The organism is Streptomyces sp. NPDC052012, assembly GCF_040689265.1.
In the GTDB taxonomy this organism is placed as follows: Bacteria; Actinomycetota; Actinomycetes; order Streptomycetales; family Streptomycetaceae; genus Streptomyces.
In genome coordinates, this window is record NZ_JBFAXA010000017.1 from 57672 (window position 1) to 166437 (window position 108766).

A 108766-nucleotide genomic window follows, 5' to 3' on the forward strand; every position below is an offset into this window, starting at 1 on the left:
TGTGTCGTCACGGCTGAGGGTGTCCTTGGGCGCCGCTGTCTCGGGGCCCGCGTGCACGCTGATGGTGTCCGCGTCCGCCGGCCCGCGGGCCAGGAGCAGTACGCTCGCGGTCTCGCGGGTAAGCCCGTGTGACCAGAACGGGTAGTGCTCCTCGCGCAGTGTGACGCTCAGCCGCGGGCGGGCGCTGTCGTCCGCGGTGAAGCGTGCCCATTCGGTGGGGAACTCCATCCGGGTCGCGAACAACCGTGCCGTGCAGACGGCCTGGGCTTGCTCGATCTGCTGCCGGAGGTGGCCGACGGCCTGGTTGCGCAGCAGTTGGCCGCCGTCACGGGCCGTGTACCGCAGGTGCAGGACGACGTCGGCGATGGTGTCGTAGTCGAACTGCCGGAACTCGGAGGGCAGTTCGATCCGCCAGGTGCTGATGGCTCCGGCGCCCTCGAAGGGCAGGGGACGGTCGTCGGAGGCCGCGGAGGGGAACATGCCGTCGTCGTCCCGGCCGGCGCTGGTCACGATGGCCTGGATCGCGCCCGTGTAGTCCTGGAAGCGTTCGTCAGTGTCGGTGTGGCGCGGATAGTCGGCTCCGGTGGCCACCATGCGGAGGGAACTGCGCAGCAGGGAGAGGGTGCAGTTCACGCTGGTGTACGGACCGGTCACCGCGGGGACGGACAGGCTCACATGCCTCAGGCGGCGCATGTAGTGTCCGGGGCAGTCGAAATCGAAGTAGGACTCCGGGACGGTGATCTCGCAGCTGCCGGTCTCGCGCAGGCGCACCAGCGCCAGCGGGTCGAGTTGGTTGACGGACACGTGCCGGACCAGTTCGTACTCGCGGCGCCGGTTCTCCTGGTACGCCACCTCCAGCCGGCGCAGGTCCAGGCTGAGGGCGTCGGCCGCGAGCAGGCCCTTGCGTCCGGCGTTCCAGTAGTCGCCCCGGACGTGCTGCACGGCGTCGAAGTCGGGCTGCATCAGCTCGCGTTTGAGGGTCAGTTCGGCCTTGCGGGCGACGTCGAGCGCGAAGCGGTAGGAGTCGTGGTAGACGCGGGTCAGCTCGCCCTGCATCCAGCTGTACAGCTCTCGGTTGGTGTACTTGCCCTTCAGCAGGGCGTCGATCTCCGCGAGTTCCGTGATCTCGGTCCGTGTGTTGAGGTACTCGCGGTGGGCGGCCTGTTCGGCGATGACCGCGCCGAGGACCTGACGCCCCAGGTTCATGAGTTCGTGCGCTGCGAGGTTGCTCTGGAGCATCCATTCGTCGGCGCGGCGCTCGTACGCCGCCGTGCGGGCCGCCATGCCGGCCTGGTCGTGCTCCCAGGCGGCCTTGGTGCGGATGATTCCGGCGGCGATCCTGCTGATCTCCGACAGTTTGACGCCGCCGAACACCTGGCTGTGCAGGCCCAGGCCCCAGAAGTGCAGGTCGACGTCGATGTCGGGGATCATCCTGACCACGGAGGCGACGGTGTCGAGCACCGAGGACGCCAGGTTCAGGTCGCGGGAGGCCGGGAGGTGCTCGTTCAGCTCCTTGTCCTCGTTGGCGGTCAGGCTCAGCCGGCCGTGGCTGGAGGCACCGGCGCTGGCTGTCGGGCCGCCTCCGGCCAGCTTGAGGCGCGGGTAGAGCTGGAGGGGAAGTGGCTGGTCGAATTGCAGGACCAGCTGTCGGTAGGCCTCTTCGAAGTCCTGTTCGGTGGTGAGTTTCGGCGCGTCGTCGGGCTTGAGGGGGCGCGGGACGATCATGGGTCCGGACGGGGCCAGGCTGGGGTCGAGTCCGAGCAGGCGCAGGTGGTAGCGGTACCGCTCGAGCGCGACATTGCGGCTGCGGATCAGGGCGTCCGTCGCCTCCTGGGCCTGACGCCAGCCCAGGTAGCGCACGTCCTGCGCCCGTCGGCGGATCTTCCCCTCGTGGCTCTGCCGTAGCAGGGCGACGGCCTCGGCGTCCTCCTTCTCCAGTGCGGCCAGCAGGGCGCCGCCCAGGGCGCGTACGTCGTCGCAGAGGGCGCGGGCCGACTGGAGGAACGTATGACCGCGCACGGGGCCGGCGGAGTTGGCCGGTCCGGCCGTGACCGCGCTGGTGTCGATGCCGGCCGCGGCCGCCTTGACCAGCAGGCCGGGCTCGATCGCGGGCTCGAAGAGGGCGAGCCTGCGAACCGTCCCGTCCAGGCTCATGCAGCTGCGGATCTTGGAGAGCCGGTCGGCCACGCGATCCCAGTAAGCCAGCATCCGCTGGTTGCGCGGCACGCAGAAGTACGGAGCGCGGCCGATCCAGTCGTGCGACGCCTCCGAGTTGCCCGGCGTCGGTGACGGAGGTGCGGGGGCGAGGTTGAACGGGAACTGGCTCTCCAGCTCGACCAGGACGTTCCCGATCTCCTGGAGCTGGGCCTCGCGCAGTTGCAGAAAGCTCTTGGCTTTGCGCTCGCCCTGTGCCGGGAGTTCCTGCGGCCGGGGGCCGAGGATGTGGGAGGCGAGCACATAGCGCTGTGTGGCCTCGTTGATCGACTCAGCGGTGTCCTCGCGGAAGAGGCTGTCTCCCCAGGCGATCAGGTTGTCCAGGTACTTCATCACCACGTGGTACTGATAGGCGATGGTCCGGGTGGCTGCGACTCGATGCGGTTCGAAGGGGAACCTTCTGATGGCGCCGTACCCCTCGAGCAGGGTTTCCTTGGCCCGCCTGCGCTCGGCGGACAGTTCGTCGTCGGGGGTGCTCAGCAGGGCGACGGCCTCGACGATGTTCTGAGTCTCGCTGTCCCGGCGGAAGGCGAGGAACTTCCAGTAGCGGGCGGGGCCTTGGACGCTGGTGTCGGTGCTCGTGGGGTCGAAGACGTAGTGGAACCAGCTCTGCGCCTCCGCGAAACGCTGGTTGTTGCTCAGGTGCACGGCGATCGACAGGGGGACGTGGAAGAGCAGTTCCCAGTTGTAGTTGGAGTACGGTCCCCCGGGACGTACGTCGATGTCCTTCGGGAACGATGTCACCCGGCCTGCCGCGGCCGGAGAGTAGAAGGCGTCGAAGAAACCGGGTTCCTTGAGTTTCTGCTCCTGGTAGGCCGGATCGAGCAGGCCCGCCACTGAGCCCTTGTTGAGGCGCTCGATGAGTTCACCCACGTAAGGGTGGAAGAAGTTCTCGAACTCGTAGGAGACGTCGCTGCCGGGCAGGTCCCCGGGGGCGTCGCCGAGCCGCCCGTCCCTGCGTTCGTGGAATCCACGGCTCCGTCCGCGGTCAGGCATGGCGCGGCCTCCTCTTGCGGGTCTCGGCGGTCGGCCTGCCGACGCGCCCTGTGGGTGCGATCTCCACGTCGCCGTGCACGACGGAGCGGGGCGAGTCGATCAGGAAGTGCACGGGGATCTCGGGCGGTGTCTCCGGCCGTGTCAGGACCCTGGGGATGGGCTGCGGGACCGCCTCCGCCTGGGGCAGCCCGAAGCGCGGGCTGTCGGCGAACGGCACGTTCGTGCCGTGGGGCGTCACGTAGAAGGCGTGCCGGCTGTCGCTGTACAGGAACGGCGCCGCCCACGGGTTCCTGACCAGGCTCTGCTGGTCGCCGTCCGGGAAGTAACTGACGTGGAACGGGGCTGAGATGCGGTAGGCCGAGCCGTCCCGCACGGTGAGGACGTCCTGGCTGGTCTCCCCCTCGACGGCTCCGATGTAGGTGATGCGCAGGGTGGGGCCCGATGCGTCGATGTTGCGGACGAAGCGCGCGAAGCTCTCGATGTCCAGGGGCTCCTGCGCCCGGTCCTCCTGCCGTTCCGGAAGGCTGTGGGTGTTGTAGAACAGGAACGAACTGCCCTTGCCCTGGCCCCAGATCCGTACCCGCAGAGCATCGGATTCGAGGGTCTCGCCGAGGACGAGCAGGTCGCGGTGGAAGGCGCCGTCACCCGAGGTGTCGAAGGATTTGCCGAACCCGGTGGGCAGCGCGATGTTCGACGTCTTCGGCGGCTGCCACCGCCCGTTGTAGTACTCGCTCCAGCACAAGGCGGCCTGCGGGAACAGTTTGACGTTCTGCGTACCCTCTCCCTGCACCTGGCCGATCGTCAGGTCGGTCAGGGCGGTGCCCGCCAGGGCGGGCGACATCGGCTGCGCGGGCGGAGCGCTGCTCATCAGCTTAAGCCAGAACAGCAGCAACCGCCCCCGCCACAGCACCGGCGTCACCGGGTTGTCCTCGATGTCGAGGTTGATCTGCTCCCACGCCGTCCACGAACCGGTGGCCCGCCGGCGGTAGTAGTACTTGCGCTGCGCCCCCGCGGTACGGGCGATCACATGGGCGACCTCGTCGCCGAAGTCCTTGTCACCCTCGTCGTAGTGGAGGGCGCACGGTTCGAGTTTGGCGACCTCTTCGAGCCGCGACAGATAGCCGAGCAGCGCGCCGGCCGCGGTGTCGTCGGTGATGTCGCTCTGCAGCAGTTCGCTCAGCGCCTGGCGGAACGCGGGCGACTGGTCGGTGCGCAGCTCGGGGTCGAGCCAGTTCTGCGGCCACAGGAACACCTGCCGGTTGGCCTCCCACAGCCGATACCGCTTCATCCACTTCCAGCGGGAGGAGTCGAACGTCGCCGCGGGCACCTCGGGGTCCAGGTTCATGAGGACGCGTTCGACGAAGAGCTGCACCGCGGAGATGGCGTTGCGTACGCGCGAGGTGCGCATGCACGGCTCAAGCTGCACGTCCATCAGAAAGAACTCGAACAGTTTGTCCGGGGTGTCGACGTGGGCGGTCTCCGGCCTGGAGCGCAGCTCACGCAGGATGAACGTCACCAGGGCGTCGCGACGCCTGGCGCGCAGCGGGTCGTTGACGGACCTGAGCACCTCCAGCCAGCCCGATCCGTGCCGGGCCCGCAGCGCCGAGTGCATGAGACGCACGGCCTCGGCGCCGGGGTCGGGGGTGACGGTACGGATCAGGGTGGCGACGGAGGTGCCCAGGGTGGCGGCGAGCGTCATCGCGTCGGCCACCGTGCGCAGCACGGAGACGTCCGTCAGGTCCTCGCCGCTCAGTCCTCGGTGTTCCAGCAGGGCTTGCAGGGAGCCGCGGTCCCATCCCGTCACGCGGACCAGCGTCGGCTCCCGGAGCGCGCTGTCGTCGGCCGGTGAGACGAGCTCCGCCAGGTCGTCGCCCGCCAGCTTCAGCGTCGTCCGCAGGCGGGCGAAGTCGAGGAGGGCGTCCAGGACGTCACCGAGGGGCGGTGCCTGCGCGTCCGGGTGTACGGGCAGCGCGTTGAGCCAGCCCGCACCGTCGACCGCCAGCCGCTGGAGCCGGGCGAGGCAGGCGATGCCCGCCGTGCCGAGCGAGAACCGCTCGGCCAGGTTCCTGGCCGCCAGACAGCGGGCCACCACCTCGGTCAGTCCCGCGACCGAGGCCTTCCCGTACAGCTTTGCGGGCGGGACGGGCTGCCAGTCCTGCCCGGCGCGCTGCCATTCCAGGGCCGGTTGCCGCTCGCTCTCCCCTCCGGTGACCGTCAGGGTGACGGCGATAAGCCTGTTCGCCTGCAGGGTGAGGCTGTCCCGGGTGCGGAAGGAGCCCCCCTCGGCGACCAGGGCCGCCTCGGCTCCGTCGAGCGTGAGTGTGACCGCGGTGGCGGCGGCAGCCGTCACCCTCATCCGGTACGGGCCGGTCTCCGTGACGTCGGCGTAACCGCGGTGGACCGTCGACCCGTCGTCGCCGGGGACGGCCTCCAGACCGGTTTCGCCCGCCTTGAGCACCGCAGTCAGTGCCACCTGATCGGGGCTGCCGGGCGCGTGCAGGGCCCGCACGTCGGTCAGCAGGGCCTCGGCGAGCGAGGGCGGGGTTCCGGTGCCCGCCACGACCGCTGTCAGCGCCTGGGTCCGCCACCGTTCCTCACGCAGGGGTGCCAGTGCGGTGCGCAGCAGTGTCCGCCGCCGGGTGGCCGGAGCGTCGGCGGAGGTGAGGTGGGCGACCAGCAGCGGCCGGAAGTCCGGATTCCGTTCGAGGGAGCGTTCGATCAGCGCTCCGGCCTGGGCGAAGACGCCGTCCCGGGAACGCCGGTCCTCACTCGCGGCGAACAGCGCGTCGATGTCGGCGTCGAAGTCCGCTACGGCCTTCAGGGCGTCGCGCGTGGCAGCGCTGAGCGGCCCCGCGTACGACAGCCGCCCCCGGTCGGCGTCGTAGGCGATGCGGCACCCGGACGCCTCGACGACGGCCGCCGGCAGCGCCGCCTCCTCCTGCCGGTGGGGTACCTCGACCGCGGCCGACCCGCTCAGCAGGCTCGTGAACGCCTGCGCGGCCTCGGTCCCGAATCGGGGGGCGAGGAGCTGCTGCACCCGGTCGTCGAACGCGACGTCGTCGGTGTTCAGCTCACCGTCGACCAGCACCAGGCGGGCACGGAGGTCGCGCAGTAGCGTGAGAGCCGACTCGTCCGGCTGAGCTCCCTCCGCGGGGGCCTCGGGCGGCCCGAGCGCCGCGACGACCGCCGCCGGGGTGGTGCCCACCGCGGCGAGCGTGTCCAGGCGGTCGAGCAGTTCGGCCATCCCGGGGCGGGGGCTCCCCTCCCAGCTGAACGGGTCGATGCCGGTCAGTTGGAGCAGGTGGGCGAGCTCGCGCTGTCCCAGTCCGAGCAGCCGCCCGAGCCAGGCCCGCCGATGCGCGGCGCTCACGGTCGCCAGGGAGAGCGGGGTGGCCTCGTCGAAGCCCAGCTCGTCGACCAGGACCGTGAAGTCGTCCGCCGACAGGTTGAACGCGGCCCGCAGCGCGTCCCCCTGGGGAAGCAACGTCTGTCCGGGCTTGTGCAGGACGTCTCCGAACCCGTTGTCGCCGAACACCCCGGGGTCGGCCCCGCCTGCCGGGAACAGCTTGCGGTAGAGCGCGTCCGGGCCGTACGTCTCGAGGTCGGCCCAGCAGGCGAGCAGGTGCTGCAGCTGGTCGTCGGGGTCGAGTGCGTACCGCCTCATCACCGACACGACGGTGCCCAGGCGGTCCAGGACCGTCAGCACGCCGGCGTCCAGCCCGGCCGGGGTCTGCTCGTCCGCCTCGTCGGGGAACAGCGCCGCGAGGGCGCTGTCGGTCTGCTCGATCGTCCAGCCGAGTTTGCGCCACAACCGCACGAAACGCACGAGGCGTACGGCGTCGATGGGCTGCAGTGCCGCGCGCGCGGCGTCGGGGTCGGCGCGGCGCACCAGGAACTCGTCGAAGGCCGGCGTGGCCTGTCCGCTCGACGCGCCGTCCGGGGGCGGGGGCGGGACGGTGACGAGCAGTTGCATGATCCGCCGGTGGTTGGCGTCGTCGGTGGCCCACGCCGCCACGTCGCCGCCGTACGCGCTGCGGTCCAGGTCGGTCGGGAGCATGGCGTCGAACGCCGCGCCGGAGAGCGTGCCGCTCTTGAGCCGTTGGAGGTCGGCGAAGGAGACGCCGAGGCGGGCGACGCGCGGTTTGAGCGTGACGCCCGGGTTGACGAATCTGGTGCCGAGGATCCCGAGGACTTCGCTGTACGTCAGGCCGAGGCGGGTGGCCCAGGTCCGTACCGAGGACAGGTCCTGGAGGATCTGCGCGTCCGGGGTGCCGTCCGGGTAGCCGAGCAGCTTGGACAGCGGGACCGAACTGTCGGTCAGCAGCTGCGCCTCGGGCGGGGAGACGCCGGCCTGCTCGTGCGCGATGTCGCGCAGGCCGTAGCTGTTCTCGTTCACCTGCTCGTCGTTCTTGCGCAGCGCGAGCATGACGTCCGCCAAGGGGACGCCCAGGCGGGTGAACAGTGCCCGCAGGGTCTCCAGGTGGTGGTGGAAGGGCAGCGGCGACGCGAACAGGGCGGTGCGCAACGGCTGGTACGCGTTGTCGTCGACGAACTCCGACTGCGCCAGGAGCTCGTCTGGTTCCCGGTCGACGGGCGTGCTGTGGCCGACGAAGCCCTGGAGCGAGAGCCTGTGGGCGACGAAATGCTCCAGGGTTTCGTTCACCAGGTCGATGTGCGGCAGGACGGAGTCGGTGTTCTCGCAGCTCAACGGCAGATGCCCGATGTCGGGGCGGCGTGCGAGGAGGACGTCGAGCGGGTTGGTGACCGCGTCGGGCAGATCGATGAAGTGCAGCAGGTCGACCAGGTACGCCGCCGGGCTCAGGATGGACTCGCACTGCTCGCAGGACGCGACGTTGAGCGAACCGAACAGCCCCTCGAGGGTGGGGGTGGCGACCACGCCCGCGGCCGCGTCCGAGGTGTCCGGGGCCTCGACGATCGGCGTGCCGAATCCGAGCGAGGGGGCTCTGCGCGCGGCCAGGAAGCCGGCGGCGATGTTGGCCACCGCGTCGGAGATCTGTACGGCCCGTGCGTGGACGGCGCGGGCGTCGGACTCCCCCAGGTCGCCGGCGCGTGCCGCGACGAACTCGCTCTCCCGCAGTCCGGCGATCTTGGTCGCGGAGTCCAGGCCGTTGGCGAGCAGGACGGCGAGTGCGTCGTCGTCGGGCGTTAGCTGGTATACGCGTTGCAGTCGTTTGATCGCTTCGAGGGTCTTCGGTTGTTCGGGGGCCGCCACGTCGCCGGCCCGGGCAAGGAACCGCTCGACGGGTTCCACGCCCAGTTCGAACCGCCCCACGTGCGCGGTGAGGAACCCGGCGACGCCGTCCTGGACGTCGGACTCCGCCGCCACCGGCAGATCACCTGCCGCGACGCGTGCCGCGGTCACGGCTGTGGGGAAGGACAGCCGGACCTGGGCGGCCAGGAACTCCGCGTAGCGGGCCTTGCGTTCGTCCGGCTCCGCGCCGGGGACGTCGTCCGGCACGCTGTCGCCGAGCAGGTCCAGCCAGCGCTCCGGGCGGAAGTACGAGCGCCGGGCCAGGTCCTCGGTGGCCGTCAGCGGACCTTCGGGATGCCGCTCCTCAGCCTCGTGCAGCGCCTTGACCAGCGCCGCGTTGTTCAGGGTGAGCACACTGAGCCGCCCGTCGAGCTGCAGCCGCCCGCGCCGCTCCGCGCCGAAGGAGGCCTCCACTCGCTCCCAGAAGGGCTCCCCGCCCTCCGGCATGGCGACCTGGAGCCTGGCGAAGGCGCGCTTGTTCTCCTCGTCCGCCGGGAACGTGCGGTCGAGCAGGTCGCCGACGGGGTCGGCCTGCAGCAGCCGATCGACCGACAGCTCGGCGAACGCCTCCAGCGCCGAGGGGATGCCGGCTTCGGCGCTGCGGGGCACGACTCCCCGCTCGGTGGCCTCGCGCCACACGGCCTCGACCTTCACGATCGCTGTGCGGTACAGGACCTCGGCCGAGGCCGGCAGGCCCGCGCGGAGCAGGGCGTAGAAGAACGGTGCCGCGATGGTGTTCCCGCACTCCTGGGCCAGCCGGTCGGCCTGCGCCGCCATGGCCACCGCGCGTGCGTCCCATCCGGTCCGGTTCGCCAGGTGGGTCACGTCCTCCCGGCTGTCCGACTCCTCGACAGCGCCGAGGCGGCCGCCGACGAACGGCTGTACGGCGCGTTGCAAGGCCTCGTACTCGCTCTCCAGTGCCGTCGAGTCCGGTTCCACCTCGACATCGAGCCGCACCGGCGACGCCGTGGCCCCGTAGGCCACCGCGGACTCGCCCACGAACACGGCGGTGTCGTCGTCGCTGGTCCACACCCGTGCCTGGAGGTCCGGCGCCTGCCGCGCCCCTGCGTCGATCTCGGCCCGGAAGGCACCGCCTGCCTCGGTGAGGGTGGAGCCGACGCGGACGTCCTGTCCGACGAGGCAGTCGACGATCTCCACGAAGAGCCCGGCCGCACCGGTGCGGCCGGAGGCGAACAAGCGGCCCTCGACCACAGCACGCTGTGCGGCCGGCGCCGCCGGATCAGGGGAAGTCATGGCCTCTCCTCAGGCTCTGCGGGGTCGGCGACGATGCCGGCGCCCACTTCGGGACGCTCGGCGGGGCGGATGAAGGTCCGCCCGAGCGGCAGGGCCTCGTCGGCCTCGACGTCGGCGGCCGGATCCTCTTCCAGGAACTCGGCCACGCCACGGAACACGGAGGCGTCCCCGAACGGCGACTCGAAGTCCTTCTCGATCTTCAGGAGGTCCTTGTCCTGCTTGTCCTGGAAGTCTTTCCCGTCCTTCAGCTGCTTCTCGGTGGGCGTGTCGCGATCGTCCTTGTCGTCCTTGCCGTCCTTCTCCTCCTTGGTCTCCTTCTCATCCTTGACGTCTTTGTCGTCTTTCGTGAACTTGTCGGAGTCGTCCTTGCCGTCCTTCGCGTCCTTGTCGTCCTTGCTGTCCTTGGCCTCCTTCTCGTCCTTCGCATCCTTGTCGTCCTTCTGCTCCTTGTCGTCCTTGTCGTCCTTCTGCTCCTTGTCGTCCTTGCTGTCCTTCGCCTCCTTGTTCTCCTTGTCGTCCTTCGTGTCCTTGGCCTCCTTCTCCTCCTGGAGCAGGAAGGCACGGAAGAAGCCGACCTCGTCCTCCCAGTAAGGGGGCAGGACGTCGAACACCGCTCCCAGGTTGGGGTCCTGACGCGACCTGGTGATCCACACCGTCCGCGAATTCCGCTCGCCGACCGCAAGTTCGGCGACCGACCGCATCGTCTCCGCGTCGCGGCAGTCGTTGACCACATGCACCGTGCGCCACCTCAGAGCAGGCCCCGGATCCCACCAGCCGGGCACGCCCGGACTCTGTTCGGGACGGCAGGCGTCGCGCGCCTGGAACTTGGATCGGTACGGCAGGACGCCTGCCTCCCACAGCGTGAGGAAGTCGGCCTGCAGGGACCGCAACCACTGGCTCGGCTGACTGTCCGGATACTGCGCGGCCTGGACGAAGAGGAAGTAGCCGAGCTGGCGGACGGCCTGCCTGTAGGCCGCGTAGTTCTCCGGGATGCCGGGCACGCTTCCGGGGACGGCCGGGTCGGTGCAGTCGGCCGGGCCCGAATCCAGGTAGATTCCGGCGATCCGGTCGCCGTAGAGCCGACGCCAGGCGTCGATCTGGTCCGCCACGGCCGGAACCTGGCGTCCCGGCCTGAGCGGGTCGTCCAGCTGCGTTCCCACAGCGCCCAGGCCGAGCTTGCCGCCGGCGACGTAGACGCGTCCGAACACCAGCTGTTCGGCGTCCCTGCACGCGTCGAACTTGGCGCGGGCCTCGTCGCGCCTGCCCGCTCCGACGGATGTCTGCAGGTCCAGGCGGCTGTAGGGCTGGTCGGCGACGACCAGCCGGACGGCCGCGCCCGCCTGTGCGACACGGTCCCACTGCTTCATCGCCCAGTCCCAGTCGGCGTGGGTGCCCTGGGCGTCGACCAACCGGCCGTCGAAGGGGAAGTACCCCCAGACGGCCATCCTGGGTCCGAGGAGCCGGGGCGGGATGGTGGGTTGGGCCATCAGGCGACCTCCGCCTCGTGGAGCAGCCGCGCGACGGCATCGCCGATGCCCAGGCCGTCGCGGTCGTAGAACGTGAACGCGGGTGAGGGGTTGATCTCGAAGCAGTACCAGTCCCCCTGGGGGGTCAGCCGCAGGTCGATGCCCGCCAGCGGGAGGCCGAGGCCGGCGGCCAGACGCCGGCACCGTTCGGGCAGGTCGTCGGGCAGGCAGGCGGGCACGACCGACACCTTGTCGCCCTGTCGGACCGCGTAGCGGTAGTCGTCGGCCCCGGACTCGACGCGTGAGCAGAAGACGTCCTCACCCACGATGTGCACGCGGTAGTCGATGCCCGGCACATGCTCCTGGAACTGCGTCGGGCACCAGGCGAGATCGTCGAGTCTGTCGTCGTCCGGCCGCAACTGCGAGACGATGCTGCGTACTCCGCTCACCGACTTGTAGACGACGTTGTCGTGCCGGGCGGCGAAGGCACGGGCCGATTCGGCGTCCGTGGTGATGAGCGTGTCGGGAACGCTGAATCCATGGGTCCGGATGACGGCCGCCTGCCCCGGTTTGCAGCCGTTTCCGGCCATGCGGCTCGGCCGGTTCAGGATCGTTGCGTCGGTCAGCTCGCACCACAGCCACAGACTGTCGTCGAACGCGGCGGCGTGCCGGCGCTCGCCGCTGTCCCGCCCCGCACGGGCCACCGCTCCGATGCGCCAGGAGTCGTACGGGCGCACATAGGCCGCCGTGACGTCCGCCAGGTCGACCACCGTGTCTCCCACGGTGATCGCGCCGTGGACGCCGTCGTCGACCTCGACGCGGATGCCGGAGTCCAGTACGGCCCGTTGGTCGACGAAGAGCACGGACGCACCGAGGTCTCGCAGCGCGGTGCGCACCCGTGCCAGTGGCATGTCCTGGAGCAGCCCCCACAACAGAATCACGACGTCTGGTCCCTTCGGTGGGAACGGCGCTCCGAGGCGCTCCGGGCACGGTCGAGATGGTCGCGCAGGGCTTCGGTCACGCGGGGGTCGAAGGCGTTGGTCCACGGATGGGCGTCGACGAACCGCACCTGGGAGCCGTCCGCCTCGAAGAACACCGTGAGCAGCGGGACATCGGCCGCCGCGGCCAGAGCCCGGGCGGCCTCGGCCAGATGATGGTCGTCCCCGCCGACACACAGGTCGCCGATCACGGTGACCTGCAACCGGGTTCGGTCGCCCGGTGCCTCGTGCGACACCGCCTGCGCGGAGGCGGCGCCCTGGTACGGCGGCACCTCGCGGCGGACGGCGCGGACCGGGATGCCCAGGCAGCGTGCGGTCAGGGACCACTGCTCGCTTCTCCAGCCCGGACCACACAACCCGGTCGGGCCGGGCCGGTTGAGCACCGGGCACGGCAGCACGGACAGCCAGTAGTGGAGGAACGCCGTCATCTCGCTGGCGGCGTAGTCGCGGTCGTCGTGATGGATCCTGCGTACCTCTTCGGAGGTCACCGCGGGCAGGCGCGTCACCACACCGGTGATCTCACCGGCGGTGACCACCTCGCCCTGGACGACCGCCCGTGAGGACCGCGGATCCTCCGTGTGGACGCTCCAGCCGGGACTGGACAGGTCGTCGGGGGTGAGCAGGCGGGCCTCCGGACCCCAGCTGCGCACCAGGCGGCGCGCTCCGGCGTCGCGGCGCGAGGCAACCACGAGGATCATGAAACGACCTCACTCCTCATCCAGAGGGCGCGGCGCGCGCTCGCGCCGCTCACTTCTTGATCCAGCCGCCGAGGGTGCGCCCGAGAGCGAGCCCCGGTGCCACGGTGATCGCGCTCACTCCCGCGACGACCCCGCCGGCGACGAGTGCCGTGCCGTCCCATCCGGTCAGCTTCTTGACGCCCTGGCGGACGCTCTCGCCGTGTTCTGCGGCGACCTGGTCGATGCCGAGCAGGTTGTTCGCCGCCTCCCCCGTCTCCATGCCCATGTGGCCTGCTCCGACCACGTCGCCCACCACGGGAACGGCTTCGGCCGCGTCCCACGCGGCGGACTTCAGGTCTCCCGCCTTGGCGTCGTTGGCGACGAGGACGATCCCGACCGCGATGCCGACGACCGGCGTGTACTTCAGCACCTTCTTGCCGCCGGCCTTCAGCAGTCCCTTGGTGCCGGTGCTGAGCAGTTCCTTGCCCTCGACGACCCCGGCCTCCTTGCCCGCGAGCAGCGCCTTCTTCGCGGCCTGCTCCTTCTTGGCCGCGGCGTCCAGCTCGCGTACCTCCTTCGCCGTCTCCTTGAGCGACTGGGAGCTGTGGAGTTCGTCGAGCTGGCCCCGGACGGCCTCGTCGACCGCCTTCTTTGCCATCCCCGACTCCACGGCCGCCTTTCGGCTGGGGTCGACGATGTCGGTGGTGAAGTGCGTCATCCCCTCCTTCTTCAGACGGTTGAGCTCGTTCACGTCGGACTGCGGATGGTGGAAGGTCTTCTTGGTGTGCGGCTTGGCCGCGGACTTCGGGGTCGCCTTTCCCGTCTCGACCACCACGGTGGGGTCCTTCTTCGGGTCGTAGTGGACGCGGCCCTTCGGGTCGGTGCGCATCAGGCGCATCTTTCCCTGGGAGATCACGTGGTCCTTCTGCACGTTCTTGCCGATCAGATGGCGGTCGACGAGCTTCTTTCCGTACTGGACCACGTCGTTGATCTTGTGCCGGATCTTCTTGCTCGCCATGCCGTCCGGATCCGTGTGGCCCACCGGGTCGCCGCGGCCGTAGGTATAGGGACCGAGTCCGTCGGTGAGCCCGGCCGGATCGCAGCTCGTCCACCGCCCCAGCCAGGACGCGTAGTGCCGAGCCCCGCAGTAGGTGAGGCCCGACTCCTCGTCACGTTCCCGGCCGGCGAATCGGTAGCGCTTCGGTGCCTCGATACCGGCGCCGACCGCCTGGTAGGCCGTGGTGCCGTAGGGGTGGTACTCCTCGTACGAGATCACTCGCGCGCGTTCGTCCAGTTCGACCGCCGACGAGTCCAGGTGGTCGGCCAGCTGGTAGCGCACCAGCTGGGCCGGAGCGCGGTCCGTGCCGATGGTGCGGGTCTCTACCAGGGCGACGCGCTGGGTGTCGTCCATGATGTGGAGGGTCTCGCGTTCGAGGGTGACCGTCGTCCCATCGGGGCCGTACTCCCGGTAGATCTCCGTGTCCTCGAGGTAGATCCGCTCCTTAGTCCGTACCGGGGTCGCGCCCTCGGCCGCGAAGCCCTCGGTGACCTTGCGGGTGCGGCGGCCGGTGGCGTCGTACACGTAGTAGGTCGTCTCGGGTGTCCCCTGGTTGGTGAACTGGGTCGCCACGGCCGCGAGTTGGTCGTGGTGGTTCCAGCGCGCCACGGACAGGTGCGGCATCCGGGTCATGTTGCCGTGCGCGTCGTGGGTGAATTCCTCGACGGTCGCCCCGGTGGTCGTCGAGGCGAGGCGGTTGGTGCCCGGCTCGTAGAGATAGTCGCGCGTCCATCCGGACTGGCCGGCTGCTTCCGGTACCGAGTGCCGGACCGAGCTGAGATTGCCGACCGGGTCGTAGTGGAAGCGCTGGCGGTAGGCGCCCAGGGCGGAGCCGTCACCTGGGTGGATCACACCCGTACGGGAGGCGTCCTTCCAGTCGGTGGGGACGGGCGCGTCGAGCTGTCCTCCGGTCTGGCCCAGGTGCTCCCTGCCGGTCCCCTCGACGAGGCGGTACACCGCGTCGTACACGAAGGCGCGCGAGGGCGCGATGCGCTGGTTGCGGAAGAAGACGGTCTGCTGGGCGTCGTCGCGGATGTGCGTGATGTTGCCGACCGGGTCGTAGGTGTAGGTCAGGTTCGGGATTCCGCACGGCACGGCTCCCGGCTGCGGGCAGTCGTCGGGAAAGCCGGTGCCGCGGGTGGTGCGCGAGGTGGCCAGCCGGAACGTCAGCGGGTCATAGGTGTGGGCGGTGCGCACGCCGTTGCCGAGCGCGATGTGCGTGCGGCGGCCCTTGGCGTCGTAGCCGATGTCTGTCACGAAGGCCGTCGCTTCGGCGCCCCGCACCCCGCCCGTCACCGACCGCAGCAGTCCGCCGTCGTCGTACTCGAAGGTGAGCCGCGAGCCGTCGGGGAGGACGCGGCTGAGGGGGCGGCCGAGCGCGTCGTGCCGGGTCGAGGTGGACAGCGCGGGCCCGTCCAGTTGCGGGGGCAGCGACCAGTCGGGCGGGTCGCGGTACGCGGCGGCCGTCCGGAACTCGCTGTGCTCGGGGCGGCCGCCGAGGTCGTAGCGGAGGGTGGTGGTGAGCCCGGATCCGTCGAACGACTCGAAGAGCCGACCGCGCAGATTGCCCTCGGCCGCCGCTGCCGCGCCTCCTGGATGGCCGGGGTCGTCGCCGTACGTGGAGCGTCCGATCCGGATCTCGGCGGCCTGTCCCGCCCGGCGGAGAAAGGTCCCGACGGGGCGGCGCAGCAGGTCGTACTCGGTCCGCGTGTCGTCGTGCCGGCTGTTCCAGGCGCGCAGTGGCAGCTCGTCGACGCCGAGGAGGGTCCAGCGGTCGCCCGAGTCCACGTGCCGTTCGTGGACGCGGTGCCCGAGCAGGTCGTACGCGTAGACGCAGGCCTGCCGGCCGAGTTGGTCGTGGACGGCGCGTTCGTTGCCCTCGATGTCCCGGTCCACACGCAGCGGATGCTGTTCGGTCGTCGAAGTCCCTTCCAGCAGGGCGCGGTTGACGGCGATGGTGAGGAACGGACGCCCCAGCGCGTCGAAGAACGCCGTGGTCGGGGTGTCCGCGTACACCTCGGCCTGGCGGGCCGCCTCGTGTGCGGGTCCGGGCGGTTCGGCCAGCCGGGCGGCACGCCAGGTGGGCAGGTAGGTGTGTGCCGGCAGCCGCGCGAAGTGAGGGCCCACATGGGGGTCGGCGGACGGGTCGTCGACCATGGAGGTGTCACCGGCGTCCCACGTGGTCTGTCCCCACGGCGTGAACGCGATCTTCTGCCAGGTGTGGTCGGGATGGAGGGTGGCGACGACGCGGCCGAGCGGGTCGCGGCAGATGACCGGGCTGACGCCGTGCGCGAAGTCGGTCTCGAACTCCGGCGTGTCGCTGAAGAACGGCTCGAACTGCCGTACCGGACGGCCCTTGTTGTCGAAGACGGTCCAGCCGCTGCTCACCCAGCGGGGCGTCCCGTCGGCCCCGGGTGCCGCCTGGTGCTTGCGCATGATCTCGCGGCCGAAGCCGTCGGAGTAGGTGAGCGATGCCTGGACGCGTGGCAGTGGGACGGCGTCCGGTCCCCGGCTGTGCCGTTCGCGTGCCAGGGTGAGCACAGCCACGGGCGGACCCGTCGCGGGTGGGTCTGCTCCGTGTTCGAGCGCGGCCCGGCGGTAGGCGTCGACGTCGTACACCAGCCGGGTGGTGGCCTGGCCGAGGATGTCCAGCGGCGCGTCGGCGGGGTGCCTGAGGTGGCGCTCGGTCACGTCGTCCGGAAGGTCGGGTTCGAAACCGTCGAGTGTGTCCCCTTCCTGCTCGTCGTCCCCGGCACTGTCGATCTTGCCCATGGTCGCGGTGCCGACGACCACGCCGAGGACGTCGAAGGCCACCGCGTCGCGGTTGCCGTTGGTGTCGGTGACCAGGGCGGGCGCGAGTACCCGGTAGTCGTTGCGCCATACCACGCCGTCGGGGCGCCGCTCGCCCACCGTGGTGCGGTTGCCGAGCGCGTCGACGGTTTCGCGGACCAGCAGGTCGTCGGGGTCGTAGGCGACGGTGGTCACCGAGCCGAAGGGGTCACGGAACCGCCGGGGGACGAAGAAGTGCCGCCGCGCCTCGGCCAGTTCATCCTCGTCCTCAATGGTCGCGTAGCTGATGGTCCCCGAGGGCTCCCACCACAGACCCGGCGGGTCCGTGGCGGGGAATCCGCCGGGTCCCCCCAGCGCGGCGGTGTCGCGGTAGCCTGCCGCGGTCAGGACGGCTGCCGGGTCACTCAGCAGCGGATCTCCGTCCCGCCGGTAGACGGCGGCCAGGACGTCGGGGGTGAGGGCCAGCCGGTAGTGCTCGTGGGGCAGGGCGAGCGCGCCGGTGCGTCCGAGGGGTTCGGGCCCGGACAGATCGTCGCGGCGGAACAGGGTGCGGTGGTGTTCGACCAGACGCCGGTGCGGGCCCGCGGCAGCGCCCTCGCCGTCGACGTCGGTGTAGGGCAGATCGGCGTGCCCGTCCGCCAGCGCGGCGACGGCACGGGCGAGGGTGTCCGGTTCGACGAGGGGCGCTGCGGAGTCGGGAGCGGGAAGGTCGAACCCGTGCAGCTGGTAGGTGCGTGCTTCGCACAGCAGCGGCGTACGCCAGGTGCCGGCGGTGTCGATGGGCGCGGTGTAGGCGTTCTCGGTGATCTGGACGTGCCCGAGCCGCTGCGCCGCGTGGTCGGCGTCGGTGAGGCGGGGGTCGGCGTCACGGTGCCGTCGCCCGTACGCGATCGACGCGGACCGCAGCGTGTTCCCGAACGGGTCGACGGCCAGGACGAGTTCGTGCATGATGCGTGGATCGGCGACGGTGGATCCGTCCAGCTGGTGGACGGTCCGCTCGTAGTGCAAGGTGACCGTCTCGCGCGTGTGCCTCATGAACACCGCGTCCGAGTTCGGTCCGGACGGCTGGACCACCTCGATGCCGTAGCTGTGTTCTTCGACGGAGTACGGCCGTGGGGCCGCGTCGGTGCCGTCCTCAGCGTAGACCTCCTGCCGCAGCACTGCGCCTCGCATGGCCCGCTGGACCTCGCGCGCTTCGTCCGGGCTGAGCCGCCAGGGGGTCGTCGTACCGTCGGCCGCTCGGTGCCGCGGTGGTGGTGGCTGGTCGGGGCGCAGCAGGTCCGGTCCGTCAAAGGCGCCCTCACGGTAGTACTCGTCGGCCAGCGCGAGGGAGATGTCGCCTGCGTCGGTGAAGGCGCCGGTGTGGTACCAGGTCGTGACACGGACCGGCGGCGAGTGCGAGGCGGCGGCCAGGTTCACCGGATCGGGCAGGGACGCGGGCGGATCCGTGCTGTCGGTCAGCGCGGCGAACTGCGCGGTGTCCCACTGGTCGACGCGTGCGAAGCCGCGGAATTCGCGTTCCGCACTGTCGAAGTAACCGTGGTGGTAGGCATAACGCGTCGTGAAGCGGTTGCAGCTGACGTGGTCGACCGTGTCGACGCGGTCGACGACATGCACGGGGAAGGGCAGCCGTGTCACCCAAGGCCGTCCCGCGGCCTCGTCGGCGAGCCGGAACGCGGTGGACGTGGAGTAGCCGATCACGGTCTCCGCGCCGAGGTTGTTGCGAATGCCGGTGAGCAGGTGGGGTTTGCCGCGGGGCATGAGCTCCAGATAGCGCACCGACGTGCGCGCCTCGGTGGGCAAGGAGGACGCCCACACGAGGCAGGGCGTCCCGGTGCCCAACAGGTCCACGGTGGTGGGGTGTTCCCTGGTCGGGAAGTCCGGCAGGACCACGGGCACCGCCGAGTCCCAGCGGTTGCCGGACTGGTTGACGTACACACGCAGGCCGGAGGCGCCCAGGTAGAGCAGGTCGTGCGGGCCGGCGCCGTCGAGATCGGCGAGCAGCACGCGGCGCGGGTCGAAGAGGTCCGGTGTGTCGAGGAGCGGAGGGTCGTCCATGCGGACCGCCGCGCCGAAGCGGCCGTAGCCCAGATTGGGCCAGTAGCACACCTCGTCGTGGCGTACCCGCACGAGGTCGGGCAGCCCGTCCCCGGACATGTCCGCCAGGAAGACCGCGTGCTCGGTGTCGGCGGCGACCGGCGCAGGCCCCTGGCCGTCACGGGACCCGGCCGGGACCCGCCTCGCCGGACCGAAGCCGCTCTCCCCCATCGACGGGTACCAGGTCAGGGCGTCGCCCTCGCTGATCAGCAGGTCGGCACGGCCGTCACCGACGAGGTCCGTGAAGCGCAGGCTCCCGTCGCTCCAGGACACGTTGGGAAGGTGCTCGAACACCCGGAAGGGCGCCCAGCCGTGCCGGTCCGTGCGTTTGAGGAAGCCGGGCGTGCTTGCCGCGAACGCGACAAGGTCGAGGCGGCCGTCACCGGCGAGGTCGAGGAGTTGGCCGCCCTCGTCCGGCTGCGCGACCGTGGGAACCGTGGCCTGCAGCCGGGGGGCGCCGATCTCGCCACCGCCGCGATTGGCGGCATAGCGCCAGCCCTCCGCGGTGGTGGTGAGGACACCGGGGATTCCCTCTCCGTCCAGGTCCACCCAGTGGGCGGCCGAGCCCTCGGCGCCGACCGCCAGCCCCGCGACCGGCCCGTCGAGCGTGCGTACCTCGCTGGACTCGCCCAACGACGCCGCGCTGTAGTCGAGTTCGAGTGGCGGCAGGGAACGACTCGTCAGGCCGCCGCCGGTCCGCCGGTAGCCGCGGGGCGTGGCCGACACCAGCAGCGACGCGACCGGGTTCTCGTCGTAGGCCAGGTCCAGCGAGCGCACCAGGCACGCGCGGCCGGCGGAGGGCTCGTCGGGGAAGTGGTGGAAGACCAGGAAACGCCGGCACAGCCGATAGGTGCGCACCTCGAATCCGGGGCGGTGCGTGGAGAAGGGGTCGCGACGGCACGTCCATGCGGCGCCGGCCGGTGTGGGCTCGTCCGGGTCGTGGTCGCCGTAGTCGAGCACGACCTCGAACATCCACGGGTCGGGTCCGGGCGGAGTCCCGGCCGGACCGCTGGTGCGGTTGCCGTACAGGACGCGTTTGAGGAAGCGCTGCGTGCCGCGGGTCTCGGAGGTGCGATGGCGCTCGTGTGCGGCGAGCGCGTCGATGCCGGTGTCGTCCTCCCGTGCGTACCGGTACCGGATGACGTTGCCCTTGTCGTCGCGCGACTCACTGATGAGCCAGGCGAAGACACGGGGTGCACCGGGCGGCGCGGAGGGGTCGTGGACGCGGGATTCGTCGTCGGCTCCGTACAGGGTGATGACGTTGTCACCGCTGATCGAGCGCCAGTGCGTGGTGGCGTCGTCCTCGTCCGTCCATCGCTCGATGCGGGCGAACGTCCCTTCCACCCGGGGCCGGTAGCGCCGCACCTCGTAGGTGCGGCCGTCCTCGACCTGGGCGGGCAGCGTCTGCCGGTGCCACTGCCCGTCGGCGCCCTCTTCGAGCACCGGCACGAGGTCCTCGGACCCCGACAGCAGGAACGTGTCCGACTCCTCGCTGTCGAGGTAGCGCGGCAGGCCCTTGTCGGTCTTGCGGGTCACCGTGGGCAGACCCAGGCTCCAGCCCAGTCCGAACGGCCCGTTGCCCGCGCCCGAGTCATAGCTCAACGTCAACGACGGGCCGAAACCGGAACGGCCTTGCGGAGCCGGCACGGGGATCTGCAGACCGGCTGTCCCCGTCGCCGGAGCGACCCCGAACGTCTCCCCGATGCCTCGCAGCGCGCCTCCGCCCTTGGGCAGCGACACCGAGGGCGCTGTGGCCGGCCGGCGATCACCTTCGTCGGGCGCCGGGTCTCGTGGTGCTGCTGTCGGCTCCATCGCGCCTCCTCGCCCCTGCGGGCCATAGGCACCATTACAACCCGGGCCGGGTTGCGGAACCGGGACGCAGCCACCGGGAATCACCTGATCGGCCGCGCCGCCCCGGCTGTGCCACAGCGCCTCAGCCAGGCCCGGGCTGTGTGTCGCGGTGTGCGCAGGCGGCCCCGTACAGCACCCGCCCGGCCTCCACCCGTATGGGTGCGCTGAACGGGCGGCGTGACGTACGGCATGTGGACGCTAGTGACGAAGCCCGCTTTTACGAGGCTCATGTCCCCAGCCGCAGCGAAGGTGACCCATGAACGCCGACCCATCGGGATCCTCCCGGCGAACCCGGAAGACCGCTGCCCGCGGTGCCACCGCCAAGAAGACCGCCAAGAAGGCCACCCCCGCCAAACGGCAGCCCGCCCGCAAGACGACCGCCTCCGGCAACGGGAAGGGCAGCGGCGAGCACCGGTCCGGTCCCGTCGCCGGAACCACGCTGGTGGACGGCGCGACCTTCCGCGCCAAGGCCCTCCACTACGCCGAGGTGGACGGGCTCGCGATGTTCGAGGGCGACATCGTGCTCGGCACGGTCGACGAGCTGACACAGGAGTCCGACGCGGGGCCGGTGCTCTCCGCCGTCGGGATCCCGGCGATCGAACAGGGCCGGCAGCGTCGCTGGCCCGACGCCACGGTGCCCTTCGAGATCGACCCCGGTCTGCCCGACCCGCAGCGCGTGACGGACGCCATCGCCCACTGGCAGTCCCACACCCGCATCCGGTTCGTCGAACGCACCGCTGCCAACGCGGCCCAGTTCCCGGACTTCGTACGGTTTGTGCCGGGCAACGGATGCACGTCCCACGTGGGCCGGCGCGGCGGCATGCAGAAGATCACGCTGGGCCCCAACTGCTCCACCGGCAACGCCATCCACGAGATCGGTCACACAGTGGGGCTGTGGCACGAGCAGAGCCGCGAGGACCGGGACCAGCACGTCACGATCGTGTTCGCGAACGTCCAGCCGGACATGCAGCACAACTTCCTGCAGCACATCGCGGACGGCGACGACCTCGGGCCGTACGACTTCGGCTCGATCATGCACTACCCGGCCACAGCCTTCGCGATCGACCCGAACCAGCCGACGATCGTCCCCCGGGCGCCGCTGCCTCCCGGTGTGACCATGGGGCAGCGGTCGGGGCTCTCCCAGGGCGACATCGACGGGGTGCACATGATGTATCCGGCCCCGCAGCCGCCCACGTTCAAGGAGATCTCCAAGGACCCCGTCTCCGACACGACCGTCAAGGAACTGTCCAAGGACCCGGTGTTCGAGGGGCCCCCCAAGAATCCTGGGCTCGAGCCCATGAGCCCGCCTGCGCTGATCAGTCCGTTCGTGCTGGCCACACCCCATCAGTCACCGGCGATGACCGGTCAGACGGACGGAGTGGCCGAGCAGCTGCGCCAGTTGGGCCAGATGGTCGCCTCACTGCAGCAGGGGCTGTCCGCCGTGCAGGCCGGCTACAACCTCCTGCTCGCCCAGGCCGGCACCCAGCCCGGTGCCGCCGGACGGCCCCGATGATCCTGGTCGTGTCCCACGACGAGGACCACACCCGCGCAGTTCTGCGCCGGCTGGAGGCGGCCGGACGCGAGGTGGTCCGCCTCGACCTGGCCGACTTCCCCGCCCGCGGCGACGTCACGCTCGACTACGCCGCGGACGGGGAACCGGTCTACACGGTCCGCACACCGACGGCCCACGCCCGCCTGGAGCGCTGCCGAGCCGCTTGGTGGCGGCGCGTGCGCCCGTTCACCGTCGACCGCAGGCTGGGCACCTTCCGTGATCAGAACTTCGCGATCAGCGAGACCGGTGAGGCGCTGCACGGCCTGTTCCACTCACTCGACTGCGCGTGGGTCAATCCGCCCGCGCTGGACGCGATCGCTCACCACAAGCCCTACCAGTGGCACGTGGCACGCCGCACGGGGCTCGCCCTGCCCCGGACCCTGGTCACCAACCAGGCGGAGCAGGCCCGCCGTTTCATCCGCGAGATCGGCGTCGGCCGAACCGTCTTCAAGGCCTTCGTCGCCTCGGTCGAGGCCTGGCGCGAGACCCGGCTCGTACGGGACGAGGAACTGACGGTCCTGGACGCCGTACGCTACGCGCCTGTCATCTTCCAGGAGTACGTGCCGGGGAGGGATCTGCGGGTGACCATCGTGGGCGACCGTGTCTTCGCCGCGGAGATCGACGCCTCGCAGACCGGATATCCGGTGGACATGCGCATGGTCGTCGACGAGGCACGGGTGCGGCCGGTCGATCTGCCCGCGGCCGTCACCGACCGCCTCCTGCGTGTCATGCGGGCCCTCGGCCTGGTCTTCGGCGCCGTCGATCTGCGCCGGCGGGCCGACGGGGAGTACGTGTTCCTGGAGGTGAACCCGGCGGGCCAGTGGCTGTTCGTGGAGGAACGGACCGGACTGCCGATCACCGCGGAGGTGGCAGCCCTCCTGTCGCGTCTCGACGAAGGTGAGCCGGAAGCGGCCTTGACAGCCGGTTCACTCGCGGGAGGGGCGCCATGACGACCACCGTCACGGGTTTCGTGTCCCTGCCGTCCGACGCCCCGGCCGGAACCGCCGCCTCTCTCCTGGTCGAGGTCCGTGACGTATCCCTGGCCGACGCGCCGTCCACCGTCGTCGGTGCACAGGTCCAGACGGACGTGCCGCTCTCTCCGGGAGGCCGGGTTCCGTTCCGAGTGAACGTGCCCGAACTCGACTCGTCGGCCACGTACGGGCTGCGCGTGCACGTCGACCGCTCGGGGAGCGGCACGCTCGAGTCAGGCGACCTCATCAACACACAAGCCATACAGGTGCGGACGGAATCCATCGAAGGTCTCGAGGCGCCAGTCAATCTCGTGTGAGCCTGTGTTCCGCTTCGGGTCATGGGGTCGCCGCGTTCAGCGATGGTGGGTGCCGGTGGCCGCTGGCGCGTGCCTTGTCCTGCCGGACCGCCGGCATTGCCTACCGGCCCTGGACGGCCGTGTCTGACGCTTCCCCCCATGGCCGCATCAGCGAGCGTGCAAGGTGACAGACGCTCCATCAACCCCCTTTGTCAGAGCGAGTTGGCTCACCTGGCAAGAGTGGTCATCAAGGTGGTCTCGTCCACGCCGTTACGGCCGACGAGGCCGATGCGGTCGATAGGTTCGGTGAGCAGCCCCGGACAAGTGGGGCACCGTGGACGAGGCGGGTGGGGTGTCTGACGCCCGCCTCGTCTGCATCAGTCTGCTCAGACGCCGGATTGGGCGGCACCCTTTTCGACGAGCTGCATGACGGCCGCGAACGCAGCCTCGTCTCCTCCCCACGGGTCGGGCACGTCCCGGTCCCCGAGATACAGCCGCAGCTTGGCCCGGACGCGCTCGCTGGCCAAGCTGTGGAGTGACTCGAGGTTTCTGCGGTCCATGGCCAGCACCAGGTCGGCTGCGGGCGTTGGCGTTGCGCCAGCGGAGGTAGGCGTGCAAGGGCCCGGGTCTGCACGGTGTGGTTGGGGTGGGTTGGAGTTGGCGATGGTGAACTGCCTCAGCGGTCCGAAGTGGGCTTCGACGGGGTTCACCCACGAGGCGTAGGTCGGGGTGAAGCACAACTCGACCTTGTTCTTCTTCGCCCAGCCACGGATGTCGGCGCCTTTGCAGGTTGTCCAGGATCACGTAGATCGGGACGCCGTCGGGCCGTGCGGCGCGGATCGACTTCAGCGCGGCCAGTGTGTTCCCGGCGCCCTTCCTGCGGCGGTTGACGCCCCCAGAACCTCCTCGATCCGGTCCAGCTTCGCCTTGCGGTCCGGGTCGGGGGATTCCTTCCATGTCTTGGTGCGCTGGATTGCCCGCCGGTAACGCACCGAGTTGGTCCTGCCCCAGCGCACGATCTGCTGCAGCCGTTGGCCTTCCTGGTACGTCAGTCTGCGCAGACGGACAGGCTCAGCCACCGCGCCTCCAGCGGTCGGATCGGACGTCACCGCACATCCAACCGTCACGACCGCCACCCCGGCGAACCTATGCGGTCACAGCACTAAGGCTCGAACAGTACGGGGAGGCCCTGACTGTGTCCTGTGACGGGCCGCCGCGCATTTGCGAACCACGCGCCACGAGTGAAGACTGGTAGGTGCCCCTCATATGACCATTGCAGCCGGTTCGGGGGAAGGGACCCCGCTCCGCTCGTCCCTGCGCGCCAGATCTCCCTTCGCCGGCAGACAGCCGCCGCCGACGCTCGGTCGCCATGGTGGTGCGGATCGTCAGAAGCCGCCGCACAGGAGAGGGAGATAGACCGGCTGCCGCGGGGGCCCGGCACGTCCGCAGTGAGGTTGTCCATGAAACGCATTCTTCCGAGGTCGTCCCGAAGAACGCCGAAGATCGGTCGAGGAGGCCCGGTGGCGGGCACCGCGCTGCTTGACGGTCTGACGTTCAAAGCCAAAGGCGTCCAGTACGCCGACGTGGGCGGGATGGCGGTCGTCGAGGGCGACGTCGAGATCGGCGCGGTGGAGGATGTCGAGGCTGCCGCCGCTGCAGCGGCTCGTAGTCATGAACACGGGTCAGTATTCCCGGAGGCGGTGAAGATCACGGATGTGTCCTTCCGTTGGTTCGACGGGACCATCCCTTTCGAGATCGATCCAGCCCTTCCCGACCAGCAGCGAGTCTTGGATGCGATAGCACACTGGGAAAGCCGCACCGTCATCAAATTTGTCAAGCGGACCCCGGTGAACATGGCGCAGTTCCCGGATGTCGTGCGATTCGTTCCGGGCGATGACTGCCGTTCCCGTGTCGGACGAGTGGGGGGCGTTCAGAACATCCACCTGGCCGACGACTGCCCCACGTCCACGGTCCTTCACGAGATCGGTCACGCGGTCGGCCTCTGGCATGAGCACAGTCGAGAGGACCGCGATCAATTCATAAAACTCGATTTCTCGAACATCATTCCGGAAGATCAGCACAACTTCCTTCAGAACATCACCGACGGGGACGACGTCGGCGGGTACGACTACGCCTCGATCATGCACTACCCGACCTGGTTCCTGGCGCTCGACAGAGCGAAACCGACCTTCCAGGTACTCAAGCCGCTGCCTGCCGGTCTGGAGGTCGGAGAGGTTGAAGAACTGTCAGCGGGCGACATAAGCGCAGTCACGAAGATGTACAAGAATCCGGTCCTCGACAGCCTGGGCAAGGAGGGTTCCAAGGAACCTTCCACCGAGTCACCGCCGAACAAACCCCCACTGTCCGCGGAGCCCCAGGGTCCGGCCTCCAGCAGCCCCTTCATCCTGGCCACTTCCCACCGGTCCCAAACACTGCCCGTCGGACCCGATGACGTCGTCCAGGAGGTGCGCCGGCTCAATGAGGTGGTCGGGGCCCTGCAGCAGACCGTTTCCGCTGTAGCGGCGGACCACGAACGGCTTTTGGCCCGCCTCGGCGCCTTCAGCGTCGCCCCACCGCCACAATGATCCTCATAGTGTCCCACGACGAGGACCACACTCTCGCGGTCATGCGGAGCTTGGAGCCGACGGGGTGCGAGACCGTCCGAGTCGACTTCGCCGATTTCCCCGCCCGCGGCGAGATCTCCCTCGAGTACCCCGTGAACGGGCATCCGCACTACGGGATCACCACACCCACTGCCCACACCTCGCTGAATCAATGTCGCGTCGCCTGGTGGCGACGAGTGAGCCCCTTCACACTGGACGGGAGCCTCGGCACCTCCACAGACAGGGACTTCGCGGCCAGCGAGACGGGACAGGCGCTGGGCGGCCTGTTTCAATCTCTCGACTGCACGTGGGTCAACCCTCCCTCACTGGACGCGGTCGCCCAGCACAAGCCATACCAATGGGAGGTCGCGCGCCGGACCGGGCTGGCCCTGCCACGGACTCTGGTGACCAACCAGCCTGAACGAGCCCGCCGGTTCATCCAGGATGTGGGCCTCGGACGCACCGTCTTCAAGGCCTTCCTAGCGTTGCCCCATGCATGGCGAGAAACCAGGTTGGTCTCGCCCGACGACATGGCCTGTCTTGACACCGTCCGCCATGCGCCGGTGATCTTCCAGGAGTTCGTACCGGGCGCTGATCTACGGGTGACGATCGTGGGCGACCGTCTCTTCGCCGCCGAGATCGACGCCTCGTCCACCAGCTATCCCGTCGATATGAGGATGGTGGTAGGGGAGGCGCAAGTGCGGCCGGTGACTCTTCCCTCAGCGCTCACCGACACTCTTCTTCGACTCATGGACAGGCTTGGTCTCGTGTACGGTGCCGTCGACCTGCGTCGGCGGCCGGACGGACAGTATGTGTTCTTCGAGGTCAACCCAGCGGGACAATGGCTGTTCGTCGAGAAACTGACAGGTCTGCCGATCACGGCCGAGGTTGCCGGATTGCTCGCGCGGATCGACAAGGGATCAGACGCCCGCTCTTGAGCTCGCGAGTGGCGAAGCACACCGGGCGAGCCGACCGACGAGAACCGCCCTCCCTAGCGAGACCGGCAGCGGCTGGGCTGTGAGCCCTTGTGCGCTGCGCATCGACTACAGCTGGTTCCGCATTGACTGGGCGTATGGCAACACGCCCGGCAGCCCTAACCGGGTCGGTCTCCCGGGACGAGTAATCTCAGCACGATGTGATCGATGTACTCCTCATCGCCCCTGTCCGGGTGTACCGGGAGGCGACGCTCCACGCGCTCCGCTCCCACCCCACCCTCTCCCTCGTCGACAGCGGTGGCACCGCGGCGGAAGCAGTTTCGGACGCGCGCGCGGCACTTTCTACGCCCTTCTTCTCGTGGCCACGCAGGACTGGATCCACGACTGCGGCGGATACGTCGGACGTCCGCGTGGCCGCCGCCCTCACCTGGCCCGCCTCGTGGACGATCCCGTCCCCGACGAGCTGCGCACGACACTCGACGCTCTCGGCAACACGGCATAACCGGCGCGACAACACCCTCGAGTTGCACCGCTTTCAGCAGATCCTGGGCTACGACGCCCTGCAGACCGGCGCAGGGTTCCTGATCCCCACAGCGGTCGTGGTGGCAGGCTCGACGACGGCGGGCCAGTTCGTCACCCGGTTCGGGCTCAAGCGCACGCTGGTGGCTGCTCTTGCCATCGGTGCGCTCGGCGCTGTGCTGCTCGGCGTTGCCATCTCGCCGGACGGCTCGTACGTCGAACTGCTGCCAGGACTCATCGCGCTCAGCATCGGTGACGGCGTGGTGTTCACCACCATGTTCATCGCCGCCGCGACCGGAGTGGCAGACCGAGAACAAGGCATCGCCTCAGGTATCGCCTCCACCGGCTCCGGCGTCGGCGCCGCAGTCGGCCTCGCCGTCCTCGTCCTCGTAGCGACCGCCGGTCTGGACGACCTCACCGGCGAACGCCTACGCATCGCGACGGCAGACGGAATCAGCACCGCGCTGTTCATGGTGGCTGGCGGGATCGCCGGCACGCTTCTCGTCGCCGTGACCCGGTGCCCGACCCCTCCAGCACCGGAGCCGGCTCCAGTACCCCGCCAGTGGCGGCGCTGCTAAGACGCCGATTCCTTTGGCGTGTCGCCGGAACAGCGTCAATGGTCCCGCCGACGCAAGTCATATGCCCGCGGGCGGCGGTCGACGGTGGGCCGGTGACCGTGAATGCCTAGCGGCGATCATTTCGTGGCCGCCTCGGGTTGCACCTGGTGACAGCTCCCGCCGGTGTCGGCCCGGCCTGGCCGATGGTCTACCGGCGCTTCGCCCAGTGGTGCCGAGAGCGAGTTGGGCCCGGCTCTACCGCGTCATCCTCGACGAACTCTGCTTCAGAGGCGAATTGGACTGGTCCCGCTGAGCGATCGGCTTTGTCAGTCTCAGTCCACGCGACTCGGCCGACACCGCTGGGTCGTCGAGAGAACAGCCTCCTGGCTGGCCGGATAGCCGAAGGCTGCACCGCCGCTACGAACGCAATGCCGAACAGTTCCTGGCCCTCGTCGGCATCGCCGCAAGCCTCATCGGCTACCGCCGACTCATCAACTGAAACGACGTCCAAGACACCGTTTCGGTGATCTCGCCGTCAAGGATGGGGCAGGCGCACACGCCTGAGCGGGTCCAGGAGGATTTCTCAGCCGAGCAGCTCCGCGCTGGAGACCGGTTCGCGCCGCTGTTGCCCGTTGATGCGGTGTCGCTCGATGGACGAGCGCCGGTACACCTCCTGCCGCACCCGCTGGATCTCGCCGATCGGCCGGTGCTCCTCGCGGGATCGCCACGGTGTGATCGATGTGGTGTCGGCGGCCGCCAGGTTGTCGTCCCCGCTGATGTCCTGGCGCGGGAGGTCCACACGGGCGACCGTCACCCAGGGCGACAGCTCTTCGGGCCACTTGACGGAGGTGTTGTCCACCGGCATGCGGACCGGATCGGTGTTGAGCTGCACCTGGAGCTCGAAGGAGTGGTCCCGCTCCGCGGCCTCGGCGACCAGAGTGCGACGGAACGCCTCGTTGTCCGCGCGCACGTCCACGATCTGATGGGTGAGGGATGCCAGGGAATCGGCCGTCGGCACGGTACGGATCTTGGCGATGTGGTCGCCGTACCGGAAGGCGCCCATGCTGTTGTAGGTGTACGACAGCAGGTTCCTGCGCGGGACGGTGGTGAACGACAGCATGGCGAACAGTTCGTCCCACAGCCAGCTGTCGGCATCCGTGAGCGTGCCCCTGCGGGTCAGGAACTCTGCCATCCAGGTCTTGCGGCGGGCGGGATTGACCAGGGCCTCGGGCAGCTCGGCGAACAGCTCCTCGATGACCATGTAGTCGTAGGCGGTGTTCGCGAAGAAGACCTCGTTGTTGATCAGGTTGAGGTCGAAGGTACCGCTGTCCGGCTCGTCGTCCAGCAGTGAGTGGCCGGGGACCCCGAACAGCTTGATGCCCATCCCGCAGGCCGCGCCCAGCTGGTGGTCGGGGCGCTGGTGGCCGAGACCGTTGGAGTAGCGGACGACCGCGTCGTGCACGGTGGGCGTTGCGAAGATGCCCTGGCCGTAGAAGCCCGGGTTGTCACCGATCGTGACGGTGGCCTTGAGGAGGCCGTAGGTCTTTCCGTGGGCGGTGCGGACGGCGTGGCCGACGGCCTCACGCTCGACCGAGGCGCGGGTGCGCCGTGCCACTTGTGCGACCACTGCGTCCAACTCTTGCTGGTAAGAAGGGCGTTCGGCCGGGCGGTAAACCTCGTAGCGGACGGGATCCATGATGCTGCCTCTCTGGTGGTTCGCGTTTACCCCAGACACTAGCCAGCAATTAAATTGTGCACAACATAACTTCTTGTGATGAAGCGCACGCCGGGCAGTCGCAGCGACGCAGCGGAACCACGACCGCGGCGTCGACGCATGAGCCGCCTGGGACACGTGCCGGTGAGGCACTGCGCGTCCCCCCGGCCAAACGCGGCACGCCCCTCGAGGCGGTGCTGGCTGCCTTCCGCGGGTCCGAACGTCGGGCCCTGGCCCGTGTTCACCGTGCCGTGGGTGCCGCTCGGGCGGCATGGTGCGAGCCTCGTGCGCCGGGAGACGACCGGACGGACAGCTGAGCTGCGCGTGCCGGTCGTCGCACAGCGGGGGCCCGTTCCGCCGCGGGCTGCCGCTTAGCGAGCCGGGGGGGAGCCCTTGTGAGGGGTCGAATCCGAGTAGCTGGATTGTGTGTTGGCGGGTGGCTTTGGCAGACCGCCACTGCTGACTGGCCGGGTACGGCAGGTTCAGCCCCTCTGCCGGGGGGCCACCTGATAGTCGGTCCTGGCGCGGCCGGTGAGGTGGGGCGTTCCTCGAGGACGGGGTTGCAGAGGGCGCTCAGGAGCCCGGGCGCCCCGGGCCGGCATGGTCGTCATGGTGGACCGTTCCCCCGGAGCGCTGGAACTCCTCGGCGCCGGCGCTGAAAACCTGTCCAATAGCTGCCTGTCGGTCCGTCATCGGAGCGCTGCAGATGTCTCAGGCGGTATTCGTCGTCGGAATGTATTTCCGGGGTGCTCCCTTTGGACAAAGCCCTGCGTGGTGGGTGCGCAGAGGCCGACGTCCGACGAGCAGGTCACGTGGCCTGACTGCGGACGCGGCGGGGAGCCATGCAACGAGCAGGTCTTCACGCGCCCGGACACACCTGCGTCCCGGAGCACGGCCCGTGCAGAAGACACGCCACCGGCCTGCGCTCCCGCACGGCCCTACGTGAAAGTCAGCGCCGGCCCGCCTTACGGCGCCGCAGGGCCCGAGTGGTCGAGAACCTTCTTCACGACGTCCCGGTGGAAGCCACGCACATGCGCCTCCACGAGATCCCCGGCCGCCTCGGCGTCTCCGGCCGCGATGGCGTCGTAGATCGCGTGGTGCTCCGCCCGCAGCCGGGCGGCGACCTGGTCCCAGTCGTCGTCGAGCCTGTTGAACACCGTGAGCAGGGTGTGCCGCACCGCGTTGCGGACCGCGACCGTCATGTCGGCCATCAGCCGGTTGCCCCCGGCCTCGGCGATGGCGACATGGAAGTCCGTGTCGCAGTCGTTGAAGTGCTCCCGGGGCAGGTCCGGGTCGTCCATCCGGAGCAGTGGGTCGCGGATGCGGTCGAGCCCCTCGTCGGTGACGAGTCCGGCGGCCAGCCGGGCGCTGGCCCGCTCCAGCGTGGCGCGGGCCTCGACCACGTGATCCATGGGAAAGTTGGCCAGCGCTATGTGCAGCCGCAGCAACTGCGTGAGACCGGCGTCGGGCATCGCCGCGATCACCGTGCCGGAGGACGGTCCGGTCCCCACACGTGAGCGCAGCACTCCCTGGGCCTCGAGCACGCGCAGCGCCTCGCGCACCGCTGCCCGGCTCACGCCGAGCATGTCGACCAGCTCCCGCTCGGGCGGCAGCCGGTCACCGACCCGGAGATTGCCCGCGAGGATCTGCTCCTCGATCCGGGCCAGGACGAGCTCGAACGTGCGCGAGCGGGGCACCGGCTCCCAGGCCGCAGTCGTGTCAGCCATGGGAAGCCCTTTCCGCACATCGTCACGTCGTTGCCGAGTCCCTTTGATCATAGCTTGAGCCACCCACCCTTTGGTCAGACCAAGCTAATTTTTCTCATTCGAGGCTCTGGACAACCGGAAGGTGGCTGCCTAGCTTGAAAACCAAGTAATGGTCTGACCAAGCCCGCAAACATGGTGAGGGTTTATGTATCAGCCGGATCTCTCCCCCGTAGCCGACAGCCTCGCGCTCTCGTCGCTCGTCGCCGCCCTGCCGCTGCTCACGCTCTTCGTCCTGCTCGGTGGCCTGAAGATGAAGGCCCACTGGGCCGGGCTCGCCTCACTGGCCGTCGCGGTGGCCGTCGCCGTGACCGCTTACGGCATGCCCGGCAGACTCGCCCTGCTCTCGGCGAGCGAAGGAGCCGCCTTCGGGCTTTTCCCGATCATGTGGATCGTTGTCACCGCCATCTGGGTCTACCAGCTCACCGTCGTCAGCGGCCGCTTCGAGGACTTGCGCCGGGCGTTCGGGCTGATCAGTGCCGATCCGCGGATCCAGGCCATCATCATCGCCTTCTGCTTCGGCGGACTGCTCGAGGCGCTGGCCGGGTTCGGCGCGCCCGTGGCCATCACCGGCGTGATGCTGATGGGCCTCGGCTTCGCCCCGGTGCGGGCCGCCGTCACCGTGCTGGTCGCCAACACGGCACCCGTCGCGTTCGGCGCCATCGCCACGCCCATCATCACGGCCGGCAACCTGACGAAGATCCCGTACACGGAGATCGGCGCGTACGTCGGCCACCAGACACCGCTGATCGCCCTCTTCGTACCGCTCCTCCTCGTCGGCCTGGTCCACGGCCGCCGCGGAGTGCGCCAGACCTGGCCGGTCGCCCTGGTGTGCGGCGCGGTGTTCGGACTGGCCCAGTTCGTCAGCGCCACCTACCTCTCGGTGGAGCTCACCGACATCGTCGCCTCGCTGGCCGGCCTCGCCGCCATCGTTCTCTTCCTGCGTGTGTGGCGCCCTCAGGGAAGCGAAGAGGCCAGGGCCGATCTGCACAAGGCGGCCCGGGCGGAGCAGGCCGGGGGTGCGGCGGGGCAGCCGTCGGACCCCGGGCACGCGGACCGGCCCTCAGCGCCGTCCGGAACGCACACCGGGCAGGACGGGGCACGCACTCCGCACGACCGTGCCGCCGCCACCGACACCCTCCCGGTGGCCGGCTCAGCCCAGCGGATCAAAGGCTCCAGGATCCTCATGGCGTTCCTGCCCTACCTGATCATCATCGCGGTCTTCTCCCTCGCCAAGCTGTGGACCCCCCTCAAGGAGTTCCTGACCGCCTCCGACGCGAAGCTCGGCTGGCCCGGACTCGACGGCGAGGTCCTCACCGCCGCCGGCCAGGTGTCGGCCACCACGGTCTACACCTTCCCCTGGCTGTCCTCGCCCGGCACGCTCCTGCTGCTGTCGGGCGCCGTGATCGCCGCCGTCTACCGGGTGACCCCGGCAGCCGCCGCCCGGGAGTTCACCGCCACGCTGGCCAAACTGCGCTGGGCCCTGCTGACCGTAGCCGCCGTACTCGCACTCGCCTATGTGATGAACCTGTCCGGGCAGACCATCACCATCGGCACCTGGATCGCCGGAGCCGGTACGGCCTTCGCCTTCCTCTCTCCCATCCTCGGCTGGCTGGGCACCGCGGTCACGGGTTCGGACACATCCGCCAACGCCCTGTTCGCCACGCTCCAGCAGACCGCCGCGAACAAGGCCGGTCTCGATCCGACGCTGCTGGTGGCGGCCAACACCTCCGGCGGCGTCGTCGGCAAGATGATCAGCCCGCAGAACCTGACCATCGCCGCCACCGCAGTGGGCCTCATCGGCCGCGAGTCCCAGCTGTTCCGGGCGGCCATCAAGTGGAGCCTGCTGCTCCTGCTCGCCCTGTGCGTCCTGGTCTACCTCCAGTCCAACGTCCTGGCGTGGATGCTGCCATGAGCCCCGCACCCCTGCACAAACCGCAGAAACCGTCGCCCTCCACCGGAGCAACCATGCGGATCGCTCTGTTCGTCACCTGCCTCAACGACACCCTCTTCCCGGCCACCGGCCAGGCGGTGGTGACGCTGCTGGAGCGGCTGGGCTGCCGCGTGGACTTCCCCCCGGACCAGACCTGCTGCGGCCAGATGCACTTCAACACCGGCTACCAGCGTGACTGCGTGCCGCTCGTACGACGCTTCGCCCAGGCATTCGCCGGGTACGACGCCGTCGTCACACCGTCCGGTTCGTGCGCCGCCATGGTGCGCGAGTACCACGGGCGGGTCGCCGAGGTGTCCGGCGACCCCCGGCTGCCCGTCGCGGTCCAGGACGCACCGCCCGTGTACGAGCTCTCCGAGTTCGTCGTCGACGTCCTCGGTGTCACCGATGTCGGGGCGTACTTCCCCCACCGGGTCACCTACCACCCGACGTGCCACTCCCAGCGCATGCTCGGCGTCGCCGACCGGCCGCTCGCCCTGCTGCGGGCCGTCCGCGGCCTCGACCTCGTGGAGCTCGGCGCGGCCAACCAGTGCTGTGGTTTCGGTGGCACGTTCGCCCTGAAGAACGCCGACACCTCCGCGGCCATGTGCGCGGACAAGGTACGGCACGTCCTGAACACCGGAGCCGACGTGCTGTGCGCCGGCGACAACTCCTGCCTCATGCACATCGGCGGCGCGCTGTCCCGGCTGCGCACCGGCGTGCGCGTCATGCACCTCGCCGAGATTCTCGCCTCCACGGAGACGGGACCGGATCACGGCGCGGCGGCGGCAGACCCACCCGCCTTCTCGCGCGGCAACGAAAGGACGAGGAAACCGTGAACGAAGCGACGTTCCTGGGCATGCCGGCCTTCCCCACGGCGGCGCGCAGCGCCCTGGGAGACTCCCAGCTGCGCGGCAATCTGGCCCGCGCCACCGGCACCATCCGCTCCCGCCGCGCGGCAGCCGTCGGCGAGGTGGACGACTGGGAGCAACTGCGGGAAGCGGGCCGCGCGGTCAAGGAACGCACCCTGCGCCATCTGGACCACTATCTGCTGCAGTTGGAGGAGAAGGTCACCGCGGCGGGCGGCCAGGTGCACTGGGCGCGCGACGCCGAGGAGGCGTGCCGCATCGTCGTCGGCCTCGTGCAGGACACCGGCGAACGGGAGGTCGTCAAGGTCAAGTCGATGGCCACCCAGGAGATCGGGCTCAACGACGCGCTGGCCGACGCGGGCATCGACGCGTACGAGACCGATCTGGCCGAGTTGATCGTGCAACTCGGCCGGGACCAGCCCTCCCACATCCTGGTGCCGGCCATCCACCGCAACCGGGCGGAGATCCGGGAGATCTTTCTGCGGTCGATGGGCGCGTACGGCACTCCGGCACCCGCCGACCTGGACGACGATCCACGACGGCTGGCCGACGCCGCCAGGCGCCATCTGCGGGAGAAGTTCCTGCGGGCCAAGGTCGCCGTCTCGGGTGTCAACTTCCTGGTCGCCGAGACCGGCACCGCGGTCGTGGTGGAGTCCGAGGGCAACGGGCGGATGTGCCTGACGCTGCCCGAGACGCTCATCTCCGTGGCCGGGATCGAGAAGGTCATACCCACGTGGCAGGACCTGGAGGTGTTCCTGCAGCTGTTGCCCCGCTCCTCCACCGGGGAGCGGATGAACCCCTACACGTCCACCTGGACCGGCACGACCGCCGACGACGGACCCCGCGCCTTCCACCTGGTGCTTGTCGACGCCGGTCGCACCGACGCGCTCGCCGATCCGGTCGGCCGGCAGGTGCTCAGCTGCATCCGCTGCTCCGCCTGCCTGAACGTGTGCCCCGTGTACGAGCGGGTGGGCGGACACGCCTACGGATCCGTCTACCCCGGCCCGATCGGCGCCGTCCTCAGCCCCCAGCTGCGGGGCACGGCCTCGGAAGTGGACCGAGCCCTGCCGTACGCGTCCTCACTGTGCGGGGCGTGCTACGAGGTCTGCCCCGTCAAGATCAACATCCCTGAGGTGCTGGTGCACCTGCGGGCCCGGGTCGTCGAGGAGCGGCGTGAGCGGCTCGTGCCCGAGCCGGAGCGCCTGGCGATGGCCGCCGCACGCTGGGTGCTCTCCCGTCCGTCGCGGCTGACGGCCGCGCAGCGCGCGGGCGCCGTGGCCGCACGGCTGGTGACCCGGCACGGGCGGCTGGGCCGGCTTCCCGCCCCGCTGTCCCGGTGGACCGACACGCGCGACGCCCCCCTCCCGGCCGCTGAGACCTTCAGCGCCTGGTGGAAGCGGACGCGCCGATGACCGTACCTCGGAGGGAGGAAGCGATGAACGCGCGATCCGAAGTACTGGACCGGATCCGACGCGCCCTGGTGGACGTGCCCGCGAGCGAGCGTCCACAGGACGCCCCGGTGTCCCGGCAGTACTCCCGCGGCGGCACGCCACCGCCCGGATCAGCGGCGGCCGTGGAACTGCTCGCCGCACGACTGGCCGAGTACGGCGCGTCGGTGCACCTGGTGTCCGGGCAGGAGGTCGCAGCCTCGGTCGGGCGGTCCGTGGCCGGTCTCGGTGCCGGTTCCGTCGTGGTCCCCCGCGGCTTCCCGGCGCAGTGGCGATCGGCGCTGGACCCCGACCGTGTGCTGACCGACGTGCCCCGCCTGCCGGCCGCCGAACTGGACCGGGCCGGTGCGGTCGTGACGACGGTGGCCGCCGCCATCGCCTCGACCGGAACCCTCGTCCTGGACGGCGGCCCCGGCCAGGGCCGACGCGCCCTGACGCTGGTGCCCGACGTCCATGTGTGTGTCGTACGGGCCGGGCAGGTCGTGGCGTCCGTGCCGGAGGCGCTTGCCGCGCTGGATCCGGCACGTCCCCTCACCTTCGTCTCCGGGCCGTCGGCCACCAGTGACATCGAACTCGACCGCGTGGAGGGCGTCCACGGTCCACGCACGCTGGACGTGCTCGTCGTCGTCTGAGAGTCCCACAGTCATCCCGTCCCTGCCGGAAGGGAGTTGAGCCATGACGCCCGCCCCTCACCCAGTACCGTGCCGGCATGGAGGGCCGACGGCGACCCACTCGGTTCCCCGGCCCCAGAACCCCACCGCGTCGGCGTGCTGCACCCTGCCCGCCGAGAGGCGTGCCGTGGCGAGAGCCAGGGCGTTCGCCCGGGACCGGCTGGCGGCATGGCACCTCGTGGGCGAGACGGCCGAGGCGGCGAGCCTCGTCGTGTCGGAACTCGTCACCAACACCGTCCGGCACAGCGGAGCCCAGGACGTCACCCTGCAACTCGCCCGCTGCGTGTCACACCTGTGGATCGAAGTGGTCGACACCGGTGTGTGGCGGCACCCCAAGGGCTCCGAACAGGACGGCCTGGCCGAGGGCGGCCGTGGCTTTCGGCTGATCGAGGCACTGTCCCAGTTCTCGGGAGTGCACCCCACCCCGCACGGAACCCACGCCTGGGCGCTGCTCGACGCCTCCGCCACCGGCGCGCCCCGACCGGCCGTCAGCCGGGCGCCCCGGTACGGAGAAGGTCTGGGGGGCGCTTCCCGGGGTGCTGCTGAGCCTCGAGCGTGACCCGCACCTGTGCCCCGTCCTCGATGGACTTGATCACTATCGGGGATCTGGCGGCCAGGACCAGGCCGAGTCAAGGCCCTGCGGCTCTACGGGGACCGGGGGCTGCTGACGCCGGCCCGGATCGATCCGCGGACCGGGTTCCGTCGCTACGGCCTCGCCCAGGTCGAGCGAGCCCGTCGCATCGCGCTGCTGCGCGCGGCCCGCCGGGAGGCGGTGGCCTATGCTGCGGTGCGGTGCTGTCGGCGCCGGCGGCCGCGGGAGGTTCTGTCCGGAACGACCCCGGCCAGGTACGAGACCGCCGAGCGCGACGTGCCCGAGCAGAAGGTGCTGTTCACGCAGCGCCATCTGACCGCCGCCGGTCTGCCCGGCTTCCTCGAGGAGGCGAGCGACCTGCTGATCTCCTCCCTGCGGAAGGCGGGCGCATGCCTTCCCGGCCGGTCTTGGCCGTCTATCACGGCTGGTGAGCGAGGACTCCGACGGCCCGGTCGAGAACCTGGACGCGACGATGCGCGACCAAGCCCGCGTCTGGCTCAAGGACCTCCGACGCGAGGTCGGCATCACCATCGTGTACGTCACCCACGACTCGAGCAGTGTTCGTACACCGGAGCGCGATTCGAGTACGAACTCAGCGTCGGCGACCTGCGCGTCCACGCCGAGAGCCCCGTCCGCCACACGGACGGCGAGATCAGCCTGATCGTCCGCCCGGACGACTTGCACGCGGCAGGTCCACCCGCCTCATGCAACGAGTCGCGGCGTTCCGACGAGCGCGACGGCTCGGGCAGCGGCACGAGAAGGGCAGCGAGAACTCGTCGGAGCGTGGTTCACGGACCGGTGACCACGATCTCGCGCTTGAGGATCTTTCCGGTGGGGCCCTTCGGGAGTTCTGCCGTGAAGGAGACGATCCGGGGGTACTTGTACGCCGCCACCCGGTCCTTGACGTGGTCGCGGAGCTCCTCGGGCGTGGCCCGTGCGCCGGGCCGGAGGGTGATCACCGCTGCGATCTCCTCGCCGTGGACCGGGTGCGGCACGCCGACGACGGCCGCTTCGGCGACGGCAGGGTGTTCGTACAGCACCTCCTCGACCTCACGAGGGTAGACGTTGTAGCCGCCCCGGATGATCAGGTCCTTCTTGCGGTCGACGATGAAGTAGAAGCCGTCCTCGTCGGCACGGGCCAGGTCGCCGCTGTGGAACCAGCCGTCGCGGATCGCCTCCGCCGTGGCCTCCGGGCGGTTCCAGTAGCCGCTCATCACGTTCTCTCCGCGGATCGCGATCTCGCCGACCTCACCGTGGGGCACCGCGCCCCCGTCCTCGGCGACGAGCTTCATCTCGACTCCGCGGATGGGCTGTCCGATCGAGCCGGCCTTGCGCGGGCGGTCCGGGTGGTTGAACGCGGCGACCGGTGAGGTCTCGGAGAGTCCGTATCCCTCCAGCACGGTGGCGCCGAAGCGCCGCTCGAAGCCGTGCAGCACCTCGACCGGAAGCGAGGCGCCACCGGAGACGGCCAGGCGCAGCCGGTGGGCGTCGAAGCCCCCGGGCAGCTCGGTGTGGAGCAGCGCCGCGTACATCGTCGGCACGCCGAGGAACACCGTGACCCCGTCGCGGGCCATGATCTCCAGGGCGCGGGCCGGCTCGAATTTCGGCAGCAGAGTCAGTGTGGCGCCGGCGGCGACTGCCGTGTTGAGGGCGCAGGTCTGGCCGAAGGCGTGGAAGAGGGGCAGGCCGCCGAAGAGTACGTCGTCGGGTCCGACCTGGAGCAGCGTCTCGGCCGTGGTGGCGGTGTTGGCGGCCAGGTTGCGGTGCGAGAGTGTGGCCCCCTTCGGCGTCCCGGTCGTGCCCGAGGTGTAGAGGATCAGGGCCGGGTCGTCGTCGGTGCGTTCGACGATGCCGGACATCGGTTCGCAGGCCCGCAGCAGGTCGTCGAAGGCGAGGGGCTCGGTCACCAGGCATGCGGTTCCGGTCTCGGCGGCGGCCCTCGCCACCTCGTCCGCGAACGGGGGGAACACCAGCGCGGTCCGTGCCCCGCAGTCACGCAGGGTGAACGCCACTTCGCGGGCCTTGAGGAGCGGATTCATCGGCACCACCACGCCTCCGGCCCGCAGGATGCCGTAGTAGACGACCGGGAACAGCGGGACGTTGGGCATGGTGAGTGCGGCACGGTCACCGGGCTGGACCCCGCGGTCGCGCAGGAGGGCGGCGACTCTGGCGCTCGCGTCGTCCAGTTCGGCGTAGGTGAGGGTGCTGTCGTCGTGGCGCACGGCGATGCGGTCGCCGTGGGCCGCGGCGGAGTCCACCAGGAAGGTGGCGAGGTTGGTCATGGCTGTCTCCTTGTGTTCGTCGCGGCCTGCGACGCGGCGTTCCGGGGGCGGATCACATCGCGAGGGGTGATCCCTTCGCGAGCGCGGTCGGTGGTGGGGTGGTGGTGCGACACGGCCAGCCAGAGCCGCAGTTGATGGCTCTTGAGTGTGGGCTGTTCATGGTCTTCGAACTCCGTGCGTGCGTGCATGACCGCGTGGGTGCTGAGCAGCAGCAGATCGCCGGCCCGGAGGTCGATGTCGAGCCGGAACTCCGGTGAGCCCGCCACGTCGTCGACGAGGTCGAACAACTCGGCGTCCTCCGGTTCCAGGCGGGGCACGTGGGGGAAGCGCTGGGCGGATTCCAGGTAGCGGCGGTTGTAGAGCATGCTCAGGGCGCCGCCGTCCCGCCGGACGGCGAGCGGGGCGGCCGCGTACGGCGGCTCCCCGGGAAGCTGTTCCTCCCTGCGGTCGAAGAAGTACGTGCGGTACAGCCGCTCGGCCAGATCGGGGCGGCGGTCCAGCACCGCGTTGTGGACCGCCGCCGAGCTGACCAGGGAAGTACGTCCTCCGCTGCGGGGCGCCCGCAGGGACAGCAGCGCGAGCAGATCCGCCCTGTCGGTGTGGAACGGCAGCGCGGCGCGGGTCTGATAGCCGCGGGTCGCCGGATCGGCCAGGCTGCGGCCGGTGTCCCTGACGTGGCCCAGCATGTGCCCGTCCGCGTTCTGCGGGACGGGACGCCCGAGGTACTGACCGAGGCCCCAGAGGACCGCACTCGCGGCCGGCACGCCCAGCTGCTGGACCGGGACGCCCTGGACCAGCACGAACCCCCGGCCGTACGCCAGGTCCTCGGCGATACGTTCCAGTTCATGGACGAGCGTGGGGAGGGGGAAGTCCGCGCGTGTCACCTTCAGCAGGGTCCGGTCGCGTCTTCGCGCCTCCTTCACGGCGGAGTCGATCTCGGCCAGCTGGTGCGCCGAGAGCCGTAGGGTCCACTCGTCGCGGTGGTTCGCCATCTCTTCGCCACGCCACACCGAGGGGCCCGAACAGGGCTCGGGCAGCCCCTCACCCGCGTCCGTCGTACCGGTCATGTGCGCCTCCGTCCCCATCAGGCGTTCACCTGCCAGGGACAGTCGCCACAAGCGGGCCGGGCCGGTGAACGGCGCCATGCTAGGGTGCCCGTCCCCGCCATGCTTGCCCTGGCGTGACATGAGACTTTTCATTTCGGGACACAGACGAAAGGTCCTGGGCCCGCCCATGAAACCTCTGGTGCGCACCGCGGCCCTCAGTGGCTATGTCGACCTGTGCCGCTCGCTCGGCGTCGACCCACAGGCACTGATGAAGCGCGTGGGCCTGGACACCGCCGCGCTCGCGGTCCAGGACCGGTGGATCTCCGGCGCGGCCGCGGTCCAGGTGCTCGAACTGTCGGCAGCCGCCTCGGGGCACGAGGACTTCGGTGTACGGATGGCGCAGTTCCGGCGCTTCTCCAACCTTGGCCCCGTCAGTCTGGTGGTCCGCGAAGAACCCGACGTGCGCAGCGCAGTCGGACTGCTGATCCGGCATCAGCGCATGTACAACGAGATCCTGCACGCCCGGTTGTCCGAGAACGACGGGCTGGCGACCTTGACGGTCGACCTGCGGCTCGGCGAAACGATGGAGACCCGTCAGGCCACGGAGCTGGCCGTCGCCGCCTTCCACCGGATTCTGCGCGGCTTCCTGCGCACCGAGTGGCAGCCGCTCTCCGTCTGGTTCAGGCATCCCGCGCCGGCGGACGCCGCGACGCACCGGCGCGTGTTCGGCCCCAGCGTGGAGTTCGGCCGCGAGTTCGACGGCATCGTCTTCTACGCCGATGACCTCGATGCGCCCAACGCGATGGCGGACCCGCTGCTGAGGGAATACGCCCGCCAGTACTTCGAGGCGATCGCGGTCCCCACGGACACCACCGTCGCGGACCGGGTCCGGGAGCTGATCGAGGTCCTGCTGCCGAGCGGGCGCTGCTCGGTCGATCAGGTCGCGCGCAGCATGGGCGTCGACCGGCGCACCGTCCACCGCCATCTGGCCTCCTCGGGCGAGACGTTCTCCTCCCTCCTCAACGCCACCCGTACGCACCTCGCGGAGCAGTTCGTCGCGAACCCGCGGCGCTCACTGACGGAGATCTCCGAGCTGCTCGGTTTCTCGTCGCCGAGCTCGTTCTCCCGCTGGTTCCGTGAACAGTTCGAGTGCAGCCCGACGGCGTGGCGCCGCGGCCGCAGTAGGCAGCAATCCCCTGGCGAGGACTGATTCCGCGGGCGGAACGAGCTGGTCCCCGGTCGGGCAGGCCCACTCGGCTCGACCCGGGAGGTCCGAGGCATGTCCCCAAACGGCAAGCTATCCGTCCCCGGATGTCAAGCGGTCACCGGTACGCGCCCCTACCTTGGCAGCACTGCAGAGAAGCGGTCGACCGCCGGAGGAGAGTCGCGGTACTCCCCCTGCGTACGTCCTCCGGACCGGTCGAGCGCACCGGGGGCCGCTCTGTGCCCGCTGTCCCCGGTGACCCTCATCGTTCCTCGCCGGACATCTCACCCCTCGCGTCGCACGCGGCGCTGCGCCCGGCGGGTGATCACCGATCGCACGAAGGAGACGGACCGTGCACTTCCACGACGACTCACTTTTCCCGGAGAACCAGGAAAAGCTGGTGATCCAGGCCGCTCCCTACGGGCCGGAGTGGCTGCCCGGGGACGCGGACGACCTTCCCCTGACGATGGACGAGCACGTCCAGGCGGCCGTCGACTGCTACAACGCCGGCGCCACCGTGCTCCACATCCACGTACGTGAGCTGGACGGCAAGGGCTCCAAGCGGATGTCCATGTTCAACGAACTGCTGGGCCGGCTGCGCCAGGCCGTACCGGACATGGTCCTGCAGATCGGCGGCTCGATCTCGTTCGCCCCGGAAGACGAGGGCAGCGAGGCGAAGTGGCTGAGCTACGACACCCGCCACCTGCTGGCCGACCTCACCCCCGCACCGGACCAGGTGACGATCGCGATCAACACCAGCCAGATGAACATCGTCGAGATCATGACCGACGACGACCTGGAGGGCACCTCGATCGCGAAGCCCGAGTACTACAAGGCCTACCGCGACATGGTCGTCGAGGCGGGTCCCGAGTTCTACCTGGCGCACCTCGAGCGGCTGCACGCGAACGGAATCCAGCCACACTTCCAGCTCGCCACGCTGGCCCAGCTCGAAACCGTGGAGCGGCTCATCCGCGCCGGCATTTACACGGGCCCCCTCATCCTCAACTACGTGGCCATCGGCGGTGGTTTCGCCGGCCGCCACCCCGCCGACCTGATCGAGTTCGTCCGCCGCACACCGGACGGCGCCGTCCTCACCATCGAGAGCTCCATGCGTGCCGTCGCGCCGATGAACGCGATCGGCATCGCGCTCGGCGTCCACGTGCGCGTGGGCAACGAGGACAACCTCTGGCGGCGCAAGGGCGAGCGCATGACCACCGTCGAGCAGGTCGAGCAGATGGTGCAGATCTCCGAGGCGCTCGGCCGCGACATCGCGACCGGCGCCGAGGCCAAGAAGATCTACAAGCTCGGTGAGTACTACGCCGACGCCGACGAGACGCTCACCCGCCTCGGCATGGTGCCCAATCGCCGTCCCGGTCAGCGCGGTTTCATGCTGCGCGACGTCTGACCGCGGCCCGGAACAGTCCTCTCATCTCCCCCTCATCTCCCACGATCAACGGAGCACGTTCATGGCGTACGCCATTCGCTTCAAGGAGACCGGCGGTCCCGACGTCCTGCGCTGGGAGGAGGTCGTCGTCGGCGACCCCGGCCCGGGCGAGGTACGGATCCGGCACGAGGCCGTCGGACTCAACTTCGCCGACACCTACTTCCGCAGCGGCCTGTATCCCACCGAGCTGCCCGCCGGACTGGGCGTCGAGGCCGCGGGGGTGATCGAGGCGGTGGGTGAGGGAGTCACCCAAGTCGCCGAGGGCGACCGGGTCACGTACACCGGAAGCCCGCTCGGCGCCTACAGCACGCAGCGGGTCATGCCCGCCGGCTCGCTGATCCGGCTGCCGGACGCCATCGGCTTCGAGACCGCCGCCGCGATGACCATGCGCGGGCTCACCTCCGCGTACCTGCTGCGCAGGATCCACCCGCTGCAGGCCGGCGACACCATCCTGCTGACCGCGGCGGCGGGCGGCGTCGGCCTGATCGTCTGCCAGTGGGCCAAGCTGCTCGGGCTGACCGTCATCGGCACCGTCTCCACCGAGGAGAAGGCCGAACTCGCCCGCGCCCACGGCTGCGACCACGTCATCCACTACCGGCGCGAGAACGTGGCCGAGCGGGTGCGCGAACTGACCGACGGCGCCGGGGTCCCAGTCGCCTTCGACAGCGTCGGCCGGACCACGTACGCCGCCTCGCTGGCCTCGCTGCGGCGCCGCGGTCTGCTCGTCTGCTTCGGTACCGCCTCCGGGCCCGTTCCGCCCATCGACGCCATGCAACTGGCCGTCAGCGGCTCCCTGTTCGTCACCCGTCCGGCGCTCGCCGACTACATCGCCGACCCGGCGGAGCGGGCGGCGCTGGCGGGCGAGCTGTTCGACCACGTCGCGTCCGGCCGCATCGCCGTCGAGATCAACCAGCGCTACGCGCTCCAGGACGCCGTACAGGCACACCGCGAGCTGGAGGCGGGACGGACCACGGGATCGTCCGTCTTCGTCCTCTGATCCTCCCGCGGGATCACGCCCAGCCCCCTCTCCAGGAGGAAGCACGATGGAAAAGACTGTCGCTGAACCGCAGGGCGCTCCCGCGTCGGTGCGCGCCCACTCCCTCGGCTCGATCAAGGTCGAGCCGCTGACCTGCACCATCGGCGCCGAGCTGTCCGGTGTGAACCTCGGCGACGCCTCCCGCGACGAAGAGCTGTTCACCGAGATCAAGGACCTGCTCCTGCGGTACAAGGTGCTGTTCCTGCGGGACCAGGACATCACGCGCGCCGAACACGTGGCGTTCGCCGAGCGCTTCGGACCGCTGGAGGACCATCCGGTGGCCGGCAGCGACCCCGACCATCCCGGCCTGGTGCGGATCTACAAGGACCTGGACAGCCCGGCGGAACACTACGAGAACGCGCTCCACACCGACGGCACCTGGCGTGAGAACCCTTCCATGGGCGCCGTACTGCGCTGCGTCGAATCGCCACCGGTGGGCGGCGACACGATCTGGGTCAACATGGCCGAGGCCCACCGCCGGCTGCCGGAGCACATCAAGAACCAGATACAGGGCCTGCAGGCCCGGCACAGCATCGAGGCCACCTTCGGCGCCGTCATGCCGCAGGAGAAGCGTCACGCGCTCAAGGCGCAGTTCCCCGATGCGGAGCACCCGGTGGTGCGCACCCATCCCGAGACCGGCGAACAGATCCTCTTCGTCAACGCCTTCACCACGCACTTCGTCAACTACCACACGCCGGGGAACGTGCGCTTCGGGCAGGACTACGCCCCAGGTGCGGGCCTCCTGCTGAACTACCTGATCAGCCAGGCCGCGGTCCCCGAGTACCAGGTGCGCTGGCGCTGGACGCCGAACAGCATCGCCATCTGGGACAACCGCTCCACCCAGCACTACGCCGTCCAGGACTACTGGCCCGCCGTCCGCAAGATGGAGCGCGCCGGGATCGTCGGCGACAGACCGTTCTGATCCCTCACTCCCTTCCCGTTGTGGCCGTTCCCCCTCCCTTCCCGTTCCGGCACTTCCCTCCTTTCCGTCAAGAGCAGTTGAGGTGATGACAATGGGGTTTCTCACCACTGCGGAATCCACCCCGGGCAGAACCGGTTCCGATCCCGGTTCCGGCTCCTCGGCGTGGCCCGTGTCCCGGCGCTACGCCTGGATCGTCTTTGCACTGAGTTTCGGACTGCTGCTCTCGGACTACATGTCCCGACAGGTCCTCAACGCCGTCTTCCCCCTGCTGAAGGCCGACTGGCTGCTCTCGGACGCCCAACTGGGCTCTCTCAGCGGCATCGTGGCGCTGATGGTCGGTCTGCTCACCTTCCCTCTCTCCTTGCTGGCCGACCGATGGGGCAGGGTGAGATCCCTGGTTCTCGCGGCGACGATGTGGAGCCTGGCGACACTCGGCTGCGCGGTGGCGGCGAGCTACGGCCAGATGTTCGTCGGCCGGCTCTTCGTCGGAATCGGTGAGGCCGCGTACGGCAGTGTCGGTATCGCCGTGGTCCTCAGCGTCTTCCCGCGCACCCTGCGGGCCACGCTCTCGGGAGCCTTCATCGCCGGCGGAGCCTTCGGCTCAGTCCTGGGCATATCGATCGGCGGCGCCGTGGCCCAGGCGTACGGCTGGCGCTGGGCGTTCGGCGTGATGGGCGGCTTCGGTCTGGTGCTCGCGGCCGTCTACGCGGTCGTCGTCACGGAGAAGCGGCTGGCCCGGCAGAACGATCCGGCCAAGGACGAGACCGGCACCGACGGGCGGGAGCGTCTGCGCGTGCTCCTCCCGCGGCTGTTCTGCTCCGTCTCGGTGGTCGGCGCCTACATCGGCAGCGGTCTGCAACTGTTCATCGCGGGGGCTCTGATCGCCTGGCTGCCCAGCTACTTCAACCGCTACTACGACATGCCCACCGCGCAGGCCGGCGCGACCGCGGGGCTCTTCGCCCTGGTGATCGGAATCGGCATGATCGCCGGAGGAATCGCCTCGGACCGGATCAGCCGGAGCGCCCCGATCCGCAAGTGGGCCGTCGCCATCGGCTGCAGCGTTGGCTCGCTGATCCTGCTGATGACCGCCTTCCGTCTGCCGGCCGGGCAGGGGCAGTTGCTGGTGCTGGCGCTCGGAGCCCTGCTGTGTGCCGGTACGGCCGGGCCCGGGGCCGCCATGGTCGCGAATCTGACCCCCGCGGCCATCGCCGCGACGGCGTTCGCCACGCTCACCCTGGCCCAGAGCCTGCTCGGGCTGGCCCCCGGCCCGGCGGTCACCGGCGCGCTCGCGGACCGGCTCGGCCTGCTCGGCGCACTCCGGCTCGTCCCGCTCGTGGCGATCGCGGCCACCGTGGCCTTCCTGGTCGGCCGCCGCCATTACGACCGCGACCTGCGCCGTCTGACCGGACCCGCACGGGTGGCGGAGCCCGACGAAACGGAGGTGTCCTCATGAGCCGTCCCACCGGGACCAGCCCTACCACCGAGCCGGTCGTCGTGATCGTTCCCGGCCTGCGCGACCACGTCGAGAACCACTGGCAGACCCTGCTGGCGGCCCGGCTCTCCGAGGCCGGGCGCACGATCCGCACCGTTCCCCCGGTGACGCAGAACCAGCTCAGCCGCGGGGCCCGTGTCGCCGCACTGGCCAAGGTGGTCTCGGAGATCACCGGACCCGTCGTGCTGGTCGCCCACAGCGCCGGCGTGATCACCACCGTCCACTGGTCCCAAGAGACCGAGGCACAGGTGCAGGGGGCGCTGCTGGTGACCCCGCCGGACTTCGAGAGCCCGCTGCCGGAGGGCTATCCCACTGCCGAGGTTCTCGCCGAGAACGGCTGGACACCCGTCCCCCGCTCCCCTCTCCCCTACCCGAGCATCGTCGCGGCCAGCTCGAACGACCCCCTCGCCGCCCTCGACCGCGTCGCCGACCTGGCCCGCGACTGGTCCGGCCGCCTTGTGGAACTCGGCGAGGTCGGCCATCTCAACCCTGCTTCCGGCCACGGCCCGTGGCCAGAAGCAGAGGAACTGCTCCGCGAGCTCGAACAGAGCTGACCCCCGTGCGGCCCCCGCGAAAGGCGACAAGGCAATGATGAACACCTGCACCGACCTGCTGTGGTCTCCCGGTCGCCGCGAGTTGGAGGACTCCAACGTCGCGTGCTTCATGGAGTGGGTGAGTGAGGCGCGGGGGCTGCACTTCAGCGACTACGCCGACCTGTGGCGGTGGAGCTCCACCGATCTGCCCGGCTTCTGGTCGGCGGTCTGGGAGTTCTACGGTCTGGACGCGGTCACCGGGTACGACGAGGTGCTGGGCGATGCGTCGATGCCGGGCGCCGTGTGGTTCCCCGGCGCCCGGCTGAACTTCGCCGAGCGCTGCCTGGCCCAGGCCACGGACGCCCGCCCGGCGCTGGTCAGCCTGGCCGAGGGCGGCACGCCCGTGGAGACCTCGTGGCAGGAGCTGCGCCGCCAGGTCACGGACGTCGCCGCGGCCCTGCGCCGCATGGGCGTGGGACGCGGCGACTGCGTGGCCGGATACCTGCCCAACCTCCCGCAGACCGTGGTCGCCCTGCTGGCCACCGCAGCCGTCGGCGCCGTATGGACCGCTTGTTCCCCGGACTTCGGCACGACCAGCGTGCTCGCCCGGCTCCAGCAGGCACGGCCGGTCGTCCTCGTGGCCGCCGACGGATACCGCTACGGCGGCAGGACGTACGACAGGCGCCCGGCGGTCACCGAGCTCGTGGACGGACTGCCCACCTTGCGACACATCCTCACGGTCGACCATCTGTTCACGACCCCGACCGAACCCTGGTCGGCGCGCACCGACATCGAACAACAGGCATGGTCCGCCCTTCCGGCGGCCGAGGCACCCCTGGAATTCGCCGACGTGCCCTTCGACCACCCGCTGTGGATCCTGTGGTCGTCGGGAACCACTGGCATGCCGAAGGGGATCGTTCAGGGCCACGGCGGCATCGTCATCGAACTGCTGAAGGCACTCGGCCTGGGCGCCGACCTCCGCGCCGACGACCGTTACCTCTTCCTCACGTCCACGAGCTGGATGGTCTGGAACTTCCTCGTCGGCGGCCTGCTGCACGGCAGCACGATCGTCCTGTACGACGGCAGCCCCACCTTCCCGGACGTCAACGGGGCCTGGCGAGTCGCCGAACAGACCGGTGCCACTGTGGTCGGCGTGAGCGCGGCCTACCTCACCGCCGTGGAGAAGTCCGGCACGCACCCCGCAACCGAGTTCGATCTCAAGCGCATGCGCTCCATCCTGCAGACCGGATCGTCCTTGCCGCCCAGCACCTGGCGGTGGGTCTACGAACGGCTCGCCTCCGGCGTCTGGCTGCAGTCGATCTGCGGCGGAACGGACATCTGCTCGGTTCTCGCGGGGGGTTCAGCCCTGCTGCCCGTACGCGCGGGCCGGATCCAGGCCCCCGCGCTCGGAGTCGCGCTGGCGTCCTGGGACAGCGACGGGCACCCTCTGACAGGTGAACAGGGCGAGCTGGTGGTGACCGTCCCGCTGCCGTCCATGCCCCTCCACTTCGTCGGCGACGCCGACGACAGCCGTTACCGGGCCAGCTACTTCGACATGTATCCCGGGGTATGGCGGCACGGCGACTGGGTCACGATCGACGCGGACCTGTCGGTCGTCGTCGCCGGCCGCTCCGACTCCACCCTCAACCGCATGGGCGTACGGATGGGCTCCGCCGACATCTACGCCGTCGTCGAACAGCTCCCTGAAGTCGCGGACAGTCTCGTCCTCGGAGTGGAACAGCCGGACGGCGGCTACTTCATGCCGCTCTTCGTCGTGACCACCGACGGCATCGCACTCGACGACGGGCTGCGCGAGCGGATCGCCACTGTCATCAGACACCGCCTGTCCCCGCGCCATGTGCCGGACGTGATCGTGCCGATCCCCGCCGTTCCGCGCACGCTCACCGGTAAGAAACTCGAAGTGCCCGTCAAACGCATCCTGCAGGGTTCGCCCGTCACCGATGTCTGCAGCGAAGGCTCAGTGACGCACTACGAGATACTCGCTCGGTTCGCGGACTTCGCGGCCCGTTCGACACCGCACAGATGACGCACGGGCCTCAGCACCTCGCCGCCGATTCGGCCCCCTGCACGACCGAAACAGAGCACGCGCCAACTGTCACGCAAGAATCGCCTCGAAATCTGTCACATGCGTCCCGTGCCTGACGTTGTATCCTTCAAGCACAGCATCCTTCAGGATGTCGATACGAACGTCAGACGCAGCGCGCGGCGATACGACGCCGGGCGTGTTTTCATAGTTGAAGACGATGACGTCGAGGAATATCGGGTCCCTCAGCTTTCGGCCTTCAACAAGACCGAGGAGCGCGGATGTAATGGCCGGATACGGTGTGAACTGCGGATTATCGAGCCACTGCTTGAGCTCGTCGCGGGGCACACTGAAATCTAGGTTGATCGAATGAAGCGCGCTGATGCTGTCATCCGGCGACAAGGGCTGAGCAATTGTTCCTGTGGGACCTTCCGCCCAGCTGACATTTTGCGGGCCATGCCAGGCCATTGCGTCATCGCGCCAGAAAAAATCGAAACCCTTCTGGTCGCGGGTCCGTGCGATCATCTCGAGGGGGCCGTGGTCCGCGTCGCCGAAGTTGCTCTGAAGGAGTGAAACCTCATCGTACAGCGACCCACCTATCTTGCCGCCGTAATGCCATCCGTCCTTGAGTTTTCGCGGCTCTCCAACATCGCCATTGTCTCTCCAGAAGTGGAGGATTCCCCCGTCCTTCGCGGGGGCCACCAATTCCAGATTGCCGTAGTGGGCAGAGTCCCACGGGATGAAGTCGGAGGATTCGGTGAGGTCGTAGTCGCCCTGCAGAAGACAGGGTCTCCCACGGAATGGGCGTAGTATGTGCCCGAGTTCGGCTGGCTGGGTGATGGTAAGCCCTTCGTTCCACCCCCAATTACTGTCGGCAAAAAGATCTCCGCCACCTAGCTTGGTCCGAGCCCATGTATAAATGTGAAGAGCGCCTTGGTCCGAGACAGTCGTGATCATGACTTGGCCACGACATACCCCATTACAGGTGTCGCGCATTTCCTTCCAGCCGGCCTTGAGGAAAGGATTGAATAGCGTTGTAAGGGCGAGCCCTGCGCCCACGAAATTGCGGTCGGTGAGAATGGTGCCGCCGAACGGCTCGTTCGAGCTCGGGCCGCCGATGCGAGTCCATGGCGGGATAGTAGTATTTCCACTCGCCGGGTTCTGGCGCTTCAGCATCACAAAGCCGCCACCGGTCATTGGCGCCACGACGAAGAAATCATTTTCAAGGTGCGACTCAAGGTCGACGCCGAAAATACCTTCGGCGAACGCCGCGCCGGAATACGCGATGCCCGCAGCTCCGGACGCACCAGTCAGCACAGTACCGAAGTTCGACCAGACAAGTGCTCCACCGTTCTCGCGCGACCAATGCTCTACCGTGCCGTCCTCCCTAGTGGCCATCACTTCGAGGTTGTTCCGCGGGTCACTCATAAAGGCTATGTTGTCCGACTCGATCAGGGATGCTCCGACGTATCGGGTGCCCTTTGCGAAGAATGTCGGACCATGCCACACCAGAGCTGGAGCGTCGTTGTTCCGCCAATAATGGGCCAGGCCACCGTCTGGCCAGGGGATGACGACCTCAAAGTTTCCTGGCTCACCGGTCCGCACTTGGATGAAGAATCCACTATTTGGCGAAGCTGCTGGCCTGTCACGCCAATCCAAGGTCATTGGAAACCTCCTCGCCCGAACCGGTGGCCACTTTGGGCGTACGACGCCCAGCTGGATTCTCACGGATGACTCAGAGCCCAATAGATACCGGTTGATTAACCCTTCAGGCACTGACGGGGCACACAAATCGGGAGACCATTCCACCGCACCACCGTCCGACCTAGATCGCAAATCCGGCCCGGGCCGACCACCATCGCGTCCTGGATTGGGCAGATGCTGGGCGCGGGCCGGCGAGAAGCAGAGGGCGGTCCCATGCCGCCTCTGGGTCACCGCGCCAGACCCAGCACGACCCGGCAATCTCCCGGTCCAGGACCTCAAACCCCGTCACCGAGCCATGCGGTCCCCGCGGCCGGTCAACCGGCCAGGGGTGCTGCACCACACCGCCTGCCGCCGACCACGATCGACCGTGGGGCGATGCTCACGACAACGGAAGGCATCGCGTGGGGCCTCCCGCATGCCGGGTGGAGGCAGGTTCCGCGTGCCGGCGTCAGCGGGCACCGTAGGCTGGTCCGATGTTTGACCGTTTGGAGATCAGAGTGTTGCCGCCGGGATCCCGGTTCGCCGCACAGCTGCGGTTCTGGGTCAACGGCGAGGACCTGGTCGACAAGACGGTCGGCGAAGGCGGCCGCGGACCATACGCGGCCGATGTCCTGCCTGCCGGCCACCCCAGCCCTCTTCGGGCCACCGGCGAGGCGCGCCGTCTGGAGCTGGGCGAACCGGACTGCACCGGTGGCTGCTGCGGCTTCCTGACCGCGGTCGTGCAGCGGTCCGGCACAATCGTGCAGTGGTCCGACTGGGAGGTTCCCTCGGGGGTGGGGATGACGGAGCCCTACCCGCCGCCGGAGCTCCACTTCGACGCCCGTCAGTACGACGCCGAAGTGGCACGCGCTGAGGCGGACCGCTGGTGGCAGTCGAGCCCCTAGGGGCTGTCGTTTGGATCACGTCGGAGGGAAGGGGCGGTGCCTGATCAGCGCCGGTGAGCGGGGTCTGGTGCGTGCAGCTGCAAGGCGGAGGAGGGCGCCGATGCGGAGCATTGGCAACCGACGACAACGCGGCAGATGTGCGTGCCGGACCCCGCGTCTGCGGCGTGATCCAAACGACAGGCCCTAGCACAGCACAGCGCGACCTCGCCCGGCCGGGGACTCTTGGAGACCCTCTACCGAAAGGCCGTTCGGCCGAGGACTGCTGTCAGCGATAGGTGTGGAGCTGCCATGACAGGATCCGGCTGTGACGTGTGATGTGTGAAGACTTCGATCCCGGGGAGGAGTAGTTCGGGGCCGTTGCAGGACTACCCCTCCCCCACCGCGGTGGCCACTCCAGGGCGAGCCCGGCCTGTACGAGTTCGCCAACAGTGCTCGATGTCGATGTGCTCCCGGGGCCGCTGTTCGTCACCCACCGGCGTCCCGAGCCGGGGAAGGTCGTGTCGGCCCGGGGCTGTGCCCGGACACCGGCTCTGGCGCGCCTGTGCTGCGGCCAGGCCGTGCGCTGTTGGACACGGGCACCGCAGCCGCCGGCCCCGGGGACCGGCTGGGATCCGCACGGGCTGCGGCGCTGTGGCCCGACCCACCTCGGGGAGTGACGCGAGCCGGCTGATGCTCGTGGCCTGGGCCCGGCACCGCGGGCCTGAGCATGTCCGCCGCTGCTTCAAGTCCTCCCACCGGACGATGGCAGGCGTCACGAGCCTGGTGGCGCCCGGCGGTGAGACCCGAGGCCGCTGAGAAGGCTCTGGTGTCCTGTCTCTGGCCCACGGTGCGAAGGAGGCGTCGGTGCGCTGCCCGTCCCCGTTGCTTGGTGCTCGGCCGGTTGCCGCTGTCGGAGTCGGGCGAAGGCCACGACCTGGATCGCCTTCGCGGTGGGCAGCGGCAGGTTGTTCAGCTCGTCGTCGCTGATCGGGATGACCTGCTCCTTGGCAGCCCTTGCCGATCTCCTGGTAGGAGACCTCGCGGTCCTCGACCTCGCCGTACTTGCGGACACGGACAGGTCCCACGTCCTCCAGGGGTACTGGTGAAACCGAACGGAGTGGTCCTCGGTCGCGGAGACGACATTGATCGGCACGCTGACCCTCTCCGGATCAGAGAGCTTTCGGCTGCTCTGGGTCAGCTCGTGGAGGGGATGCCGAGCTCGGCGAGCAGGCCGCGCACACGCTGCTCGATCTCGTCCCGGATCGGACGTACGGCGTCGACGCCCTGGCCGGCGGGGTCGTCGAGCTGCCAGTCGAGGTACCGCTTGCCGGGGAAGACAGGGCAGGTGTCCCCGCAACCCATGGTGATGACCACGTCGGACGCCTGGACCGCCTCGGTGGTGAGGACTTTGGGCGTCTCGGCAGAGATGTCGATCCCGGCCTCCTTCATCGCCTCCACGACGGACGGGTTCACAGAGTCGGCGGGAGCCGATCCGGCCGAGCGCACCTCGACGCGATCGCCGGCGAGGTGGGTCAGGAAGGCGGCGGCCATCTGGGAGCGGCCGGCGTTGTGGACGCAGACGAACAGCACGGAGGGGCGCGCGGCGGCAGTGTTCAAGGCGGTGTCCTTGCGGGTGGGATCGGTGTTCAGGAGGAGGCGAGTCCGGGCTCGCCGTGGGGTACGACAACATCCGCGGTACGAGCCGGGCGTCCGTACACGAGCGTCACCGCCGCCAGCCCGAGTGCGGCGCCTAGCAGCTGAGCTGCGATGAACGGGGCGAGAGAGGTTGGGGCGATCCCGGCGAAGGTATCGGTGAAGGCGCGGCCGACGGTCACCGCGGGGTTCGCGAAGGAGGTGGAGGAGGTGAACCAGTAGGCGGCCCCGATGTAGCAGGCGACAGCGGTCGGGGCCAGGGCGGCACGCCCGATGCGCTCCAGGCCGAAGATGACGAGGACCAGTCCGGCGGTGGCGACGACCTCGCCCAGCCACAGGTGCCCTGCGGACCGGTCATGGGTGGAGAACTTCACCAGGGGCTCGGCGAACATGGCGTTGGCCAGGACGGCGCCGCCGACCGCCCCGCCCAGCTGCGCGAGCACGTACGCGAGACCCTCTCGCAGGTTCGGGCCGGTCCCACCACGGCGGCCGGCGAACCAAGCCGTCAGAGTGACCGCGGGGTTGAAGTGTGCGCCAGAGACCGGTCCGAGCAGCGTGATCAGCACGGCCAGGCCGAAGACAGTGGCGAGGGAGTTGGCGAGCAACTGCACTCCCACATCGCGCGACAGCTCGGCTGCCTGGATTCCCGAGCCCACCACGACCGCCACCAGTAGCCCCGTCCCCACGGCTTCGGCGGCCACGCGGCGGCCGAGCGGGCCGCTCACGCGCCCGCCCTGGCCGGCTGCGCCGTGCTGAGGAAGGCGGCGAGCTGGTCCAGGACGCCGGGCAGCACCCAGTAGTACACCCAGGTACCGCGGCGCTCACAGTCGATCAGACCGGCCTGACGCAGCAGCTTCAGGTGGTGGGAGATCGTCGGCTGGGAGAGGTCAAAGGCCGGAGTCAGCTCACACACGCACACCTCCCCGGACTCGCCACGCGAGGCGATCATCGACATCAGCCGCAGCCGCACCGGATCGCCCAGGGCTTTGAAGACCTTCGCCAGATCAGCGGCCTGGTCCTCGTCCAGCGGTGCGGCGGACAGGCCTGGGCAGCAGGCTGCGTCCTGGCCGATCACCTCAAGCTCTTGTTTCGACACGCCTCTATGTTGACGTTTTTCGATTCCGAGCGCAAGGTTGCATCAAGGAACGTCAATACAAGCTGTTCCGGGTCGCTGTGCGGCCCGTCACCTGGGAGTGAGTCATGAGCGAGCAGACCACGACTGACCTGCGCGAAACCGTCCGCCGGCGGTACGCGACGGCGGCCCTGAAGGTCACCGACGGCGGCACCGCCTGTTGCGGACCCGAGCCCGTCGAGGTCGACGAGAACTTCGGCTCCACCCTCTACGCCGCCGACGAGCGCGACGCCCTGCCCGCCGAAGCCGTCGCCGCCTCGCTCGGCTGCGGCAACCCGACCGCCGTCGCCGAACTCCGCGAAGGAGAACGTGTCCTTGACCTCGGCTCAGGCGGCGGCATCGACGTGCTCCTCTCCGCCCGCCGCGTCGGCCCCACCGGCAAGGCGTACGGGCTGGACATGACCGACGAAATGCTCGAACTCGCCCTGGCCAACGCCGAGAAGGCGGGCGCCGCGAACGTGGAGTTCCTCAAGGGCGCCATCGAGGAGATCCCGCTGCCCGCGAACACCATCGACGTCGTGATCTCCAACTGCGTGATCAACCTGTCCACCGACAAGCCGGCCGTGTTCGCCGAGACCTTCCGCGTACTGAAACCCGGTGGCCGGATCGGTATCTCCGACGTCGTCGCCGACGACGCCCTCACGCCCGGGCAGCGGGCCGAACGCGGAGATTACGTCGGCTGCATCGCCGGTGCGCTGTCCCTCACGGAGTACCGCACAGGTCTGGAGGCCGCCGGGTTCACCGAGGTCGAGATCACCCAGACGCATGCGGTCGCCGACGGCATGCACTCCGCGATCGTCCGCGCCATCAAGCCGCAGACGGTCACGTCCTCGTCGGCCTCCAGGCAGGCGGAGGGGGCATGCTGCGGGGTCAACGCCTGCTGCACCCCGGCCGAGAGCTCGCAGGACCCGGCCGTGACCGTGACCGAGGCCAAGACGGCCTCGGGATGCGGCTGCCAGAGCTGACAGGGCTTCTCGCCCGGAACACGGGAAGCAGCGGGTGCCCCGAGAAGGAGGAGGCAGAACCGCCGGCACCGCTGGGCTTCACGACGTCATGCTGGCGGCGGATGTCCCGTTCCAGGGTCCCCTCGTCGAGCTCGACGACGCAGGGGGCGGCGAACGGCGGCGTCTGGACGGCCTCCTGACGATCACGCCCCGCACAACGGCTCCTTGTGACGGGCGAGAACGGCACGGGCAAGACGACGCCCCTACGCGTCCTGGCGGGCCGCCTGGAACCGGACTCGGCCACCCTGCCCGGATCGGCTACCTCGCGATGGAACCGCCCGCGCGATCCACACGGCTCCCGCTGCTCGCCGCATGCGCCGCCGGAAGGACCGGGTTTGCCGGTCAGCGCCTGCGGCCGGCGCGCAGCGACTCGAGGGATGCCGTGGCGCGTCGGCGTAGCGGGCGACGCGCCCTCTCTGCCGCCGAGGCCAGCGGTCGGTGGAGCCGAACACCGGCCCTGTGCCCGGTCGGGCGCCCTCGGCGGAGAAGCCCTCGTCGATGCCGCGGGGCAGGGTCGGTCCCCGTGGCACCGGGCCACAGACCGGTACCGCCTGCCGTGACCTGTCGTGACCCGACCGTTGCGGAACTGGCATACCGAACAGTCGGTAACCCCTTACGCCAAGCCGCTACCGGCCAGTAACGTACGCGCTCCGACCGCGACACACTCCCGCGCCCGACGGGCACGCGGGGACCGCAAGCCCGTCGGGCGCAAGGAGCCGCACATGTCGTACGAGCAGTACTTCCCCGATCCGCCGCCGGCCCCCGGTCCGCTGCGGCACGAACGCCCGGGGACGACTCCCGCCCCGACCGGCGACCTGCACCGGGTCCGCGCGGCCTACCGCAGGCTGCGCCGGGTGGCCACCCTCACGGCCCTCGGCTACTTCACCCTCTTCCTCATTCTCTCGGCGTACGCGCCTGGGCTGATGACCAGCGGCAGTGGCGACGGCGGCCTCACCATCGGACTGACGCTCGGCCTGTGCCAGCTGCCGGTCGTGCTGGTGGCGATCGCCGCCTACGAGCGGATCGCGCGCCTGCGCGTCGACCCGCTCGCGTCGGCGATCCGGCAGCGCGCCGAAGAGGCAGCGGAGGCGCGCCGCGCGGCAGAGGAGGCCCGGATCCAGCAGGCTGCCGATCCGGGCCGACAGGGCTACCCCGGCCGGCCGGGCATGGCCGGATGGCAGCAGCGTCCCACCGGCCCCGCCGGGGGTGCCTGGAAATGAACGGATTCAGCTCCGACTCCCAGACGATGTCGCTGGTCGCGTTCATCGCCGTCACCACCGTCACGCTGCTGCTGTGTGTGATGACCGCACCCGACCACGACGACCTGGGCGAGTTCTACACCGGCTATCGCTCGCTGTCCCCCATGCAGAGCGGGCTCGCCATCTCCGGCGACTACATCTCCGCCGCGACCGTGCTCGGCACCATCGGTGTCGTCTCGCTCGTCGGGTACGACGGCCTGGTCCTCGCCCTGAGCACCGTGCTCTCGCTCGTTCTGATGATGTTCCTTCTGGCCGAGCCGCTGCGCAACGCAGGCCGGTTCACCATGGGTGATGTCCTCGCACGCCGTGCATCCGACCCCGTGGTCCGCATCACCGCCTGCATGGTCACCCTCACCGCGCTGCTGCCGCTGGTGATCTTCCAGCTCTCGGGCGCCGGCGATCTGCTGGCGGTCGTCCTCGGCTTCGACTCGGACGGTTTCAAGACCGGTTTCATCGTCTGCCTCGGTGTACTGATGATCGTGTACGCCGCGATCGGTGGCATGAAGGGCACCGCCTTCATCCAGATCGTCAAGACCGTCGTCCTACTGGCCGCGGCCGTCACCATCTGCGTGCTCATCCTGGACCGCTTCGACTACAGCCTGTCCGCGCTCCTGGACGCGGCCAAGAAGGGCAGCGGGGCGGGAGACGCCTACCTCTCCTCCGGGCTCCAGTTCGGCGGCGACGGACTGGACATGATCAGTGCCGAGCTGACCGTCGTGCTCGGGGCGGCGGTCCTGCCCCACATCACGATGCGCATGTTCAGCTCCCGCAGCGCCTCCGGCGCGCGGCGCTCGATGTCCTGGGCGGTCTCCACGGTCGTCGTCATGTGCCTGCTGTTCTCGGTGATCGGCTTCGGCGCCGCGGCGCTCGTCGGCCACACACAGCTCGTCGCGGCCGACCCGCAGGGAGAGACGGCGTTCTTGATGGTCAGCCAGGCCGTCATGGGCCCCGACCCGTCCATGGGGGAGACACTCCTGTTCACGACGGTGACCACGGCGATCTTCCTCACTCTGCTCGCCTCGGTCGCGGGTATCACCCTCGCCTGCGCGAACACGCTGGCGCACGACCTGATCGCCCAGGGCCTGCGCAGGACCACCCTGCCCGGTTCCACGGAGATGGCCATCGCGCGGGCCGCCGCACTGGGCGTCGGCCTCACCGCGATCGTGATCGCCGCCTACGCCCGGGACTGGAACGGCCAGCTGATGGTCACCCTCTCCTTCTGCGTCGGCGCGTCCGCCGTGGGTCCGGCCCTCGTCTACAGCCTCTTCTGGCGGCGTTACACCCGTACCGGCCTGCTCAGTACGCTCATCGCGGGCACCGTGAGCGTGCTCGTACTGATGACCGGCACCACCTTGTTCTCCGGCTCACCGCAGGCGGTCTTCCCGGACAGCGACTTCACCTGGTTCCCGTTCACCACGACAGGCCTCGTGTCGGTCCCGGTGGGCTTCCTCGCGGGTTGGCTGGGCACGATCCTGTCCCAGCGCGACGCCTCGGCGCAGCTGCGCCGTTACGAGGCGTTGGAGCCGACGATCCTGGCGGGGGCTCCGGCGCCCGACGGGCACTGACGGCTCCGCCCGGCACACCGGGGGGCGGGGGCGGGGAGAGCTTCCAGGCGCGATGGCTTTTCTGCGCAAGGTGCGGGCCGCCCAGGGCAGCCCTGGCGCGGTTGCAATCGATATGCCCGCCTGGACCAAGCACGCCAAGGTCCTGGCAGGTCTTCCTGGCACTCCCGCCCCCACCGTCGGCACCGCCCCGTACGGCGGCTACCGGAGCAGAGCGCGACCATCCTGCCCCCCCGACGAGCCGCAACCGGCCCCCGGCCTGCTGCAGACCCCCGAGTGGGCGCCCGAGACTCCCGCTCCGAGTGGAGCCGGGCTGATGCTTTCTCAGGCTGCGAGACGAAGGAAGTCGAATGCGTGCTCGGGCCGTACCGGATAGTGGTCGGCACCAGCGGTGAGATCCGCCCTTGCGGCGTAGCGAGCCCGTCCAGCAGGCGCCGGTCAGGGGAGCGCGGCGGCAGGACGGCCTCCTGTGACGCGAGGCAGGGCCAGTCTCCCTGCCTCGATGCGGCCATGTGGTCGGTGGGGGCGGCGGAGCCGCGGTGGGTGGTGCTTACAGGGCGTGGAGCTGGGTGAGGAGCTGGAGGGTGTCGGAGTTGAGCCAGTACTCGGCGAACTTGCCGTCCTTGATGCGCAGGGTGTCGGTGCCGGTGAAGGTGACGGTCGTGCCGGGCTGGGCCTTGGCGCCGGGGAACCCGCCGGCGTAGGTGCCGGTGGCCGTCCAGCGCACGCAGGCGCGGTGTCCGGCGATCAGGGGGTCGATCTGCAGGGAGAAGTGCAGGTCGGGGAAGGCGGCGCGGGTCTGGGAGATCCAGGCCACCAGGCCGTCGGCGCCTCGGATGGTGCTGCCGTCGCCGCCGTCGAGGAGGGCGGCGTGGACGGTGAAGTCCGGGGAGATGATGGCCTCCGCCTGGGTGTAGTCGCCGTTCCACAGGCGCAGCCAGGCGTCGAGCATCGCTTTCGGATTCTTGGCGGCCGTCCGGTGGTCCGGGGCGGTGACCGAGTGAGCGTCCGGGGCGGCGGAGGAGGCGGTGGTGGTGGGTGCTGCGGCCGTTGTCGCGCTGACGGCCAGGGCGGCCATGGCGGCGGGGAGAAGCAGGCGGATCCGGGTGCGGGCGGTTGCGGTCATGAGTGTTCCTCACGTGTCTGCGTGGTAGGGGGCGGTGGCCGTCGGTGGACCGTGGCGTCAGTCGGTGCAGGTGGTGCCGGGTGCGGGCAGGGCGCGGGTGACCAGGTAGCGGTTGGTGGCATCGCGCACGCACCCGGAGAGCAGGAACATGCTGTAGTCGTCGCCTTCGCGGCTGAGGACGACGCTGCCGGGCAGCTGGGCCGCCAGGGCGAGGCCTGCACTGTGCGGGGCGAGCGCCTGGTGGGTGGACTGCACGATCAGCGCGGGGGGCGCACCGTGGACGGGGGTTCCGGCCGCCACGGGGTGCGCGGGGAGGGGCCAGCCGAGGCAGCCGGTGAGCGCGGTCCAGGAGCGTACGGCGCCGCCCAGGTGCGGGGAGATCCGGGCCAGGTCCTTGCGCAGGCGGGTGAGCTGGTCGAACGTGGTGACCGGACGGGGGTTGTCCAGGCAGGCGGGGATCTGGACCTGAACGGGGTCCAGGGTGTCGTCGGGTTGGTAGGTGAAGTCGGTGGCGTCGCCGGCCTGGGCGTTGACGACGGCTTGGGCGAGGGCGGGCCAGGTGACGCCGGAGAGGGTCAGGTAGTCCTGGGTGGCGGTGCGGATGTCCTCGCCGGTCAGGGTCCGGGTGCCGTCGGCGGTGGGGATCGGGGTGCGGTTGGCGCGGGCGACGAGGGCGTCGTACTCGGCCGCGGCGTCCTTGTCGTGCAGGGCGCAGTCCGTCGAGGCGGCGCACCAGGCGGTGAAGCGGTGGAACGCCTCTTCGGCCGTGGCTGCTTCACGCCGGATGCGCTCGGTGGGTGTGGTGGTGTCGTCCAGCGCCGTGTCCAGGACCATGGTGCGCAGCCGGCCGGGGTGGAGGGCGGCGTAGGTGCGTCCCAGCAGGGTGCTGTAGTGGATGCCGTACCAGTTCAGCTGGTTCTCACCCAGGCCGGTGCGTACGGCTTCGAAGTCCCGTGCGGTGCTGGTCAGGTCGGTGTGGGCGACCAGGGGGCCGTTCTCGCGCAGGCAGTCGGCGGCGAAGGCGCGGTTGTGGGCGACGAGCGTGTCGAACTCCTGCTGGTTGCGTGGGAAGTGGGTGACGCCGGCCGGTTTGAGGGGTGTGGTGCAGCGGATCGGGGTGCTGTGGCCCACTCCGCGCGGATCGACGGCGACGAGGTCGAAGTTCCGGCTCATGGCGCCGGCGAAGGACGGGAAGCCGATCCGCATCGCGAGGCGGAGTTGTTCGATCGACGACCCGCCGGCTCCGTTGTTGAGCAGGAGCGTGCCCTGGCGGTGGGCCTGGTCGTCGGCGGGGCGGCGGACCAGGGCGAGGGTGAGGCTGCCGGCGCGGGGGTGGGCGTAGTCGACCGGGACCCGCAGCGTTCCGCACTGCATGCCCTCGAACTCCGTGTCGGAGCAGGCGCTCCAGCTGATCCGGCTCGCTGGGGTGGCCGCCTGGTCCTGGGCTGGGGCGGCGACCGCCGGGGTGGTGAGGGTGGCCGTGGCGACGAGAGCGGCGGTGAGAGTCCGCCGGATGTAGGTGCGCAGTCTGGGCATAGGGCTGTCCTCCTGGGGGTGCGCCGGCGGCGCGGGTGATGAGGGGACCGTGCGGGGACGGGGGCGCGTGGGTGCGCCGGTTTCTGCGTGGGTCGTCAGGCGTGCAGGACGACCTTTCCGGCGACGGTGCCGGACTCGGCCAGCCGCATCGCCTCCGCGGCCTGCGTCAAGGGCAGTTCGGCAGCGATCCGGGCGCTGATGTCACCGCGTCGCAGCGCTTCGAAGACCTCGGTGAGGTCGGCGCGCAGCCGGTCCTGGAAGCGACCGCGGTTCAGGGCACGGCCGGCCCAGACGTTGAAGAAGTAGGCACGGCGGCGGTTGGGCAGCATGTTCCACAGCCAGACCCGGCCGAGGAGCTTGAGGACGGGCCACTGCTTGGAGCCCTCGTCGTCGCGGGTGGAGGCGCTGCCGTAGGCGACGAGCGTGCCGCCGGGGGCGAGCAGGCGCCAGGAGTCGATGACACTGCGGCCGCCGACGTGGTCGAAGACGGCGTCCACGCCGCCGGGGGCGAGTGCGCGGACGCGGGCGGGGATGTCCTCGGTGCGGTAGTCGATCGGGGCCACCCCCTGTGCCCGCAGGGCGGCGTGATGGCGTGCGGACGCGGTGCCGATCACGTTGGCCCCGGCGGCCCGGGCGAGCTGGACCAGGACCGAGCCGACTCCCCCGTTGGCGCCGTGTACCAGGATGGTCTGCCCCGCGCGGATCCGGGCCTTGCGGTGGAGCATCTGCCAGGCCGTGATGCCGTTGATCACCACGGTCTCCGCCTCCGCCGCGCCGATTCCCTCGGGGACCGGCACCAGGTCGGCGGCGTCGACGACCACGTGGCTGGCCCAGCCGCCGACCTTCACCAGCGCGGCCACCCGGGTCCCGGCCAGATGCGCATCGACGCCCTCGCCGATCGCCGCAACAGTGCCGACCAGGTCGTAGCCGGGGACGAACGGGAAGGGCGGCTGGTCGTAGTAGCGGCCCCGGCGCATCTGCTGTTCCGCGAAGGAGACACCGGTGGCTTCCATGCGGATCACGACCTGCCCCGGGCCGGCGGCCGGCACGGCTGCCTGGCGCACCTGCAGCCCCTCCGGCTCGACCTTGCCGGGCAGCACGACCTCGACCATCTCCGCAGCGTTCATGACGACCTCCCTCGACTCCACCAGCACAGTTAGTGGCTGGCGCTTTCGTTAGAAGTTATAACGCTACCGTCGAGTGACAGTCAAGTACGTTCGTAATAGGGTCTAACTCGACAGTCGACCAGCCGCCCGCCGGCTCTGGGAGGCGGCGTGAACGACAGGGAAGGGATGCACCCATGGCCACCGCAGGGAAACAGACCCCACGCGAGCGCTACCGGGCCCAACTCCGGGCCGAGATCAAGGAACGCGCCTGGGAGCAGATCGCCGCCGCGGGGGCACCGGGACTGTCCCTGAACGCCATCGCCAAACAAATGGGCATGAGCGGCCCCGCGCTCTACCGTTACTTCGCCAGCCGGGACGAACTGATCACCGAGCTGATCCGCGACGCCTACCGCAGCCTCGCCGACACCATCCGTACCGCCGCCGCATCAGGTGCCGATCTCGCCGGAGCCGGGCGCGCCCTGCGCGCCTGGGCCCTGGAGGACCCCCAGCGCTACTTCCTCATCTACGGCACACCCGTGCCCGGCTACCACGCCCCCGACGACATCACCATGATCGCCTCACAGATCATGGACGCACTCCTGGACGCCGCCCAGTCGGCCGCCGGCCCTGCCACGACCGCAGCACAGGACGCTCCACTCGAATCCCACCTCGCTGATCACCGGCAGTGGGCACACGACCACCCCGCCTCCCCAACGGCCCTGCGCCGCGCCCTGCACTTCTGGACCCGCCTGCACGGCATCCTCTCCCTGGAACTCGCCGGCCACTTCACCGGCATGGGCTTCGACCCGGCAGAGCTGTACGAGAACGAACTACGGCACCTGACACTCTGACGCAACGACCACGGCGATCACACCGGGCCTCAGGCCGCACGTGACCAGCAAGGCAGTCACGGGACCGAGCCGCCCCACCTCGCCGCTCGTCAGGCCCCCGGCAACCGGTCCGAGCAGCCGGCACTCACTCTGCCTTCTTGGAACCGGCCCCTCACAGGGCCCCCAGACCTCGGCCTGCCGGTGCAGCTGACGCTGCGGCGGGCGGCTGCCACCGGCTCGTGGCCGACCTCCGCACCACGACACGCGGGGCCGCAACCGGAACTGGAGACAGGTCGCCACCCCCCGTGCCGCCCTGCCCGCATTCCGCGCCACGCAGTTCGTGAGCCGAGGCATCGCCTCCCGCACCTCCCCCGTTCTCGACCCCCAGAACACCGCCAGGACCGGCCGGCCAACCGGGGCGAACACCGCCGCGTTCTCACTCGCGCTGGCCGTCTCCGCCCTCGCCGGAATCCGCGCCGGGCACATCCTCGACCGACGCGGCCCGCACGCCGTGATGACCGCCGATTCTGCGCTCCGCGTGTCAGCCCGCTGGCCCTAGCCGCATCCTCCAACTTCCTGATTCCGATGACCGGTTCAGCGCCGACCGGAACGCCGATCACCGCCACCTCCTACCAGCCGCTGTTCACCGCCCCACCCGTCGGCGGGCCCCCGACCCTCAACCACCCCCCGGCCCCCACCATCCACACCCTCGTCGGCCGCCCCGCCACCACAGCCTTCGCACGACAGACCGCGACCCTCACCGACCACCCTGTCCCGGCACCATCCCCACCTCGAACTGCTGACACCCCGCCACCGTCACGAACCCCGCCCACCCCCTCACCCCGCACACGCCACATCAGACAGAGCCACCCTCCAAGGTGGGGGCGGCAGCACCACCGCGAAGCGACACTCGCCGCGGCGATGAGTTTCCGGAGCGGGGCCGGTCTGCACAGGTATGGAGACTCACACACTCGAGACAGCCGGCGCGGACCTCGTCTATGACGTGCGTGGGCCGCTGCCGGCCGCAGATGGACGCCCGCCGCTGTTCTTGATCGGACAGCCCATGGACGCTACTGGTTTCGCCGCGCTCGCCGCGCGCTTTCCCGAGCGGACCGTGGTCACCTATGACCCGCGCGGGCTCGGCCGCAGCACCCGTAGGGACGGGCGCTTCGACCACACGCCGCAGACCCAGGCCGACGACGTGCACGCCGTGATCGAGGCGCTCGGGGCCGGGCCGGTTGAGATGTTCGCCAGCAGTGGCGGAGCGATCACCGCGCTCGCGGTGGTGGCGAAGTACCCCGCAGACGTGACCACTCTGGTCGCACACGAGCCGCCGCTCATCTCCCTCACGCCGGACGGCTCGGCGGCCGTGCGGGCACGGGCCAGAGTCCGGGAGGTCTACGAGAAGCGGGGATGGGGGGCCGGTATGGCTGCGTTCGTGGCCATGACCTCGTGGAGGGGAGAGTTCACCGACGCGTACTTCGAACAGCCAGAGGCCGATCCCGCAGCGTTCGGGATGCCCACGGAAGATGACGGCTCACGTGACGATCCGCTGCTGTCCGACCGGTCATGGGCGGTCAGCAGCTACCGGCCGGATGCCGACGCGATCGCCGCTGCGCCGACCCGCATCGTGATCGCTATGGGTGAGGAGTCCGAAGGCCTGCTGACCGGACGCACCGCCGTCGCGACCGCCGACCTCCTCGGGCAGCGGGTGACCGTGTTCCCGAGCCATCACGGCGGTTTCTGCGACGGAGAGTTCGGATATCCGGGGAAACCGGACGAGTTCGCGCATCGACTGCGCCAAGTCCTTAACGGCGCCTCCTAAGCCAACCGCTGCCCGGGAGGCTTCCCCGACCCCGGGGCTCTGGCCCCGAGCACGATGAGAGTCGGGCAGGAGTGGTTGTCGCCCCGGGCGTATGTGGTCACGCTCGGGGCGGCATGCGGGAATCATCCCTGGGCGTTCCGTCGCCGGCGGAGGTCGAGCCCCTCGGGGTCCAGTTCGACGATCGCCGCCCTGGTGCCCTGGGGGCTCGCCGTGCACGGTGAACACTGGCGCCGACGACCGCGGATCACGCTGGGCGGCGGGAGCTTGCCGCGCCCCTCTTCCGGTGGGGTCCCGGACGCACTGAGCGCTTACCGGCCGGCCCTGACAAGCCGCTGGACGTGGCCGTGAGCGATGAGGCAGACGGCGAGTCCCAAGAAGCCTTCGTGGATGTCGGCGCGTCGTTCCCATCGGATCCGCGGGCTCGGAAGCCGTGGAGCCAGGAGATGGTGCGTTCGATGATCAGGCCGTAGTTCACATCCCGCCTGCCGGCGAACAGCTGCCCGAGCCGGTGGCGTTGCTTGTGGCCGTTCAGTCCAATGCGAACCCCCAGCGGAGGGCTTCGTTCTGAATATCGATCAACTCCTGAGTCAGCTCTTCTTTTCTCTCGGGAGTCAGCGCTGGTTGAGTGAGCATGCCCTGTACGAGCTTGTGCCTGATTCTCGCTTTCTTGGCACGGCTCATTCGCTCCATCGAAATGAGCATCCATTCACTCAATGCGGAAAGAACAACCGCTAGTAGCGGACATGCGATGAGGAATATCTTACCCAGCGTCTTTTCTGCGGCCTGCGTGCTTAATACGGCTGCCAGAGCCATCCCGGCACCTGCGCCACTGAGGGACGCGATGAGCTTGTCTGCCTTGAATGCGGTGGGGACAGGTGGCCCGGCCTGGGTGATACCGTTTCTCTGTGGTGGGATGGTCACTACATCACCCGGCACTTGGCGAGTCGTACCGATCGAGGTAATCTTTAAGTCGCTTCGCGTCGTCCTCATCGGTCAGGTCGAGCTCGATGGGATCGTGTCCGTGTGTGGTGACCGTTACTTTCAGGCCCGACTTATCCACGTTCACGGAATTTAGCCGCCGCATTTGCAGCCACTTTTTGATCGTGGTCACGACCAAGGGCAAGGAACCGGCGGCTGCGCCCATAACCGCGACTAATACATTCTCTTCCATTTGACCCCTTTGCCGAAGCTGGCAGCCTTCAGCCCGCCGGTGCGTGAGCGCGATCGAGGACGTTCCGCGCTGGTCAGTTCGTGCAGTGCTGTACCGGAGGCGGTGACTTGACCGCCGAGGCAAGCGACTTCAGCCGCTGCCTCTATCCTGACAGGCCGATCACGGTCTGTGCCAGTCTCCCCCACCCGGCGGCCGGACAACCTCAACCTCCAGGCCCCGTGCATGTCGGTCGATCAGCGGCCGTGCCTCCGTGCCACTCACCACCAAGCTGCTCACCGTGAGCAGGATGTCGTAGCGGTGGCGGAGCCCTCCCGGCGCATAGCCAAGCCCACGTACCGGGTGCTGACAACGTCCCGGGCGGGCACATGGACCGCATCGTCGTCTGGTCCACGGATCCCGCCCCCACACCGCCTCCACACCTCGGGGGAATCGTCGATGAGGGTGCGCCGACTGGTGGGGTGAGAGCGCGGGCCTGGCGGCGAGCACCCGGTCGCCCGCGCCGGCTGCAGAACCGTGCAGGCCGAAGTGGGCGGGCGCACGCAACTGGTCGCCGTCGCCTTCGTCCGACGTGATCACGCGGCCGGGCGGCAGCGGCAGGCCGTTGGGCAGACAAGATTCGAGGTTCACGAGCGGATGCTAAGTCCGGCTGAGCGACAGCCCGCCCTCCACCGAGCTGTGGCCCCAACTCCGTGCTGAGCATGCCGATTCCGGACTCTGGCCACTCCTGCTCGCCGCCTTGGACCCGCACGACACCGACTTCCGCCCCTGGGCCTGCGGTGAAATATTCCCCGAACGCATGTCTTCCCCGGCAGATCACCATCCCGAGGCACTCCTCGCCCGCTGGTGGCAGGACTACACCAACACCGGAGGTCCTGACGATAACGACCGGCTCAGCGCAGACGAACGCCTCGCCATCACCGCCCCCTTCGGCCAGAGCTGGCCCGGGCGCGCACCCACCCCCACGCTCGTCGACGAAGCCGACGCGATGGCCGAGCAGTACGCGCGAGCCTTCCTGGCCCAGCACCCCCATGCACGCCTCGGGCTTGTCGCAGCACCTCGTGGAGCCGACGCCCTGGCCATCACCGGCTGGGCCGGTCCCTTGAACTACGACAACGACACCGCCAAGTTCTCCGCCGTCGTCCGCGACTGGGAAGACCGCTTCGGCGCACGCCTCGTGGGCGTCGGCTTCGACACCCTGCATCTCAGCATTGCCGCACCGCCGAACCGCCTCGAGGACGCCCTGGTCATCGCCGCCGAGCACTTCGCCTGCTGCCCCGACAACATCTGGCAGGGCGACCACCCCCATCTGGCCGCGTACGCCGAGCACTTGATCGAGCTGAACTGCTGGGACTTCTGGTGGGACTGACCTCGCGTGCCGGGAGCCCGGCGAGCCGCGGAGCGCGAGCGCTGCGGGACTGCCCTCGCCGGAGCGGACTGTTCCCGGTTCCCGCCCGCGGCTCTCGGGTGGGGAGGGCGGCTCGATGAAGCGGGAGGCTAGGGAGAACGGTCTGCGCTGGATTGCCGATGCCTACGGCACCAGTTTCACCCTCGTGCTCAGTGAGGGACTCTCGCCGTACGAGCTGCTGTGTCGTGTCGGCGCCGAGGAGCGTCACATCGTCGCGCTCACCCGCTCCGCGGCGTACGAACTGCTGCTGAGGGACGAAGAGGACCACATCAGCGATCTCGACTTCCTGGACTGGGAAGACGAAGCAGCGGTAGCCCGGCTGACCAGCGCCGGCTTTCTGCCCGCCCCGCCGACCTCCATCATCCGAGCCGGCACGGTGGCCGGCTGGGCGTATGCGCTGGAGGAATACCACTGCCGTACGGGTACCTACCTCGCGGCGCTGTCCGAGCGGGGACGGGCGTTCTGCGTGCATCGCAACGCGAAGGGCTTCAGCCGGATCGGCTACGCCCGCCACGGTGATGTCGTGACGTCCTTCGAGCCGTGCCTTCCGCACTTGACGAACAGCGTCCCGGCCGAAGCGGCGCTCGGCTTCGTGCACAGCGGTGACGAGTCGGCCGAGGCCGAATTCCTGCGGTTTCTCGAGGGCGAGTTCGGCATCCACCTCCCCTGGAACGAGACCGAGGAAGAGCTCCCGTCGGCCGCCTTCACGTGATGGCCCTGGACAGCCACGTCCCGCTCCCGGCCCCAGTCGCTCACAGCCTTCCGCGGGTCGTGGAGACGCTGCCCCGCTCGAGCGTCTCGGTCGCGGTGATGTCCTCCCTCTGCCTGAAGCTGCGCTTTCTCCGGACGATCGGTGTCACGCTCCCCCGCCGCACTCCGGGACCGGCCTGCCCGGCGGGGTGAAGGCGGCCAGCACCGTCGCGGTGATGTGACCGGCGGCATGTTCGGAGGTCAGACGCCCGGCACGGATCTCGTCGGCGGCGCTGTGCATAACCGAGTGCAGGACGTTGACCAGCCACGCGATCGGCAAGTCCGTACGGAAGACTCCTTCGGCCCGGCCCCGGGCGATCAGTGTCTCCACCCGGGCAGCGGGAGCGCTGTGCAGCTCACGGATGCGCCCTGGGGGCAGTTCCCTCTGAGCGGCAACCAGCAGCGCACGCGCCTGGTCCACCAGGTGCCAGCCGGCATGGATGTAACGCGTGAGGGCGAGCAGCGGGTCCCCGGTCAGGTCGACGTCCTCCAGTGCCTCGTTGCCCTGGTCGATGGCGCGGCTCATCGCCGCGTCCACGACCTCCGCCCGGGAGGCGAAGTGCGCATACAGCGTCACCCGGCCCACGCCCGCGGCGCGCGCGATCTCGCTCAGACTCGCGTCCGGATTCCGCCCCAGGCACTCGGCTGCGGCCTTGACGATCGCGTCGATGCTCCGCAGGGCGTCGGCCCGTTTAACCGTGCTCTTGCTTCCCATGCCCCACAGCCTACCCCAATAAGTCGTACAAAACTGTTTGGCTTACGCCACCTTCAGGTCTAACCTGAACAGGAGTGTACGATTTAAGGGCCGGAGGCAAGCGTCATGAGCGACAGGGAAACCACCAGCACACACGCAGCACAATCACCCCACCCACAGCGCTGGCCCATCCTGGGCCTGCTGGGACTGGCCCAGCTGATGCTGATCCTCGACATCACCGTGGTCGCCATCGCCCTGCCCCACATGGGCACCGAACTCGACCTGGACCGCGCCGCCCTGACCTGGGTGGTCAGCGGCTACGCCCTCACCTTCGGCAGCCTGATGCTGCTCGGCGGCCGGGCCGCGGACCTCTTCGGCGCCAAACGGATCGTCCTGGCCGGACTCGCCCTGTTCACCGCCGCCTCGCTGGCCGCCGGACTGGCCACCGGCGCACCCCTGCTGCTCGGCGCCCGCATAGCCCAAGGAGCAGGCGCGGCACTGCTCTCGCCCGCCGCCCTGTCCGTGGTGGTACGGCTCTTCGACGGCGAGGAACGCAATCGGGCCCTGGGCATCTGGTCTGCGCTCGGCGGCGGGGGCGCCGCCCTGGGCGTACTGCTGGGCGGGCTGATCACGGCCGGGCCAGGCTGGGCCTGGGTCTTCTTCGTCAACGTCCCCGTCGGCCTGATCGTCCTCATCGCGCTCGCCCGGATGCTGCCCGACCTGCCACGGGCGGCCACCGGCACCTTGGACGTGCCAGGCGCGGTACTGGTCGCCGCGGCGACCGCCGCCCTCATCTACGCGCTGATCCGCGCCGGGGACCACGGCTGGCTCAACGCCGTCTCCCTCAGCCTGTTCGCCGCCTCGGCAGCCGCCTACGCCGCCTTCGTCGCCTGGCAGCGCCGCACCTCCGCTCCCCTGATGGACCTGCGTCTGCTCGGCCGCCGCCCGGTGGTGACGGGCATCTTCGTCATCGCGGTGGCCACCGCGTTGATGGTGGGCGTGTTCTTCCTCGGCTCCTTCTACCTGCAGGACCACCAGGGCCACGGCGCTCTGACGACCGGGGTGCTGTTCCTGCCGGTCGCCCTGGTGACCATGGCCGCCGCCACAGGAGCCGGCCGCGTCATCGGCCGGCTCGGGGCCCGGACGCTGGCCGTGGTGGCCCTGGTCATCACGGCCGCCGGATTCCTCGTGCCCGTGCTCTGGTCAGGCACTGCTGCCATGGTCATCGGCGTAACCATCGCCGCGGCCGGCCTGGGCGCCCTTTTCGTCGTCGCCTCAGCCACCGCACTGGGCAGCGTCGCCCCTCACGAAGCCGGCGTGACCTCCGGAATCGTCAGCACCTTCCACGAATTCGGTGCCTCCGCCGGCGCTGCGGCCGTCTCCAGCGCCGCAGCCGCCAGCATCGCCGCCCACACCGGCACCAGCACGGTGTCCGGCTTCGACAACGCCTTCCTCGTCGCCCTGGGCGCGGCCGCGCTCTCCGCCGTCATCGCCGCACGGCTGATCCCGCCCGCAAAGAGGTGACAGGCACATCGCCCAGCCTGCCAAACCGACGGGACGGCCTACCTTCGGCAGCATGCCAAGGCGTCACGCTACGAGGGCAGGCCCCTCCCCCTCAAAGGGAGAACAACGGAGCTGATGCCGCTGGCCAGCCCGTGGTCTTCCCCGGCCGGGCATCCTCGGTGAAGGGGCACGCGGTGGTGCAGGTCCCCGGCTCGGCTCGACGGGCGCCTACGCGCGCCGGCTGTCCGGGTTCCTGCGCGAACTCGACCAGCGGGGCTGCGACCTCATCGTGGGGTCCCTGCCGGCGGAGGAAGGGCTGGGACTGGCGATCGCCAACCGGCTCCGTCGCGCCGCGGGGCCCCGCCTCACCGCGTGGCCGGTTTCCGACGCCGTCCCCTGCTGTTTCCGGGTGCCGGGGTCCGGCCGATCGGTGATGCGATCGGCTGAGCCCGCGCCCGTCTGGCAGGCCGGACACAGCCCGTGCCGCACCTCCTCGGCGACGTCCGTTCCCTCCCCTCCCCCGGCACACCTCACAGCCCGCAGCCCGCGCCACGTCCGCGCGGGGCACAGTGCCGGACGCGTTCCTCGTCCACGGTTACCGGGGCCCTGCGGCCACCGCAACATCGCACGGAACCGCACGTCCGGTGCGGTCAGGACGCTGCGGGGGCCGCCGCGTCCAGGCCGCGAGAGGCAATGAGCTGGGCGCTGCCGTCGGCCAGCCGGTAGGACAGACCCACCACGCCGAGGCGGCCGGCGGCCACCCGCTCGGCCACGATGCGGGAGCGTTCCAGCAGCAGGTCCACGGTGTGCTCGATGTGCCCGGCGAGGATCTCGTCGTCCTGGTCGCGCCCGGCGGCGCGGGCCGCCAGCACGCTCGGGGTCACCCTTTCCACAACGTCACGGACGAAGCCGCCGGGCACCCGGCCACCGTCGGCCGCGGCACGGGCGGCGGCGATCGCCCCGCACGAGTCGTGGCCGAGCACGACGACGAGCGGGGCGTCCAGCACACTCACGCCGTACTCGATGGACCCGAGGACCTCTGTACCGGCGACATGGCCCGCGGTGCGCACCACGAACAGGTCTCCCAGGCCGCGGTCGAAGATGATCTCGGCGGCCAGCCGGGAGTCGGAGCACCCGAACAACACGGCGAAGGGCTGCTGGGACGGTGCGATCTCGGTACGGCGGGTGGCGTCCTGGTTCGGGTGCTCGGGGATGCCGGAGACGAAGCGCCGGTTGCCGGCCATGAGCAGCTCGAAGGCGTCGCGAGGCGTCGGATTGTGGATCTCGGTCATGGCCGCAGCCTACGAACCGACACCAGCGCTCGCATCGCCTGGTCCCGCCGAAGGCCGCAGTATCGGGCCACGCTGACGGCCCTATCCCCCCAGGCGCCGGGCGAGGGCGGCCTCAATGAGGACGGTGCATGCCTAGTTGGCCTTGGGTGGCCTGCTGATGCAAGCGTGTGCGCCGTGGGTGTTCGGCCCGCTGGGGTCAAGTGGTGGCGCGGCTACCGTGGCTGCACGGCGTAGGTCAGGTGCGTCACCCGCGGCGACGACTCCGAACGGACCGGCTCCAGTGCGACCGTGGACGCATCCACGCCCTCGAACAGGCGGATTCCGCAGCCGAACAGCACGGGCGACAGCGCGATCGAGAACTCGTCGACCAGGCCGGCGTTCAGGTACTCCAGGATCGTCGCGCCGCCGCCCGCGATACGGACGTCGCGGTCGCCGGCGGCCTCGCGGGCCTGGTCGAGCGCGCTCTCGATGCCGTCGTTGACGAAGTGGAACGTGGTCCCGCCCGGCCGCGCCCAGCGGTCACGCCTGGTGTGCGTCACCACGAAGACCGGCGTGTGGAACGGCGCCTCCTCCGGCCACATCCGCTCGCCGGCGTCGAACATGCGCTTACCCATGACGCTCGCGCCGGTGCGCTCGAACGTCTCCCGCAGGATGTCGTTGTCGCGCCCCTCCTCGCCGCCCTCGCCCAGCTTCAGGTTCTCCCGGAAGAACCGCTGCGGGAAGACCCACTGCTGCAGTTCCCTCCACTGCTGCCCCATCAAGTCCCCGAGGGACTCGGGCGCGATGAATCCGTCCAGCGACATCGACACGCTGAAGAACACCTTCTGAGCCATCAGCCCTCCGCCCCCTTCCGAATGATCTCGGTGACGTAGGCCGCCAGGTTGCTCAGGCTCTGCCGGCCGCCCTCGATCGCGTGGTACTTCTCGACCGCCTCGTCGCGCAGTTCCCTGGTGGGGAACACCGTGCGCATCACGAGCCGGGTCGCCGCGTTCTCCGGGGCGAAGGTCAGGACCGACTCGAAGGCGTTCGGGTCGTCGCGGAACTCACCATGCAGCAGGGCGATCCGCTCCGGCGGGGCAATGTGCAGCCAGCGGATCCACTCGGAGTAGTCGGTTCCGTCAGGCCCGTGCAGCACGAAGTCCCACTCCCCGCCCTCGCGGAACTCGAAAGACCGCGTGGTGGTGGTGAAGCCTTCCGGACCCCACCACCGCGACAGGTGCCGGACCTCGGTGAACGCCTCGAACACCAGCTCCCGCGGGGCGTCGATGACCCGGGAGATCACGATCTCCCGGTCGGCCGTCGCCGGCTCCGTCCCCGTTTCCCTGCTTGCCCCTGCCATCGGTCATTCCTCTCGCTGTGTCTGCTTGAGGTCCTGCACGTAGGCGTCCAGCCGGTCGAAACTCTCGTTCCAGAACCGCTCGAATCCGCCGACCCACTCGTGGACCGGCCGCAGCCCGCGGGCGTCCAGGCCGTAGAGGCGCTGCTTGCCCGCCCCGCGGACCCGGACCAGCCCCACCTCCCGCAGCACCCGCAAGTGCTTGGACGCCTGCGGCTGGCTCATCCCCAGCTCCTCGGCCAGGTCGGTCACCGGCCGTTCGCCCGCCCGCAGCAGCGCCAGGATGTCCCGGCGCTGCGGCTCGGCGATCGCGTTGAACGCGTCCGACGTCGTCGCTGCTCGTGCCATGGCACCATCATATTCCCATATCGGCATACGACCAGTGGCTGGGAAGCGCGCGATGTGTACCTGGCGGCAGCTGCGCATGCAGGAACGCGAAGCGCAGACGGTCGACCTGCCCGCCCTCCTCCATGACACCGCCACCAAGCACCCCCGCGAGGTCGTCCGCACCCTGGTCGGCGCGGTCTCCGACGCCTACGGCGGACGGCAGCCCGAAGACGACGCCACCGTCCTGTGCCTGGACTGGCACGGACCCGTTGACGGAAGCCGCCGCGCCAACACCGGTGCTGCCTGAGCCGACTCGTGTCTGGATCCCCAGAGAAGTTCCCGCGCCGGAGGCAGGACCTCACGTGAGCGTGCTGGGCAGGTGTGGTTCGCGCGCTGAGCTGCGCGCGGCGGACGCTCCCGGTCTGCGCGCCGACGAGGACTCGGACGGAGCGGAGAGCCGGCAGCTGCGGGCGCTACGGACCGGCGGCCCGCAGCGCCTCCGCCGGCGCGACACCGAAGAAGGCCGTGCCGCGCCCAGGGGGTCAGCCGGCCAGGGCGGCGAGGGTGTCGTCCAGGTCGGTGGCCCTGGGCTTGTTGTGGGGAAGTTTGGCGAGGATCTTGGCCATGCCGCAGGTGTTGGTGAGGGCGGAGAAGACCAGGCCGCCGGCCACGCCCGCGGACAGCCAGCGGGCCGCGCTCCAGCGTTGTCCGGCGATGAGGCCGCTCAGGACGAGGGATCCGGCGGCGAGGCGGACCTGGCGGTCCATGGCCAAGGGGGTGCGGGTGCCAACAGGGCGGTGGGTGTCTTGGCCGAGCTGTGTCCAGGCGGTGATGCCGCCGGTGAGGGTGGCGGCGGTGATGCCGTGGTCGGCCAGGCGCCGGCAGGCGGTCGCGGAGCGGGCTCCGGAGGCGCACACGACGAGGAGGTCACCGCGGTCGGCAGCGGTCTTGAGGGCGGGCAGGGCGGTATCGAGGTGGTCGAGGGGGATGTTGTGGGCGCCGGGCAGGTGGCCGGAGGCGTATTCGCCGGGGGTGCGCACGTCGATGACGGTCAGCTCGTGCAGGCGGGCGTTGGCCTGGTCGGCGGTGAGGGTGGTGGGTGCCACGGGGATTTTCCTTTGCTCGGTCGGGGTTACCCCTTCGGTAGGATACCCGCGGGGGTATCGCGAAGGAGTGTGGGTTGTGGAACTGGCGATGGCGGCTGAGGAACTGAAGACGGTGGTCAACCGGCTGCGCCGGGCGCAGGGCCAGATCGCCGGTGTGATCAAGATGATCGAGGAGGGGCGGGACTGCGAGGACGTGGTCACGCAACTCGCAGCGGCGTCCCGGGCTTTGGACAAGGCGGGTTTCGCGATCATCGCGACCGGCCTGCAGCACTGCCTGACCGATGCGGACATGGCTGCTTCGGGTGACCGGGAGCAGATGCGTACCCGGCTGGAGAAACTGTTCCTTTCGCTCGCATGACCGGTTGTGCCGCGGCACACGGTCGCCCGGCTGCCTTGTCAGGTGAGGGCGTCGATGAGCATGAAGGCCGCCACGGCCAGCAGCACGACGGCGAAGGTGCGCTGCAGCAAGGCGCCGGTGACCTTGGCGGTCAGACGTTTGCCGTCCCAGGCGCCGAGGATCGCCGCCCCGGTGAAGGGGCCGATCAGCGCCCAGTCGACGCCTGCGGTGGCGCCGCGTGTGGCCAGGGAGGCCAGCGAGTTCACTGAGATGACCAGCAGGCTGGTGCCGACGGCGGCCTGCATCTCGAATGCCAGCACGGTGACCAGGGCCGGGACGGCGAGGAAGCCTCCACCGACGCCGAGGAGACCGGTCAACGCGCCCAGTCCAGCACCGGTGCCGGCTGCCTTGGCGGGCCTTGCACCGTCGGCCGGCGGGCCGGTGGTGGCGCGCGTGGGGCGGAGCATTCTGACGGCGGCGAGTGCGGCGACGGCCGCGAACGCCGCGGTCAGTACGGGCTGGGGCAGCCGTGACGCGGTGGCTCCGGCTGCCGCGGCGGGCAGGAGTCCGGCCGCGGCGAACAGGGCGCCGGCCCTCCAGCGGACGTTGCCGGTGCGGGCGTGCGCGTACAGGGTGGCGAGCGAGGTGACGGTGACGATGATCAGGCTGGCGGTGGTGGCGGCGGCCGGGGTGAAGCCGAGCAGGTAGATCAGTGCGGGCACCGCCAGGACGCTGCCGCCCCCGCCCAGCGCGCCGAGCGCGAGTCCGACCACGGCCCCCGCGATCAGGGCCAGGACCAGTGCACTCACGCTATGACACCGCCGCTGCCTCCCTGGCCGGTGACCGGCAGGCCCGCGCGCGCCCAGGCGGTCATGCCGCCGCTGACGTCCGTGGCCTGGACGCCGCGTCCGGCGAGCAGCTTGGCTGCCTGCTGGGAGCGGTGACCGGAGCGGCAGATCGCGACCACCAGCTCGCCCTGGGCGGCTGCCGGGAGCGGCGCCCCGGCCATCAGGCGGGAGAGCGGCAGGTGCAGCGCGCCGGGCGCGTGCCCGGCGTTCCACTCCGGTGTTTCGCGGACGTCCAGCAGAGCGGCCTTGCCGTCGCTGGTCCGCTGATGGGCCTGCTGGGGGGTGAGGCGGCCGGGACCGCGGCGAAGAAGCGAGAACATCGTCTGATCACTTTCGTACAGTGGTGCGAATGTCAGTCGGTGCCGTCGGGGCGGGTGAGGGCCAGCCCCGCCTCGGCGGCCCCGTCGAAGACGTCGTCGACGGCGACCACGTCGCGGCCGGCGGCATCGAGCAGGGAGGCTGCGATCGCGGCGCGCATCCCGCCGGCGCAGTGCACCCATACCGTCCCGTCCGGCACCTCGCCGATGCGGCCATGCAGCTCGTGGATCGGGATGTGGACCGAGCCGTCGATGCAGCCGCCCGCGCGCTCCGAGTCCCGGCGCACGTCCAGGACGACCACGTCGTCGCCGCGCTCACGGACATCGGCGAGGTCGGCGAAGCGGGCGCGAGGGAAGGAAGCGAGCTGCTCGCCCTCACGGATCCAGCCGGCCGGATCACCGGTGGCGGCGGCGGCCGGGCGGTCGATGCCCACCCGTGCCAGCTCCCGCTGCGCCTCGGCGATCTGCCCGGGCGTCTCGGCGAGCAGGGTGACAGGCTTGCCCCACGGGATCAGCCAGGCCAGGTAGGTGGCGAGCTTGCCCTCGCCCTCGAAGTTGAACGATCCGGCCACGTGCCCCTCGGCGAAGGCCATGCGGCTGCGCAGGTCCACCACCCACTCGCCCGCGGCCAGCCGGGAGGCGATTTCCTCGGCGTCCGCGCGCCCGGGTGGGGTGAGGTCGATGGGTGCGGGGCCGGCGGCGTTGGCCGGGCCCATGTGCGCGTAGTAGGCGGGCACGTCCTCCAGTCCGGTGAGCATCTGGGTGACGAAGGTGTCCACGTCCAGGGTCAGCGCGTCGTTGGTCTTGCGCTCCTGGCCGATCGTGGTCGCGTCTCCCTTCGCCTGGGAGGAGGAGCAGAAGCTGCCGAATCCATGGGTGGGCAGCACCGGCACCTCGTCGTCCAGTTCGTCGGCCAGGCGGTGGGCGGAGGCGTGTTGGGCACGGGCCAGCTGCTCGGTCAGCCTCGGTTCGACCAGGTCCGGTCGGCCTACGGCGCCGATCAGCAGCGACCCGCCGGTGAACGCCGCCACACCGCGCCCGTCCCCGGTCAGGGCGTAAGCGGTGTGGTGCGGGGTGTGCCCGGGAGTGGCGATCGCGCGCAGCACCAGGCCCTCGTCCACCGTCACCGTGTCACCGTCGGCGACGGGGGTACGGGCGAACGACACGTGCGCCCCGGCCGGCACCAGGTACTGGGCGCCGGTGACGCGGGCCAGCTCCAGGCCGCCGGTGACGTAGTCGTTGTGCACATGGGTCTCGGCCACGAACGCGATGCTCACCCCGCGGCGGGCCGCCGCGGCTATGACCTGGTCGATGTCGCGCGGCGGGTCGATGACCACCGCGGCACTGGGTCCGCCGGCCAGGTAGCTGCGGTTGCCCAGGCCCTCGAATTCCAGGGTGTCGACGAAGAACACGACTCACGACTCCTCTCGAACGATGTACCCCCGGGGGTATCTGACTCTCACCTTAACAGGAATACCCAGGGGGGTATTCCACGGCCGCAAAGCACCTCCGCTCAAGGCGTCGCCTGGCGCCTCCGGGTACCTGGGCGCGGCATGGAGGAACTAGCGGTTCCGAACCCATCCGGGAGGGTTCCGCACCATCCGGGAGTGTCCGTGTCCTCCGACGTCGGCGTCCGCGTCGACACCGCCGGCACCGCCGTGACCAAGTGCCAGGCCGGTCAGGGCTTCGGCACTCTCACCGAGATCGACATCAAAGCGCCGGTTCCGAGCCACCTTCACTCGCAGGTGGCGTGTGAGGGAGGCGTGTTCGGCCTGCCGGCTTGGCAGACGTTCCGGGGCGACGATGCTGTTGCCGCAGCGTGCGGGTTGGCATCGGTCGATGAGGGGCCCTCGGTGTCCGGGGCAGGGCTTCGGCCTTCTCTCGTACGGCAGTGAAGGCCAAGCGCATCTGGTCAGTGCCAGGCCCCAAACCGATAGCCTCGCCGCGGCTGTTGTCAGTGCTTATAGGTACGGTCTGCGCATGGTTGATCAGAGGCCTCCCGTGGCATCAATGCTCGACTTCGCGACCTGGGAGCCCGTGCTGCGGCTCCTGCTGGCCGACCACCCGCCGAGGCGTGCTGGCGCCTCTGTCCGTGTGGCGGGGCGTATTGGCCGTCGTGGCTGGAGTCTGGCCCTGAAGCGACGGATGCCGCCGCCGGGCCGAGCCGCGCAGGTGGAGGACATGCAGGAGGAGTTCGACGCCGTGAAGCGGGTGCAGAGGGCGCTCGCGGACGCCGGAGTCGACGACATCTCGTTCACGGCGGAGATCCAACCGACCGGGTCGACCGCGCTGCGCCTGCTCGGGCCCAGCCCTGCCGTGGAACCCGGCATCGGCACCCCGCACCCGGGGGCTCTCATCCTGGTCGAGGGCTCCCTTCCCGAGCCCTGGCGCCGTCTGCCTGATCCCGCACCCGGGGCCGTCCCGGCACCCTCGGCGGACCTGGCGTTGCTCGAGCGGACGCTGCGCGAGCGGTTGCCGCACGCCATCGGCGCCACGGAGGAGGAGATCGCCGCGACCGAAGCGCGCCTCGGCGTCACGCTGCCCGACGAGCTCAAGGTGCTCTACCGGGTGACACGAGCACGGTGGGAGGACCTGGGCGACGACTACGAGGCAGCGGAACGTGAATGCGAGGCGGTCGGCTGCGATCTTTTCGACCTCGACGGCCTGTACATCGCCGACGCGTCGTCCCGCCACTGTCGCTGGCAATTCGCGGCGAAGGAGGCTGTCGTCACCCCACCCGACGCCATGGTGCAGGGACTCGTCGGCTCACCCGGTTGGATCGCCTTCGGCGACAATGGCGGCGGAGACCGGCTGGCCATCGATCTGACACCCGGCCCCCGCGGACACATCGGACAGGTCATCATGCTCTCCCACGAGGAGAACACCGGCGCCGAGCTCGTTGCCGACTCCCTCACCGACCTGGTGCTGGGCCGGCCCAGCACAGAGCCCAGCAGTCCGCAGATGCAGCAGCCGGTCGTGGCCAGGGTCAACACCGCAAGCCTGAAGAGCATCCAGGCCGCCGCGCACCCGGGCCTGGAAGTCCTGTCCATCGGCGTGTGGGACGGTGCGCCGTTCCGCCTTGCCCCCATCACCGGGCTGCCCCGCCTGCGCACCCTCACCGCCTACCCCGGCACGCTGGCCGACCCCCTGGAGATCACCAAGCTCACCGGGCTGGAGTTCCTGGAGCTCGGCCCGCAAGAGTGGCGCGTCCTCCTCGACGCCGGAGCCGTCCCACGCAGCCTGTCGGCCGCCGCCATCGTGGTACACGGCACCCAGGACCCTCTGCCCATCGCGGACATCGCCAACGAAATCCTGGCCCTCTGGGACCGCCCTCAGATCACACAGACCGTCCTTGAAGGCGACCTCGGCCCCCTGGCATAGCCGACCAACAGATCGCGCAGGACGACGCGTTACCCTGCCGCTCGGCCGATCGCCGCCCGCCTTCTGGCCTCGCCTTCCTGGAGACATGTCCGCGCTGTGGGGCCGGCCTCGGCACCCGCGAGCAGCGCCGGCGCCGTGCGAACGACAAGCGGGATCTCGTCGGGCAAGCGCGCCTTCGACGCAGTCGGCGACCCACTGCACGCAGCCCCCGATGGGGCGTGGCTTCCCCATTTGACCGGCCTGCTGATGATCTTCATGACGGCCATCACGGCCAGGCTGATGGCGAAGGTCGACGCCAAGCCGCTGATCGGCGGCGGTCTGCTCGTCCTCGCCGCAGGGCTGCTGTGGCTGTCCACCGTCGAGCCCACCGGCACCTTCGCGGTCGACGTCCTGCCCGCCTCGCTGGTCGCCGCGCTCGGCATGTCGCTCGCCTACATCCCGGCCATGATGGCCGCCATGTCCGGAGCCCCGCAGGAGCAGGCCGGCCTGGCGTCCGGCAAGCCGCGCCGCAGGCCGACGCCACTGCGACGGCACAGGGCGAGCGGGCCGGCGTCTGAAATGCTGTGCCGGCGCCTGGTGGGCAGGTGGGCAATGGATTCCGCCTGTCCATCCCGACGGCCAGCTTGTACCTGAACCCCTCGTCCACCGGAGCAGCAGGGCGGCGCCGGAGGCGAACGCCGTCGACCGGGCCTCGGCGGCTACCGACGCCGGGCAGGAGCCTGGTGGCGGCGAGGGTGGCGACGCCGATCGGTACGTAGATGATGAAGATCCACGGCAAGCTCAACCATTCGGTGAAGACGCCGCCGAGGAACACGCCGGCCGTTCCGCCCGCGGGGGCGGCGCATGCAAAGACCTTTCAACCGCACGGCTGCGGCGGCCGTCGCCGAGGCAGCCGTGCGACCACGCCGGAGCCACGGGGTCGGCATGCAGCTGACTCCACCCGCCGGATCCGCTTCGACGAGCCCTCTCGCGAGATCTCACCGAGGTAGCGGAATACCCCCGGGGGGTATATGGTTGTGATCAACGTCCTGAGCGGACAACGCCAGAAGGGGGCATCACACCACGGGAGATGTCATGAGGAATCACTCCGGCCACGCCCTGACGGACCACGGCGCCCACGGCAGCCATGGCGGAGCCCGGCCCGGTGGGCTGTCGGTCTCCGACAACGGATACACCCTCGAGCTCGACTCGACGATCCTCACCGCCGGCGTGCAGCGGGTCAGCTTCCGGGTGATCGGCCCCGACGGGCAGGCGGTGACCGAGTTCGTGCCCGAGCACGAGAAGGAACTGCACTTCATCGCCGTGCGGCGCGACACAACCGGATTCCAGCACGTGCATCCGGTGAGGGACGAGAAGGGCACCTGGAGTACCGAACTGGCCCTGGAACCCGGGGGACTGGAGGTTCTTCGCCGACATCCACCCAGCCGGCCACGACGAGACCATCACGCTGGGGATCGACGCCGCCGTCGCCAGGCTCTACGACCCTCGGCCGCTGCCCGAGGCCACCGGTGTCGCCCGGATCGGCGAGTACACCGTCGTCCTCGACGGCGAACTCCTGCCCGGCCGGGCGAGCGAGCTGACCCTCACCGTCAGCCGGAACGGCCGCCCGGTCACCGACCTTCAGCCCTACCTGGCCGCGTACGGGCACCTGGTGGCGCTGCGGGTCGGCGACCTGGGCTACCTCCACGTCCACCCGGAGGGCGAGCCCGGTGACGGCACCACCGCACCGGGACCCGAGATCGCCTTCATGGCGGTCGCCCCGTCGGCGGGCACCTACCGCCTGTACCTGGACTTCCAGCACAACGGCCTCGTCCGGACGGCCGAGTTCACGGTGCGGACCGCCGCGACCACACCGCCCGCGGACGCGGCGACCCAGGCCGCGTCCGAGCACGGGAGCCACCACCACGGCCACCACGCACACCACTGAGCACGGCGCGGCCACACCCCCACACCGGAAGGAGCGTCATGCCACGGCTGACCCGACTCACGCCCGACACGGCGGCCGGCGCCTCGCGCGGACTCCTCGCCGACCTGGTCTCCCGCCATGGCGAGATCGGTGACATGGTCTCCACCATGGCGCACTCGCCGGCCGTGCTGGGCGGCTACCTCCGGCTCAGCCGGGCCATGAGGCGAGCCAAGCTGGACCGCAGGATCAGCGAACGGATCTCGATCGCCGTCCAGGTCCTGCAAGGATGCGGGCTGTGCCTCGACGCGCATGTGAGGGCCGCACGCGCCCTGGGCGTGGACGAGGAAGAGATCGAGCGAGCTCGCGTGGGCACCTCGGCCGCCCCAGCGACCGCGGCGATCGTCACCCTCGCCCTCCAGATCTACTGCGAGCCGACGTCGATCACCGACGAACAGGTCGCCGCGCTGCGTGAGCACGGCTACAGCGACCGCGCGATAGCCGATGTCGTCGGCGTCGTCGCACTCAACATCCTCACCGGCGCCTTCAACCTGCTCGCCGGCCTCACACCGAAGAGCGAAGCCGGTGCGTAGGGACAACTGCGCCTGTACCCGCGGGGCACGGCCTCCACCGGAAGCCCGTGCCCCGCCGCATGGATACGGAAGGAACCCGCCATGCGTCTGTTCAGTGTCCGCGAATACCGCCACCTGTTCGGCGCCCAGGTCATCGCCCTGTTCGGTACCGGGCTGACCACAGTGGCCCTCGGCCTGCTCGCCTACGACCTCGCCGGCCCGCGCGCCGGCATGGTCCTCGGCACCGCCCTGACCATCAGGATGGTCATTAGATCTCCTCTGTGGATAGCGCGGCCTTCAGGCCGGGGAGGAATCGAAGCTCCTTCGGAGCAGGACAGGGAAAGACGGATCGCCGCCAGGGCGATTCGGTGTCTGTGGCCACCGGCCAACATCCGTCATTGGTATGGAAGTTGATAGAGTGTGTGGTGTGACGCACCAGGTCAAGCGGGCTTTCAAGTACCGCTTCTACCCCACGGACGAGCAGGCAGCTGAGCTGTCGCGCACGTTCGGCTGCGTCCGTCTCGTCTACAACAAGGCGTTGGAGGAGCGCACGCGGGCCTGGTACGGCGAGCAGCGCCGCGTCTCCTACGTGCAGTCGTCCGCCGCGCTGACCCAGTGGAAGAAGACCGAGGAACTCGCCTTCCTGAGCGAGGTGTCCTGCGTTCCGCTTCAGCAGGCGCTGCGCCATCTTCAATCAGCGTTCTCGAACTTCTTCGCCAAGCGCGCGCAGTACCCGCGCTTCAAGTCTCGGAAGAAGTCCCGTGCCTCGGCCGAGTACACCCGCAGCGCCTTCACCTGGCGCGGCGGACAGCTCACGCTGGCGAAGATGACCGAGCCCTTGGACATCCGCTGGTCCCGTCCGCTGCCCGAAGGGGCGGAGCCGACCACGGTGACGGTCTCCTGCGACGCGGCGGGGAGGTGGTTCGTGTCGCTGCTGTGCGAGGACACGATCAGCCCGGCCCCCGATACCAGTGCGGCTGTGGGCCTGGATGCCGGGATCATCTCCCTGGTGGCCCTGTCCACCGGGGAGAAGATCGCCAACCCAAGGCACGAGGGGCGTGACCGCGCCCGCCTGGCCCGCGCGCAGCGGGAGCTGTCGCGGAAGGCGAAGGGCTCGGCGAACCGGGAGAAAGCCCGGTGCGGCGTCGCCAAGATCCATGCGCGGATCGCCGACCGGCGCCGGGACTTCCTGCACAAGCTGACCACTCGACTCGTCCGTGAGAACCAAACGGTCGTCATCGAGGATCTCACCGTCCGCAACCTGCTGAAGAACGGCCGCCTCGCGCGCGCCATCTCCGACGCGGCGTGGACGGAACTGCGCTCCATGCTGGAGTACAAGTGCGCCTGGTACGGGCGTGAACTTGTCGTGGTCGACCGCTGGTTTCCCAGCTCGAAGCTGTGCGGGGCCTGCGGCACGATCGCGGCGAAGATGCCGCTGAACGTCCGCGAGTGGACGTGCGACGCCTGCGGTGCGGTGCATGACCGCGACGTGAACGCGGCGCGCAACCTTCTGGCCGCCGGGCTGGCGGCGTCTGCCTGTGGAGACGGTGTAAGACCTCAACGGGAGTCCTCCCGGACGGGGCGGTCGTCGGTGAAGCAGGAAGCCCAGCGGGCGACCGCTGGAATCCCCCGCCTCTAGGCAGGGGAGGAAGTCAAGTACGTGGTCATAGCCCCCCCTGCCCCCTGGCCGCCGCGTACGCCGGCCGGCTCCCCAGAAGAACGTTCCTGTTCCTCCTCGACGCGGTCCGCGGTGCCGTGGTCCGGGCACTGCCGCTGGTCACCGAGGTCTGGCACATCTACCTCCTGATCGGCCTGCTCCAGGCCGCCTCCGCGGCGTTCACCCCGACCTTCCAGGCCGTCATCCCCGACATCGTCACCGACGAGTCCGCCTATACGCGTGCCCTGTCTGCCTCCCAGGTCGCCTACACCATGGAGAGCCTGCTCAGTCCCGTGCTGGCGGCCGTCGCCCTGTCGCTCATGAGCTTCAACGGGCTTTTCCTGGGCACCTCCGCCGGATTCCTCATCTCCGCCCTGCTCGTCCTGTCGACACGCATCCCCGACGCCCCGCGCAGTACCGGCACCGAGGCGTGGGACAAGGCGGCGGCAGGGATCGTCACCTTCATCCGGACGCCGCGGCTGCGCGGCATCATGGCGCTCAATCTCGTGGTCGCGGCGGCCGGGTCGATCGTCGTCGTCAACACCGTCAACTACGTCCGTGACGCACTCGGCGGCTCGCAGTCGGACGTCGCCTGGATGCTCGCCGCGTCCGGCACCGGAACCCTCCTGGCCGCCCTGGCACTCCCCCGCGTCCTCGACCGGGTCAACGCGCGCACGGTCATGATCACCGGCGCCGTAGTCCTCGTGGCCGGCACGGCCTCCGCGGTGACGCTGACCGCGGCCGGCCTCACCACGTGGACCGGTACGGCGATCATCTGGACCCTGATCGGCACCGGCATGGCACTGATCATCACCCCGACGGGCAAGGTCCTGCGCGCCTCCGTCGGACGGAACGCGCTCCCGGAGACATTCGCGGCCCAGTTCTCCCTGTCGCACCTGGCGTGGCTGATCACCTATCCCGTCGCCGGATGGCTCGGAACGAACGCCGGCTTTCCTCTCACCTGGTCCGTCCTCGCGGTCCTTGCCGGGGCGGGAGCGATCACTGCTCTCCTCCTGTGGCCGCGCCACGACGGACACGGACAAGGAATCGTCAGCAGGACCGCGACACCAGCACGGCACGCGACCGGCAAGGACGACCGGTCCACCCTGGCCAAGGCCGCGTGAAGGGCCGCCACTCGGCTGACACCGTGCGTCGGGCCCGGTACGCGTGTCCAGCCTGACCCGCCAAAAGACCAAGGGCGTCGTCCCGCTTATTGCGGGGCGGCGGCCAACGTCTGACGCCGTGGACGACCTCGGCTGGACTGTGTCGTTCCCCTCAGCCGTCGGCCAAGGTGTGCGGACCGGACTCGTCAGCGCCGCTGGTCGGTGGGCTCTTCCGCCGCGTTGGAGGTGGCCGCCAGGCTGGCGAGGAGCTTGACGCGCTCCTCGGACGTGCTGCCGGGTTCGGCGGTGTAGAGGCTCAGGTCGTGCACGGCCCGCTGGGAGACGGGCAGGTCCACCGACTGGTAGGTGAGCTCCAGCTCGCCGACCTCGGGGTGCTGGAGCCGTTTGACGCCGTCGTGGCGGATGCGGACGTCGTGCGCCGCCCACAGGGTGCGGAAGTCGCGGCTGACAGTGGACAGCTCACCGATCAGCTCGCGCAGGGTCCGGTCGTGGGGTTCACGCCCGGCCTCGGCACGCAGCAGAGCGACGGTGGCGGCGGCGCCTGATTCCCAGTCGACGAAGAAGTCTCGGGAAGAGTCGTCGAGGAAGTGGAAGCGGGCGAAGTTGGGACGGCCGCGTCTGTCGGTGGTGGGGCTGTCGAACATCGGGACGTGCAGGGCGCGGCCGAGCGTGTTGTGGGCGATGACGTCCAGGCGGCCGTTGCGGACGAAGGCGGCGGACAGGGTGATGGAGTCCAGCAGCCACTGGATGCGGGGCGGGACGTCGACGTCCCGGCGGCGTGACGGTGTGCGGCGTGCGGGCCGGGCGGCGCGGGCCAGGTCGAACAGGTAGGTGCGTTCGTCCTCGTCGAGCTGGAGGGCCTGGGCGACAGCGGACAGGACGTCTTCGGACACGCCGCTGATGTGGCCCTTCTCCAGGCGGGTGTACCACTCGGTGCTCACCCCGGCCAGGACCGCTACCTCCTCGCGCCGCAGCCCCGGGACCCGGCGCCGGCCGCTGGTGGGCAGCACGGCCTGCTCCGGGGTGATCTTCGCTCGGCGGCTGGCGAGGAAGTCCCGGATCTCCGCGCGGTGATCGTGCTGGTCGTCCATGCCTTTCACGGTAACCACCGGTGACCGCGGAGGGAGGTCGAGCTTGTCACCGCCGTGGTCGGCACGGTCATCACCGCCCTCACCCTGATCCCCATCATCCTCATCGCCCTCCGTCAGCGCCGCCGCACGGCCACAGCTGTCTAGGCCGCAGGGGCCCGGGCGATCCGAAGACCGCCAGGCCATCGGCAAGATCCTGCTCTCCACGAGCACCTGACCCAGCCCACCTGAAGCACGCATCACCTGGAAACGGAGCACCACCCATGCGCGCGACCCTCATGTACGGCGCCGGCGACGTCCGGATCGAGAACGTCCCCGACTCCGTCATCAAGCACCCCACCGACGCCCTGGTCCGCATCACCGCCTCCTGCGTGTGCGGCAGCGACCTGTGGCCGTACGCCTCGATGAAGCCCGAGGACGGCCCGGCCCGGATGGGCCATGAGTTCATCGGCATCGTCGAGGACACGGGCTCCGATGTGACCACCGTCAGGCGCGGCGACCTCGTCGTCGCCCCGTTCGCCGTCTCCGACAACACCTGCGAGTTCTGCCGCGAGGGCCTGCACACCTCCTGCACCCACCCGCAGGCCAACTTCTGGGACGGCGAGGTCGAAGAAGGCGGCCAGGCCGAAGCCGTCCGTGTGCCGCTGGCCGACGGAACCCTCGTCAAGCTGCCCGTCGCCGCGGACTCCGCTCTCATCCCGTCCCTGCTGACCCTCTCCGACGTCCTCGGCACCGGCCACCACGCCGCCGTAGCGGGCGGCGTCAACGAGCGCACCCGCGTCACCGTGATCGGCGACGGCGCCGTCGGCCTGCTGGGAGTCCTGTCCGCCAAGCGCCTGGGCGCCGAACAGATCATCCTCATGGGCCGCCACCAGGAGCGCACCGACCTCGGCCGCGAGTTCGGCGCCACCGACGTCGTCTCCGCCCGCGGCGACGAAGGCATCGCCCAGGTGAGGGACCTGACCGGTGGGCACGGCACGCACGTCGTCCTGGAGTGCGTCGGCAACGTGCCCGCCTACCAGCAGGCCACCGGGATCGTCCGCCCTGGCGGCGTCATCAGCCGCGTCGGCGTCCCGCAGTACGAGGAGGCACCCATCGGCTTCGGCAGTCTCTTCCGCCACAACATCCGGCTCGCCGGCGGACCCGCGCCGGTCCGCGCCTACATCGAGGAACTGATGCCCGACATCCTCAACGGCACCATCGAGCCCGGAAAGGTCTTCGACACCATCACCGACCTCGACGGCGTCCCCGCCGGATACCAGGACATGGCCGACCGCAAGAGCCTCAAAGTCCTCGTCAAGCCCTGACCCCGGAACCGCTCGTGCGGAGCTGCCCCAGCCACGGGGGACCTCCCCAAGAGGGAGACGGAGAGCCGTGGATGCGCCGTGGGACGGAGCCCCCGTGACCGTTGGGGCAGCGGTGGATCGCCCTGCGGTGTTGGGGGGGTTGAGCTTGTACCCCCCCACAAACCCGATCTGCCACGCCCGGCGCAGAAACGGTCTCCTGGAACCGCGGCCCGGTCACAGCATCCACTGACCGTCGCATCTTCCCCTCCATCGATCGGATATGAGGTCTTCTCCATGGAACGCCGCAAAGCGCTCGGACTGATCGCCGGTGGTGCCGCCGCCACCGCCGCCTCCCTCACGGCCCTGCCCGCCTTCGGTGCGGAGAGCGGCCGCGTCGCAGGCGCCACAGGACAGGGCAAGCCCACGGGCCAGGGCGGCTACACCTTCGTACTGGACAGGAACGTCAAGCGGACCCCGGTGCGGTTCAACAACCGCTTCGGCATCGAGGTCGCCGCGGACCTCTACGTGCCGAAGAACGCCAGGGGCAAGCTGCCGGCACTGGCGGTCAGCGGACCGTTCGGCGCGGTGAAGGAACAGTCATCGGGGCTCTACGCCAACGAGTTCGCCCGCCGCGGCTACGTGGCCCTCGCCTTCGACCCCTCCTTCACCGGGGAGAGCGGCGGCACGGTGCGCGACGTGGGATCGCCCGAGATCTACACCGAGGACTTCAGCGCCGCCGTCGACTTCCTCGGCCTGCAGAAGATTGTCGACCGCGAGCGGATCGGCGCGCAGGCCATCTGCGGCCTGAGCGGCATGGCGCTCACCGCGGCGGCTGCGGACAGCCGTATCAAGGCGGTCGCCACGGCCTCGATGTACGACATGTCGCGCAGCATCTCCCGCGGCCACGAGGACTACTACACGCGCGAGCAGCGTCAGGAGGTCGTGGACTACGTCAGCCGGCAGCGCTGGACCGACGCCGAGAGGGGCACCTTCGCGCGGGGATCCCACGAGGTCCCCTTCGACGAGAACGGCAATGTCGCTCCGTCCCACCGCGTCCTGCCCGAGACCCTCCCGGCCGACGCCGACCCGATCACGAAGAGCTTCTTCGACTACTACCGCACCGAACGCGGCTACCACCCGCGCTCCATCAACTCCACCACCGCGTGGACCGCGACCACGCCCATGTCCTTCTTCGCCTTCCGGCAGATGACGAACCTCGGCATGGTGGCGCCCCGCAAGGCTCTCCTGGTGGCCGGCGCCGACGCACACTCCCTCTACTACTCCCAGGACGTCCAGAAGATGGCCCCCGACAGCATCGGCCTCGTGGTCGTGCCGGGCGCGGACCACGTCGACCTGTACGACCGCAAGGACCTCATCCCCTTCGACACGCTCGACGCGTTCTTCACCAAGAACCTCGCCTGACCGACAGCGCTCCTCGGCAGGCCGGTACCACCACCGGCCTGCCGGGCTCCCACCGCGGAAGCCTCGGCACCGGTCGGGACAGGCGCCGACGCAAGGTTCCGATGCCACCGACTGCTGACAGGAACGGCATGTGTCGCGGGTCACAGTCGATAGGAGGGCGGCCGGCGAGAAACGTCTGCCGCAGTTCCGTTGATCCACCAGACTTGCTCTTGTTTCCCGAAGGAGAAAGGGGCGGCAGGCATGGTGCACAGCGCGCTTCTGGTGATGGACGTCCAGCGGGACGTCGTGGCCATCGCGGACGACGGTTCCGGGTATCTGCCGCGCCTGCGCAGAGCGATCGACGGTGCCCGGGGTGCCGGCATCCCTGTGATCTACGTGATGATGGTGTTACGTCCGGGCGATCGGGAAGTCAGCGCTCGCAACAAGGTGGTGACCGAGGCCGTGCGGGCCGGCCTGTTCACCGAGGGCGCCCCTGGCACCGAGATCCATGACGACGTCGCGCCCCAGCAGGGCGACGTGGTGGTCACCAAGAGGCGGGGCAGCGCGTTCTCGGGCAGCGACCTCGACCTGGTACTCAGGGCTCGCGACATCGACAGCCTCGTTCTCACCGGCATCGCAACCAGCGCCGTCGTGCTGTCCACCCTGTGGCACGCCATCGACCTGGACTTCGGCCTGACCGTGCTGGCGGACGCCTGCCTCGACACCGACCCCGAAGTGCACACGATGCTCACCGAGAAGCTGTTCCCGCAGTGGGCAGATGTCGTCACTGTCGAGGATTGGCTCGATGCCATCGCACCGTATTGAGCAGCTACCCCAAGGCGAGGTACAGGCCTATCCGGCCTTCTGCACCGGGATGCGGCGTAGCCCGACCTCACGCGCCGGCCTCGAAGCCGGGCCCGCCTCGCTCACCCGGGTACGTCCCCTGGCGTCAGGCCGCCACGGATTCCTCGGCGACGAACTTCTCCACGAACTCCCGCGCACGGCGGTCGAAGTCCGCGTACTGGGCCTCCCGTTCGGCACCCGTGACAGCGTCGCCGACCAGGAGATTGCCTTCGGCGTCCACGCGCTGGGGGCGCTCCTCCGCGTCGGTGAGCAGGCCGACGGTGGAGCGGGAGAAGCCGCAGTAATAGGCGATGCCTTCGCTCAGGTTGGTCTCGAGGACGGTCTGCATCCCTTCCACGACCGGATCGTCGGCAGTGGCGCCGGCCAGGCCCAGCCACAGGATGCGCTTGCCGGCGAGGCGGGGCTTGCTGCGGCCGTAGGCGAACCCGTAGTTCCATACCCGGTCGATCCAGCCCTTGAGGATGGCGGGCACGCTCTGCCAGTACACCGGGAAGACGGCGACGACGGCATCCGCGTCGAGGACGCGCTGCATGTGCGCGTGCACTTCGTCCGAGTACCTCTTCTCCCGGTCGCCCCAGTCGGGCTGGTCCGCCACGTTCATCCGGGGGTCGAACCCCTCGGCGTGCAGGTCGAGCAGGTCGACGCGGTAGCCGGCGGCTTCGAGCCGGGCGGCGGCACGGCGGGCCGTGTGCGCGGTGAGGGAATCGGTGCGGTGGTGTGCGACGACGACGAGGGCGGTGGCACGGCTGTCGTGCTGCGTCACGGTGTCTCCCGGTGGTCTCGGTCGGTCCGAAGAACGCCTCCAGTACAGCCGCGTCGACGTAGATGATCCATGGGAGATGCGCTCAAGAACATAGGAGATCGTCTACGGTGTGGTCCATGGATCCTCTGAGTTCGCTACTGAGTGGCATCCGGGCGGAGGGATCGGTCGTCACCCATGCCGTACTGGCGGTGCCCTGGACCATCCGCTTCGCCGACGCCGCGCCGTTCATCATGATCAGCGTGCTGCGAGGCGGGGGCACGCTCCTGCTGCCCGACGGGACCGAGCGGGCGATCAGCGCGGGTGACACCGCCATCGTGCGCGGACCCGAACCGTTCCACCTCGCGGACGACCCCACGAGCGTGCAGAGTTGCCACGCCGCGTACGAGATCGCCTGCTTCACCGAGAGCTCCGAGTGCGCCGCCCAGGAACTCGGCGGTATCCACTGGGGCGCCGACTCGGAGCAGACGACCGCGCTGATCGTGGGCGCCTACCGCGCCTCGGGCCACCGTCACCAGCGGCTCCTGCGGGCCCTGCCGCCCGTCCTGGTGGTCGAGGAGGAGGCCGAGGTCTGTGCCTGGCTGGAGACGGCCGCCGCTGACGCCGCCCATCACTCGGCCGGTTCGCAGGCGCTGATGGACCGGCTCCTCGACTGGGCCCTGGTGTGCACACTGCGCAGCTGGTTCGACAAGGCGGGCGCCGACGCGCCCAGTTGGTACCGGGGCCTCGCCGACCCGGTCCTCGCGCCCGCCCTGCAGTCCTTCCACGACCGGCCCGCCGAACCCTGGACGGTGGCATCCCTGGCCGCGCGAGCCGGCGTCTCCCGGGCGCTGTTCGCCAAGCGCTTCACCCAGCTGATGGGCCGCCCTCCGCTCACCTACCTCACCGAATGCCGCATGGACGAGGCCGAGGCGCTGCTGTCCGACACCGACCTCGGCATCGCCCAGATCGCCAGGTCCGTCGGTTATGCCGACGCATTCGGCTTCAGCGCCGCGTTCAAACGCCTCAAAGGCCTGAGCCCCAGCACCTATCGCGCCGCGGTGGCCGCGGGGCCGGGTTCTCTCGCGTCGGGGTAACCGGCGACGCCCTGGGCGAGGAACACGATCCTCGCAGCTGCCACACCCGGCTCCCTACCGTCCAACTGCCGCCCCACGCCCCCGACCTCAACCCCGGCCGAGGGCATCTGGTCCGTCGCGCTGCGCACGACGGTCGCCATCGGGCTTTCCTGGCCCATGACTTGATCCCCGGCTTCCGACCCGGCCTCCACCCGTTCCAGTACCGCGACAACATCGGCATCGGGGTCTTCCACGAAGCCGCGTGTCGCGGTGGGCCTCAGCGCCAGTCGTCGATCACATAGGCGTCCGGGTGGCTGTAGCCAGGTTCGTTGGGCTTGTGCATGGTCACGCCTTGCAGCCAGGTACGGAAACCGCGGTCGACCATGCGCCGGTAGGCATCCTGGCGAGCCAGGTTCATGCTGGCGTCCAGTTGCCCGAGTCCCCTCTCGGCGGCCAGCTGCTCGCAGGCATTCAGCAGCCGTTCGAACCGGTCCGCGGCGTCCGGACCAGGGCGTACGGCGCCGAATTTGACGAAGCACACGTCCTCACCGGCCTCCGGCCCCGCTCCGCAGTGGCAGACAGCCAGTCCGTCGAGGCCGGAGTCAGAGCCCTCGAGGAGGATGGTGTCACCGAGCCCCTGCGCCTGTGTGGCCGTGATCTCGCGCTCCAGGTTCAGGCCCTCGTACACGGCCCCCGTCAGCGCGCGACCGAGGCCCAGTGCGTCGGGCCGCTCGACGGCGGTCAGCTCGCCGTACAGCACTCGGCCGCCGACTGCGGCGTTGACGGCGACCTGCTTCTTCATGACGGCTGTGAGGAATCGCGGCCAGAAACCGTACCGGCGATAGAACTCGATGTGCTTGGGACTGTGCGGGAACGTGAACAGGCCGAGGTGGCGGTTCTCCCAGGTGTCGAAGCATGCCATGACCGGTTCCATGAGGCGCCTGCCGATGCCCTGGTCCCACAGATCCGGACGTACGGTCAGCGGTCCGAAGTACCCGACGCTGCCCCAGTCGGCGGCGAAGTTCGATCCGACGACCTCGCCCTCGACGGTCGCTGCGAAGGCCGCGTGTGGATCTGCCGCCCAGCGGGTGCGGACATAGTCGGCGGTCCCGAAGAACGTCTCGGGCTCAGGAGCCCCGAGGAAGGTCCCGAAGGCGACCCTGAAGATCTCGTCGGCCCGATCCAGGTCCGGCTCGACCAGCGGGCGGACCACCGAGGCGGCGACACTCGTTCGCTTCGCTGCGTGCATGATCGCTCCTTCCGCCCTTGGTTCCGTGACTCCACCCACGCGTAAACGCGCGGGCTTCCTGTGTCGGTGGCTAAGCCGCCGCGCAGAGGACCAGCCCGGCCCTGTTGAGGACGTTCGTCGCGCCGACGTGGTCCGCGTTCGCCGCGAACCCGCATGCCGTGCACTGGAACTTCGCTTGGGTGACACGGTTCCCCTTCGCGACGTGCCCGCATTCGGGGCACGTGCGGGAGGTGTTGCGCGCGTCCACAGAGATCACTCGGCGACCGGCACTCTCAGCCTTGTTCGCCAGGATGTGGAGGAACTGCGCCCAACCCGCGTCGAGGATGCTCTTGTTGAGCCCGGCCTTCGCGGCAGCACCGTTCGGCAGAAAGCCGCCGGGCTGCTCGGGGTCGGGCCTGGGGGCGGGGGTCTTGGTCATGCCCGCCGTGTTCAGCCGTTCGTGCACGATCACGTCGTGGTCACGGACCAGCGCGCGGGCGGTCTTGTGGTGGAAGTCGGCGCGCTGCCGCCGGATCCTGGCGTGCAGCTTGGCGACCTTCCGGGCCGCCGCGCGGTGGCGCTTGGTGCGCTGCCGGCTCCGCTTGGGGAAGGCCGCCAGGTGCCGCTGCGCCTCGGCCAGTTGATCGGCCATCGTCTGCAGGAAGCGCGGGTTGGCGACGTGTTCGCCGTCGGATGTGGTCAGGAAATGGGCCACACCCATGTCGATGCCGGTGATCACCCCGGTGGGCACAAGCTCTTCGGCGGGCACCTCGTCGCAAGTGAGGACGACGTACCAGCGGTTCCCCTCACGCTTCACCGAGATTGTCTTGACGCCGCCCCGCACGGGCCGGTGCTGGTGCACGCGGACGTGCCCGACACCTTGAAGACGGACGCGTATCTGACGGTGGTCGGGGGTGGAGTTCCAGCGGCAGCCGTCACCGTCCCTGGGGAAGACGACGGTGTCGAAGTGCCCGACACCCTTGAAGCGCGGGTAGCCCGGCGTCTGCCCGGCCTTGACCCGCTTGAAGAAGGCTTGGAACGCCTTGTCCAATCGGCGCAAGGTGGCCTGCTGGGAGGAGAACGACCAGCGGCCCTGCCACTCCGGGGCGAACGCGCGGATCTCCTTGAGCTGCGCGGACTGGTCCCCGTACTTGACACTCGTCTTCGAGGTGTGCCGGTAGGCGTCGCGCCGCTCTTGCAGGGCCCCGTTGTACAGCGAGCAGTGGTCCCGCAGCATCTCGCCCAATGCGGCCGCCTGACGGGCCGTGGGGCGCAGGAGGAACTTGTACGCGCGGATCACGAGTCGCCGCCCCTCTTCCCCGGGCGTTCCCACTGGGTGTCGATGTACCTCTCGACCGTCGCCGCCGACACCGCGCCGGCCGACGCCGCGAAGTACGACGACGACCACAAGGTGGGCATCCGCGACTTCAGGTGCGGAAACTCCTCGCGCAGCACGCGGGAGGTGAAGCCCTTGAACTGGTTGGCCACGTACGAGGCCGACGACTTCGAGTCGTGCTTGATGAAGAGGTGGACGTGGTCGGGCATCACCTCAAGGGCGATGATCTCCCAGCCGCGTTCCTCCGCCTTCTGCCGGATCAGCTCGTCCAGTCGTTCCGCGACCCGGCCGCCGAGGACCGGACGGCGGTACTTCGGGCACCACACCACGTGGAGACCCAGGTCGTACACACCGCCGGAGAATCGGCGAACCTTCCTGGTCACAGTCACGCGATCAATATACGTGCGCTACAGGTCTAGTGCGGCGGAAAGGTGGGATCAGGTGAACAGTGCAGATCCGTGCAACCAGTTGAGGTCAGAGCAGCCCAGAGAAGCCATTCCCCACCTCGCTAAAGCGGGGCGCCCCCTGGCTTGGTCCTGATGGCACCCCGGACGTGTGCCGCCGGCGAAGCGCGAGGTCCGTCGGTACCTCCGGATCGAGCGGCGCGTTCCCCGACCGCCTGGCGGCCGTCTCCCTGCCGACGCTCGCCGAGCACGGCCCGCACGCCCTCGGCGATACCTGCGACTGCCGCTGAGAGCGTTGAACCGGTGGACGCCTTCTTCGCCGAGCTGCAGGCTCAGGCGAAGCCGACGTCGACGATCCGGTTCTCGCGCGCGGCACGGCAGCCGCGTCGGAAACGGGCGGTCCCGCGGAGCCCGTCACCGGGTTCCGCGGGCCCGCCCCACCGGTATCTCGCTGACGGTTTGCGGTGGTCAGGCGAGGTCCAGGCCGCGGCGTCCGGTGTCGTTGAGGTCCTCGGGGGTGAAGCGGCCGTTCCAGGTGCGCTCGTAGTGCTCGGCGGGGAAGTCGCTGGGGCTGGAACCGGTGACGAAGGCCTCGCGGACCTGTTCGGCGTAGCGCTCGTTGCGGGCGCACCAGGGGGCGGCGGGGATGTACATGACGTTGCCCCAGCCCTTCTGGTTCTTGACGGGGGCGACGCTGTGGATCATGTCGCAGTGCCACCACACCGAGTCGCCGGCCTTCACGTCGGGGATGGGGCTCAGGGCCCGGTACAGCGCCGGGTGCCAGCGCTTGGTGACGGGGAAGACCTGGTTGGTGCGCACCCCGCACATCGAGTCCTCGGGGACGTCGGGGAGCAGGGGGCGCAGCAGGAGGTAGGCCATGATCTCGGGGATCGGGACGGTGTGGAGCACGCCCTGGTCGGCGTCCATGTCCGACAGGGCGGTCCAGCCCTGGAAGGTGCGGAAGGCCGAGCACATGGTCGAGCCCGGGTACTGGGGGCCGGTGGTGCGGTGGGCGGCGTCCCAGGGGTCGTAGGACTCCACCGAGCCGTCGAACACGTGCCGGAACGCTTCTTGGTAGTCCTTGGTCATCCACAGGTCGAGGGTGCCGGGGTCGCAGTGGGTGCCCAGGCCGGCGGAGTCGGTGCCCGGCGGGCGGCGGCGGATGCGGTCCGGGTACAGCGCGTCGCGGTCCGGGTCGAACCACTGGGTGCCGTCCTCGGAGGTGTGGCGCCACAGCGAGTTCAGGAACGACTGCACGGTGGACATCCGCTCCGACTGGCGGGCCTGCATCTGCGCCGTCGACCAGTAGACGGGATAGATCTCCGGCTTGGATCCGACGCTGCCGAAGAAGTCGTCGCCCGGGCCGGTGTACTTCTCGAAGAAATTGTTGCGCTCGACGTAGTCCACGATGGCGGCGTCCCAGGCCAGGGCCTGCTCGCGGGGGAAGTGGCCGCGCACGACCAGGCAGCCGCGCCGGGCGAGCTTGGCGCGCTCCTCGGGCGTCACGGTGCCCGCCTGGATCGCGTCGTAGTCGATGACCGGCCAGACCTGCTCGCCGCGGGCGCGGTCGGCTTCGATCTCCTCGATGCGCGCCTCGATACGGCGCTCGGCGGCGGCGAAGACCTCTGCAACGGTGCGGCCGGAGGCTTCGATCCTGGCCCGTAGGGCGGCCTTGATCGTGCGGACGGCGGCCCCGAGATCCTCCGGGGTCTGCTGCCAGTGCGGCAGGGGCGGAAGGGTGTGCTGCGGCTCAGCGGCGAGCGCCATGACCCGACTCCTTCAGTTAGGACTCCTTACTTGAATCACGTTAGAACGACGCCAACATTTAGGCAAGGCTCCTTACTAGGATGGCGGCATGGCACCGCCGAAACCCTCCCTGGAGATGCTGCGCAGCCTGACCGACGAGAACGTGCTGCGCACCCTGATGACCCACCCCCGGCTGACACGCGCCGAGATCGCCGCACACACCGGGATCTCCAAACCCACCATCTCCGACAGCGTCCAGCGCCTCACCCACGCCGGCCTCCTCGCCGACACCGGAGAACGCACCGCCGGACGCGGCCGGCAGGGCACCTACTACGCCCTCGCCCCGGCCACCGGCACCGCCCTGGTCGCCGCCATCACCCCCTACGGCCTGCGCGCCGAAACAGTCGACGCGCACGGCACCGTCCGGGAGCAGACCCACATCCCGCTCGGACACAACGACGGGCCCGAGCCGGCCGCCGCCGCCCTCACACACGCCGCAGCCGACCTCGCCGACCGCACACCCGGGCCTGTACGCATCGCCGTGGTCAGCGCCGCCGACCCCGTCGACCGCACCACAGGCCGGCTCGTCCAGCTCCCCGACGCACCCTTCCTCGTCGGCGACCTCGACCCGCCCGCCCTACTGGCCCCCCACGTCACAGGACCCGTACTGGTCGACAACGACGTCAACTGGGCCGCCCGCGCCGAACGCGACCACGGATGCGCCGTCGGCGTGGACGACTTCGTCTACCTCCACCTCGGCCAAGGACTCGGCTGCGCCGTCGTCAACGACGGCCACGTCCGCCGCGGCCACCACGGCCTCGCCGGCGAGATCGCCCACCTCTACACCGTCGGACCCGACGGCACCGCCATGCACTTCACCGACGTCTTCGCCGCCCTCGGCCTGCGCCACGCACACTCCACCGCCATCGACACCGAAAAGCTCACCGCCCGGCTGACCGCCGCAGACGACCAGGCGGAGCGACTCACCGCGGCCGTGGCCCGAGCCGTCAGCGGAGTCCTGGCCGCAGCCGTCTCCCTGACCGACCCCAGCATGATCGTCATCGGCGGCGAATGGGGCACCCACCCGACCATCACCACCGCCGTGGCCGAACACCTCAGCCACACCCCACGCCCCCTCCCCGTCACCACCGCCACCCTCCCCTCCCCCGACCTCGACGGCGCCCGCACCAAAGCCGTGGACGAACTGCGCACCCACATCGTCCGCGCCGCCCGCCCAACCCCCGAGCAGTAACCACCCGCCCGGCACACCCCCGACACCCCGCCCATCGCCACCCACAAGGACGGAACACCCCCAAGTGAGGAGGGCAGCCACTGGAGATGAAGACGTTGACGGGGTCTGATGTGACCGGCGCCAAGCCCTCGGAACGGTCCTCGCGAACACCACGGAGGCCGCCGTCGTAACCATGCGCGGCGGCAACTGCCGGCAGGCGTCCACGGACGCCACTTCGAGGCGAGTGCGTCGTCTCCACCTCCACCATGGATGGTCAGCACTGAGGTGCTGACGTGAGCTGCCGACCGCCAGGAACCGTTCGCAGAGCTGCTGCATAACGGGTAGCGCAGCGGTCGAGTCGGCTGATGTCAGCATTCTGCCCAGCGTCGGGTTGCAGGGCCTGGCGAAAGGCGGAGTCGATGATGACGCCGTCCACACCGAACGCGGTGGCCGCCGCCAGTTCGAGGGTAGTGATGCCGGCCCCTGTACATATGGGGGCAGCCGTCATGCGCCTGACGTCTCTGGTGCGCTCGTGGAGATCGGCAAGATCGACCACGCCTGCGGTCCTCGCTGGATCGGCCGCTGTGGGCAGGTAGACCCACCCGGTCGAGACCGTAGCTGCTCACTGTTCGGTGACGGGGCGGCGGCGCTTGTCGCACGCGCCGGTGGCAGTGGCGCGGTGAGCGGCAGCGGTCGCGCCGCGCCGGACACACCCGGGCCCCAGGCGGTCGCCACGCGCAGTCACCTGTACTCGGACACCGAGCCGCTCCTGGGGTGGGACATCGACTGCGGCGGATTCCGCGTCGTGATCGACGGCGGGGGTTCCCGGGCTCGTACGGGACCACTTGGGTCGGCACCTGCGTGCCTTCCTGGCCGAACACGGCTTGACCACGGACGACATCGGAACCTGGGTGTGCCATCCGGGAGGCCCCAGGATCCTCTCCGCCGTGACCGACGCTCTCGGCCTGCCCGGCGACGCCCTGGAGTCCGCGCGGCACTCCCTCGCGACCGCGGGGAACATGTCCTCGGTCTCCGTCCTCCACATTCTCCAGAACACCTGGGAATCCCGTCGGCCCGAGCCCGGTACGTGGGGGATGCGCATGGCGATGGGCCCGGGATTCTGTTCCGAACTCGTCCTGCTGCGCTGGTGATGGGGTCCTCATGCGTGGTACACGCTTCTCGTCCTCGCCGTCGCCGCCGAGCGCGTCGCCGAACTCGTCGTGGCCCGGCGCAACGCGGCCTGGACCCTCGCCCGCGCCGGTGTGGAATACGGCCGTGGCCACTACCCGGTCATGGTCGCCCTGCACACCGGCCTGCTCGCGTGCTGTCTGCTCGAACCCGCGCTCGCCGACCGGCCGTTCCTGCCCGCCCTGGGGTGGCCCATGCTGGCGCTGGCCGCACTCGCCCAGGCCCTGCGCTGGTGATGCATCACCACCCTCGGGCCGTACTGGAACACCCGGGTCATCGTCGTTCCCGGAGCGCGCCTGGTCGGCGCCGGGCCCTACCGCTTCCTGCGCCACCCCAATTACGTGGCGGTCGTCGTGGAGGTCGCCGCTCTGCCGCTGGTGCACTCCGCCTGGCTGACCGCGACGGCGTTCACCATTGCCAACGCGGTACTGCTCACGGTCCGTGTCCGCTGCGAGAACGCCGCCCTCACCCCAGGCGGCGCCCGCGTGAGCGGCCTCCACGACCTGCTGATCGTCGGCGGCGGACCGGCCGGCCTCGCCACCGCCCTGCACGCCGCGCGTGCCGGTCTCGACACCGTCGTGGTCGAACCCCGCCGGCACCCGTCGACAAGGCGTGCGGAGAGGGCCTGATGCCCGGCGCCGTCCGCGCCCTGACCGCCCTCGGCCTGGAGATCCCCGGGCACCCCGTCACCGGCATCCGCTACGTCCAAGCACCCTGCCAGGTCCAGGCAGCGTTCCGGCACGGCCCCGGCCTCGGGGCGCGCGCGCACCCACCTGCACGGTGCCCTGCACCGGGCCGTCCAGGAGGCGGGCGTCCCTGTACTGCCTGTGCGGGTGGAGGAGGTACAGCAGGACGGCACGGGTGTGAGCGCGCCCGGCACGGGGCTGCGCGCCCGGTGGTTGGTCGCCGCCGACGGCCTGCACTCGTCCGTGCGCCGTTCCCTCGGCCTGGAGGTGAAATCCCGGGGCGCCCCCCGCTACGGACTGCGCCGCCACTACGCGGTGCCGCCCTGGTCGCCCTATGTCGAGGTGCACTGGGGAGCGCACGCGGAGGCGTACGTCACCCCGCTCAGCCCCGCACTCGTCGGCATCGCCCTGCTGACGGCCGGCGAGCCCCCTTCGCCACCCAGTTGGACGACTTCCCCGAGCTGGCGGCCCGCCTCCCCGAGGACCCGGCCGTCACCGCGGTGCGAGGCGCGGGACCGCTGCGCCAGCGAGCAAGCGCCGGCGTCCACGGGCGGTTCTGCTCGTCGGCGATGCCGCCGGATACATCGACGCGCTGACCGGTGAGGGCGTCTCCCTCGCCCTCACCGGTGCGGAAGCCCTGGTCGCCAACATGCGCCGCGGCACAGCGGGCCGCTAGGAGACCGACTGGAGCCGGGCGACCCGCCGGCACCGGCACCTGACCGAACTCCTCGTCAGGGCCCGACAGCAGCCCGCGCTCGCCCCGCACATCGTGCCCACCGCCGCACGCCTGCCACGCCTCTTCGGCTGCGGGGGTCAACAAGTCCCCGTCGCACGGCCACTCGTGCGACCCCGCGCGTTCGGAGTGGCGGTGGACAGCGGCTGCTCGGCACGGATGGTCCTTCCGGTGCGCCCCCGTAGCGGGTGCCCCACCGCTCCGCGGTGCAGGCGAATGACTGCTGCGGCGCGATGATCGGGTCCATCAGCCGGCCGGGGGCCACGGCCCTGACTGGCCACCGCTCGTGGTGCACGGCAGCTGGCTGCTTGACCAGGCGCTGCCCGGTCGGCGCCCGGACGTCTTCCTCGCCGCAGCGTTGGGGGCTGGGTCGTGAGAGGGCGGAGTCATATTCGTACCCGCACCTTGTTTCAAAGGAAAAGAAGCGGTAATTCCACTAAATGGGATAAAAGGTGCAGTTAGGGGGTCGGCCCGATGGCAACAGGGACACTTCTGGCGATCATCATTCCCCTCGTGGTGGTGATCGCCGTGGCAGCCGTGGCGGCCTCGCTGCTCATGCGCCGCCGTAAGCTCCGCGAGCGCTTCGGCCCGGAGTACGAACGAACGATGGAGGACGCCGACAGCCGCATGGCCGGCGAGCGTGAGCTCAGGGCCCGCGAGAAGCGGCATGACTCACTTGAGATCAAGCCGCTGGACAGCAGTGCCCGGGATCGGTACACCCGGGAGTGGGCCAGCGTGCAGGAAGAGTTCGTGGACCGTCCAGAGGACGCCGTACACGACGCGGACCGTCTCGTGACCTCCTTGATGCACGAGCGCGGCTACCCGACCCAGGACTTTGAGCAACAGCTCAAAGATCTCTCGGTCGAGCACAGCCGCACACTCGAGCACTACCGGGCCGCCCATGATGTCGACGCTCTCAGCGCCCGGCACGAGGCGACCACCGAACAATTGCGGGGTGCCATGGTGCACTACCGGGCCCTGTTCGACGAGCTGCTCTCCGACGGCGGCGAACGCCGCCACGCCCCGGCCTGAACGGCTCCGCGAACAGCGTGCCGCGTGATCCGGAAGGCCCAGGCCTCCAAGAGCGGAGGAGACATGGAACGCAAGGACACACCGGACACCGCCACCGCGAGCGGCCTGTCCACCGATGACCTCGCCCAACCTCGCGACACGTCCACGCAGGAGAGCTCCGCGAGTACAGCGACGGACGTGCCGACCTTCCCCGGCGAGAGCACGAGCACGCCGAGCCGTCCCGTCGAAGACGAGGGCTCGGTAGCCGCGAGCGCTGAGGACGAGCCGGTGGACACCGACACCGACACCGGCGCGCAGCAGCAAGACGCCGACGAGGGCGGCCACGACGAGGACCAGGCCCCCCAACTCCTCACCCCGGAGGATGAGGAGGGTTTCCGCACACGCTGGCAGGAGGTGCAGAACCAGTTCGTGGACGACCCACGCGAGGCCGTGCACACCGCCGACGCGCTCGTCGCCGATGTGATGCAGAAGCTGGCCACCACGTTCGCCGATCACAAACGAGAACTGGAAGGTCAGTGGAACCGCGGCGAACAGGCGAACACTGAAGACCTGCGGCAGGCCCTTCGCCATTACCGTTCGTTCTTCAACCGCCTGCTCGTCAGCTGACGCAGCACGGGGCACAGCGGAGCAGACGGCGGCGGCCGTGCCTTTCGGCCGCCGTCTCATGTGGGGATCTCCACCACCTCAGTACGCGGGCCGGAATGGACGGCACTCTCCGCAGCCACCGGAAGATGTCACGATCACGCCTTCCGGCCCTGGAATACCGACACACCGGCACTTCCCCAGCACGGCGTTGCGGTCCGCAGTAAGAGCAGCACTACTCCCCATCGGAGGCGTTCATGCTCCTCCTCGGCATCATCCTGCTGGTCGTCGGATTCATCACCGGCATATCGATCCTGTGGACGATCGGGATCATCCTCGCGGTCATCGGAGCGGTCCTGTGGATCATGGGCTCCATGGGACGCACGGTCGCCGGCCGCCGCCACTACTGGTGACCCTGCCACAGCAGACAGGACGGCACTGTCGTCCGTGCATGCTAACGCACGGCCTGCGCCTGGCCGTGTGCCGGATCGCCACGCCCAACCGCCGTGGCAATGGCAATGCCATCGACCGATCACGACCCGCAGGCCGCACGTCGCGCACGGGACCGCCCCGACGAAGAACAGCTAGAGCCAGCGGCGAAGGTTCCAAGCCCGGTGCGCCGTGGGCGCCCCCGGCCGTCAGTCCTGGACCGCGAAGCAGGACGGCACGCTGAAGAAGCGCCTGGACGTGCCGCACGCCTGGCGGCTTTTCCCGGTCCGAGGTGGGCACCGCCGCCTGGGACGCCCGGTTCATCGGTCCAGGTGGGCGAGAGGTAGGGCGCCTGGACGCGTCGCCGCGAGTGCCCCCGTAGCGGGTGCCCCACGCTTGGGGATCCAGGGCTTCGCTCTCCGCACGAGTTGAGGCGAGACGGTCCGTCTTGTCAGGGTGGGGGCATGGCTTTCCGGCTCCTGACGATCGCGCCCGGACAACGGCTCCTTGTCACTGGTGAGAACAGCGCGGGCAAGACGATGCTCCTGCGCTCCCACTGCTCGCCGCATTCGCCGCCGGACGGACCGGGCTGCCGGACGAATACGCCGAACAGCTTCTGGCTCCAGGGCTGTTCCGCGAGGAGGACCTGCACGTCCAGGTCGCCGCCCTGTCTGCGGGACAGCAGCAGTGGCGGCTGCAGATCGCGACCTTGGTGACCCGGCCCGCGAACCTCTTGGTCCTCGAGGAGCCGACCAACCACATCGCGCTCGACCTGGTCGAGGGCCTTCTGGCCGCGCTCGCAGTGTACCCGGGAACGGTGGTCGCGGTCTCGCACGACTGCACCTTCCGCCAACGCTTCGAAAGGGAGCAGTTGGAGCTGTGCGCCGGCCGCAGGTGCTGACCCGGTCGAGTCCTCCTGCGCCGCAGACGCCGACGAGGGCTTGGGGAGACCTTGCGCGAACCGGCGCAGCCGGAGAAGCCGTGCCGATGAAGGCACGGAGTGGATGCCTCCAGCAGTCCGAGTCATCCGTAAATCGCTGGCGCGGCATCCACCCGCGGTGGATGATCCGCAGGGTATGGGCCGGTGAGCCCTCTCCTCCTGTTGCGAGGCGGTTGTGATGACCGTTGGCGAGTCCAAGCCCTCCGGATCCCGGCCCGTGGTCCGCGCGGCCGCCGGAAGGCTGCGCCGCAGCCGGGAGGCGGGTGTGGCGGTCTTTCGCGGCATCCCGTTCGCCGAGCCCCCGGTCGGCGTGTTGCGCTTCGCCGCGCCGAGCGGTGCGGGGCTGGAGCGGGGTGCGGGATACCCTTTCGTACGGCCCTCCGCCCCCGCAGGGTGGGCACTTCGGCATTGACGCGCTGTCGCGGAGCTGCCGGTGACGGTGTGGATCCAGGTCGGCGCCTACGTGATCGGTATGTCCGGCCTCCTCGAGTACGACGGTGGCCGGCTCGCGCGGGACGGTGGCGTGGTGGTTGTCACTTTCAACTATTACGTGGGGATCGAGGGCTTCGCGCAGATGGAGGGGCCCCTCCCAACCGGCGTCTGCTCGACCAGGTCGCCACTCTCGAATGGGTGCGCGACAACATCCGGGCTTTCGGCGGCGACCACGACCGGGTCACGGTTTTCGGTCAGTCGGCGGGTGAGGGATCGCTCGCCGCGCTGCTCGCCGGATCTTGCCGCGGACATCACTGCCGCCTGCGCCGCCGAGCTGGGGCTGCGGCCCACGGTGCCCGACCTGTCCCGCCTTACCCCACGCCGTCTGTGCGCCGCCGGTGACACGGTCGGCGCCAAGATGGGCCAGTGGGGGCAACGCTAGGGCCGGCCCGCGCGCAGAGCGATCCCCTTCTCGCCCGTCGTCGACGGCGAGGTCCTGGCCGTCACACCGTGGCAGGCCCTGACCGACGGCGCCGGCCGCGACATCGAACTCCTCGTCGGACACACCCGCGACGAGCAGCGCCTGTTCACCGCCATCGACGGTCTGCTCGGTGAGGTGAGCCAGGAGCAGGCGGCGAACGCCCTCCAGGTATTCGCACCCGGCCCGGACGGCGCACGCCGCTACCGCGACGCCTTCCCGGCGGCGAGCCCGGACGAGCTGTACGAACTGGTCCATTCCGACTGGCTGTTCCGCATGCCGTCGCTCCACCTCGCCGAGGCCCAGACGGCTGCCGGGGGCCGCGCGCATGTCTACGAGCTGGCCTGGCCGGCCCCCGGCATGGGCGGCGCCCTCGGCGCCTGCCACGGCCTCGACGTACCACTCGTCTTCGGCAACCTGAACCGCGGCCAGCCTGCCATGCTGATCGCTGAAACACCCTCCCCGGAGGCAGAGGCCCTGCCGCCCGGATGCGCGCCGCATGGGCATCGTTCGCCGCCCACGGCGACCCCGGCTGGCCCGCGTACGACATCGGTCAACGCCTTGTTCAGCTCTTCGACACTCGGTCGGGTCACCGCCTACCCGGAAGAGCCCTCTCGCCTGATCTGGCAGAGCCACACCTTCCCCGCGCTGCCGCTGATCAGCCGGTAACTCCGACCACCCCGGTCGGCCGGGGCTACTGCTTCTGTTTCGAGCGTGGACTCGAGAATGCCTGGGCCGCGCTGGCGCCATGGATCTCGCGACCATACCCTGTCGCCGTGAACCCCGTGGCACGTCGGTCCGGTGGCGCCCGGCTGCAGACCCGATGTGGCCTGCCGTGACCCGACCGTTACTGAACTGACATACCGGACAGTCGGTAGCCCCCTTACGTACGCCGCTACCCCGGCCAGTAGCGTACGCGCTCCGACCGCGACACATCTCCCTGCGCCCGACGGGCGACAGGGCCACCGGGTCTCCGCCGACACGGTCGCCGTGCTGCGGGAGGAAGCCTTCAGTCTGCAGGCCAACGCCAAGACCATCGAGGGTGCTCAGCACCCCGACCGGACCCATTTCCACTACCTCAATGAGCAGGCACGAGACCACAGGGACGCCGGTGACCCGGTGATCAGTGTGGACAGCAAGAAGAAGGAGCTGATCGGCGCTACAAGAACGCTGGGCACGAATGGCGGCCCGCAAGGCAGCCCGTAAGGGTCAAGACGCACGACTTCCCCGGCCAGGCCGAGAAAGCGGGCGTTTACAACCGACTGCGGATGTGGGCTGTGGACGGCACCTGGGAGCAGGTGTTCACCGCCTTGGTGGCTCAGGCCGACACGGACGAGGACCTGAACTGGGCCGTCTCGGTGGACTCCACGATCGTGCGGGCTCACCAGCACGCGGCCAGGGCCCGCAAAAGGGGCCCCGGCCGGTGAGCCAGACGACCACGCCATCGGCCGGTCCCGCGGCGGACTGACCACAAAGATCCATCTTGCTGCCGACGACCGTTGCCGGCCCCCGGTCTTCCTTCTCACCGCCGGCCAGGCCGGCGACGCGCCCGCCCTCCCGGACGTGATGGCCCGACTGCGCGTTCCGCGGCACCGTGGACGGCCCCGCACGAGGCCGGGCGTGGTCCTTGCCGACAAGGCGTACCCCTCGCGCGCGATCCGCGATCACCTGCGCAGGCGCGGCATCCGCGCGGTGATCCCCGTTCCGGCGGACCAGCAAGGTCACCGAAAGCGTCGGGGAAGCCGGGGAGGCAGGCCACCTGCCTTCGATCGCGAGGCCTACAAGCAGCGCAACACGGTCGAGCGGTGCATCAACCGCCTGAAGCAATGGCGCGGCATCGCCACCCGCTACGAGAAGACCGCCACCATCTATCTGGCCGGACTCCACATCGCAGGCATCCTCTGGTCAGCACGCTGATCCAAACGAGACTGCCTACCTTTTTTGAGTTTTCCGTAAGTTCTGTGGTGTTTGGGGATGAATGGTCAGGCCGGTGTGGGCGAGTAAGGATCACGGGAGTTGCTCGCTGGAGCAGACTCGGCGGATGCCGCGTTCGGCTGCGTCAGCGACATCGGCGAGGTGGTCGCCGGCGAGGTTGGCCAACTCGCGGGTCTTGATGGCCGACCACAGCAGTTCGACCGGGTTGAGTTCGGGTGCGTAGGCCGGCAGCCGCTCGAGGGTGAGCCAGTCCTGCTCGGCCACCCAGGCCCGCATGCCCCGACTCCAGTGGGCGGACAGTCCGTCCCATACCAACACCACCGACTCACCGGCGTAGAAGGTCTTGATCTGTTCCAGCACCTCGATCAGGGAAGTGGTGTCGTAGCTGCCCGGCTTGAGGTGGAAGCACAGCCGCGGGCCGCGATCGAGGTCGGCGGCGTGATAGCCCAGCGCGGCGGCCATCCCGGCTCGTTTCCAGTTCAGCCGGTGCCGCAAGAGCGGAGTGCGGCCGCGGGGTGCGTAGCTGCGACGCACCTCGGGCAGCAGCGACACGCCTGATTCATCGAAGAACACGATCCAGGCACGTTTCTTCACCGCCCCCTTTTGATGCGCGGCCACTCCTGGGCGACCCATCGGGCGATCTCGGACTCGTCCCGCTCGATGGCCTGGCGCCTGGGCCGCTGCAGACTCCACCCCAGCCGCCCGGTCAGCAGGCGCCATACCGAGGCCCGGGCCAACCTCACCCCGGTCACCCGCTCAACCACCACGCCGACCCGTCCCAGCGTCCACAGGTCCGCCTCGAACCCGTGAGCCTGAGCGCCCTGCTCCAGCACAGTCCGAACCGCTTCGACCTGGGCGTCATCCAGCTTGGGCGGCCGACCGGTAGCCGGACGCCGCCGCAATGCCTGAACCCCGCCCTGCTCCCACAGACGTCTCCACCGGCGCACACTCTCGGGATGCATCCCCACTGCCCGGGCAACCTCGGATGAAGGACCTCTCTGCTCGAACAACTCAGCCGCACGCATGCGACGGGCCTCGGCCAACTGCGGCGGCGTCAACGGCAGAACGGAGACATCAGCAACAGCATCCTGCGGCTCGGAAGACACCCCATCATGCTCACACTGCTAAAGCCCTTGCACCCACACAACTAACGAAAAACTCAAGTAAAGGCTGGCACCAGCCGCGCGGACCGGGCGCGCGGCCGCTGGCCGGAGCCGGACGACACCGAGCATGCGGGTAAACCGCTGGTACGGGCAGACCGTCATGACGGCCTATGTCGTGCCGTCGACGCCAGGGGGTTTCCTACAGAACGCAGTCTCAGCCGCTCGGACGTCCCGGACGCGGTTGCTCCCAGCCTGATCGAGTGGCGCGCACCCACGCGTCGAATTGGGCCACGATCTCTTCATCGCTCAGTTGGTCGGTCTCAGCACTTCTGCGGAGCACGGCGATGACGCGGCGCTCCCCGTCTTCGTGGCTGATCACGCGGTGCTCAGCTAGAGACACAGGCCCTCCCTCGATGCAGGGGCTCAGCGTGCACTGCGTCCGGATGGCTGGCAAGGATGCGTGCACGCTTAAACGGGCCGCACCGCTTTCAGTAGTGAAGCAACGTAGGCGACGTACAGGCGGGTCGCCCCGTCGACGTCGTTGGTATACGCGTCGTAGGCCGGTGGTCCGTAGTGGCCCTCGCTCGCCCTCGCCGGCCTGGACCGAGCGGAGCATGATCGCGGCAGCGTACGGGGTCTCATAGTCGGCCACCGGCAGGTAGACGCCGGGCATTCCCGGAGGGCCTCTGCCCGCGAGTGGTTGACGAGGGGGCAGCGCCGTGGCGGTCACTGGGTGTCTCCTTGGGACGGGGCTGGAGATGGGGACGGAGGTCACGTGTTGGAGGAGACGGGCCCCAGCAACTGGGCGAGCTGACGGAACTTGTTCTGCTGGTCGCCACGGAGTCGGTCCTGCCCGACAGCAAAACTCCACGCGTACGAACGGAACGGTTCAGCGTTCCGGCCTGGCTGCGCATCCTCGTCGCCGGTTGGCCAGCGCTGGCCTTCCTCGGCGGCACCCTGCTCGTCCACCAGCCCACCGAGCCGGCACCGCAACCGGCGCCCGGCTGCTCCTGCTCCCACGCCGATGGTCGACCGCCCCGAGGCGCCGGACGAGGGACCGGAGATCGCCCCGGCGAGCCCGTCCCGGCTCTGCCGGTGGTCAAGCTCACCCCGGCGCAGATTCGGGTGTTCATGGCCACGCTGACCCGCGAGAAGGTCGGCGCCTCGGCCCGCTTCAAGGTTCTGCGCGTGCTCCGCAACGCCCCGGCCAGCGCCTGCCTGCGTTCGGTGCGAGCCCACCAGCTCTACGCAGCGAGGTGCTCGGGCTCCGCAGCCAGGACATCGACCTCGAAGCCGACCACTACCCCGGTCAAGCAGGTACAGCGGGTCACGGGCGTGGGCCTGGTCCTCGAAGATCTCAAGACGGCGTCCTCCACAGGCCGTGCTCCCGCTCCCGGAGTTCTGCGCTCGCGTCCTTGAGGAGCGCCGGGAGCTCCAGGAGCGGGCACGAAAGATCGCCGGTGGGCGCTAGGTACGGCACACCTGCGGGACCCTGCTCGCCTTCCTGCAGGTGCACCCCGAGGTCGCTCAGGCGATCCTCCGGCACAGCCAGATCAGCATGACCCTCGATGTCTACGCGCACGTCGTCGGCGACAGTGAACGTGAAGCGGTGGACATGCTGGCCGAGCTTCTGAAAGATCCACTCATCGGCTGATGTCTGCCGTGAATGTCAAAGACCCGCAGGCGGTATCGACTGGGGGTATTCATGCTGGTGGGGCTAACAGGATAAGGATTTGAACCTGTGGCCTCACCCTTATCAGGTCGCTCAGGGGGTTTCGGGGACATGGACCAACCACCCGCATCCTCGGCTGATCGTTCGGTGAAGTTCAGCGCTCAGTGCAGGGGCTCGCGCCTGTTGGTGTCAGCCGCTGATGTCAACCGTACGGCGCGGTCTTGCCAAGAGTGACTGCTTCAGTACCTCAGGCGGGCCTTGTCCCCGTTGATTCGCAAGAAGAAGCGATTGATCGGCTCGCCTCCAGCAACCGGCACGAGAACGAGCCCAAGATCAACAATCGGCTTGAGTGCCGCAGCTGTCCGACTCCCATCGGCGTCCGGCCCTTGCACCGCGGCCCAGGCCTCGAAGAGCGGCCGGACCGGTTCCCAGCCCGGGCCGGGGCTGAAGGCGCAGAGGTAGTGCGGCATATCTATGTCGTAGACCGCCAGGGAGCCCACGAGCTCGTCGCCGCGCATTAGGCGCCATGTGCCGCTCACTGTGCCCTCCCCTGCCGAGTGTGCCCGCACAGTACCGCGCGGTCGGCGTAGCGACTTTGGCCGGGAGCTGCTTTGGCGCGAGTGATCATGGCCCCTTACGCTTTAACTGGCTCTAACAAAAGCTGCTGATCATGAGACTGTCGGCCCTTTTGCTCGTAGGTCTGGGTATGGGAAACCGTCAGTCGCGGCCGTGGGTCGTG

82 protein-coding genes and 18 pseudogenes (1 of these 100 running past the window's edge) are annotated in these 108766 nt (G+C 69.7%); 58 read left to right on the forward strand and 42 right to left on the reverse strand.

What is annotated here, in order from left to right; translation table 11 throughout:
* The 6 genes in view from AB0412_RS24480 to AB0412_RS24505 are tightly spaced (at most 49 nt apart) and all read right to left on the reverse strand, a layout consistent with a single transcriptional unit that may run on beyond the window.
* Positions 1-3210, reverse strand: the 5' portion of a protein-coding gene (locus AB0412_RS24480) for a hypothetical protein (protein ID WP_366404712.1). It extends 135 nt beyond the left edge of the window; 3210 of the gene's 3345 nt are visible here — the first part of the coding sequence; the start codon lies at positions 3208-3210; its stop codon lies off the left edge, out of view.
* Positions 3203-9736 (reverse strand): neuraminidase-like domain-containing protein, encoded by a 6534-nt coding sequence (locus AB0412_RS24485; RefSeq protein ID WP_366404713.1) that lies wholly within the window; start codon positions 9734-9736, stop codon positions 3203-3205. Before AB0412_RS24485 ends, AB0412_RS24480 begins: the two co-directional genes overlap by 8 nt.
* Positions 9733-11223 carry a hypothetical protein gene (locus AB0412_RS24490; RefSeq protein WP_366404714.1) on the reverse strand — a complete coding sequence of 497 codons (1491 nt, stop codon included), beginning with the start codon at positions 11221-11223 and terminating at the stop codon, positions 9733-9735. Before AB0412_RS24490 ends, AB0412_RS24485 begins: the two co-directional genes overlap by 4 nt.
* Complete coding sequence (locus AB0412_RS24495) at positions 11223-12143, reverse strand: hypothetical protein (RefSeq protein WP_366404715.1); 921 nt, start codon at positions 12141-12143, stop codon at positions 11223-11225. Before AB0412_RS24495 ends, AB0412_RS24490 begins: the two co-directional genes overlap by 1 nt.
* Positions 12140-12898, reverse strand: coding sequence for a hypothetical protein (locus AB0412_RS24500; RefSeq protein ID WP_366404716.1), 759 nt, complete (start codon positions 12896-12898; stop codon positions 12140-12142). Before AB0412_RS24500 ends, AB0412_RS24495 begins: the two co-directional genes overlap by 4 nt.
* Positions 12899-12947: 49 nt before the next feature.
* Positions 12948-20633 carry a SpvB/TcaC N-terminal domain-containing protein gene (locus AB0412_RS24505; RefSeq protein ID WP_366404717.1) on the reverse strand — a complete coding sequence of 2562 codons (7686 nt, stop codon included), beginning with the start codon at positions 20631-20633 and terminating at the stop codon, positions 12948-12950.
* 295 nt (positions 20634-20928) lie between these two features.
* On the opposite strand from AB0412_RS24505, the gene legP reads away from it, so the two are divergent.
* The 3 genes from legP to AB0412_RS24520 are packed head-to-tail and all read left to right on the forward strand — an operon-like array spanning position 20929 to position 23512.
* Positions 20929-22185: a Dot/Icm T4SS effector Zinc-dependent metalloprotease LegP gene (gene legP, locus AB0412_RS24510; RefSeq protein ID WP_366404718.1), complete on the forward strand. Its 1257-nt coding sequence runs from the start codon at positions 20929-20931 to the stop codon at positions 22183-22185.
* A gap of 8 nt (positions 22186-22193) precedes the next feature.
* Positions 22194-23174: an MvdC/MvdD family ATP grasp protein gene (locus AB0412_RS24515; RefSeq protein WP_366404719.1), complete on the forward strand. Its 981-nt coding sequence runs from the start codon at positions 22194-22196 to the stop codon at positions 23172-23174.
* Positions 23171-23512, forward strand: coding sequence for a YbaY family lipoprotein (locus tag AB0412_RS24520; RefSeq protein ID WP_366404720.1), 342 nt, complete (start codon positions 23171-23173; stop codon positions 23510-23512). The genes AB0412_RS24515 and AB0412_RS24520 overlap by 4 nt, the downstream gene beginning before the upstream one ends.
* Before the next feature lie 365 nt (positions 23513-23877).
* On the opposite strand, the gene AB0412_RS24525 is transcribed toward AB0412_RS24520, so the two are convergent.
* Both AB0412_RS24525 and AB0412_RS24530 read right to left on the reverse strand, forming a co-directional pair.
* Positions 23878-24051 (reverse strand): hypothetical protein, encoded by a 174-nt coding sequence (locus AB0412_RS24525; protein WP_366404721.1) that lies wholly within the window; start codon positions 24049-24051, stop codon positions 23878-23880.
* 19 nt (positions 24052-24070) lie between these two features.
* Positions 24071-24570: pseudogene (locus AB0412_RS24530) on the reverse strand (transposase); the annotation flags it as partial.
* A gap of 441 nt (positions 24571-25011) precedes the next feature.
* Here AB0412_RS24530 and AB0412_RS24535 point away from each other — a divergent pair.
* From AB0412_RS24535 to AB0412_RS24550, 4 genes and pseudogenes are all read left to right on the forward strand, one after another.
* The gene (locus AB0412_RS24535) at positions 25012-26076 is read left to right on the forward strand and encodes a M12 family metallopeptidase (protein ID WP_366404722.1); all 1065 of its coding nucleotides are present in this window, start codon (positions 25012-25014) and stop codon (positions 26074-26076) included.
* Between the two features lie 8 nt (positions 26077-26084).
* Complete coding sequence (locus AB0412_RS24540) at positions 26085-27032, forward strand: MvdC/MvdD family ATP grasp protein (protein WP_366404723.1); 948 nt, start codon at positions 26085-26087, stop codon at positions 27030-27032.
* Between the two features lie 407 nt (positions 27033-27439).
* Entirely contained in the window at positions 27440-28126 is a 687-nt protein-coding gene (locus tag AB0412_RS24545; RefSeq protein ID WP_366404724.1) for an MFS transporter, read from the forward strand.
* 38 nt (positions 28127-28164) lie between these two features.
* Positions 28165-28604: pseudogene (locus AB0412_RS24550) on the forward strand (transposase).
* A gap of 84 nt (positions 28605-28688) precedes the next feature.
* Here the strand turns inward: AB0412_RS24550 and AB0412_RS24555 are convergent.
* Both AB0412_RS24555 and AB0412_RS24560 read right to left on the reverse strand, forming a co-directional pair.
* The gene (locus AB0412_RS24555) at positions 28689-29720 is read right to left on the reverse strand and encodes a catalase family protein (RefSeq protein WP_366404725.1); all 1032 of its coding nucleotides are present in this window, start codon (positions 29718-29720) and stop codon (positions 28689-28691) included.
* A gap of 1064 nt (positions 29721-30784) precedes the next feature.
* Positions 30785-31546: an FCD domain-containing protein gene (locus AB0412_RS24560; protein ID WP_366404726.1), complete on the reverse strand. Its 762-nt coding sequence runs from the start codon at positions 31544-31546 to the stop codon at positions 30785-30787.
* 184 nt (positions 31547-31730) lie between these two features.
* Between AB0412_RS24560 and AB0412_RS24565 the strand changes: the two genes are divergently transcribed.
* From AB0412_RS24565 to AB0412_RS24585, 5 genes are read left to right on the forward strand one after another with little or no spacing between them, the layout of a single operon-like run.
* Positions 31731-33497: an L-lactate permease gene (locus AB0412_RS24565; RefSeq protein ID WP_366404727.1), complete on the forward strand. Its 1767-nt coding sequence runs from the start codon at positions 31731-31733 to the stop codon at positions 33495-33497.
* A 53-nt stretch (positions 33498-33550) separates the two neighbouring features.
* The gene (locus tag AB0412_RS24570; RefSeq protein ID WP_366404728.1) at positions 33551-34351 is read left to right on the forward strand and encodes a (Fe-S)-binding protein; all 801 of its coding nucleotides are present in this window, start codon (positions 33551-33553) and stop codon (positions 34349-34351) included.
* A gap of 20 nt (positions 34352-34371) precedes the next feature.
* Positions 34372-35793: a LutB/LldF family L-lactate oxidation iron-sulfur protein gene (locus AB0412_RS24575; RefSeq protein ID WP_366404791.1), complete on the forward strand. Its 1422-nt coding sequence runs from the start codon at positions 34372-34374 to the stop codon at positions 35791-35793.
* A 23-nt stretch (positions 35794-35816) separates the two neighbouring features.
* Positions 35817-36461 carry an LUD domain-containing protein gene (locus AB0412_RS24580; RefSeq protein ID WP_366404729.1) on the forward strand — a complete coding sequence of 215 codons (645 nt, stop codon included), beginning with the start codon at positions 35817-35819 and terminating at the stop codon, positions 36459-36461.
* Positions 36462-36504: 43 nt separating this feature from the next.
* Positions 36505-37059: an ATP-binding protein gene (locus AB0412_RS24585; RefSeq protein ID WP_366404730.1), complete on the forward strand. Its 555-nt coding sequence runs from the start codon at positions 36505-36507 to the stop codon at positions 37057-37059.
* An 821-nt stretch (positions 37060-37880) separates the two neighbouring features.
* Here the strand turns inward: AB0412_RS24585 and AB0412_RS24590 are convergent.
* Together AB0412_RS24590 and AB0412_RS24595 are read right to left on the reverse strand one after the other, a co-directional pair.
* Positions 37881-39374 (reverse strand): long-chain fatty acid--CoA ligase, encoded by a 1494-nt coding sequence (locus AB0412_RS24590; protein ID WP_366404731.1) that lies wholly within the window; start codon positions 39372-39374, stop codon positions 37881-37883.
* Positions 39371-40441, reverse strand: a complete 1071-nt coding sequence (locus tag AB0412_RS24595; protein WP_366404732.1) for a TauD/TfdA family dioxygenase — start codon at positions 40439-40441, stop codon at positions 39371-39373. The genes AB0412_RS24590 and AB0412_RS24595 overlap by 4 nt, the downstream gene beginning before the upstream one ends.
* 166 nt (positions 40442-40607) lie before the next feature.
* Here AB0412_RS24595 and AB0412_RS24600 point away from each other — a divergent pair, with 166 nt between their 5' ends.
* From AB0412_RS24600 to AB0412_RS24630, 7 genes are all read left to right on the forward strand, one after another.
* Positions 40608-41630 (forward strand): AraC family transcriptional regulator, encoded by a 1023-nt coding sequence (locus tag AB0412_RS24600; RefSeq protein ID WP_366404733.1) that lies wholly within the window; start codon positions 40608-40610, stop codon positions 41628-41630.
* A gap of 346 nt (positions 41631-41976) precedes the next feature.
* Complete coding sequence (locus tag AB0412_RS24605; protein WP_366404734.1) at positions 41977-43029, forward strand: 3-keto-5-aminohexanoate cleavage protein; 1053 nt, start codon at positions 41977-41979, stop codon at positions 43027-43029.
* A 61-nt stretch (positions 43030-43090) separates the two neighbouring features.
* A complete protein-coding gene (locus AB0412_RS24610; protein ID WP_366404735.1) occupies positions 43091-44065 on the forward strand; it encodes a quinone oxidoreductase in 975 nt (324 codons plus the stop codon).
* Between the two features lie 46 nt (positions 44066-44111).
* Positions 44112-45026, forward strand: coding sequence for a TauD/TfdA family dioxygenase (locus tag AB0412_RS24615; RefSeq protein WP_366404736.1), 915 nt, complete (start codon positions 44112-44114; stop codon positions 45024-45026).
* A 91-nt stretch (positions 45027-45117) separates the two neighbouring features.
* On the forward strand, positions 45118-46479 hold the full coding sequence (locus AB0412_RS24620) for an MFS transporter (RefSeq protein WP_366404737.1): 1362 nt from the start codon (positions 45118-45120) through the stop codon (positions 46477-46479).
* A complete protein-coding gene (locus AB0412_RS24625) occupies positions 46476-47072 on the forward strand; it encodes an alpha/beta hydrolase (RefSeq protein ID WP_366404738.1) in 597 nt (198 codons plus the stop codon). The genes AB0412_RS24620 and AB0412_RS24625 overlap by 4 nt, the downstream gene beginning before the upstream one ends.
* Positions 47073-47106: 34 nt before the next feature.
* On the forward strand, positions 47107-49098 hold the full coding sequence (locus tag AB0412_RS24630; RefSeq protein ID WP_366404739.1) for an acetoacetate--CoA ligase: 1992 nt from the start codon (positions 47107-47109) through the stop codon (positions 49096-49098).
* 69 nt (positions 49099-49167) lie between these two features.
* On the opposite strand, the gene AB0412_RS24635 is transcribed toward AB0412_RS24630, so the two are convergent.
* On the reverse strand, positions 49168-50760 hold the full coding sequence (locus AB0412_RS24635; protein ID WP_366404740.1) for a hypothetical protein: 1593 nt from the start codon (positions 50758-50760) through the stop codon (positions 49168-49170).
* A 512-nt stretch (positions 50761-51272) separates the two neighbouring features.
* Between AB0412_RS24635 and AB0412_RS24640 the strand changes: the two genes are divergently transcribed.
* A complete protein-coding gene (locus AB0412_RS24640; protein ID WP_366404741.1) occupies positions 51273-51683 on the forward strand; it encodes a hypothetical protein in 411 nt (136 codons plus the stop codon).
* A 1173-nt stretch (positions 51684-52856) separates the two neighbouring features.
* Here the strand turns inward: AB0412_RS24640 and AB0412_RS24645 are convergent.
* From AB0412_RS24645 to AB0412_RS24655, 3 genes are read right to left on the reverse strand one after another with little or no spacing between them, the layout of a single operon-like run.
* Positions 52857-53279, reverse strand: a complete 423-nt coding sequence (locus AB0412_RS24645; RefSeq protein WP_366404742.1) for an arsenate reductase ArsC — start codon at positions 53277-53279, stop codon at positions 52857-52859.
* Between the two features lie 29 nt (positions 53280-53308).
* The gene (locus AB0412_RS24650; RefSeq protein WP_366404743.1) at positions 53309-54040 is read right to left on the reverse strand and encodes an MIP/aquaporin family protein; all 732 of its coding nucleotides are present in this window, start codon (positions 54038-54040) and stop codon (positions 53309-53311) included.
* A complete protein-coding gene (locus tag AB0412_RS24655) occupies positions 54037-54411 on the reverse strand; it encodes a metalloregulator ArsR/SmtB family transcription factor (RefSeq protein WP_366404744.1) in 375 nt (124 codons plus the stop codon). The genes AB0412_RS24650 and AB0412_RS24655 overlap by 4 nt, the downstream gene beginning before the upstream one ends.
* A 104-nt stretch (positions 54412-54515) precedes the next feature.
* Between AB0412_RS24655 and arsM the strand changes: the two genes are divergently transcribed.
* From arsM to AB0412_RS24675, 4 genes and pseudogenes are all read left to right on the forward strand, one after another.
* A complete protein-coding gene (gene arsM / locus AB0412_RS24660; protein ID WP_366404745.1) occupies positions 54516-55412 on the forward strand; it encodes an arsenite methyltransferase in 897 nt (298 codons plus the stop codon).
* A 197-nt stretch (positions 55413-55609) separates the two neighbouring features.
* Positions 55610-55788: pseudogene (locus AB0412_RS24665) on the forward strand (ABC transporter ATP-binding protein); the annotation flags it as partial.
* 385 nt (positions 55789-56173) lie between these two features.
* Positions 56174-56671, forward strand: a complete 498-nt coding sequence (locus tag AB0412_RS24670) for a DUF485 domain-containing protein (RefSeq protein WP_366404746.1) — start codon at positions 56174-56176, stop codon at positions 56669-56671.
* Positions 56668-58275 (forward strand): cation acetate symporter, encoded by a 1608-nt coding sequence (locus tag AB0412_RS24675; protein WP_366404747.1) that lies wholly within the window; start codon positions 56668-56670, stop codon positions 58273-58275. Before AB0412_RS24670 ends, AB0412_RS24675 begins: the two co-directional genes overlap by 4 nt.
* 547 nt (positions 58276-58822) lie before the next feature.
* Here the strand turns inward: AB0412_RS24675 and AB0412_RS24680 are convergent.
* The 3 genes from AB0412_RS24680 to AB0412_RS24690 form a co-directional block, all read right to left on the reverse strand.
* On the reverse strand, positions 58823-59398 hold the full coding sequence (locus AB0412_RS24680) for an ester cyclase (protein ID WP_366404748.1): 576 nt from the start codon (positions 59396-59398) through the stop codon (positions 58823-58825).
* 57 nt (positions 59399-59455) lie between these two features.
* Entirely contained in the window at positions 59456-60934 is a 1479-nt protein-coding gene (locus AB0412_RS24685; RefSeq protein WP_366404749.1) for an alpha/beta fold hydrolase, read from the reverse strand.
* A gap of 95 nt (positions 60935-61029) precedes the next feature.
* Positions 61030-62061 (reverse strand): medium chain dehydrogenase/reductase family protein, encoded by a 1032-nt coding sequence (locus AB0412_RS24690; RefSeq protein WP_366404750.1) that lies wholly within the window; start codon positions 62059-62061, stop codon positions 61030-61032.
* Positions 62062-62234: 173 nt separating this feature from the next.
* On the opposite strand from AB0412_RS24690, the gene AB0412_RS24695 reads away from it, so the two are divergent.
* The gene (locus AB0412_RS24695; protein WP_366404751.1) at positions 62235-62891 is read left to right on the forward strand and encodes a TetR/AcrR family transcriptional regulator; all 657 of its coding nucleotides are present in this window, start codon (positions 62235-62237) and stop codon (positions 62889-62891) included.
* 934 nt (positions 62892-63825) lie between these two features.
* Positions 63826-64695, forward strand: coding sequence for an alpha/beta hydrolase (locus AB0412_RS24700; protein WP_366404752.1), 870 nt, complete (start codon positions 63826-63828; stop codon positions 64693-64695).
* A 308-nt stretch (positions 64696-65003) separates the two neighbouring features.
* Here the strand turns inward: AB0412_RS24700 and AB0412_RS24705 are convergent.
* The 3 genes and pseudogenes from AB0412_RS24705 to AB0412_RS24715 all read right to left on the reverse strand — a co-directional run.
* Positions 65004-65155 (reverse strand): annotated as a pseudogene (locus AB0412_RS24705) (IS5/IS1182 family transposase); the annotation flags it as partial.
* 68 nt (positions 65156-65223) lie between these two features.
* On the reverse strand, positions 65224-65616 hold the full coding sequence (locus AB0412_RS24710; protein WP_366404753.1) for a hypothetical protein: 393 nt from the start codon (positions 65614-65616) through the stop codon (positions 65224-65226).
* 4 nt (positions 65617-65620) lie between these two features.
* On the reverse strand, positions 65621-65866 hold the full coding sequence (locus AB0412_RS24715) for a hypothetical protein (protein WP_366404754.1): 246 nt from the start codon (positions 65864-65866) through the stop codon (positions 65621-65623).
* 796 nt (positions 65867-66662) lie between these two features.
* Here AB0412_RS24715 and AB0412_RS24720 point away from each other — a divergent pair.
* Both AB0412_RS24720 and AB0412_RS24725 read left to right on the forward strand, forming a co-directional pair.
* Positions 66663-67232 (forward strand): DUF4253 domain-containing protein, encoded by a 570-nt coding sequence (locus AB0412_RS24720; RefSeq protein ID WP_366404755.1) that lies wholly within the window; start codon positions 66663-66665, stop codon positions 67230-67232.
* A 115-nt stretch (positions 67233-67347) separates the two neighbouring features.
* Positions 67348-67983: a DUF6461 domain-containing protein gene (locus AB0412_RS24725; protein ID WP_366404756.1), complete on the forward strand. Its 636-nt coding sequence runs from the start codon at positions 67348-67350 to the stop codon at positions 67981-67983.
* A gap of 144 nt (positions 67984-68127) precedes the next feature.
* Here the strand turns inward: AB0412_RS24725 and AB0412_RS24730 are convergent, their stop codons facing one another.
* Positions 68128-68736: a TetR/AcrR family transcriptional regulator gene (locus AB0412_RS24730; RefSeq protein ID WP_366404757.1), complete on the reverse strand. Its 609-nt coding sequence runs from the start codon at positions 68734-68736 to the stop codon at positions 68128-68130.
* 105 nt (positions 68737-68841) lie between these two features.
* Here AB0412_RS24730 and AB0412_RS24735 point away from each other — a divergent pair, with 105 nt between their 5' ends.
* Together AB0412_RS24735 and AB0412_RS24740 are read left to right on the forward strand one after the other, a co-directional pair.
* On the forward strand, positions 68842-70239 hold the full coding sequence (locus AB0412_RS24735) for an MFS transporter (RefSeq protein WP_366404758.1): 1398 nt from the start codon (positions 68842-68844) through the stop codon (positions 70237-70239).
* Positions 70240-70391: 152 nt separating this feature from the next.
* Positions 70392-70588, forward strand: a pseudogene (locus AB0412_RS24740) (Sua5 family C-terminal domain-containing protein); the annotation flags it as partial.
* 280 nt (positions 70589-70868) lie between these two features.
* Here the strand turns inward: AB0412_RS24740 and AB0412_RS24745 are convergent.
* The 4 genes from AB0412_RS24745 to AB0412_RS24760 form a co-directional block, all read right to left on the reverse strand.
* The gene (locus tag AB0412_RS24745) at positions 70869-71510 is read right to left on the reverse strand and encodes a carbonic anhydrase (protein ID WP_366404759.1); all 642 of its coding nucleotides are present in this window, start codon (positions 71508-71510) and stop codon (positions 70869-70871) included.
* A 212-nt stretch (positions 71511-71722) separates the two neighbouring features.
* Positions 71723-72343, reverse strand: a complete 621-nt coding sequence (locus tag AB0412_RS24750) for a dihydrofolate reductase family protein (protein ID WP_366404760.1) — start codon at positions 72341-72343, stop codon at positions 71723-71725.
* Positions 72343-72849, reverse strand: a complete 507-nt coding sequence (locus AB0412_RS24755) for an SRPBCC family protein (protein WP_366404761.1) — start codon at positions 72847-72849, stop codon at positions 72343-72345. The genes AB0412_RS24750 and AB0412_RS24755 overlap by 1 nt, the downstream gene beginning before the upstream one ends.
* 3 nt (positions 72850-72852) lie before the next feature.
* Positions 72853-73194, reverse strand: a complete 342-nt coding sequence (locus tag AB0412_RS24760; RefSeq protein ID WP_366404762.1) for a metalloregulator ArsR/SmtB family transcription factor — start codon at positions 73192-73194, stop codon at positions 72853-72855.
* A 76-nt stretch (positions 73195-73270) separates the two neighbouring features.
* On the opposite strand from AB0412_RS24760, the pseudogene AB0412_RS24765 reads away from it, so the two are divergent.
* Positions 73271-73480 (forward strand): annotated as a pseudogene (locus AB0412_RS24765) (serine/threonine-protein phosphatase); the annotation flags it as partial.
* A gap of 235 nt (positions 73481-73715) precedes the next feature.
* Here AB0412_RS24765 and AB0412_RS24770 read toward each other — a convergent pair.
* Positions 73716-74279, reverse strand: a complete 564-nt coding sequence (locus tag AB0412_RS24770; protein ID WP_366404763.1) for a rhodanese-like domain-containing protein — start codon at positions 74277-74279, stop codon at positions 73716-73718.
* A gap of 76 nt (positions 74280-74355) precedes the next feature.
* Between AB0412_RS24770 and AB0412_RS24775 the strand changes: the two genes are divergently transcribed.
* Complete coding sequence (locus AB0412_RS24775) at positions 74356-74637, forward strand: metal-sensitive transcriptional regulator (protein WP_010358257.1); 282 nt, start codon at positions 74356-74358, stop codon at positions 74635-74637.
* A gap of 38 nt (positions 74638-74675) precedes the next feature.
* Here the strand turns inward: AB0412_RS24775 and AB0412_RS24780 are convergent, their stop codons facing one another.
* Genes AB0412_RS24780 through AB0412_RS24790 form a run of 3 tightly spaced genes read right to left on the reverse strand, consistent with a single transcriptional unit; the run spans position 74676 to position 77193 of the window.
* Positions 74676-75425: a sulfite exporter TauE/SafE family protein gene (locus tag AB0412_RS24780; RefSeq protein WP_366404764.1), complete on the reverse strand. Its 750-nt coding sequence runs from the start codon at positions 75423-75425 to the stop codon at positions 74676-74678.
* Positions 75422-75784, reverse strand: coding sequence for a rhodanese-like domain-containing protein (locus AB0412_RS24785; RefSeq protein ID WP_366404765.1), 363 nt, complete (start codon positions 75782-75784; stop codon positions 75422-75424). Before AB0412_RS24785 ends, AB0412_RS24780 begins: the two co-directional genes overlap by 4 nt.
* Before the next feature lie 32 nt (positions 75785-75816).
* The gene (locus AB0412_RS24790; protein WP_366404766.1) at positions 75817-77193 is read right to left on the reverse strand and encodes an MBL fold metallo-hydrolase; all 1377 of its coding nucleotides are present in this window, start codon (positions 77191-77193) and stop codon (positions 75817-75819) included.
* 201 nt (positions 77194-77394) lie between these two features.
* Here AB0412_RS24790 and AB0412_RS24795 point away from each other — a divergent pair, with 201 nt between their 5' ends.
* The 3 genes and pseudogenes from AB0412_RS24795 to AB0412_RS24805 all read left to right on the forward strand — a co-directional run.
* The gene (locus AB0412_RS24795) at positions 77395-77676 is read left to right on the forward strand and encodes a hypothetical protein (RefSeq protein ID WP_366404767.1); all 282 of its coding nucleotides are present in this window, start codon (positions 77395-77397) and stop codon (positions 77674-77676) included.
* 85 nt (positions 77677-77761) lie between these two features.
* Positions 77762-79162, forward strand: coding sequence for an SMI1/KNR4 family protein (locus AB0412_RS24800; RefSeq protein ID WP_366404768.1), 1401 nt, complete (start codon positions 77762-77764; stop codon positions 79160-79162).
* A gap of 213 nt (positions 79163-79375) precedes the next feature.
* A pseudogene (locus AB0412_RS24805) lies at positions 79376-79660 on the forward strand (MFS transporter); the annotation flags it as partial.
* A 181-nt stretch (positions 79661-79841) separates the two neighbouring features.
* On the opposite strand, the pseudogene AB0412_RS24810 reads toward AB0412_RS24805, so the two are convergent.
* Positions 79842-80003: pseudogene (locus AB0412_RS24810) on the reverse strand (MFS transporter); the annotation flags it as partial.
* A 233-nt stretch (positions 80004-80236) separates the two neighbouring features.
* Here AB0412_RS24810 and AB0412_RS24815 point away from each other — a divergent pair.
* From AB0412_RS24815 to AB0412_RS24835, 5 genes and pseudogenes are all read left to right on the forward strand, one after another.
* A pseudogene (locus tag AB0412_RS24815) lies at positions 80237-81089 on the forward strand (hypothetical protein).
* A 38-nt stretch (positions 81090-81127) separates the two neighbouring features.
* Positions 81128-81658, forward strand: a complete 531-nt coding sequence (locus tag AB0412_RS24820; RefSeq protein WP_366404769.1) for a carboxymuconolactone decarboxylase family protein — start codon at positions 81128-81130, stop codon at positions 81656-81658.
* Positions 81659-81739: 81 nt separating this feature from the next.
* A pseudogene (locus AB0412_RS24825) lies at positions 81740-81904 on the forward strand (MFS transporter); the annotation flags it as partial.
* 160 nt (positions 81905-82064) lie between these two features.
* Positions 82065-83276, forward strand: a complete 1212-nt coding sequence (locus tag AB0412_RS24830; RefSeq protein ID WP_366404770.1) for an RNA-guided endonuclease TnpB family protein — start codon at positions 82065-82067, stop codon at positions 83274-83276.
* Between the two features lie 86 nt (positions 83277-83362).
* A complete protein-coding gene (locus tag AB0412_RS24835) occupies positions 83363-84418 on the forward strand; it encodes an MFS transporter (protein ID WP_366404792.1) in 1056 nt (351 codons plus the stop codon).
* 185 nt (positions 84419-84603) lie between these two features.
* On the opposite strand, the gene AB0412_RS24840 is transcribed toward AB0412_RS24835, so the two are convergent.
* Positions 84604-85509, reverse strand: coding sequence for a helix-turn-helix transcriptional regulator (locus tag AB0412_RS24840; RefSeq protein ID WP_366404771.1), 906 nt, complete (start codon positions 85507-85509; stop codon positions 84604-84606).
* 260 nt (positions 85510-85769) lie between these two features.
* On the opposite strand from AB0412_RS24840, the gene AB0412_RS24845 reads away from it, so the two are divergent.
* From AB0412_RS24845 to AB0412_RS24855, 3 genes are all read left to right on the forward strand, one after another.
* Positions 85770-86813: a zinc-dependent alcohol dehydrogenase family protein gene (locus AB0412_RS24845; protein ID WP_366404772.1), complete on the forward strand. Its 1044-nt coding sequence runs from the start codon at positions 85770-85772 to the stop codon at positions 86811-86813.
* 273 nt (positions 86814-87086) lie between these two features.
* A complete protein-coding gene (locus AB0412_RS24850) occupies positions 87087-88214 on the forward strand; it encodes an alpha/beta hydrolase (RefSeq protein WP_366404773.1) in 1128 nt (375 codons plus the stop codon).
* A gap of 240 nt (positions 88215-88454) precedes the next feature.
* On the forward strand, positions 88455-89018 hold the full coding sequence (locus AB0412_RS24855) for a cysteine hydrolase (protein ID WP_366404774.1): 564 nt from the start codon (positions 88455-88457) through the stop codon (positions 89016-89018).
* A 124-nt stretch (positions 89019-89142) separates the two neighbouring features.
* On the opposite strand, the gene AB0412_RS24860 is transcribed toward AB0412_RS24855, so the two are convergent.
* Positions 89143-89820 carry an NAD(P)H oxidoreductase gene (locus tag AB0412_RS24860; protein WP_366404775.1) on the reverse strand — a complete coding sequence of 226 codons (678 nt, stop codon included), beginning with the start codon at positions 89818-89820 and terminating at the stop codon, positions 89143-89145.
* A 107-nt stretch (positions 89821-89927) separates the two neighbouring features.
* Between AB0412_RS24860 and AB0412_RS24865 the strand changes: the two genes are divergently transcribed.
* The gene (locus AB0412_RS24865; protein ID WP_366404776.1) at positions 89928-90893 is read left to right on the forward strand and encodes an AraC family transcriptional regulator; all 966 of its coding nucleotides are present in this window, start codon (positions 89928-89930) and stop codon (positions 90891-90893) included.
* Positions 90894-91149: 256 nt separating this feature from the next.
* Here AB0412_RS24865 and AB0412_RS24870 read toward each other — a convergent pair whose 3' ends face one another.
* The 4 genes from AB0412_RS24870 to AB0412_RS24885 form a co-directional block, all read right to left on the reverse strand.
* Entirely contained in the window at positions 91150-92121 is a 972-nt protein-coding gene (locus tag AB0412_RS24870; RefSeq protein WP_366404777.1) for a GNAT family N-acetyltransferase, read from the reverse strand.
* A gap of 70 nt (positions 92122-92191) precedes the next feature.
* Complete coding sequence (locus AB0412_RS24875) at positions 92192-93400, reverse strand: transposase (protein WP_366404778.1); 1209 nt, start codon at positions 93398-93400, stop codon at positions 92192-92194.
* Positions 93397-93819: an IS200/IS605 family transposase gene (gene tnpA, locus AB0412_RS24880; RefSeq protein ID WP_366404793.1), complete on the reverse strand. Its 423-nt coding sequence runs from the start codon at positions 93817-93819 to the stop codon at positions 93397-93399. Before tnpA ends, AB0412_RS24875 begins: the two co-directional genes overlap by 4 nt.
* Positions 93820-94308: 489 nt before the next feature.
* On the reverse strand, positions 94309-95607 hold the full coding sequence (locus AB0412_RS24885) for a DUF1479 domain-containing protein (RefSeq protein ID WP_366404779.1): 1299 nt from the start codon (positions 95605-95607) through the stop codon (positions 94309-94311).
* Positions 95608-95695: 88 nt separating this feature from the next.
* Here AB0412_RS24885 and AB0412_RS24890 point away from each other — a divergent pair, with 88 nt between their 5' ends.
* Positions 95696-96838: an ROK family transcriptional regulator gene (locus AB0412_RS24890; protein WP_366404780.1), complete on the forward strand. Its 1143-nt coding sequence runs from the start codon at positions 95696-95698 to the stop codon at positions 96836-96838.
* A gap of 253 nt (positions 96839-97091) precedes the next feature.
* Here AB0412_RS24890 and AB0412_RS24895 read toward each other — a convergent pair whose 3' ends face one another.
* On the reverse strand, positions 97092-97373 hold the full coding sequence (locus AB0412_RS24895) for a hypothetical protein (protein WP_366404795.1): 282 nt from the start codon (positions 97371-97373) through the stop codon (positions 97092-97094).
* Positions 97374-97433: 60 nt separating this feature from the next.
* On the opposite strand from AB0412_RS24895, the pseudogene AB0412_RS24900 reads away from it, so the two are divergent.
* The 10 genes and pseudogenes from AB0412_RS24900 to AB0412_RS24945 all read left to right on the forward strand — a co-directional run.
* Positions 97434-97968, forward strand: a pseudogene (locus tag AB0412_RS24900) (3-oxoacyl-[acyl-carrier-protein] synthase III C-terminal domain-containing protein); the annotation flags it as partial.
* 69 nt (positions 97969-98037) lie between these two features.
* Positions 98038-98472, forward strand: a pseudogene (locus AB0412_RS24905) (isoprenylcysteine carboxylmethyltransferase family protein); the annotation flags it as partial.
* Positions 98473-98490: 18 nt separating this feature from the next.
* Positions 98491-99493: pseudogene (locus AB0412_RS24910) on the forward strand (FAD-dependent oxidoreductase); the annotation flags it as partial.
* Between the two features lie 405 nt (positions 99494-99898).
* Positions 99899-100456 (forward strand): hypothetical protein, encoded by a 558-nt coding sequence (locus AB0412_RS24915; RefSeq protein WP_366404781.1) that lies wholly within the window; start codon positions 99899-99901, stop codon positions 100454-100456.
* A gap of 63 nt (positions 100457-100519) precedes the next feature.
* On the forward strand, positions 100520-101062 hold the full coding sequence (locus AB0412_RS24920) for a hypothetical protein (protein ID WP_366404782.1): 543 nt from the start codon (positions 100520-100522) through the stop codon (positions 101060-101062).
* 233 nt (positions 101063-101295) lie between these two features.
* Positions 101296-101451: a DUF6131 family protein gene (locus AB0412_RS24925; protein WP_366404783.1), complete on the forward strand. Its 156-nt coding sequence runs from the start codon at positions 101296-101298 to the stop codon at positions 101449-101451.
* A 495-nt stretch (positions 101452-101946) separates the two neighbouring features.
* Positions 101947-102368, forward strand: a pseudogene (locus AB0412_RS24930) (ABC transporter ATP-binding protein); the annotation flags it as partial.
* A 217-nt stretch (positions 102369-102585) separates the two neighbouring features.
* Positions 102586-103986 (forward strand): annotated as a pseudogene (locus tag AB0412_RS24935) (carboxylesterase family protein).
* Positions 103987-104271: 285 nt separating this feature from the next.
* Positions 104272-104543: pseudogene (locus tag AB0412_RS24940) on the forward strand (ISAzo13 family transposase); the annotation flags it as partial.
* Between the two features lie 126 nt (positions 104544-104669).
* Positions 104670-105234, forward strand: a pseudogene (locus AB0412_RS24945) (IS5 family transposase); the annotation flags it as partial.
* A gap of 90 nt (positions 105235-105324) precedes the next feature.
* Here the strand turns inward: AB0412_RS24945 and AB0412_RS24950 are convergent.
* Together AB0412_RS24950 and AB0412_RS24955 are read right to left on the reverse strand one after the other, a co-directional pair.
* Positions 105325-105846, reverse strand: a complete 522-nt coding sequence (locus tag AB0412_RS24950; protein WP_366404784.1) for a transposase — start codon at positions 105844-105846, stop codon at positions 105325-105327.
* Positions 105843-106358, reverse strand: a complete 516-nt coding sequence (locus AB0412_RS24955; RefSeq protein WP_366404785.1) for a winged helix-turn-helix domain-containing protein — start codon at positions 106356-106358, stop codon at positions 105843-105845. Before AB0412_RS24955 ends, AB0412_RS24950 begins: the two co-directional genes overlap by 4 nt.
* An 891-nt stretch (positions 106359-107249) precedes the next feature.
* On the opposite strand from AB0412_RS24955, the pseudogene AB0412_RS24960 reads away from it, so the two are divergent.
* The 3 genes and pseudogenes from AB0412_RS24960 to AB0412_RS24970 form a co-directional block, all read left to right on the forward strand.
* A pseudogene (locus AB0412_RS24960) lies at positions 107250-107348 on the forward strand (SpdA protein); the annotation flags it as partial.
* Between the two features lie 102 nt (positions 107349-107450).
* Positions 107451-107774: a hypothetical protein gene (locus AB0412_RS24965; RefSeq protein ID WP_366404796.1), complete on the forward strand. Its 324-nt coding sequence runs from the start codon at positions 107451-107453 to the stop codon at positions 107772-107774.
* 91 nt (positions 107775-107865) lie between these two features.
* Positions 107866-108009: a hypothetical protein gene (locus tag AB0412_RS24970; protein WP_366404786.1), complete on the forward strand. Its 144-nt coding sequence runs from the start codon at positions 107866-107868 to the stop codon at positions 108007-108009.
* Between the two features lie 257 nt (positions 108010-108266).
* On the opposite strand, the gene AB0412_RS24975 is transcribed toward AB0412_RS24970, so the two are convergent.
* Positions 108267-108566, reverse strand: coding sequence for a hypothetical protein (locus AB0412_RS24975; protein ID WP_366404787.1), 300 nt, complete (start codon positions 108564-108566; stop codon positions 108267-108269).
* Positions 108567-108766: the final 200 nt, after the last annotated feature.

Coding starts and splice junctions, on each gene's coding strand:
- AB0412_RS24570 (WP_366404728.1), top strand. CDS start 33,551: ATGCGGATCGCTCTGTTCGTCACCTGCCTCAACGACACCCTCTTCCCG.
- AB0412_RS24630 (WP_366404739.1), top strand. CDS start 47,107: ATGATGAACACCTGCACCGACCTGCTGTGGTCTCCCGGTCGCCGCGAG.
- AB0412_RS24520 (WP_366404720.1), top strand. CDS start 23,171: ATGACGACCACCGTCACGGGTTTCGTGTCCCTGCCGTCCGACGCCCCG.
- AB0412_RS24590 (WP_366404731.1), bottom strand. CDS start 39,374: ATGACCAACCTCGCCACCTTCCTGGTGGACTCCGCCGCGGCCCACGGC.
- AB0412_RS24700 (WP_366404752.1), top strand. CDS start 63,826: ATGGAGACTCACACACTCGAGACAGCCGGCGCGGACCTCGTCTATGAC.
- AB0412_RS24720 (WP_366404755.1), top strand. CDS start 66,663: ATGTCTTCCCCGGCAGATCACCATCCCGAGGCACTCCTCGCCCGCTGG.
- AB0412_RS24800 (WP_366404768.1), top strand. CDS start 77,762: ATGGTTGATCAGAGGCCTCCCGTGGCATCAATGCTCGACTTCGCGACC.
- AB0412_RS24920 (WP_366404782.1), top strand. CDS start 100,520: ATGGAACGCAAGGACACACCGGACACCGCCACCGCGAGCGGCCTGTCC.
- AB0412_RS24600 (WP_366404733.1), top strand. CDS start 40,608: ATGAAACCTCTGGTGCGCACCGCGGCCCTCAGTGGCTATGTCGACCTG.
- AB0412_RS24695 (WP_366404751.1), top strand. CDS start 62,235: ATGGCCACCGCAGGGAAACAGACCCCACGCGAGCGCTACCGGGCCCAA.
- AB0412_RS24500 (WP_366404716.1), bottom strand. CDS start 12,898: ATGATCCTCGTGGTTGCCTCGCGCCGCGACGCCGGAGCGCGCCGCCTG.
- AB0412_RS24870 (WP_366404777.1), bottom strand. CDS start 92,121: ATGCACGCAGCGAAGCGAACGAGTGTCGCCGCCTCGGTGGTCCGCCCG.
- AB0412_RS24680 (WP_366404748.1), bottom strand. CDS start 59,398: ATGACCGCAACCGCCCGCACCCGGATCCGCCTGCTTCTCCCCGCCGCC.
- AB0412_RS24640 (WP_366404741.1), top strand. CDS start 51,273: ATGTTTGACCGTTTGGAGATCAGAGTGTTGCCGCCGGGATCCCGGTTC.
- AB0412_RS24755 (WP_366404761.1), bottom strand. CDS start 72,849: ATGGCAGGGGCAAGCAGGGAAACGGGGACGGAGCCGGCGACGGCCGAC.
- AB0412_RS24725 (WP_366404756.1), top strand. CDS start 67,348: ATGAAGCGGGAGGCTAGGGAGAACGGTCTGCGCTGGATTGCCGATGCC.
- AB0412_RS24750 (WP_366404760.1), bottom strand. CDS start 72,343: ATGGCTCAGAAGGTGTTCTTCAGCGTGTCGATGTCGCTGGACGGATTC.
- AB0412_RS24845 (WP_366404772.1), top strand. CDS start 85,770: ATGCGCGCGACCCTCATGTACGGCGCCGGCGACGTCCGGATCGAGAAC.
- AB0412_RS24580 (WP_366404729.1), top strand. CDS start 35,817: ATGAACGCGCGATCCGAAGTACTGGACCGGATCCGACGCGCCCTGGTG.
- AB0412_RS24715 (WP_366404754.1), bottom strand. CDS start 65,866: ATGGAAGAGAATGTATTAGTCGCGGTTATGGGCGCAGCCGCCGGTTCC.
- AB0412_RS24915 (WP_366404781.1), top strand. CDS start 99,899: ATGGCAACAGGGACACTTCTGGCGATCATCATTCCCCTCGTGGTGGTG.
- AB0412_RS24925 (WP_366404783.1), top strand. CDS start 101,296: ATGCTCCTCCTCGGCATCATCCTGCTGGTCGTCGGATTCATCACCGGC.
- AB0412_RS24560 (WP_366404726.1), bottom strand. CDS start 31,546: ATGGCTGACACGACTGCGGCCTGGGAGCCGGTGCCCCGCTCGCGCACG.
- AB0412_RS24565 (WP_366404727.1), top strand. CDS start 31,731: ATGTATCAGCCGGATCTCTCCCCCGTAGCCGACAGCCTCGCGCTCTCG.
- AB0412_RS24620 (WP_366404737.1), top strand. CDS start 45,118: ATGGGGTTTCTCACCACTGCGGAATCCACCCCGGGCAGAACCGGTTCC.
- AB0412_RS24575 (WP_366404791.1), top strand. CDS start 34,372: ATGCCGGCCTTCCCCACGGCGGCGCGCAGCGCCCTGGGAGACTCCCAG.
- AB0412_RS24840 (WP_366404771.1), bottom strand. CDS start 85,509: ATGGACGACCAGCACGATCACCGCGCGGAGATCCGGGACTTCCTCGCC.
- AB0412_RS24635 (WP_366404740.1), bottom strand. CDS start 50,760: ATGACCTTGGATTGGCGTGACAGGCCAGCAGCTTCGCCAAATAGTGGA.
- AB0412_RS24595 (WP_366404732.1), bottom strand. CDS start 40,441: ATGACCGGTACGACGGACGCGGGTGAGGGGCTGCCCGAGCCCTGTTCG.
- legP (WP_366404718.1), top strand. CDS start 20,929: ATGAACGCCGACCCATCGGGATCCTCCCGGCGAACCCGGAAGACCGCT.
- AB0412_RS24525 (WP_366404721.1), bottom strand. CDS start 24,051: ATGGACCGCAGAAACCTCGAGTCACTCCACAGCTTGGCCAGCGAGCGC.
- AB0412_RS24735 (WP_366404758.1), top strand. CDS start 68,842: ATGAGCGACAGGGAAACCACCAGCACACACGCAGCACAATCACCCCAC.
- arsM (WP_366404745.1), top strand. CDS start 54,516: ATGAGCGAGCAGACCACGACTGACCTGCGCGAAACCGTCCGCCGGCGG.
- AB0412_RS24745 (WP_366404759.1), bottom strand. CDS start 71,510: ATGACCGAGATCCACAATCCGACGCCTCGCGACGCCTTCGAGCTGCTC.
- AB0412_RS24675 (WP_366404747.1), top strand. CDS start 56,668: ATGAACGGATTCAGCTCCGACTCCCAGACGATGTCGCTGGTCGCGTTC.
- AB0412_RS24485 (WP_366404713.1), bottom strand. CDS start 9,736: ATGACTTCCCCTGATCCGGCGGCGCCGGCCGCACAGCGTGCTGTGGTC.
- AB0412_RS24505 (WP_366404717.1), bottom strand. CDS start 20,633: ATGGAGCCGACAGCAGCACCACGAGACCCGGCGCCCGACGAAGGTGAT.
- AB0412_RS24615 (WP_366404736.1), top strand. CDS start 44,112: ATGGAAAAGACTGTCGCTGAACCGCAGGGCGCTCCCGCGTCGGTGCGC.
- AB0412_RS24730 (WP_366404757.1), bottom strand. CDS start 68,736: ATGGGAAGCAAGAGCACGGTTAAACGGGCCGACGCCCTGCGGAGCATC.
- AB0412_RS24850 (WP_366404773.1), top strand. CDS start 87,087: ATGGAACGCCGCAAAGCGCTCGGACTGATCGCCGGTGGTGCCGCCGCC.
- AB0412_RS24610 (WP_366404735.1), top strand. CDS start 43,091: ATGGCGTACGCCATTCGCTTCAAGGAGACCGGCGGTCCCGACGTCCTG.
- AB0412_RS24685 (WP_366404749.1), bottom strand. CDS start 60,934: ATGCCCAGACTGCGCACCTACATCCGGCGGACTCTCACCGCCGCTCTC.
- AB0412_RS24890 (WP_366404780.1), top strand. CDS start 95,696: ATGGCACCGCCGAAACCCTCCCTGGAGATGCTGCGCAGCCTGACCGAC.
- AB0412_RS24760 (WP_366404762.1), bottom strand. CDS start 73,194: ATGGCACGAGCAGCGACGACGTCGGACGCGTTCAACGCGATCGCCGAG.
- AB0412_RS24885 (WP_366404779.1), bottom strand. CDS start 95,607: ATGGCGCTCGCCGCTGAGCCGCAGCACACCCTTCCGCCCCTGCCGCAC.
- AB0412_RS24820 (WP_366404769.1), top strand. CDS start 81,128: ATGCCACGGCTGACCCGACTCACGCCCGACACGGCGGCCGGCGCCTCG.
- AB0412_RS24855 (WP_366404774.1), top strand. CDS start 88,455: ATGGTGCACAGCGCGCTTCTGGTGATGGACGTCCAGCGGGACGTCGTG.
- AB0412_RS24585 (WP_366404730.1), top strand. CDS start 36,505: ATGACGCCCGCCCCTCACCCAGTACCGTGCCGGCATGGAGGGCCGACG.
- AB0412_RS24690 (WP_366404750.1), bottom strand. CDS start 62,061: ATGAACGCTGCGGAGATGGTCGAGGTCGTGCTGCCCGGCAAGGTCGAG.
- AB0412_RS24670 (WP_366404746.1), top strand. CDS start 56,174: ATGTCGTACGAGCAGTACTTCCCCGATCCGCCGCCGGCCCCCGGTCCG.
- AB0412_RS24490 (WP_366404714.1), bottom strand. CDS start 11,223: ATGGCCCAACCCACCATCCCGCCCCGGCTCCTCGGACCCAGGATGGCC.
- AB0412_RS24785 (WP_366404765.1), bottom strand. CDS start 75,784: ATGTTCTCGCTTCTTCGCCGCGGTCCCGGCCGCCTCACCCCCCAGCAG.
- AB0412_RS24625 (WP_366404738.1), top strand. CDS start 46,476: ATGAGCCGTCCCACCGGGACCAGCCCTACCACCGAGCCGGTCGTCGTG.